Here is a 114,262-nt window from a genome sequence, read left to right as displayed (position 1 = left end):
CATGACACCTTCGTCGCGCAAGCCGCGTAGCGCGCGCCCCAGACGCAGATGGTGGGCGGCATCCAGCGACGGCTGCACCGACAGCTGGACCACGGGTATCGCGGCTTGCGGATACATCAACATCAACGGTACCCAGGCGCCATGATCGAGCCCGCGCGCACCGTCCACCATTGCCTCGAAACCCGCCTCTCGCAGCAGCCCGCGGGCCTGCGCCGCCAGGGCGGGGTCGCCGGGCGCGGCATATCGCTGTTCGTACAGTTGCGGCGGAAAGTTATAAAAATCATGAATGGTGCCCGGCTGCGTTGCGCCGCCGAGCACCGGCTGCGCGGTTTCCCAATGCGCCGACACGCACAGTATGGCCCGGGGACGGTACTGCGTGCCCAGCGCGCGCAAAGCCTCGCGCGCGGGCCCCGGCTCGAAGGGCATCATCGGCGAACCGTGCGAGACGAATAGACTGGGTGCGCGTGTAGTCATGACATCACCTCGGGATCGAAGGCGTACGACGACGGAGTCTTGCGTCAGATCGTTTCGCAGCAAGATACACGACGCGCGGATGCGGGCAAATCGTCCAGCATCAGCGCTCATCTACCCGGTTCCGCCAGTGCCGACCTGACACGGCCTGCTTCAGGCAGAGCGGTGACCGATCAAGGCCAGCCGGACGCCCAGCCCGACCAGGACCGAGCCGAGCAGGCGCTGCAGCCAGCGTGAAGCGCGCGCATTGCCGCGCAGCGTTCGGGTCAGTCGCGACGCGAGCAGCATGGCGGCGGATTCCACCACCACGGCAACCGCGATCACCAGCACGCCGAGCAGCATGATCTGGGCCGACACGTGCCCGGCTTCCGGGCGTACGAACTGCGGCAGGAATGCCAGAAAGAAGATCGCCGCCTTGGGATTCAGCAGGTCCACCGCCACACCCTGGCGGTACGCCATCCATGGCGTGACGCGCCTGTCATGTTTCTGCTCCTTGTCCAGCACCGGCGCCTGCGCACGCCACGCGCGCAGTCCGAGGTATACCAGGTAGGCCGCGCCGACGTACTTCACCACCGCAAAGGCGACGTCCGAGGCGGCCAGCAGGGCCGCCAGACCCAACGCGGCGGCCGACACGTGCACCAGGGCGCCGGTCCAGATACCCAGCAGCGACGCGAAACCGACCCTGCGGCCTTCCGCCACCGTCCGCGACAGGACGTAGATCAGATCCGGTCCCGGCGAGATGTTGATCGCCAGCGCGGCAGTAAAGAACAGCACCCAGTAAGACGAGTCAGTGATCAACTGCGATTCCCGGTCGACTCGGTTTGAACATGAATGCACATGCCTTTCAATCCTTGAGCTTCTTGTCGCGCACGTACATCGTTTTTGTGTTGGAGCCCGACACCTTGCGCATGTCGATGGCGAAAATGTCCGGCATGGCCTTGACCAGCTCGCTCAACTTCTTGAATCCATACAGGCGCGCGTCGAAATCCGGCTGCAGCTTGTTGAGATAGCTGCCGAAGGTGCCGAGGTTCGCCCAGCCGGAATCGTCGCTGGCCTGTTCCAGCGCTTCCAGCACGAATTCGCGCGGGAACTCCTGTTCCGCCCCCTCAATGGCGGCAACGGCAGGCGTCTCCGCCTTATGGGACTCGGAAGACGCGCGCTTGCGCTGTGCGCCCGGGCGCAAAATCTCGGTGAACACGAACTTGTGGCAGGCATTGCGGAAGGCCTCGGGAGTCTTCTTTTCGCCGAAGCCCAGCACGGTCAGCCCTTCCTCGCGAATGCGCATCGCCAGACCGGTAAAATCGCTGTCGCTGGATACCAGGCAGAAACCGTCGAAACGACGCGTGTACAACAGATCCATCGCATCGATGATGAGCATGCTGTCGGTCGCGTTCTTGCCCGTGGTGTAGGCGAACTGCTGTACCGGCTTGATCGAATACCGGTTCAGCACCTTCTTCCACTGCGCGCTCGCCGTCGAGGTGAAATCACCGTAGATGCGCTTCACCGTCGCCTCGCCGAACCGCGCGACTTCCGCCAGCAGCCCCTCGATGACCGAAGCCTGGGCATTGTCCGCGTCGATCAGCACGGCCAAGCGCAGCGAATGCTCCGGTACCTCGTTGCGCACCATGCGGTGGGTCCCGTTCATCGCTCGCCAACCTTTCGGCATGCCGCGGCAAGCGTCACGGACTCAGCGCTCGACCTGGCTCACGTCGCGCACCGCGCCCTTGGCGGCGGAGGTGGTCATGGCGGCGTAGGCGCGCAGCGCGGCGCTGACCGGGCGGTTGCGCCCGACCGGCTTCCAGGCATCGCTGCCGCGGGCCTCCATGCGCGCGCGGCGCGCGGCCAGTTCCTCGTCGCTAATCGCGATGCGGATGCTGCGATGCGGGATGTCGATGGCGATGATGTCGCCTTCCTCGACCAGGCCGATGTTGCCGCCCTCGGCCGCCTCGGGCGAGACGTGACCGATGGACAGCCCCGAGGTACCGCCGGAGAAGCGGCCGTCGGTGACCAGGGCGCAGGCCTTGCCCAGGCCCTTGGACTTCAGGTACGAGGTCGGATAGAGCATTTCCTGCATGCCCGGCCCGCCCTTGGGGCCTTCGTAGCGGATCAGCACCACGTCGCCGGCTTGGATGCGATCGGCGAGGATGGCCTCGACGGCGGCGTCCTGGGACTCGAAGATGCGCGCCGGCCCCTCGAACACCAGGATGCTCTGGTCGACGCCGGCCGTTTTCACGATGCAGCCGTCCTCGGCCAGATTGCCGTAGAGCACGGCCAGCCCGCCGTCCTTGGAGTAGGCGTGTTCGATGTCGCGGATACAGCCGTTCTCACGGTCGAGATCGAGCGCATCCCAGCGCGCGGACTGGCTGAACGCGACCTGGGTCGGCACGCCGCCCGGCGCGGCGTAGAACAGCGCCTGCTCGGCCTCGGCGGCGCGGCGCACATCCCAGCGTTCGATGGCCTCGCCCAGGGTGCGGCTGTGCACTGTGGGCACGTCGCGGTGCAGCAGGCCGCCGCGATCCAGCTCGCCGAGAATGGCCATGATGCCGCCGGCGCGGTGCACGTCCTCCATGTGGTACTGGCTGGACGGCGCGACCTTGGACAGGTTGGGCACGCGGCGCGACAGGCGGTCGATGTCCTTCATATCGAAGTCCACGCCCGCCTCCTGTGCGGCGGCGAGCAGGTGCAGCACGGTATTGGTCGAGCCGCCCATGGCGATGTCGAGGCTCATGGCGTTCTCGAAGGCGTCGAAGCTGGCGATGCTGCGCGGCAGCACGCTGGCGTCGTCCTGCTCGTAGTAGCGTCTGGCGATGTCCACCACCAGTCGCCCGGCCTCCAGGAACAGCTTCTCGCGCTCGGCGTGGGTGGCGAGCAGCGAGCCGTTGCCCGGCAGCGACAGGCCGAGCGCCTCGGTCAGGCAGTTCATCGAATTGGCGGTGAACATGCCGGAGCACGAACCGCAGGTCGGACAGGCCGAGCGTTCGTATTCCTCGACCTTCTCGTCGCTGTTGCTGTCGTCCGCGGCAGCCACCATGGCGTCGACCAGATCGAGGTGGATGATCTTTTCCGCGCCCGGCGTTTTGGCGATGACCTTGCCGGCCTCCATCGGCCCGCCGGACACGAACACGGCCGGGATGTTGAGGCGCATCGCCGCCAGCAGCATGCCGGGGGTAATCTTGTCGCAGTTGGAGATGCACACCAGCGCATCCGCGCAATGCGCGTTGACCATGTACTCGACCGCATCGGCGATCAGCTCGCGGCTGGGCAGCGAGTACAGCATGCCGCCGTGGCCCATGGCGATGCCGTCGTCCACGGCGATGGTGTTGAATTCCTTGGCCACCCCGCCGGCCTTCTCGATCTCGCGCGCGACCAGCTGGCCGAGGTCCTTGAGATGCACGTGCCCGGGCACGAACTGGGTGAAGGAATTGGCGACGGCGATGATCGGCTTGTCGAAGTCGCCGTCCTTCATGCCGGTGGCGCGCCACAGCGCGCGGGCGCCGGCCATGTTGCGGCCGTGGGTGGTGGTATGGGAGCGGTACTGCGGCATTTCGAACCCCTCAACAACTTTGATACGGGCCGCGGGCGCGGCCGTTAAACGGCCAGTTTAGACCGAATCGTGCCCACTCCGCCAAGCCACCGATCTCATACGCCGGCACCGGCATGGAACAAGGCGCCGACGCCGGCGGTCACGCCCATCGCCAGCGCGCCCCAGAAGGCGACGCGTGCCGTCCCCACAACCAGGGATGCGCCGCCGGTACGCGCCGCAAGCGCGCCGAGCGCGGCCAGAAACACGAGAGAGGCGGCCGCGACCCACCAGGCCAGCGCGCCTGGTGGCGCAAGCAGCGCAGTGGCCAGCGGCAGCACGGCCCCGGCCGCAAAGGTCGCGGCCGAAGTCATCGCCGCCTGCACAGGACGCGCATTGAGCACTTCCGAAATGCCCAGCTCGTCACGCGCATGCGCGGCCAGCGCATCGTGGGCCATGAGCTGGTCGGCCACCTGCCCCGCCAGATCGCGATCCAGTCCGCGCGATACGTAGATCGCGGCCAGTTCCGCGCGCTCGTGGGATTCGTTGTGCGCCAGCTCGAGTCGCTCGCGCTCGATGTCCGCACGCTCGGTGTCGGCCTGCGAACTCACGGATACGTATTCTCCCGCGGCCATCGACATCGCACCCGCCATCAGCCCCGCACCGCCTGCCACCAGTATCGACGCATGACTGGCGTTGGCGGCGGCAACGCCCAGGATCAGGCTCGCCGTCGAGATGATGCCGTCGTTCGCGCCGAGCACGGCGGCGCGCAGCCAACCTATGCGATGCGTACGATGGGTTTCGCGATGAACGGTGGTCACGACGCAGTACCTCGGGGAAACGGGACAAGGGCGCAAGGATACGTCTTAACGCACGCCACAAGATAGACCATCCGCCTCCCGCACTTACCCCTTGATATTGCGCATCCGGATCGCGCGAGCACCGGCAAAAACAGGCCTGTCGACCACACGGGCAAACGTCTATTTTCAAAAAATTACTCGAACAGCCATGGGAAATACTGAACAAAATCAATTCACATTAGTCGCAATAATGGCAAGGGACGAAATTTTCGCCCCAAAATTCAATGGGAATGAAGGGAGGTTTCATGACCAATCAGAACCCCATTATCGCGATCAACATGAGCAAGGTGAGCAACACGCCCGACAGTTTCGACACCATGATGAAAGTCGGCCCCAAGGTTTGCATCACCACGGCATCTCATCCTGGGTTTCTGGGTTTCGAGCAACTCATCCAGACTGGCATTCACCCCATGGCCGGACGTTATGGCGGCGGCTCTGTCGACATGCGCGAGACACTCAACCCAATCGGTATGTACCAATACACCGTATGGCAGGACGTGCGTTCCCACGAGGAAATGCATCACGACAATTTCAAGGAAATTTACGAACTGTGCGGCAGTTGCCTCGACATGGTGATCGAAGGCCCTTGGGAGCCGTATTTCGAGGTCGTGCGCTCCGACTTGCCGCAAATCGTGAGCATGACCGACGTGCCTCAGGCGCTCGGCAATGCCTTCGCGAAGGAGGAGCAGGTGCCCAAGGTGGCCCTTGCCTCGCAGCGTGCCGTGGTGGTCGGCGATCATTGGGTGATGCACGGCCATGAAACCGACTTCGAAAAAGGCGCCTTTCAAACCCTTGAATGGATGAAGGAAAACGTACCCGGCATGATCGGCTGGATGGTGCTCAAGCAGTTCGGCGTCTCGGCCATCGGCTCGTTCCAACTCGATCCCGAAGGCATGCTGAAGGCAACGCTGGGCGCCAATCCTCCCGATTACAACACCAATTATGGCGACGCCATCCACGATCAGCCGCCGATACCGCCGCAAACGCCCACGCAGTATCTGGTACACATGGAATGGGAATCGCCCGAACATGCGCACATGGGCCTGGGTCATGCCATGGTCGATTACGAATTGAGGAAAATCCATAACGACGGCGTACTTGCTCATTTGGATCGAGGCCCTTATTACGCATTCTTCGCACCGATGATGGAACAAGGTTTGTGGCGACGACATCTCGCGCAATAAGCGCGAAATCCGAAAAGCCACCGACAAAACACGATCCACGGAGGTGAACATGTCAGACAAACCGCACGTACTCGTACTGGGCGGTAATTTCGCCGGCCTCGGCGCCGCCCAGGAAATACGAAAACACGCTGGCGATGCCGTCGATATCACCCTGATCGACCGCAAGCACTACCTACTTTTCATTCCGAACATACCCGCCGACGTCTTCGGGAACAGGGATCCTGCACACAATCAGCGCCTGGATCTTTTTCCGGTACTGGACGAAGACGGCATCGATTTTGTGCAGGGCGAAATTCAGGCCATCGATGTCGATAGCCGCGAAGTGACGTACACGCCCTCCGAACGCCCCGGTGCGGCCACGCAACGCATGCATTACGACTACCTCGTGATCGCCCTGGGCAATCGGCTGGCTTACGACCGCATCGAAGGTTTCGCCGAATACGGCGACAGCGTCAGCGATCTTTATCTTGGCAACCGCCTGCGCAAAAAACTCTGGGAAGGCGGCTACCAGGGGGGGCCGATCGCCATCGGTTCGGCGCGCTTCCATCAAGGCGACGGCGCCAAGGGTCTGGCGCCCTATCCTGGCGGCAGCATTCCCGAAGCGCTCGCGGCCTGTGAGGGGCCGCCGGTCGAGATGATGCTTTCCGCGGCAACCTATCTTAGCCGGACCGGACAGGGCGGACCGGACAAGATCACCGTCTTCACGCCAGCCGAAATGATCGCCGAGGATGCCGGCGACAAGGTCGTCGGCCAACTGCTGGAGACCGCCTCGGGCATGGGCTTCAATTACGTCAACAATGCAGAGGACGTCACCCGCGTTACATCCGAGGGCGTGGAGCTGGCAAATGGCCAGACCCTGGAAGCCGAGCTGAAGATCATCTTTCCGGACTGGGTCGCTCACGACTGCCTGCGCGATCTTCCGATCAGCGACAGCGAAGGGTTCATCGTCACGGACCTGTTGATGCGCAACCCTCAATACCCCGAAGTGTTTGCGGCCGGCGATGCCGCCGCGGTGACCGTACCCAAGCTCGGCGCCATCGGGCACCAGCAATGCGAAATCGTCGGTCGTCAGATCGCCCATGCGGTCGGTCGCATGAGCGAGGCGGCCGCCAACACGCCGCTGCGGCCGGTGGTGTACTGCATCGGCGACATGGGAGACAACCAGGCTTTCTATATCCGGTCCAACAGCTGGTTCGGCGGCGACACACAGGTACTCAAGATGGGTCACATGCCGTTTCTGCTGAAGATGCAGTACAAGAACCTGTTCTTCCGTACCCGCGGCAAAATGCCGGAATGGGGCCTGGATTTCTCCCAACTCGTGGCCGAGCGTCTCGCCTCCTGAGCACATCCGGACATGCTGGCCGCGGGTGCGGCCGGCCGTCTCCACAGACACTCACAAGAGGAGAGCCCGGATATGAATCATGCCAAGACACCGTCGGGGAACGACTCCCCGCTGACCGATCAACAATGGGCCGGGCTCGCTCGCATGGGCGATCTCGGCCATTGGCTCGGCACATTGCTGGACGGCGCAGCCGCCGAGCCGTTAACCGCCGCGATCGACCGTATCGGCGCGCTGGATGGCTCGAACGACCTGTCGACGCTGGCCGAGAAACTGGCCGAGACTTTCGCCGCGCTCAATGAAGCCGGCCTGCTCGATCTCTTGCGTGACAACGCGCAATTCGTTGCCGACAGCCTAGGCGTGCTGCTACCTCTGGTCGGCCAGTGGATCGAGCGCCTCAGCCAATTGCCTGCCGAGGAAATCAAGGCGGACGCTGCATTCGCGCTGACACTGTTGCGCAAGACGCGGCTGGTCGCGGACTTCGTCGACGAAAAACTGTCTGGCGATCTGACCGGCAGGGCCGCCCATCTGACCGAGTTCCTGCAACGCCACTCGAGCGACGAGGCCTTGGCCGAAGCCATGGTGCAGCTCGGACGCCTCTACCGCAGCGGCCAACTCAGTCGCTTGGGGGATCTTGCGGAATCTGTCGCCGGACTCGAGGAAGGTGTCGATCTGGAATCCTTGATCGGCGTCCTGGCCCGGGCCGTGCCAGGCGATGCCATCGACCGTTCCGTGCGCCTGCTGCACAGTGCCCAGGCCGCGCTGCTCGATGCGCGTGCGGACGAGGACCGGCTCGGCGGCTATGCCGGCATGCTGCACCTGCTGCGCGATAAGGAAGTTCAGAAGGGATTGCGCATACTCTCCGTATTACCGGTATACCTGGAAAGGCATCTGGAAAACCCACACTGAAGTCAGGCGCGTGCACGGCGGCACATACCATCCGCCGTGCGCGCCCATTTCCCGGCACAACGAGGCACTCTGATCACAAGAGCCTCCAAAGGACCGCCCAATGAACCCCACCGACGCACTGCGCGGCTATGGCAGCACCAGCGGCCTCAAGCGCGCCGCCATCCCCCTTGCAGCTGGGCTACTCGGCATCCTGGCCCTCCTGCTCACTTTCCTTTACAGCGCCTGGTGGCTGATCCTGCTGGCCATCGCCGTCGCGGTTCTCGCCCTGGGCGTGCACGACATGTTGCAGGCACGCTCCGCGCTGCTCGCCAACTACCCGGTGGCCACGCGCTTTCGCTGGCTGGCACTGGATCTGCGCCCCTTCTTCCGCGCCTACATGGTGGAAGACGACGAAGAGGGCACGCCCTACAGCTACGAGGCCCGACGCCTGGTTTACCAGCGCGCCGAGCGCGGCTCCAGCACGCATCCTTTCGGCACCGAACTGGATGTCTATTCCGGGGAACACGTCTGGGTGGGCCACTCGATGGCCCCCAGCGCCGAAACCGACCGCGACCCTCGGGTGCGGATCGGCGGCAACCAGGCCGGCAGGCCTTATGACGCAGCGGTCTTCAACATCTCGGCCATGAGCTTCGGTGCGCTGTCGGCCAATGCCATAGAGGCGCTCAACTTCGGCGCCAAGCGAGGCGGTTTCTACCATGACACCGGTGAGGGCGGCATCAGCCCCTACCACCTCAAGCATGGCGGCGATCTCGTCTGGGAACTCGGCTCCGGCTACTTCGGCGCCCGCGACGAAAAGGGTCGGTTCGACCCTGAGCTGTTTGCCGAACAGTCCTGTCGCGACAGCGTCCGCATGACGGAAATCAAGCTCAGCCAAGGCGCCAAACCCGGCCACGGCGGCCTGCTGCCAGGCGCCAAGGTCACACAGGAAATAGCCGACACGCGCAAGGTTCCGATGCATCAGGACTGCCTCTCGCCACGTGGTCATTCCGCCTTCGGCACGCCCGTCGAAATGCTCGAGTTCGCCGCCCACATGCGCGAACTGTCCGGCGGCAAACCGGTGGGCATCAAGTTCTGCGTCGGACAGCCGCACGAGGTCATGGCCGTGATGAAGGCCATGCGTGAGACTGGCATCCTGCTCGACTTCATCGTGGTTGACGGCGCCGAAGGCGGCACCGGCGCCGCGCCGCTGGAACTCTCCAACCACGTCGGCATGCCGCTGCTCGATGGTCTCATCGTGGTACGCAACGCCTTGGTGGGCAGCGGCCTGTATGGACAGGTGAAGCTTGCCGCCAGCGGCAAACTCCATTCCGGCGCCGGGCTGGCGGAATGCCTCGCCATCGGCGCCGACTGGGGCAACGCCGCGCGCGCCTTTCTGTTTTCCATCGGCTGTATCCAGGCACAGCGTTGCCACACAGGCACCTGCCCCACCGGCATCACCACCCAGGATCCGGCGCGCATGCGCGGCCTCGACCCTGAAATCCAGGGCCACCGCGCGGCCAACTTTCAGGGCGCCACCGTGGAAGCCCTGATGGAAATCGTCGCCGCCACCGGACTCGAACACCCCAGCGACCTGCGCCCCCATCACATCCACCATCGCATCAGCGCTTCGAAGTCGCTGCCGCTGGACCACATCTGGGAATTCCTGCCCGAGAACGTGCTGCTCGACGCGCCGCGGGAAACCGCCTACGCGCAGTGGTGGGAAGCTGCCGATCCGCACAGCTTCCGGCCGCGGATCGAGCTCGATGTCGCCCGTCGTCATGCGCCGCGCACGTCAGAACCCGACTACTGATCATCCGCGCTCAGACCGAAGAGGAGTCAATCGTGTCCACCACCGTTTCCGAAATCATCGTCGACACCCTCGTTCAGGCCGGCGCAAAACGTTGCTACGGCATCGTCGGCGACACCATCAACCATCTCACGGATGCCATGCGCCGCTCACCGCTCGACTGGGTGCATGTGCGCCACGAGGAAGTCGGCGCATTGGCGGCAGGCGGCGAGTCCTATCTCACCGGCGAATTGAGCGTCTGCGCAGGCACCTGCGGCCCGGGCAGTCTGCACTTTGTAAACGGCATTTTCGAAAGTCACCGCAACGGCGCCCCCGTCCTGCTCATCGCCTCGGACATCGACCGCCGCGAACGCGGGCTGGATTTCCCGCAGGAACTCGACCAACGCAGGATCTACGAACAGTGCTCCGTGTTCTGCGCCGAAATAGCCCACGCCGAACAGGCGCGCCGTATCACCGCGATGGCGGCCCAGGCGGCGCTCAACAAACACGGGGTTGCCGTCGTCATCGTCGCCGGCGACATGTTCAAGGAACGCGCCCAGGACGCACTACCCTGGGCGGTACACCGCACCACACCGGTCACCCGACCGGGCGATGCCGAACTCGACCGTCTTGCCGAACTGATCGCCGAGGCCGAACGCATCACCGTGTACGCCGGCATCGGCGCGCGCTCGGGCCGCGACCAGGCCGTTGCGCTCGCCGGGCGCCTCAAGGCACCTCTGGTGCACACCACGCGCGCCAAGGAATTCCTCGAACACGACAACCCGCACAATGTCGGCATGAACGGCATTCTCGGCAACAAGGCCGGCTTCCAGGCGGTCAACGACTGCGACCTGCTCATCTGCCTGGGTACCGATTTCGCATACACACAGTTCTATCCCGACCACGCGAAGATCGTGCAGATCGACACCGAGGTCACCCATCTGGGGCGCCGCTCGCCCATCGACCTCGGCCTGGTCGGGGATGTCGGCGCGACGCTCGACGCCTTGATGCCCCGCATAGCCCCCAAATCGGACGACACACATCTGCGCAAGGCACTCGACACTTACGCCGACGACCTCAAGCGGCGGGATAAAACCACGGACGAACCCGACGCGACCCTGATCCACCCGCAATTCGTCGCCGCGACGCTCGACCGGCTGGCCGATGGCGATGCCGCATTCACCGCCGACGGCGGATCGCCCATGGTTTGGCTGTTACGTCACATCCAGGCCAATGGCAAGCGCAGCTTCCTGACCAGCCTGCTGCACGGGACCATGGCCAACGCCTATCCGCAAGCCATCGGCATGGCGCTGGCCCAACCGGGACGCCAGGTCATCGCCCTGTCGGGTGACGGCGGCATGACCATGCTCATGGGCGATCTGCTGACACTGGTCCAGGAATCCGTGCCCGTCAAAATCCTCGTGTTCAACAATGGCTCCCTGGGTTTCGTCGAAATGGAACAGCGCATCGAGGGCCTGCTCGACAGCTACACCGAACTCAAGAATCCGGATTTTTCGAAAATGGCGGAGGCCTGCGGCCTGTTCGGTGCGCGCGTCGAGCACGCCGACGCGCTTGAGGAAGCCATGCATCGCTGGCTGGCGCACGACGGCCCTGCACTCCTCGACGTCAAGGTGAACCGCATGGAACTGGTCATGCCGCCCAAGGTCGAAGCCTCGCAGGTGGCTTCCACCGCGATCTTCGGCACCAAGGCCATCCTGAACGGTCGTGCGGACGAGTTCCTGACGCTGTTGAAAAACAACTTCTGGCGGTAGACGTCATGGACTCACACCGCTTCAACGTCGCGCACCGCCGCTTGAACGAACCGACGCGATAATGCGCCAAGTCCGGCGCGGCGGCCACGCAGATCAACCGACCGCAACGGTGCTCACCTGAAACGCAGGACAGCCTCCATGTCCGAACCGTCCGCTGCGGGAACCGGGTCCCGCGCATCGCATCTCGGCGTCGTCACACTCACGCTGATGACCGCGGCGCTGTTCCTGACCCTGCGCAACATGCCGATGATGGCCGCGACCGGGTTGCAGATGGTGTTCTTCAACGCGGTCACGGTATTCGCATTTCTGATTCCCATCGCCCTGGTCTCGGCGGAGCTGGCCACCGCCTGGCCGCGCAACGGCGTATTCCACTGGCTCGAGGAGGCCTTCGGCACGCAGTGGGGCTTCACCGCGGTCTGGTTGCAGTGGGTGCAGAGCCTGTTCGGCATCACCTCGATCCTGTCCTACGTCGCCGCCAGCCTGGCCTACGCCTTCGACCCGCGGCTCGCGAACGACCGCTATTTCATCGTTGCGGTGATCCTCGCCGTGTACTGGGCGGCGACGTTGGCCAACCTGCGCGGCACGCGCGCCTCGGGGCTGATCTCCAGCGTGTGCCTGGGCGCCGGCGTGCTGCTGCCGAGTGCGGTGCTGATCGCCCTCGCCGCGGTCTACGTCGCACAGGGTCGTCCCGTGCATCTCGACCTCGCGCCGACGCTCGGCAACTGGCTGCCGCTCGCCCAGCCGCAGCAGTCGCTGGTGCTGTTCCTGAGCTTCATCTTCGGCGTGGTCGGCATCGAGGTCTCGGCCAGCCATGCCCGCGAGGTGCGCGACGTGCGCCGCAACTATCCCATCGCCGTGTTCGCCGCCGCCGTGCTCGGCTTCGTCGTCACCCTCGCCGGCGGGCTGGCGGTCGCCGCGGTGGTGCCCAAGGCACAGCTCGACCTCGTGTCCGGCAGCGTACAGGCACTGCAGGCGCTGTTCGACACCTGGGGGCTGGGCGCGCTGGTGCCGGTCGCCGCGCTGCTGGTCGCCCTCGGCGCTGCCGGGCAGGTCAGCACCTGGGTGGTCGGCCCGGTCAAGGGCCTGTGGGCCGCCGGCTGTGCGGGCAACCTGCCGCCCGCGCTGCAGGAGGTGAACGCGCAGGGCGTACCGCGCAACCTGCTGATCGTGCAGGCGCTGGCCATGAGCGCGGTGGCGCTGGTGTTCCTGCTGGTGCCCTCGGTCAACACCGCGTTCCTGCTGCTCACCTCGGCGGCGGTGGTGCTGTATGCCGCCATGTACCTGATGCTGTTCGCCGCCGCCATTCGCCTGCGCTACGTCGAACCCGACGCCCCGCGCCCCTACCGCGTGCCCGGCGGGCGCACCTGGGGCCTGTGGCTGGTGGCCGGCACCGGCTTCGTCACCACCCTCGCCTGCCTGCTCATCGGCCTGCTGCCGCCCGGCGGCGGCGTGCCCGAAGGCGCCTACGCCCCCGCCATGCTCGCTACCCTCGCGCTGATGCTCGCCTTTCCCCTGCTGCTCAATCGCTGGCGCCGCCCTGCCTGGGCGCCCGCCGCGCAAACGGAGTGATCACGACCATGGTCAAGAAACTGCTGCCCGACGCCGCCCTGGCGCCCACCTACGGCTCCCGCGCCATGTCCGAACCGGTGCCCAAATACGCCCTGCCGGAAGGCGAGCTGCCGTCGCAGACGGCCTACCAGCTGATCCACGACGAACTCATGCTCGACGGCAACGCGCGCCTCAATCTCGCCACCTTCGTCACCACCTGGATGGAACCGGAGGCCGAGCGGCTGATGGCCGAGACCTTCGACAAGAACATGATCGACAAGGACGAGTACCCGCAGACCGCGGAGATCGAGACGCGCTGCGTCAACATGATCGCGCGGCTGTTCAACGCGCCCGACGACGGTGCGGCGGTGGGCGTGTCGGCGATCGGCTCCAGCGAGGCGGTGATGCTCGCCGGCATGGCGCTCAAGTGGCGCTGGCGTGCGCGCCGCGAGGCCGCAGGCCAGCCGGCTGCCAAACCCAACCTGATCCTCGGCGCCAACGTGCAGGTGGTGTGGGAGAAGTTCTGCCGCTACTGGGAGGTCGAGCCGCGCTACATCCCCATGCGCGAGGGACGCTACGTGATCACGCCCGAGGAAGTGGTCGAGCGCATCGACGAGAACACCATCGGCGTGGTCGCCATCCTCGGCACCACCTTCACCGGCGAGTTCGAGCCGATCGAGGCCATCCACGACGCCGTGGTCGCGCACAACGCGGCGCACGGGCTGGCCGTGCCGCTGCACATCGACGCCGCCAGCGGCGGCTTCGTCGCGCCCTTCATCCACCCCGATCTGCGCTGGGACTTCCGTCTGCCCAACGTGGTCTCGATCAACGCCTCGGGCCACAAGTACGGGCTGGTCTACCCCGGCGTCGGCTGGGCCGTGTGGCGCGACCAGGAGCACCTGCCCGAGGACCTCGTGTTCCACGTCAACTATCTCGGCGGCGACATGCCGACCTTCACCCTCAACTTCTCGCGCCCCGGCAACCAGATCGTCGGCCAGTACTACAACTTCCTGCGCCTCGGCCGCGCCGGCTACACGCGCATCATGACCACGCTGCGCGAGGTCGCCACCGAGCTGTCGGCGAAGATCGCCGGCCTCGGCCCGTTCGAACTGCTCAGCGACGGATCGAGCATCCCGGTGTTCGCCTTCCGGCTGAAGGACGCCTCGCGCTATTCCGTGTACGACGTGTCCGAGCGCCTGCGCGTACGCGGCTGGCAGGTACCCGCCTACACCCTACCGCCGGACGCCGAAAGCGTCGCCGTACTGCGTGTGGTGGTGCGCGAGGGCTTCTCGCGCGACATGGCGGACCTGCTGCTCGCCGACCTCGCCCAGGTGGTCGCGGATCTCGACGCCGCCCCGCCCGCCCAACCCAGACAGGCCGACGGGCATTTCCACCACGGCTGAACACCATAGTCGTCACATGGCAACGCCCGCCCGATGTGCTATGCCAATAGACGGCCGGATCGCAAATCGACGCCACGGCCGCGAAGGCATTCCACATCACAAGAGGGCTACACCATGACCGTATCCATCGGCAAACTGCGCGGCATGAACGCAGGCCTGGCGGAAAAACTGAAAAAGGGCGGGATCACCAACTCCGACAAGCTGCTCGACAGCGCGGCCACACCGGTCGGACGCAAGCGGCTGGCAGCGGACACCGGCGCGAGCGAACGCGACATCCTCGAGCTGGCCAACCGCGCCGATCTGGCCCGCATCAAGGGCGTTGCCGGCGTGTTCGGCGATCTGCTGGAGCATGCCGGGGTCGATACCGTCAAGGAGCTGGCCACGCGCCGCCCCGACAACCTGCACGCCAAGATGAGTGAGGTAAACGACCAGCAAAAGGTGGCAGGACGTTCGCCCACGCGCGCCGAGGTCGAAAGCTGGGTGGCCGAAGCCAAGCGGATCGGCGGCCGGCTGCAGTACTAGGGTCGGTTCACACGACTGGGCGGCTGCCGTCGGCGCCGCTCAGTCATGTCCGGCCGCCAGACGTTGCAGGTGAGCGCGCGCGCCGGCCACCAGCGCGGACGGCAACCCGTTCTGCTCGGCGATGATCAGCCCGAGCGACTTGCCCGGCACGCCAATACGCAGTTCGTAGGTCGGGCGCATGGTTTGCGCATCGAAATGCATCGACGCGTTGCGCAAGCCCTCCCGGTCGGCAGCGTATTCCTTGAGCGGCGACAGATGGGTGTTGACTACGCCCTGTACCCCGCGCGCGCCGAGTTCGTCGAGCACCGCCATGGCCAATGCGGCGCCCTCTTCCGGATCGGTGCCGGTGCCCAGCTCGTCGAGCAGCACCAGCGTGCTGCCGTCGGCCTCTTCAAGCACCCGTTTGAGCACCTCGACGTGACCGGCAAAGGTGGACAGGTGATGATGCAGGCTCTGATGATCGCCGACATCCACGATCAGGCGCGCATAGCACCCGATCACGCAATCGCGCTCCGCGGGGATATGCAGACCGCAATAGGCCATGGCGACGAGCAGCCCCAGGGTCTTGAGCGCCACGGTCTTGCCGCCGGTATTCGGCCCGGTGATGACCAGCAGGCGGTCGCGCGCGTCCAGCCGTACCGTCAGCGGCACCGGCCGCGGGCCGCTGCCGTCGACGAATTGGGCCAGCAGCAACGGGTGATAGGCTTCGTTAAGCTCGACCTCGGCGCGGTCGCTCAGGCGTGGCGCGTGCGCGTTCATCGCTTGGCTGAGGCGCCCGGCGGCCAGCGCCAGATCGATCCAGGTCAACGCGGACAGCATGGCCTGGAGTGCCTCCACGTGTTCGCGCACCTGTGCCGTCACGTCGCGGAACAGGCGCTGCTGTTCGGTGCCGATACGCCCCATCACGGCCTCCAGACGATTGTTGACCGGCACCGCCTCCATCGGCTCGATCGCCACGTCGCGCCCGCCCATCGCACTGCCGCGACGCACGCCCTTGATACGCTCCGCCTCCGTCGCACGCACCACGACCACGGCGCGCTCGTTCTGCCAGCCGACCTTCTCGCCGTCTTCGAACAGGGCGCGGACATCCTCGCGCTGCATGCGTTGGCGCACCACCGACTCGGCCTCATCGCGCAGTTGGCGGCGTTCCCCGAACAAGGTCACCAGCGCCTCGTTGGCATCGTCGCGCAGGGTACCGGCGCCGACCAGCGTGCGTTCGAGCCGCTCGACCAGCGCTGCGGGCGGACGCAAGTCTTCCAACCGACCCGGAAAAATCGCCGCATCCTCGCGCAGTGCGTCGGCCAGTTTGTCACAGGCGGCCATCACGGCCTGCACGTTGAACAGCGCCTGCCCGGACAGCGAGGCGCCGACGGTCGAGGCCTGGCGCAGCGCCGCGCGAATGTCCGGCAGCGCGCCCAGTGGCGGGCGACGCCCGGCATCGAGCAGCGCGCGCGCGGCATCCACCGAACGCTGCATGCGTCGCGCCACCTCAAGGTCGGGCGCAGGCTCCAGGCCGCGCGCGGCGTCGGCGCCGTAGGGCGTCGCGCTCAGGCGCTCCAGCAGGCGGCGAATGGCGTTGAATTCGAGCGGCTTGAGATCGGCGTACATCGTCCCTCCGGCGGCAAATCCGCGACTCAGGCCTTCTGGTACATGGCCAGATAGGCCTTGCGCGGCATCGGCGGTACCCGCGCGGCCGCCAGCAGATCCGCGAGATGCTCTGGCGTGCTGAGGCCGACCAGCGAGGTGCCGAGTCCGGGCGTCGAACGGTTGAACTGCATGGCGCGCTGCGCCGGATTGGCAAGCTCCGGCATGCATTCCGCCACCGGCCCCACCGACTGCTGCGCCAGATGCCCCTTGAACAGGGTATGACTGGCCATTACATAAACCTCGAGTTGATAGGCCGCCTGCAGCGGGGAAGCGATATTGCCCTGCCCCGTGGCGGTATTGAAGCGCGTGAACCCTTCGGACATCACCTGATTGAAGGGCAGCATCGCGATCTTGAAATGATGACGCGCGTGCTCGTCGCCGGTGACCCGCTGCGCGGCGCCCTCGGCCAGACCGATCATGGCGGTCAACGACTCGAATTTCGGGTCGTCGGTCTCCACGCGCAGCCCGTCGTAGGTACTGATGCCGTAGACCCGCAGCCGTTTTTCCTGCACCGCGCGCTCGAGCACTTCGAACACGGAGGCCAGCTTGCGGTGCGTCGCTTCCTTGCCGATTTCCGGGATATGCACCTCGGGCTGATCGACCAGGAAGGCATCAAGCGTTTCCACGCCCATGAGATGACGCGACAATTCGAGCTGATAGTTGATGTACTCCGGAGTCAGCAGGTGCGCGCCCTTGGCCAGGTCGTCGCGCGTACCCAGACCGGCGGCGACGATCTCGCGCTCGAACCAGCCGGCCATGTCGGCGGGCGGCCCGCCCCGCAGGGTCAGGAAGCCGCCCTTGGACATCAGGAACATGGCTTCGCGCGGCACGCCCTGTGCCACGGCGGCGCGGATACCGGCACCGACCGCGGCCAGCGAACGACCGTAGCGGTAATGCGCGCCGGTATCGATGACGTTGACGCCCTTGATCAACGCTTCGGCAACCGCCGCCGCGATGCGCGCATCCACCGCCGGCTCGGCGCTGCCACCGAAGGTACCCACGCCGAGGCTGGACAGACGCATGCGCACGCGCAGGAAATCGCTGTAATGTCCCTCGGCGGCGTCGCCGGCCTCGATGTGGGCCTGGGCGTAGGCCTGGGTCGCCTTGGCGTTGGCATAGCCGGGCAGCAATGCGTGGGCGGCAGGATCGGTGGTCACGGTCGTTCAAGTCCCCTGGTCGTTGGTGGGCAGACTAGCAGCATGTGTCGCGGCGGCCTCTTGAGACACGGAAAGCGGGATGGCCATCCAGCAGCCGGTCGACCCGCTCGACGATGTCCGCGCGCACCGGACCGGTCTGCGGTCGGTCCAGGCGGCGGCTCAGCAGTTCTCGATAGGGCGTGCCGGCCCGCTCGATCTGTTCAGCCTCGTCGTCGTCCTCGGGGTCTTCCGCACCCCAACGGACCTCGGCAAGCAGGGCCTGCGCCTTCTCCGGCATTTCGACCGGCAGCGTACGCCCGCTGAGCTGCCCCCAGAGACCGGCCCAGCAGCGGGCGAGCACGAGAGGATGATAGCCGCCGCCGCCGATGACCAGCAGCCGCGGCGTGCCGTCGGCATGTCGCGGCGCGTCGGCCTGGATGCGGGCGGCCACTTCGAGGAAGGCCTGGGTCGACAACCGGAACTTGCCGAGCGGATCGGGCATGATCGGGTCGGTACCGGCCTGCAGCACCACTGCATCAGGCCGCACCGCTTCCATCACCGCAGGCCACACCCGCGCGAATGCATGGCGATATTCGTCGTCATGGGTGCCGGGTGGCAGCGGCAGGTTGACGGCGTTGGCGCAGCCGCCGGTATCCTCGATGCGCCCGCCGGCAAAGGGATAGGCCTTGTCGGTATCCATGTGCAGCGACAGGGTGAAGGCGCCGGGGTCGCCGCGCAGCGCGTGCTCGACGCCGTCGCCGTGGTGCGCGTCGATATCGACGTAAAGCACGCGCAGGCCGGCACGGCGCAGACGGATGACCGCCAGCGCGGCATCGTTGAAATAACAGAAGCCCTGCGCGCGATCTGGCATGGCGTGATGCATCCCGCCGGCGGGGCTGAAGGCCACCCGTCCTGCGAGCAGCTGCTCGGCACCCTGGATGCTGCCGCCGGTGGCGGTTGCGGGGGTGGCGAAGAAATCGCGGAAATAGGGGTTCTCGAGGTTACCGATGTTGTGCTGCTGGCGATAGACGTCGATCACCTTGCCCATGGCCTCGCAACGCTGCATGGCCGACACGTATTCTCGCGTGTGGAACCACTCCAGCTCGGCCACAGAGGCACGTCTGGATTCCACGTACTCGCCTTCGTCCAGCGCCCCGTAGCTGCGGATCACGTCGAGCATCAGCGACACCCGCGGGATGTCCAGCGGGTGATTGTTGCCGTAGCTGTGGCGGCGATAACGCGCCGCGGCGATGAGCACCGCTCGCGGCGATCCGGCGGTCGGCGCGGTCATCGGCGTAGCCTCAGGTAGATTTCCGGCAGTCGCGCGGGGAGTTCGTCCACGCGATCGATCAGGGTGAAATGCCCCGGGCCGAAGATGGCCGGCAGGTATTCCCCGCCACGGGGATCGAGCGTGATGCAGAAGGGATGGATGCCCGCATCGCGGGCTTCCTTCATCGCCATGCGCGTATCGTCGTTGAGATAGCGGGGATCGCCGCCGTCGTCGTAGTCGGCCGGTCTGCCGTCGGTGAGCATGAGCAGCAGCCGGTGATGGGCGTCGACGCCGGCGAAGCGTTTCACGGAATGGCGGATTGCCGCACCCATGCGGCTGGCCAGACGGCCGGACAGCGCCGCCAGCCGCGCGTTGAGCTCGCCGTCGGCGGGCTCGGCAAAATCCTTGACCACGTAGTAATTGACGTTGTCGTGGTGCTTGGAGGCGAAACCGCAGATCGCGTAATGATCGCCCAGGCTGGTAATCGCCTCGGAGAACAGGATCAGTCCAGAACGGATACGATCGATCACCTTGCCCTGGCCACCGGGATGACGCGCCATGATCGAGGTCGAAAGATCCGCGAGCAGCAGCACCGCCGTGTCGCGATGCTGCGCGGCCCGGCGGCGGTAGATCATGCCCTCCGGCGACAGGCCCGCGCGCTTCTCGGTCACGTAGGCGACGGTCGCCTCCATGTCGAGCTCGTCGCCGTCCGGCTGTCGCCGCTGCGGCGCGGGACGGGTCGGGCGCTGCATTTCGAGCGCCGCGCGCAAGCGCTTGAGCACACCAGCATGCGCCTCAAGGATGCGGCCCGCGCGCTTGGCGGCCGTTTCCGTCAACCGCGATTCGTGCACCCGCGCCCAGTCGTGCAGGTAGCGTTGTTCGCGATAATCCCACTCCGGATACGGAATGCCGCCGGGCGGAGCCTCGCGCGTCGCGCCACGACCGCTGATGTGCTTGGCCGGCATCGGAATGCCGGCGCCGATGCGACCGCCGCTGCCAGAGGTATTCTCGCGCGGCAGATTGATGTCGGCGTCCGGATCGTCCTGTCGCTGGCCAGGCGCCTGCTGCGGCTGATCCTCGCGCTGACGCTCGCGCGTGGCCTTGTTGGCGGCGTAGGCATCGGCGTGGGGCGCGTCGTGCAGCACCTCGTAACGCGGCCTGGGATACACCGCCGGCCCCGTATTGAGGCCATGCGCGGGCGGATAGGCCAGATCCCGCTCGGCCATACCCAGCTCGGGGAAGGACGGATCGGCGAACAGCGCCGCGGCCGCAGTATAGGCATCGAGCAGCCGGGCGTCGTCCGCGGTCAACGCGCGCAGACGGTCATCGAGCCCTTCGCCCTCGACTAGAGCGCGCAACTGCGCGCAAGCAAACGCATGGAAATGGCCGGCGGCGCCGTCCGGCGTCTCGGCCCGATCGAGCAGACGGGCGAGACGGCTGAAATAGCCGGGCACCCGCGCACCCAGGCGGCAGTCGACGCGGATATCCTCGCAGAGATCGAACAACACCTGGAAGCGGAACAGGCGTTCGCCGTATTCCGCGAACAAGGGCCGCCAGGTCATGCGCTGATCGTCGTCGAGCGGCGGATGGGTCATGCCGCGCGCCTCGAACAGGGCCTCGATCTCCTCGCGCGCATAGGTGTCGAAGCGCAGATGCGCCGCCGTATGCAGGGCGGCGACGATGGCCTCGTCGCGGTCTTCCAGCACCGCCGGCATCAGCAGCGAGCGGCCGTCGCAGAGCATCATCGGCGGCCCCTTGCCGGGGCGCCAGTCGCTGTCTGCCAGCGGGATCAGCTCGTCGAACCAGGCCAGCAGCAGCATCTGCAGGAAGCGGCTGTGCTGACGCGGGCGGTACCCCGGCAGCTCGTCCAGCAGGTAACGCAGCCCCTCCTCGTTGGCCAGACGGAAATAGGCCTCGCCGCGCGAGCGGCCGGACTGCATCAGATCGGCGCCGCGGCGCGCCCAAGGTTCCAGGCCCGGCGTGCCCACCACGTTGCGCGCAACCAGCGCGCCGGGCAGATAGGTTTCCAGGGTCAGGCGGCGGGCGTCGTAGAGCCGTTCGGCCGGCGCCATCAGCGCCTCGATGCCGGCCAGTCCCTCGCCGTCGGCCAGGCGCGCGTAATCCGCCTCGAAGTAGGTCCGGCCGTCCTCGATGCTACGCGCGCACCAGCGCAGTCCCGCTTCGTACCAGCCCCGCTCGCCGGCCTCGCCCCACTCCGCATAGATGCGTCCGGCCTGGGCCAGATAGCCGTCAAGGGCATACCAGGAATTGACCCATTCGCGGAAGGCGAGCGCCTGTTCGGTCCAGCACTGCACATCGGGCCACAACGCGACCAGGTCGGGCGTGCGGCGCATGAAGGCCTTGCCGGCCTCGCGGTCATGGAAAAACAGGTCGCGCGCGGCCTCCAGCCAGTAAAGCCGCGTCTTCACGTCCGCGCCTTCCAGCGACGGCAGCGCCGCGCGCGCATCGCGCTGGGCCACGAAACTGATGCCTTCCAGGTGCTGCAGCACCTCTTCGCAGCGGACCAGCGCCTCGGCTTCGCTCAGAGCCGTACTACTCATGGGCCGACCGGACTCAGGCGGCCGCGCCGAGATGCGCCTCGAAAATCTCCTCCAGCGCCTCGACCAGCGCGGGGTCGTCGGTGATCGGCGCCACCATCGCCGCCCGTGCCGCGACACGCGGTGACAGGCCGGCACCGATCAACTCGGCGGCATAGCACAGGGCGCGGGTGGAGGTCGCCTCCTCCAGCCCGTGTTCCTTGAGTGCGCGCGCGCGCCGGCCGGCGGCGACCAGACGTTCGATCAGCGCTTCGTCGCGGCAGCCTGATTCGCCGGCGACGATGCGGCGCTCGATCTCCTCCGCCGGATAATCGAAATTGATGCCGACGAAGCGCTGCTTGGTCGAGGGCTTGAGATCCTTCAGCGCGGTCTGATAGCCCGGATTGTAGGAAATCACCAGCATGAAATCGTCGTGCGCCTCGATGAAGCGGCTTTTCTTGTCGAGCGGCAGCTGACGGCGATGGTCGGTCAGCGGATGGATCACCACCGTGGTATCCGTGCGCGCCTCCACGATTTCGTCCAGATAGCAGACAGCTCCCTCCTTGACGGCACGTGTCAACGGGCCGTCCTGCCAAACGGTTTCGTCGCCCTGCAGCAGAAAGCGTCCGACAAGGTCCGAGCTGGTCAGATCCTCATGGCAGGCCACGGTGACGAGCGGTCGCCGCAGGCTGTGGGCCATGTGCTCCAGAAAACGGGTCTTGCCGCAACCGGTCGGCCCCTTGAGCATGACGGGAAGCCGCCTTGCGTAAGCGGCACGGAAGATTTCGACTTCGTCGGCCTGCGGCAAGTAGAACGGCGCTGCGGCGGCTGCCGGCTGCTGAATCACGTCGCGTTCGACGCCACGCTGGTGCTTGACCTGGTTGTCCATCGTCGATCCTCATCCGCTGGCATGCGCCTGTCGACGCGTGCTCGATTTGAAATGCCCGGCAGCCCATCGACGCCGCCGGACTCTTGCGCCGTCGGCGTGAAGCGGATTCCTCAGGGGAGGCGGTGCTCCTGGCTGCAGCGGGTATACAGATACAAATACAGATGCCGCGCGGTTCGCACGGCCATGTGTGCCGGCCGTACCGGCAGGGCATCCGTCTTACCCATCTCTAGGCAATTGCGGTAATAGACGAGTTCCCTGACATTGTCGCGTACCGCGTTCAGGCTCGGGTCGCCCTTGACGAAGGCACGCAGCGTCTCCAGCAAGTCTCGCGTCTCGGGCATCGGCTTGCCGGCGTGATGGGCGTAGGCCGTCATCAGGTCGCCGGCAATCCCGGAGGCCTGCGCCAGCAGGGCGTCGAAGTCGATCTCGCGCCCCTCCGGCCCCGCGATCACCGCTTCCAGAAGGCGGATGCGCGCGTCGATGTCGGCCATGCGTTCTGCCAGCTGTTGATCTCTATCCATGCGACACTATCGTCTTGCCACTGTTGTATGGGGGTGAATATTTCACCGTACGTGGTATTATTTCACGTTTATATCATAACCTACTAATATGCTCGACAATACCCTAACCGCGGGAGTCACCATGAAACTGGTCAAACTCGTCAAGCTGAACAATCTGCAGTACAACGCCAACCGCGATCCGAACGTCTACCGCCGCCCCGTCAACAAGCCGTTCCGTCTGCAAGCCCTACTCGACGGACAGGGCAGCGCCAAGTGCAGCTTCACCGTCAACGGCGAAAACAAGGGCAGCGCCACGGTCAACCTGCCCGGCACCTTCGAATGCAGCTTCAGCTACAAGGAAGCCGGTTCCCACGTCGGCAAGCTGGTGGTCGAGGGCAACGGCGAGACCTATACCCAGGACATCCGCATCGACGTCGTCGAGCACGCCTGGATCGGCTGAGCCCCAGCGGCGGCGCGCGGCCTGACCCGGACGGGCGGCCGCGCGCGGACTCTCACTCGCCCCAATCGTACTGACGGAAAAACTCCGGCAGCCGCTCGACCATCTCATTGCGCGCAAAAAAACGGTCGGCGCGCGCGAGACGCATCTCGTCCTGTATATCCTCGTCGCCACCGAAGCAGAAAACGGCGATATTGATCTGATGCTGCTGCCTGAGCACCCTGATCGCCTCCAATGGATCGAAGGCGTCGATCTCGTCCAGATCCAACAGCAGAAAGCGGTACAGCAGCACCTCGTGCCACTCGCCCAACTGCTCCAGATCAGTTGCCGCGACGCAGGCCCAGCCTGCCGGGGTAATCGACCTGAATCGCTCCAGCATCGTCGCGTCGGCCGTCATCACGGCATATTTGCGCGCCATGCGCGCGGCGATGGTCGGTTCACTCATATCGTCCTTTCCTATGCGGTTCGTGAGGCACATTCCTGGGGCTCCAGCCCCGCGCAAAGCGCCTCGACGCGCTGAGCCAGCGTTCGCGCCGACTCAAGCGAGAGGCCGTGCAGGCGGCCCTGTTCGTATATGATGCCGTCATCCAGAGGACACGCAAGACAAGCCTGCAGCACGGCATCGAAATCCTTATCCCCGCTGGCTGCACGCACCAGACGACCGTCACGCCAGAGCAGACGCAACCACGGCCCCGTCGTATCCTCAAGCAGATAGGTGCCCCGCTTGATCTTGATGCCGCCACGCACCAAGCGGCGCCCACCCATTTCGAGCGGTTCGCGCAACGCCAGCTCGGCGGCCGACATCGCAGCCAGGCGATGCGCTTCCGGCCGCTGCGTCGTCACCGCCCAACGACTGCCGCACACCGCTCGCAACGCCTCCTCGAAAGCACCTTCATACGGCAACATGCCCGCTGCCTCGAGATCGGTCACACTCTCACTCAGACAATCCCCGAGCCAGCGCTCGAAGCCCCGGCTGGGACAATCCACGCAGGCCGCGAAACTTGCGGCATCGAAACGCTCCAGGATGCTGGCGCCGAACACCATCGAACGGCCTATGGTGGCCGCGCCGCTGCCAAGCAGTTTGCGCCCCGCATGCCAGAGATCCTGTCCGCCGACCCGCTCCACCTCGACCCCGATACGCGCATAGGCATCCTTCAGCAGGCCGAGACACAGATCGAACAACGCAGCGTGCGAAGCGGGAGCGCTGGTACGTGGAAAAATGAAAAAAAGGCACAACTGGCGGCGGTCGACCCAAACCGTTCCGCCGCCCAGCGGACGTTGCACGATCGGTATGCGACGCATGCGGCAATACGCGAGATTCAGCTCGGCATCCGCATATTGGCTGGCGCCCAGTGCGATATGCCCTCGGTCGGCACGCGCGGAGATGAGCCAAGGCGTATCGTCCTCGCTCAGTGACTCGGCGAGGCCAGCGTAGCATGCATGCAGCGCATATGGCGTCAGCCAGCCCGCCTCATGAAGATGGAGGCACGACAAATGTATTTATCGCGACTCGTCCGGCGCTTCGTCGCCAGCGCCGCGCTCGTCCGTCTGCGTCTCCCGGTCCTTGGGACGATAAAACTCGCCAAAGTAGAAGTCGCGGCGCCGAAGGTCCTGGTAGAGCATTGCCCGTTCTTCCACACCTCGCTGCAGGATGCGCGACAAGGCCTGTGCCTGCTCACCGTCCACGATATGCATCTGCCCGACCAGATCCTGGTCAGGATCGAGAAAATGCGCCTGGAATTCGTCCGGATACTCGCAGTAGAGCAAAAAGGACTCGCATTTCTCGTCGAGTGGGTCGAGCGGTTGCATCACGATCTTGCCGAGCCAAGCCAGACGCGCCATCTGGTTGAACTGATGGATATCGAATTTCTTGCCCTTCTTGTATTTATTCAGCTCGTTGCGAATCTCGCCCAGATTGCTGATCTTGATCGACTTCATACCGCACTCCGAGGATGATCGGGCGACCATTCTGGCGGATAGGACGCGCAAAAAAAACCCCGGACCAGCCGGGGTTAGTCGCTCAGGATCGCATCCGATCCCTGTCGTCAAAACAGGGATTCGCTGACGGAACCGCCCGCCGCCTTGGCCAGCGCGCGGTGCAATGCGGCCGGCGCCGACATCAGCGTCATGAACGAATGATCGCCCATCATCGACAGATCCGGGAAGAATACGGCCATCCGGAAGCGCATATTGAGCGCCTCGACCTTTCGCCCCTTCACCAGAATCTGGTAGGGCAGATAGGCCGTGCCCTTGAGCTTGCGGAAATCCACGACCGACATCTGATAGGCGTCGTTGACGTTCCGATCTTCGCGGCTGTCCATGGATACGCCGAACACCGTCTGATCCGTGCCTGGCACGTTCAATTCATACAGGAAATGTATGCCGTGCGTGCCCGCCTTCAGCAGCTCTCGCACCTTGGACACCGCCTTGTCATGCGAACTGAAATCGTTCAAATGGTAAGGTTCGTCGAAGTATTCCATGCCGAAGGTGTAGTGGTAATGCAGCAGCTTGTCGGCCGACAGCCCCTGCGCGCCGAACGACTCCTTGTCGCCCAGCGCCTTGGCCAACTCGGCCTTGATCGGATCGAGATCGGCCTTCATGCGATAGGCGTACTGCACGTACACCGGATTGACGTAGGCCACCTGGACCTGATCGTTGGTCTGGGTCACGGAAACGCGCATCACCGCACCGTAACCGCCGCGCGGCGTCTTCGCCGCATCGGCCAGCAGGGTCGGGTTGGTCACGATAAAAATCGTCGCGGCCTGATAAGGCTGAAATTTACTCAGGTCGGGGCTGTAAACACCGACGATCTGAAAACCCGCCTGCTTGAGTGCGGCCTCGGTCTGGTCCACCACCGCATGGAAATCTCCCTTCACTTCGGACGCCAGCACAAAAGGCTTGTACAACTTGGCCGCCAGCGCGGAACCCGATCCGACCAACAATATCGAAACGGCCACAATACGCAGTAATTTTCCAAGCAGCTTCATTTCACCCTCCGTATCTACTTGTAGTTATGAGCAAAGCCGGCACTTTGCCATTCAAATAAAAAAGGGCCATGTCGCCATGGCCCTTGAGTTGTCATTCCTGACTCTCGGAAACCTCAGAATTTATAGCCGATATTGAACGATACCGCCTGCTCGGCAAGTGATATTTTCTGCCCCTTGCTCGGGTCGGTCATACTGGCCGTCATCGGCGCGGTATAGGTTTTCTTCGGCGAGTACATGTAGGCGCCGCCGACCGTCCAGCGCTTGTTAAGATCATACGTAAAACCTGCCGTGTAATGCGTTTCGGCAATGGCCGGCAGGATAATGTTGTAGGCGACAGCATTGCTGTCGATCGGGGACTTGGCGTAGTTATAGCCTGCGCGCACCTGGAAGTCGGGGCTCACGTAGTAATTCGCGGCCACGGCCACCACCGTCTGGCTCTTCCACTTTGGCGTGAAGCCGGTGAAATCCATCGGACCGGTGATGCTCAGGTTATTCATCACGTCCTTCCAGTCGATCCACTTCAACTGCGCGCTGATCGCCAGAGCCTGATTGGCATGCATGGTGACGCCGACCGATGCGGTCTGGGGCGTTTTCATGGTCAGGGTGTATTTTCCGCCCGGGAATTGATACGACGCGGGCGCAGTCGGGCTGGCACCGCCCGGCACCGTGATATCGCCCGGCGCCAGGTTGTAGTTGAGCTTGTAGGTCTGCGAACTGGTGTAGGCCGCCCCCACCGTCCACATGGGGTTCACCTTATAGAGCATGCCGATGGTGGCACCGAGTCCAAACGCGCTGGCCGAACGCGTCATATTGATGCTGTACGGACCATAGGCAGTGCCGCCCGCCGGCGACGGCGCAGCGGCAAAACCGTAGGACTGCAGGAACGAGGCGGACATGTAGCCAATGTCGAGGGCCACGCCCAGGCTCAACTGGTCGTTGACCTTCCAGGCCAGTGCGGGCGCCATCTGCCACAACGCGATGTTGCTGTAGCCATTGAAAGACGACCCAGCCATCACGCCATTGGCGGTGTAGGGATAATCGACGCCCATGCCGGAAGTGCCGTACATGCCGCCACCGAAGTAGATGTTGGAACCCGACGTGGTCGGCGCCGACCAGCCGAGCGCAGGCACGCCGTACATGTTGCTGTCGCTGGAAATTTTCTTGCCGCCGGTTGCCTGATTATTCACGTCTCGCGTCGGCATGAAGGCTTCCATGCTGAAATCCGTCTGCGGTTGCACTTCGGTCATGCCGGCGGGGTTGGAAATCGCCGTCATCGCGGAGCCAGGGTCGGAAACGACCGCGCCCGCCATACCCATCTGGTACGAACCGATACCGATGAGGTTGTAGCCGTTGGTGGCATGAGCCGCACCGGCAAAACCCAGTGCCGTGGCAATCGAGGTGGCGATCAAAGAACGCTTGAGATCGAGCTTCATCCGAATCCTCCGGGGTCCGTTTAATAACGACAATTATTAGTTTTGTCTAATATTCCGATTTAACCTGTTTTGAGTAGCGACTCAAGACTAAACCTTGTCGTAAAAATGTCAAACAGGCTTCGCTAATATATGTCGAAAAACAATTCAAGCGACGCCGGCGGCCCGCACCACATGGGAGCAAATGACTTTGCCCCGTCGTTATCCGCGCATATAAAAACGATATTTTGGACGGATTCTACGGCGTCGGTTTAACGACGTGCGCCAGGAAACCCTAGACCCGAACGAGCAGGCTTATCATTATTTTTTTATGCCGCATAAGGAAAGATATTTGCGATGGGCCTTAGGGCCGGCGGCACAGAATAATTCGTAGCTGATGGTCTGCGCATGAGTGGCCACCACGTCGGCCGCCACACCATCGCCCCATAGCGTGACCGGATCCCCGGGTCGACAGTCCGCATCGCCTAGATCGATCGCGAGCATGTCCATTGAAACCCTGCCTGCAATCGCGCCGGGACGATCGCCGATCGAGACCGGTGTGCCGCTGGCGGCATGCCGTGGATAGCCATCGCCATAACCGATGGCGACGACTCCGACGCGCATCGGCCGAGGGCATGTGAAGGTTCCGCCGTAGCCGATCGTCTCGCCGGCCCGATGGTGATGTATCGCGATCAATGGCGCCGTCAGCGTCATCACCGGGTGCAAGCCGATTCCAGCAGCTGGTCGCCCCGCTATCGGCGAAGCACCGTACAGCGCGATCCCGGGGCGCACCCAGTCGGCATGCGCATCTGGCCGGGTCAGCAGGGCCGCCGAATTGCACAGACTGCGCTCGCCAGCAAAACCACGCGTGGTCGCATCGAAACATTCGATCTGGCGCGCCGTCATCGTCGAAGCGGGGTCGTCGGCACAAGCGAAATGCGTGAGATAGCGCAGCCGGGGATTCACCGCCGCCATGGCGCCCAGGCGACGCACCGCTTCCGCCACCGTTTCCGGAGCGAACCCGATGCGGTGCATCCCGGTATCGATCTTGAGCCAGACGGCCACGCCTTCCGGTGGCCCGCACCGGCAGCTTGCCAGACAGTCGAGTTGTTCAGGCGCGTGAATGACCACGTCGAGTGCGTGCGCGCAAACGGCTGCAAGCTCGTCCGCATTCTTGAAGCCTTGCATGACCACGATACGGCCGCCGACGCCAGCCGCACGCAACGCGAGCGCCTCCGGCACACAGGCAACGCCGAGCGCGTCTGCCAGACCGGACAGCGCGTGCGCGACCGGCAGAAGGCCATGCCCGTAGGCGTCGGCCTTGACCATCGCCAGGACGCGGCTCGCCGGCGCCAGTGCGCGAATGCGGCGGTAATTGTGTCTTAGCGCGTCGAGGTCGATGCGGGCATGGGTGGCGCGCGCCAGCGAGCTCACTCGAATCCCCCTGCGCCCCCGTAGACATCGGAAATATGGTTCTCGAAACGCGTGAACTGCCCAAGAAAGGTCAGGCGGGCCATGCCGATAGGGCCATTACGCTGCTTGGCGATGATGATCTCCGCTGTACCCTTGTCGGGACTGTCCTCGTTGTACACCTCGTCGCGGTAGATGAAGGCGATGAGGTCGGCGTCCTGCTCGATGGCGCCGGACTCGCGCAGGTCGGACATCACGGGGCGCTTGTTGGGTCTCTGCTCAAGGCTGCGGTTGAGCTGCGACAGTGCGATTACGGGCACCCCCAGCTCCTTGGCCACGGCCTTGAGAGAACGCGAAATTTCCGAAATTTCCGTGGCCCGGTTCTCGCGCGTGCTGGGCACCTGCATGAGCTGGAGATAATCGATCACGATCAAGCCCAGGCCGTGTTCGCGCTTGAGGCGGCGCGCACGGGCACGCAGTTCGGTCGGCGTCAGCGCGGGGGTGTCGTCGATGAACAGCGGCACATCGGTCAGCATTTGCACCGCGCTGGTCAGTCGGGGCCAGTCCTGCTCGTCGAGGCGGCCCGTACGCAGGCGATGCTGATCGATGCGCCCCAGGGAGGACAGCATACGCATGGTGAGCTGCTCGCCCGGCATCTCCATGCTGAAGATCGCGACCGGCGTACGATGCTTGACCGCGGCGTATTCGGCGATATTCATGGCGAATGTGGTCTTGCCCATCGATGGACGCCCGGCCACGATGACCAGGTCCCCAGGCTGCAGTCCTGAGGTGCGCTCGTCGATCTCGTCGTAACCCGTTGCGATGCCGGTCACCGCATCCTGACGCTCATGCAGCATTTCGATGCGGTCGAGCGCCGGACGGAGCAATTGCTTGATACTGGTGAAACCCTCGCGCCCACGCACGCCGCGTTCGGCGATCTCGAAAACCGCCTTTTCGGCTTCGTCCAGCAGTGCCTTGGAATCACGTCCTTCCGGATTGAAGGCGCTATCGGCCACGCGTGTGCCCACACTGATGAGCTGACGCAGAATCGAGCGCTCGCGGACGATATCGGCATAGGCACGAATGTTTGCCGCGCTGGGCGTATCCCGCGCCAGGACGCCGAGATAGGCCAGCCCGCCGGCCTGTTCGAGATCACCGGCGCGCTCAAGCGCCTCGGAAAGGGTCACGACGTCGAGGGGTTGATTCTGCGAAGCCAGCCGCTCGACGGCCCGAAAAATCAGACGATGATCGAAACGGTAGAAATCGGCTTCGTTGATGCGGTCCGCGACCTGGTCCCAGGTCGAATTGTCCAGCATCAGGCCGCCCAGGACGGCCTGTTCCGCCTCGATCGAATGCGGCGGAACCCGCAAGGCTTCGGTGGCGGATTGCTCGCCGCGCGATTTGGGAATCACTTCGGCCATAAGCCCCTGCGGCAATGTTTCAGACAGAAAAACCGCGACGGCGCGTCGCCGCCGCCCGTGCGATCGCTGGCCGGTGCCGAAACCGCCGAGGCATCATCCCCGGGCGGGCCGCGCAGCGGCCTGCCCGGTCATCCGTCGATCAGCTGGCGGATTCGCCGTTGATCACGACCTTGATGGCAACGTTGACGTCGGAATGCAGGTGCAGTTCGACCTCGTACTCGCCCACCTGACGCAACGCGCCTTCAGGAAGACGCACTTCCTTGCGCTCGATCTCGACGCCCGCCGCGGACACCGCCTCAGCGATGTCCTGCGTGCCGATCGACCCGAACAGCTTGCCTTCGGCGCCGGCCAGCGCCGTCAGCGTGATCTCCATGCCTTCGATCTTCGCACGACGGGCCTCGGCTGCAGCCTTGGCTTCGGCCGCGATTTTCTCGAGCTCCGCCCGGCGCGCCTCGAATTCGGCGATGTTCGCGGGCGTGGCGTATTTGGCCTTGCCGGTCGGGATCAGGAAGTTACGGGCGTAGCCCGACTTGACCTTGACCTTGTCGCCGAGACCGCCCAGATTTTCCACCTTGTCCAGCAGGATGATTTCCATGATAGCTACCCTAAAGATTCAATAAAACCCAATTTCAGGCATCAGTCGCCACGCCTGAAGCGCGTACGCAGATCCGCAAAGCTGTCCACCACACCCACCGCCGCGAGCAGACTGCCCATCTGTGGCGGCGCCAGGAACAGCAGTACGTAGAGCCCGACCAACCAGCCCACGCTCATGCCGCCCTGTCTCACCAATCCGTGCAACAGACCGATCGCCTGCAACAGGAATGGCGTCAACACGACCATGGCCAACTCGACCAACAGCGCATTGTGCATCACGAGGATCAGCACCACCAGCAAAGCCGCGAAGCCCGCAAGCACGACGCCCAGCCGCCAGCGCGTGTACTCGTCCCGGAATCCGCCCGGGTTGTACAGCGACGCCTGCCAGGCCCGCGCCAGCATCAGACTCAGCGACACGCTCAGCACCAGCGACATGGCGAACGCACCGGTCGCGTAGTGCGCTGCCCGGGCGATGGTCGCCGTCACTTCTGCCGGCCCCATCCCCGCACGTTTGAATAATTCGCCGAGGTTGCGCTGCAGCAATTCCGTCCATACCTGGGCGGTGTCCGGAACCAGCAGATGCACCCCGAGCACGATCGCCAGCCCCACCGCGGCCAGCACGGTCATGACGGTCGCCCAGGAAGCGCTGCCACGCAGCAACTGCGCAAACAGCAGCACCGGCAGCCATTGCGCCACGGCATAAATCACCCCCGTGAGCGGCGCCCCCAGCAACAACGCCGCCAGCGCGGCGATGGCGGCACCACCCCAGCCCAGGACGATCAGCCCCTGGTCGAAGCCGTGACGCAGGGTCACCAACGCCACCACGGCAGCGCTGATGAGCGCCAGCGGAGGGAACAGCACACCGGCCACCGCCAACAGCACGGCAGCAACGACGGCTTGCCACCGCCCCGACATCACGAATGCCGCGAGACGGCGCGTCAGCACCGGCCTGTCCTCCCGTCGACAGTCGCCCTATCAGTGCTGATCGGAATACGGTAGCAGGGCCAGGTAACGGGCACGCTTGACGGCCTGAGCCAGCTGGCGCTGGTAGCGCGCGCTGGTACCGGTGACGCGGCTCGGCACGATCTTGCCGGTTTCCGTGACATAACCCTTGAGCAGATTGATGTCCTTGTAATCGATACGCGCGATGCCCTCGGCGGTGAAGCGGCAATAGCGGCGGCGGCGGAAAAATCGTGACATGTTGTCTTACCTCGGTTCAGTTGGACGGAAGGTGGCGTCAGCGCTCATTCGGCGCTGTCACTACCCTCGCGCGCATTGTCGGCGCTCGCATCGGCACCGTCTTCGCCGCGCGCAGGACGGGCTTCCGATGAATCGCTCTCGTCCTTGGACTTGGCCAGCGGCGAGGCTTCGGTGACCGCCTCGTTTTCGCGAATCACCAGCTTGCGCAGCACCGCGTCGTTGAACCTGAAGGCGGTTTCCAGCTCGGTCAGGGCGGCATCGCTGCACTCGATGTTCATGAGCACGTAGTGCGCCTTGTGCACCTTGTTGATCGGGTAGGCCAGCTGGCGCCGCCCCCAATCCTCGAGACGGTGAATCGTACCGCCATCACCCTCGATCATGCCGCGATAGCGTTCGATCATCGCGGGAACCTGCTCGCTCTGGTCCGGGTGAACCAGAAATACCACTTCGTAGTGACGCATCGACTTGAAAGCTCCTTACGGGTTGCAAGCCTCCCGCCGAGCGGCGGTGAGGCAAGGAGTCGCCGGGCACCCTTGGCACCCGGCATAAAGGGGCCGTCATTCTAAGAGCGAACGCCCCCCAAGGCAAGCACTTGCGATGCTGTCCGCGCGCCTAGCCGCTGACGGCATCGCGTCCGGCCTGCTTGGCCGCGTACAGCGCCTTGTCGGCACGCTCGACCAGCGCGGGAACGGCATCCTTCTCCCCGCCCCACACGGCAAGCCCGAAGGATGCCGTCAGACGCACCTGCTCGCCCTTGAAGTGCGTGGGCGCCGCCGATAGGGCGGCGCGGACGCGCTCGGCGATTTCTCGCGCCGCCTCCAGCGTGGTCGCCGGAAACAACACCAGAAACTCCTCCCCGCCCCAGCGCCCGAGGACATCCGAACGTCTCAGCTTCATGCGCAGCAGCTTGGCGATGATCTGCAGCGCCCGGTCGCCACTCGCATGGCCGTAACGATCATTGATCTGTTTGAAGTGGTCGACATCGACCAGGGCGATCGCAAACACGTCTCCGTTGCGATCGGCCCGCGCGGCCTCCTCCTCCAGGCGCTCGTCCAGCGCACGGCGATTGGGCAGCGATGTCAGCATATCGATACGCGCCTCGCGATGGGTCTGCGCCAGGCGTTGACTCAATTGGTCGCGCTCGGCCTCCAGCACGCGCAGGCGCTCGCGAAGGTCCTCGGCCGCTTCGTCCGACTGGGCCATGGCATCCTCGCCGAGGCCACGCAGGGTCAGCAGATCGTCCGTCAGGCTATGCAGCCGAGTGTCGATGGCGTCGCGCAGGCTTTCGATATCCGTCGCCACGCGCGTCTCGGTGATGAGATCGCGCACGGAAGTCTCGATCTGGCGGTTGACGTCGCCCGCCTGGATCAGTAGATCTCGCCGGCGGCTGTCGCGCTCGCTGAAGGTTTTTTCCAGAGTGTCCAGCCGGCCTACCAGTTCGCCGAGAAAGCGCCGGATCTCGACACGCTCCCGTTCGATGGCGGAAAACCCCCGGCCCACCAGATCGGCCAGCGCACGCGCCTCGACCCGCCGCGTCTCGGCGAAGCCGCGGCGCAGGCGGTCGCGCTCGGAAACCCATTCGTCGGGCCAGCCCGGTGCGTCGTAGATCGCGCCCGCCAGCAGCAGAAGATCCTCCCGCAAAGCCTGCAGCCGCGTCTTGAGCGCGGCCTCCAGGCGCGACAGCGCTGCGCCAACGCCCGCGGATTCGCCCTCCGGCCCGGACTCGCCCGGCATGACTTCCAGCAACGCCTCAAGACGTTCGATCGCCGCGGCCACTTCCGCCACATCGGCTTCCGGCCCGGCTTCCGCGCGCAGACCGTCGATCAGCCGAGACAGGGCCTCGGTTTCCGCCTCGAAATGCCCGCCCTGAAATGCATCGCCGAAGTTTTTGAGCAAACCGGCCAAGCTCGGTTGCGAAACTGACAGCTTCAGCACCATATTGGAAAGCAGACGCATGCCGGCGGTGCGATCACGCTGCCAGGCGGTTTCCGCGGCGTCGAATTCCTGCACCAGTTGCCGATAGCGCTCGCGGTAGCCGGCGTCCCCGGTATCGCCCGCCAGCTTGTCGCTGCTGTCCCCCACCGTGCTCATCGCCCCCCCAGCTGCCGCGCGGGCATCCGATACGCCCGTTCACAAGAATATAGCCGCCCCAGGCCCACTGGCACGGCTGAGGACCTTAACCTGAGCCCATGACGGACTGCCGAACCGCCTCGAACAGGCAGACGCCCGCCGCCACCGAGACGTTCAGGCTCTCCACGCCTCCACGCATCGGGATATGCACGACGTGGTCGCAGGCCTCCCGGGTCAGACGACGCAGACCCTCACCCTCGGCACCGAGCACGATGGCCCGCGCGCCCCTGAGGTCCTGTTCGTAGAGACTCTGCCCGGCATCGCCTGCCGTACCGACCACCCAGACACCCCGGCTCTTCAACGCCTCCAGCGTGCGCACCAGATTGGTCACCGGCACGAAAGGTAGGCGTTCCGCGGCCCCCGAGGCGGCCTTGCGCGCCGCCGGGGTCAGCGACGCCGCGCGATCGCGCGGCGCGACCACGGCCAGCGCCCCTGCGGCTGCCGCGGTGCGCAGACAGGCACCCAGGTTGTGCGGGTCCGTCACCCCGTCGAGCACCAGCAGCAACGGTTCGCGCGCGGCCTCGACCAGATCCAGCAGATCGCCTTCCGAGGGCGCGGGCGGCGGTTGATAGTCGGCCACCACGCCCTGATGGCGCGCATCCGGCGCCCGTCGGTCCAACGCCTTCTTCGACGTACGCTGCACGGCAATGCCGGCCGCCTCCGCCAGCACCGCCAGCGTGCGCAGGCGATGATCGTCGCGGGCGGCATCCAGCCAGACGACCTTGATCCGCTCGGGATCGTTGCGCAGGGCCGACTCGACGGCATTGATGCCGTGTAGCTGTTCGCTCACCGCCGGCTCCGGCTTCTCTTGCGCCGCCGACGGCTGCGCGACGGCGCCGCCTCATCCTCGGCCGCCACCGCCTCGAGCACCTCTTCGGGCGCGAAATCGATCTTGCGCTCGTCAAGATCCACCCGTGCGACTCGCACCGTCATCGGATCGCCGATGCGATAGACGCGGCCGCTGCGCTCGCCGCGCAGACACTGGCCCACCGGGTCGAAACGATAATAATCGTTGCTCAGTGAAGTCACGTGCACCAAACCTTCGACATAGACATCGCGCAACTGCACGAACACGCCGAAGCCCGTCACCGTGCTGATCAGCCCATCGAAGACATGGCCGACCTTGTCGAGCATGAATTCGCATTTGAGCCAATCGACCGCATCGCGCACGGCATCGTCGGCACGGCGCTCGGCCATCGAGCAGTGCTCGCCCAGACCGACCATGTCGTTGCGGTCATATTCGAAATCGCGCGGCTTCGCGCCCCGGATTGCATGGCGGATTGCGCGATGCACCAGCAGATCGGGATAACGCCGGATGGGCGAAGTGAAGTGGGCGTAGGCCGGCAATGCCAAGCCGAAGTGGCCCTCGTTGTCGGGGCTATAGACGGCCTGTTGCAGGGTACGCAGCAACATGGTCTGGATCAGCTCGGCGTCGGGACGCGCAGCTGCCTGCTTGAGCACCGCGGCGAAATCCTTCGGCTTGGGCGATTCGCCACCGCCGAGATTGAGTCCGAGGCCAGCGAGAAAGGCGCGCAGGTCGTCGAGCCGATCGGCCTTGGGACCACCGTGGATACGATACAGCGCGGGCATCTTGTGCTTGGCCAGGAAACGCGCCGCCGCCACGTTGGCGAGGATCATGCACTCCTCGATCAGGCGATGCGCATCGTTGCGCTGCACAGGCACGATACGTTCGATCTTGCGGGCCTCGCCGAAGACGATCCGCGTCTCCTGGGTATCGAAATCGATGGCCCCGCGTCTGCGTCGCGCCTTTTCTAGCGTGCGGAACAGGGCATGCAGGTTGTCCAGGTGCGCCACCAGACCGGGGTGCTCTGCCCGCGCCGCATCGTTGCGCTCGACCACCATCGCCGCCACCTGGGTGTAGGTGAGACGTGCTGCGGAACGGATCACCGCCTCATAGAAACGAAAGTCCTTGAGCGCTCCTCCCTTGGACACCGACATTTCGGCCACCATCGCCAGCCGGTCGACCTTGGGGTTGAGCGAGCACAAACCGTTCGACAGGGTTTCCGGCAGCATCGGAATGACCTGACCGGGGAAGTACACCGAAGTCCCGCGCAGCCGCCCTTCCGTATCCAGGGCGCTGCCGGGCGATACATAATGACTGACGTCGGCTATGGCGACGATCAGGCGCCAGCCGCCCTCGCCATCAGGCTCGCAGAATACGGCGTCGTCAAAGTCCTTCGCATCCTCGCCGTCTATGGTCACCAGCGGCGTCTTGCGCAGATCGACGCGGCCACTCTTGGCTTGTGACGAAACCTTGTCACCGTAACGCTGCGCCTCAGCAAGCACGTCATCCGACCACTGGTGGGGCAGCTCGTAACTGCGAATGGCGATGTCGATCTCCATCCCGGGATCCATGTGCTCACCCAGCACCTCGATCACGCGCCCGATGGGCGGAGAATGCCGGCTCGGCTGCTCGACGATCGCCGCCAGCACAATCTGGCCGGCGCGTGCACCCGCACGATCGTCGGGCGGGATCATCACATTCAGCGGGATGCGCTTGTTGTCCGGGGCCACGAAGGCCATGCCGCGCTCTTCGCAGAAACGACCGACGACCTGGCGCGTGTTCCGCTCCAGCACCTCGACCACGGCGCCTTCCGGACGGCCGCGATGATCCAGCCCCATCACGCGGGCCACTGCGCGATCGCCGTGAAACAAACCGCTCATCTGCCGAGGTGACAGGAACACGTCGTCGCCACCCTCGTCGGGCACCAGGAAGCCGAACCCGTCGGGATGCGCAATCACGCGTCCGCGGATCAAGCCCTTCTCCGTCACCGGCAAAAAGGCACCCACGCGATTGCGCACCAGCTGACCGTCGCGCTGCATGGCGCGCAGACGCCGGTCCAGCGCTTCCAGATCCACCGCTTCGGAGAGCTGCAGGGCGCCGGCAAGATCTTCGAAGCGCATCGGCCCCTCCCCTTCCGCCAGCACCTGCAGGATCAGCTCGCGGCTGGGAATAGGCCGTTCGTACTTCGACGCTTCGCGGTCGAGATGAGGGTCCTTCAAGCCTTTTTTCGTTCGTTTCGTCATAAGCATCCATTCAGAGGCGCCCCATCCTCCCGCCAAACCCGGCGGGGACGGACGCAAAGCACAATCTTGGCATCATAATGGATTGACAAGCAGAAAGGGGCGCTGTAGATTGCGCGCTCGTTTGCAGCACTGCTGCAATGCCGAGGTGGCGAAATTGGTAGACGCGCTAGCTTCAGGTGCTAGTGGGGGAAACCCCGTGGAGGTTCAAGTCCTCTCCTCGGCACCATCCATGGCCCTGTTCCGTGGCCGGATATATCATTAGCCAAACCCCTTCGCGGTGCCGCCAGCCTCTCAAGAGGCGATATGGCCCGCCCCCCCCACTCACGCCATGCAGCCCGCATTCCGGCGCGTTACGATAACGCCTCGCCGCACGATGCCGACAGGTGATCGCCGCATGGACATCCGCTGCAAACGCATCTACGACTCGCCCGACCGCAATGACGGTCGGCGCGTGCTGGTTGATCGTCTCTGGCCGCGCGGCATCCGTCGCGCAGATGCGCGACTGGATTTCTGGCTTCCCGACATCGCGCCTTCCGATGAATTGCGCCGCTGGTTCTCGCACCAGCCTGAGCGGTTTGACGCATTCGCGCAACGCTATCGCGAGGAGCTGGCCGACAAGGCCACACAAGTCGAACGGTTGCGCGCGCTCGCCGTCGGCAGCCCCCTGACCCTGCTCTACGCCACCCGCGACACGCAGCACAACAACGCCCGCGTACTGGCCGACCTGCTGCGCGCGGCGGAATAAGACGCATCACATTATTATTATTTATTGATTGATAAAATTATCATTCAAAAATTCCGCGGCCGGTGGCATGCTAGGCCCAGTCTGTCCAATAACTCTAACGGCACGCGCGTATGCGCGCTCTGAATCGGACAAGGGCATTTCACCGCACAACATCGGACGAGCATGGCGTTCCCATCAACCCACTCGGGTTCGCAACGGCAAGGATATGCCGCCAGCTCGGCACAGGATCGGAGGCCACATGAAAAATCTATCATTGAACCTGAAATTCGGGCTGATGGGGGCGTCCATAGCCGCCGTACTGCTCGTGTCCTTCGCCTTGATCATCGTCAACGCTGACAGAATCCGGGTCGACAGCGCCAATCTGCGTCAGAACGACATCCCGATCATGGAGTACGCCTATCAAATGGAGATTGCGGTCGTCCAGGTACAGCAGTTTTTCTCCGATGCCGGCGCGATGCGGCAACAAGACAGCCTGCAGGACGATCTGAAATCGGCAGCAGAATACCGGCAACGGTTCCATGCGCTCATCGCCAAACTGATCGCCCTAGACCCTCGTCGGCAGGATGAATATCGCGCGATGCAAGAAAAATTCGACCGCTACTATCAGGCCGGCAAGGACATGGCCGACGCTTATGTCAACCAGGGGACGGATGCCGGCAACAAGCTGATGACCGGATTCGATAGCGCCGCCGATAGCATTTTCGAAATGGTCAATCCCTTCGTCGAAGCCTCCCAGGCTCGGGCACATACACTGCTGGCACAACAACAACGCTCTGTGATCCATACCCAGTGGACGCTGTTTCTCGCCTTGCTGATCATCCTCGGTGCACTTGCGGCGGGCGGTGCCGCCCTTTTCCGGATCGTGCGCAAGATCCCTGTCGTTTCACGTGAACTCAATCGGATCGCCGCCGGCGATTTGGGTGGCGAGGAACTCATCCATCACAGCCGAGATGAAATCGGGCAGCTCTGTTCAGGCCTCAATGCGATGCGTGCCCAACTCAAGACCATCATGCGCGAGCTCACCGAGTCGTCGACCCGCATCGCCACCTTTGCGAACGATCTTTCCGCATCGATCGGCAATACCGAAAACGCCATTTCCCGCCAGGTATCGGAAATCACGCAAATCGCTGCGGCGATGCACGAAATGAGCGCCACCTCGCATGAGGTGGCCAAAAACGCCACCGAATCGGCCAGCGCCGCCCAACAGGCCGATCACGAGGTCGGTGCCGGAAATCACGCTGTCGAGGAAGCCATACAAGCGATACGCAACGCCGCTGCCGACATCGAAAACGTCTCCAGCGTCATCCACCAGGTAGACCAGAGCAGCGAGGAAATCGGCACCATACTCGACGTGATCCGAGGCATTACCGACCAGACCAACCTGCTGGCCCTTAACGCGGCCATCGAGGCCGCCCGTGCGGGCGAGATGGGCCGGGGCTTCGCGGTCGTGGCCGACGAAGTCCGCACGCTCGCCAAGCGCACGCAGGAATCGACCCAGGAAATCCAGAACATGATCGCCAATCTGCAGGCAGCGGCCAAAAAGGCCGTGCAGGCGATGAAGGTCAGCCAGCAGGGCGTGGAACGCAGCGTCACGCTTGCCGGCACATCCGGCGAACGCCTCACGGCCATTTCCGGGGCCGTCGGCAAAATAACCGACATGACCACGCAAATTGCCACCGCCGCCGAAGAACAGAGCGCGGTCTCCACGGAAATGAACGAAAACATCTCGAATATCAGCGTAGCGACCGAGCAGACGGGCGAATCGGCCCATCAGATTGCGCAGGCAGGTCGCAGAATGTCGGGTCTTGCGGATGAACTTCAACGCCTGGTTGGCAAGTTCAGGGTATAGCGCCCCACGTCCGTCGCTGCACTGATGCGGACGGCGCGCTCGAGGTAACGGACCGCCGTCGCCCCCCCCGGACTGTCCGGCGGCTACGATTTAAACGGCCGATGGCAGCACCTAGCCGGCGGCAGCCTCCCTCGGTCACTGCGCGGTCATATCGGGGGCCGATACTCTCAGGTACAGTCAGCACCCGACATAAGAACTTATACGCATCCGATCCCGGATCGGATGCGTGAGACAAAAGGGACCCAGGCCATGCAGACCGGCACGAAACGCGAGGCCATGCCTCGCCTGCGACTGCTGCTCGCGCTGTTGCTCATCGCGCTCATCGCCGGCGCCGCTGCGCTATGGCAAAACCGGTTGATAGGCAAGGCCGCGCCACCGGCGGCCACCCCCGCCTCGCCACTCGCGGCACGGATCGACCGCGAAGCAAACAGAATCATCGGCCAGCGCCCGCCATATCGGACCCTTTATGCCGATGCCCGGCAGGTGCGCGCCGACATCCTACGGCGCGACTTCGCCGCTGCCGACAAAACCCTGACCCGACGGCTTAGCCAAAGCAGCATACAGGCTTGGCATTTCAATCCATTCGCAACGCTTGTCGAATACGTCGCGCAGCCCGGGGAGCCGATATTCGGCAAACGCCTGGACGAATGGGTCGCGCGCGCGCCGCAATCCCCGATGCCCTATCTCGTTCGCGCCCTGTACGGCTATCGAACGGGCTGGATGATTCGCGGCGACCGTTTCGTGAACGACGTGCAGCCCGCGCACCTCAAGGCGTTCGCACGACACATCGCGCAGGCACTGGACGACGTGTCCCGATCGATACAACTGGATCATACCGACCCTTACAGCGCCTTTCTGCTGCTCTACATCCTGAGCGGCACGGGCAACACGACGGACATGGCGGCCGCCTTCCATCGCAGCACCCAGCAGTTTCCCGATTACTACCCCCTGTATCGTCAGCGTCTGACGACACTGGAACCGAAATGGGGCGGGTCCATAGAAGCCATGCGGGCATTCGTGGACCGCCATGCCGGAACGGCAGCGCCTCACGCACCGATTCGGATGCTCTACCTGCAGCTCTACGCGGACCTGCTGAATGCGGCATCCGTGTCCTGCCTCGAGGAACATGGCGACGAGCGCACGCGTTGCGTCGAATCGGCCATGGTGCAGATGGACTCCAGCGACCTGGAGAACCGCGCCTACGCAGCGCTGCAACTCTACAACTACAGCGACAAGGCCCATTTCTCGGAAACGCTCGGCGATATCCTCGGCCAGATGATCAATACCCGCGGCGCCGAACGTTATGCCGGCGCGTTTCTGCAGCTGGCGGCGAACATCATGGGCAGCGACAATCAATTGACCTCCGGCAACACCCGCAACAACAACTTCACGATGGACCGTCTGACCGCCCTGGTGTGGTATCGGCAGGGCCAGTACGACAACGCCGAGAAACTCTATCGGCGCGCTATTGCCGACCTGGCCCACACACATTTCACGACACCGTCCGAAAGAGATGAAATCCATGCCCGGCTGCTCGACGACCTGGCCGACATCTATAGCCACCGGAAGCAATATCTCCAGGAGGCCGCGTACGACAAGGCCGCCGATCTCATGCGCGGCGGCTCGGGTCGAGGCGGGTATAGTGACCTGCTCTGCGCATCGCTGTTTCACCTGAAACACTACCGAGAAGCGGTCGATGCCTGCACCGCAAGAATGGAAAATAGCGGCAGTCTGCATGCGCGCTACTGGCGCGGGCGGGCCTACGAATCCCTGCGCGACCTGTCCGCCGCGGAGCGCGACCTCGCCCAGGTGGCCGCCTCGGAAAGCGACTACCGCTCCTATGCCGCGATCAGGATTTCGATACTTTATGGCAATCAGGGCAAACTCGAGTCCATGCTCAAGGCGCTGAACACCTACACCTACTTATATGACGATGCGCTGTCGGACCGCGACACCATCGCCATTGCCTACAACAACCGCTGCTACGCCAAAATGCATCTCGGTCAATTGCGGGCGGCGCTGAAGGACTGCACGGCATCCCTGCATTACGGCAATCTCCCCGACGCCTATTCCAAGCAGCAGACGCTGCTCAAACGCCTCAGGCAATAGGCTGGCGACATGACCCCGTAAAACCGTACTGCGCGCAACGGCCCGGAACCCGCATGTTGCGGAGGTGCGTTGCCGAACCTGTCGCCTCGCATACCCAAGATGCGTTCACGCGACCGAACGGCGATTTTTCAGACTCAACGGTGCCATTCGGCAGCGTGAACGGAACCTAAATAAAAACATCACAGGCGCGCGTCATGCTATCCGCCGCTATCGCACGCCACGGTGCAAGGCCGCCGTAGATGGCGCAAAACTTGCCGCGCCGTGGGATTCCGCCGGGCATGGACACAACAGGAGAATAAACATGCGCTTCGCCCCAACCCTCGTCCCCACACTGCTGCTGGCCGTCGTCGGGACGGCGCACGCCGACACGCTCACCCCGATCAAGCACGTCGTGGTGATTTACCAGGAAAACGTCTCCTTCGATCACTACTTCGCGACCTACCCCAAGGCCGCGAACCCGCCGGGCGAGCCGGCCTTCCACGCCCTGCCGGGCACGCCCGAGGTGAACAACCTCGCCCGTGCGGGACTGCTGACGCACAACCCCAACGCACTCAACCCGGCCAACGGCGCGGATGCCGCCGAACCCTTCCGCCTCGACCGCACGCAGGCGGCCACCGCCGACCAAAACCACGCCTACACCGCCGAGCAGATGGCCTACAACGGCGGCAAGGCCGACCTGTTCCCGAAATACACCGGCAAGGGCACGTCCGGCGGTGCCGGCGCCTTCGGCACCAAGGGTCAGGTCATGGGTTATTTCGACGGCAACACGGTGATGGCCATGTGGCAGTACGCCCAGCACTTCGCCATGAGCGACAACGCCTACACCGACACCTACGGCCCGTCGACGCCGGGCGCACTGGAAGTGGTCTCGGGGCAGACCGACGGACTCAGGCTCGTGCACACCACGCACAAGCCGTTCCGCATGGACGCCTACTCGTATTACATCAAGGACGGCCAGGGCGGCCACACCCTGATCAACGACGTCGATCCGGCCTACGACGTGTGCTCCAATGCCAAGAACCAGGTGATGCTGGAAGGCCGCAACATCGGCGACCTGCTCAACGCCAAGGGCATCACCTGGGGCGGCTTCATGGGCGGCTTCGATCTCAAGGCCAAGAACGCCAACGGCACCACCGGCTGCGGTCGCAGCACCTATTCGGCCACTGTGCATGAAACGGTGAAGGACTACATCCCGCACCACGACTGGTTCCAGTACTTCAAGTCGACCGCCAACCCGACCCACGCGCGACCCAGCTCGATCACCGCCATCGGCCACACCTACGAGCCCGGCACGCACAAGCGCGATCCGGCCAACCACGAGTACGCGCTGCGCGACTTCTTCGCCGCGGTCAAGGCGGGCAACTACCCGGCGGTGAGCTACCTCAAGGCGCCGGCCTACGAGGACGGCCACGCCGGGTATTCCGATCCGCTGGACGAACAGGCCTTCGTCACCCGCGTGGTTAACTTCCTCGAGCACCAGCCCGGCTGGAAGGACACCGCCGTGATCGTGACCTGGGACGACTCCGACGGCTGGTACGACCATGCCTTCGCCTACACCACCAACCCGTCCTTCGACCCGCAGGCCGACCAGCTCGACGGCGCCGGCCATTGCGGACGCGGCACGCCGATGGCGGGCCTGCGCGGCAAGCCGGTCAACGGCCGCTGCGGCCCCGGCACGCGCATCCCCTTCCTGGTGATCTCGCCCTGGGCCAAACAGAACTACGTGGCCCACACGCGTATCTCGCAGGCCTCGGTGGTGCGCTTCATCGAGGACAACTGGCTCGGCGGCACGCGCCTCGGCGGCGGCTCGTTCGACGCCAGCGCGGGCAGCATCATGGACATGTTCGACTTCACCGGCAAAGGCGACGCGCCCAAGCTGTTCCTGAACGAAAAGACCGGCACGCCGGTCGTCCACAGCTGATCCCGACCGGCCCGGCACCGCAGCGACGCGGTGCCGGGCCACGGCTTCGCGCGACATGTTTCGTCACGACCGACCGAGCCGCCGGCTGCGCCGCACGCTGGGTGTCGCGGCCGTATTCGCGCTGCTCGCCGGCGCGTATGCGATCTTCGAACCCGTCGTCGCCTTCTACCCGCTGATTCCGCTCGCCGCCTGGCTGCACCACCCCGCCGACACCTGGCGCCTTGCCCACGGCGAGAACCCGCACCCGATCCGTCTGATGCGCCCACCCGTCGCGCCGCTGTCGGCCATGGCCCGGCTAGGCCGGGACCTCTTCTACGACCGCACCCTGTCCGGCTCCGGACGCATGTCCTGCGCCAGCTGCCACAGCCCGCAGCATGCCTTTGGCCCGCCGGGCAACGCTGCGGTCATGCTCGGCGGCCCGGACGGTCAGTCCCCCGGTTACCGTGCCGTACCCAGCCTGATGTACCTGGAACGACAACCACCGTTCAGCGTCGGGCCTGACAACGCGGTCAACGAGACCCTCACCCTGCGCCAGAAGATCGTGCGCAGCGTCGGCGCCCCACGTCTGACCAAGACCGCCGGAGACACCGCCGGCACCGCGCACAACCTCGTGCCACAGGGCGGCCTGTTCTGGGACGGACGCGTCAATACCCTGCAGCAGCAGGCCGACGGACCGCTGTTCAACACCTTCGAGATGGACGCGGGTTCGCCGCAGCAGGTCGCCGCACGGCTCGCCGTCTCGCCCTATGCCGGCGATTTCCGTCGCCTGTTCGGCCCCGGCATCTTCGACAATCCGAATTTCCTGGTGTCCGAGGCGCTTTTCGCGCTCGCCCGCTACCAGATAGAGGACCCGAGCTTCCACCCCTACCGCAGCCGCTACGACGCCTGGCTGGCCGGCAAGGCCCGACTGGACGATGCCGAACTGCGCGGCTATCTCCTGTTCAACGATCCCGCCAAGGGCGACTGCGCGGCCTGTCATGTGGACCGACCGACACCCGACGGCCTGCCGCCGCTCTTCACCGACCATCAGTACGAGGCGCTCGGCGTGCCGCGCAACCCCGCCATCCCGGCCAACCGGAATCCGCACTACTACGACCTCGGTCTATGCGGGCCCTTCCGCAAGGATCTTGCCCGGCAGCACCGATATTGCGGCCTGTTCCTCACGCCCACGCTGCGCAACGTTGCCACGCGCCACACGTTCTTCCACAACGGGGTCTACCACACCCTGATGCAAGTGCTGGCGTTCTACAACTTCCGCGATACCGACCCAGAACGGATCTATCCGCGCGACGCACAGGGCCGCGTCGAGAAATTCAACGACCTCCCGGCCGCCGACCGCGGCAACGTCGATACCGTCGACCCGCCCCTCAACCGCCACGCCGGCGAACACCCCGCCCTCACCCGCCGCGACATGCAGGACATCGTCGCCTTCCTCGGCACGCTGACCGACCAGCCGGACGCAAAAACATCAGCTGGTGAATAAACAAACATAGTGGGGACACGAGAATGATGGGCGATTGAAAGCGGAAATCCGGAATCTAGTTTGACAATCAAACTCTGACATCACAGCGCATCATCCTTGAAATGAACTGGAATCCAAGGGGTATCCTGCGAAACTGATTCCGGCCACATCCGACCGTACATGCTCTTTCATTATTATTCAGTTAGACGGCTGTATTGCAGCAGATGCCAGTCGTTAACCCAACTCTTGATTAGTATCAGCGTCACGCCCCCATTTTCATACATGCATATAGATACGAATAGGTGATGAAAAATCTTATAATGAAACGGCTGAATTACATTTTCCCGTGACTTTGTATTAAAAAATCCCTAGGCCCATCGGACTCCATATTTACTGTTAGGAGGATTGAAATGCCAAAGAAACGGCAACTGGTCCCGCCAGTCCTGCCCTGGAGCCTCCACAAGGGCAGAGGGTGGCGGTCGCAACTGGAGCGAATGGACCGGTGGTACGCTCGTATGCTACACGCGAAAGCAAAGACCGACATTGCAGACTTCCTATTTGCGTTTTTTCAGAATTCTTATCATTTTCGTGAGTGGCTCGAAGCAACAGGTGGCGTTACCAAAAAGGAACTTGACTTACTGTTCAAAGATCATCCTGAACTGGGTATTTGTCGAGATATATGTAACGCCACAAAACATTTTTCATTGTCCACACCACCACCACCGAACCAGCAGTATGAAATATCCTTCGTGCAGGAGCATTGCCCTCAGAATGGCCCGTTGTCCGGGGATGGGTGGTTCGGTGGCGAAGCAAAATTGACCGTTGTAGCGGATAAAAGAAACTATGATGCTCGCGATCTGGCATACCAGTGCTTGGAAATTTGGAAGGCGTTTGTGGCGCAACGTAAGCCCGAAGACAAGAACGCCTTCTAACAACGCCATCAACACGGATGATCTTGGTCAACTCGCCTACGGCGCATCACCCACTCCTGCCGGCTATAGCGGACATTGAACGACCGCTGTTAGGGCTGGAATCAACGGTACAACACCGACACGCGACCGGTTGCATCCGGAGTTGAGTTTTGCGGTATTAGACCAACGCTGAGTTCTGAGATTAACCAAGAAGGTACTGAATCGTTTCGCCTTTCGATTCCAAAACCATATCCTGGACACCATAAAAAAACGGCCCGGGCTGCTGTTGCAGCCCGGGCCGTGATTGTCCACAGATGGCGTCCCCAAGGGGATTCGAACCCCTGTTACCGCCGTGAAAGGGCGGTGTCCTGGGCCTCTAGACGATGGGGACAATGATACTGGTCACGCTCGCCTTGACGTCTTCTTCTTTTCGTCAGCGACGCGGACCGAAAAGCAGGGCGGTCATCACGCCGGTAAACAGGGTCAGAAACCCGACCGGCACCATGGTGAAGAAAAACTCCGCGGGCCGTTCGTCTCCGCGCACCATGTAGTAAAAACCGGCAATGATTCCGATAGCCGTCAATGCCGCGCCCAGGTATGCCAGGACTCTACCCAAACGGCGCATCGCGGCTCTCCGCCCTCAAAATTTGGTGGAGCTAGGCGGGATCGAACCGCCGACCTCCTGCATGCCATGCAGGCGCTCTCCCAGCTGAGCTATAGCCCCGTACGAACGGAGGCGCGTACTTTAAATGCTGCCTCCAGAACCGTCAAGCCCGATTTTCCGCAATATGCGCGAGTGCGCGATCGATGCCGCCCAGGCTTCGCTCGCGACCCAGTAACATCAACGTCTGATCGATGGGCGGCGAGACGCCGGCGCCGGTGCAGGCCACGCGCAGCGGCTGAGCGACCTTGCCCATGCCGACCTCCAGATGCGCAGCCACCTGTTCGACGGCGTCATGGATGGCGGCGGCGGTCCATTCGGCCAAGACCGTCAGACGCGCGCGCAGGGCCGTCAGTGCAGGTTCGGCGGCCGACGTCAGGTGCTTGGCTGCGGCCTTGGCATCGTAGGCCTCGAAATCGCGGTAGAAGATCACACTACCGTCGGCCATCTCCACCAGCGTCTTGCAGCGTTCGCGCAGGGCCTCGACCACGCTTTCGAGCGCCGGCCCCGTACTCGGATCCACGCCACGCTGCCCGAGATGCCAGCTCAGGTGACGCGCCACATGCTCCAGCGGGCTGGTCTTGAAGTAGTGCTGGTTCAGCCACAGGAGCTTCTGGTGATTCAGCGCCGAAGCGGCCTTGTTCACCGCGTTGAGATCGAACAGCTCGATCATCTCGTCGAGGCTGAAGACCTCCTGGTCGCCGTGCGACCAGCCCAGACGGACGAGGTAGTTGAGCACCGCCTCGGGCAGCAGCCCCATGTCGCGGTATTCCATCACGCTGGCCGCGCCGGTCCGCTTGGACAGCTTCTTGCCGTCCTCGCCGAGGATCATGGCGACGTGGGCATAGTGCGGGGTCTCGGCGCCCAGTGCGCGCAGGATGTTGATCTGCCGCGGGGTGTTGTTGATATGGTCGTCGCCGCGCACGACGTGGGTGATGGCCATGTCCATGTCGTCGACCACCACGGTGAGGTTGTAGGTCGGCGTGCCATCCGAGCGGGCGATGATGAGGTCGTCGAGCTCGGCGTTGTCGAACACGATGGGGCCGTGGATGAGGTCGTCGACCACCACCTTGCCCTCGGTCGGATTGCGGAAACGCACGACCGGATCGACGCCCTCGCGCGGCGCCGCACGGTTGCGGCAGCGGCCGTCGTAGCGCGGCTTCTCGCCGCGCGCGCGCTGCGCCTCGCGCATCTCATCCAGTTCCTCGCGGCTGCAATAGCAGTGATACGCATGCCCCGCGTCGAGCAGCTGCCGCACCACTTCCTTGTAGCGGTCGAAGCGGTGGGTCTGGTAGAACGGCCCTTCGTCGTACTCCAGCCCCAGCCAGGCCATGCCCTCGAGAATCGCGTTCACGGATTCGGGCGTGGAGCGCTCCAGGTCGGTGTCCTCGATGCGCAGCACGAAGACGCCGCCGTGCTTGCGGGCATGCAGCCAGGAAAACAGCGCGGTGCGCGCGCCGCCGATGTGCAGGTAGCCGGTCGGGCTGGGGGCGAAGCGGGTACGGACGGTCATGGCGGTTCGGTTCGGTTCGGTTCGGGGAAGGCCGCGATAGTAGCAAACCCGCGGCCCGGCGCGCAGCGGACGGCAGGACCGGGCGCCTAGAGCCAGCCCGAGTGCGCGGCAATCTGCATCACGATCAGGGCGTAGATACCGGCGAACACGTCGTCCATGACGATACCGACACCGCCGTGCAGCTGCCGGTCGGCCCAGTTGGCCGGCCAGGGCTTGAGCACGTCGAAAATGCGGAACAGCACGAAACCGGCAAGCACCCAGGCCCAGCCGTGCGGCGCCGCCGCCATGGTGATGAAGTAGCCCACGATCTCGTCCCAGACGATGCCGCGGTGATCGTGCACGCCGAGCAGCGCCGAGGAGCGCCCGCAGATCCAGAAGCCGGCCACCAGGGCCACCAGCGTCACCAGGGCATACGCATAGAGCGGCAACGGCGCGATCAGCAGATACAAAGGGATGGCCGCCAGCGTGCCGGCGGTGCCGGGCGCCACCGGCGACAGGCCGGAGCCGAAGCCGAAGGCGAGAAAATGGGCCGGATGCCCAAACACGGTGCGTGCCGGCGGCTGTTCGAAGGGTCGCATGATCAGAACTCCCGGAAGTGGTCGTAACCCTGATGACTGAAGGCGACGGGGTTGTCGTCCGCGTCGACCAGGCGCAGCCCCGGTTCGGCCTCGACGCGGCCGATGCAACTCAGCGGCGGCAGGCGATCGGCCAGCGCCGCGAGCGCGCGCTCTTGTCCCGCCGGCAGGGCGAAAACCAGTTCGTAGTCGTCGCCTGCGGTCAGGGCCAGGCGTCCGTGCGCATCGGCGGCACGCACCGCGTCGCCGCGCGGCAGGCGATCGAGCGCCACCCGACCGCCTACGCCGCTGGCCACCAGCAGATGGCCGAGATCGGCCGCCAGACCGTCGGATATGTCGATCGCCGCACTGGCCACGCCTCGCAACGCGAGGCCGGCCTCGACGCGGGGCTCCGGGCGATTGAGGCGCGCGCACAGCGCTTCCCGGTATTGCGGCGGCACCTCGGCGCGCCCCTGCAGCACCGCCAGCCCCAGACCGGCATCGCCCAGCGTACCGGTCACATAGAGCCCATCGCCCGGGCGCGCGCCGTCGCGGCGCAGCGCCTGCCCCTCCGGCACCCAGCCGAGCGCCTGCACGGTGATGCTGAGCGGTCCGCGCGTGGTATCGCCGCCGACCAGGGCCACCCGATGACGGGCCGCCAGCGCATGGAAACCTTCGGCGAAGGCGTGCAGCCAGGAATCGTCGACCCTGGGCAGCGAGAGCGCGAGCATGACCCAGGCCGGCTCCGCGCCCATGGCGGCCAGATCGCTGAGGTTGACCGCCAGCGCCTTGTGGCCGATGTCGGCGGGATCCGTCTGCTCGGGGAAATGCACCCCGGCGATCAGGGTGTCGACCGTCGCCGCCAGCACCTGCCCGGGCGGCGGACGTAGCAGCGCTGCGTCGTCTCCCACGCCGAGCGCGACGTCGTCGCGCGCGGCGTGGCGCGTGAAATATCGGGCGATCAGATCGAATTCGCCGGGCATGGCGACCTCTCGGGTGAACCGGGCCTCAGCGCGCGCCGCCGATCTCGACGGCGCGCAACTGGCGCACGGCCTTGTCCAGCACGCCGTTGATGAAACGGTGTCCCTGCTCCGCGCCGAAGACCTTCGCGAGGTCGACCGCCTCGTTGATGATCACGCGGTAGGGCACGTCGAGACGCTGCATCATCTCGTATCCGGCGAGCCTGAGAATGGCACGTTCCACCGGGTCGACACGCTCCAGCGGACGGTCGAGATAGGGCGAGATCGCCGCATCGATGGCCGCGCGGTGTTCCGGTACGCCCAGCAGCAGCTCACGAAAGTACTCGACATCGGCATCGCCCAGCGGGCGCTCGCCCTTGAACTGGGCGAGGATATCCTTGGGCTGATCGCCGGTGATTTGCCATTGATACAGCGACTGCACCGCCAGCCTGCGCGCGGCGTGCCGGGCGCGGCTGATCTGGCGGGCCGTCAGGCGCGGGGTTTCTGGCTCAGTCATTCAGCTGCCGCAGCAGGCTGACCATTTCCAGCGCCGTCATGCCGGCGTCCCAGCCCTTGTTGCCGGCCTTGGTGCCGGCGCGCTCGATGGCCTGTTCGATGGTATCGGTGGTCAGCACGCCGTTGATCACCGGCAGGCCGGCCTGCAGGGCGAGTCCAGCCAGACCCTTGGCGCTTTCGCCGGCGACATAGTCGAAATGCGGCGTCGCGCCGCGAATCACCGCACCCAGTGCGATGACCGCATCGTAGCGCGCGCGCTTGGCCATGGCCTGCACGGCCAGCGGCAGCTCGAAGGCGCCGGGCACGCGCACGACCTCGATATGGGCCTCGGCGACGCCGTGACGCTTGAGCGCGTCCACCGCGCCCTCCAGCAGGCGCTCGACGATGAAGCCGTTGAAACGCGCGACGGCGATTCCGAATACCGCCTCGCCGACATGGAAATCGCCTTCAAAAACCTTCAGTTGTGACATGTCCCCGTTCCTGCATGATCGCGATGCAATGGGCGCGAATCATAGCACAGCCCCCGCCGAGAGGGCGCGCAAACGACGTCCGGGCGCGGCTGCAAACACCCCACGGCGTCGGCCTTGATTCGCGTTGCGCGTCGGCATACCGTTGGCGGCCTCGTCCCTTCTTCGGAATGTCACCCATGCCGCCGCTGCCCCCCGATGTACGCGCCCGCATCACCGCGGTCATACTGGCCGGCGGCCTGGGCCGACGCATGGGCGGGCAGGACAAGGGGTTGACGCCGCTCGGCGGCCGGCCGATGGCCGCCTGGGTGCTCGACCGCCTGCAGCCCCAGGTCGGCCGGGTCATCGTCAACGCCAACCGCAATCAGGATGCCTATGGGCGCCTGCTCGGCCTGCCGGTGGTGGGCGACCGCCTGGGCGGATTCCAGGGGCCGCTCGCCGGTATCGCCGGCGCGCTAGCGCAGATCGACACACCGCTGCTGCTGGCCACACCCTGCGACGGCCCGCTGCTGCCGCCTGACCTTGCCGAGCGCCTGTACCGCGCGCTATCGACTGCGCGCGCGGATGTCGCCGTGGTGCACGACGGCGAGCGCCTGCACCCCGTATTCGCCCTGCTGAGGACCGGCGTGCGCGGATCGCTCGAGGCCTTCCTCGCCGCCGGCGAGCGCAAGGCCGGGCACTGGCTCGAACGCACGCACTGGGTCGCCGCCGACTGCGCGGATATCGCCGACGCGTTCGTCAATGTCAACGACGCGGGCGCGCTGGCCGCTCTCGAAACCCGCCTGCGACCGCCTGCCGCGCAACGGAGCACCACGCCATGAACGCCCACCGTGAAGCCGGCTGCCAGGCCCCGCGCGACGACGCACTGCCCTTCGACGCCGCGCTTGCGCGCATAATCGATGCCATCCGCCCGCTCGCGGACCGCGAGCGGGTGCCCCTGCGCGCGGCGCTGGGCCGGATACTGGCCGTCGACGTGATCAGCGGCGTCGATGTGCCCCCGCACGACAATTCGGCCATGGATGGTTATGCGCTGCGCGCCGAGGATCTGCCGGCCCAGGCGGAACGCAGCGTTGCGCTGCGCCTCGTCGGCCAGTCGCTCGCAGGCGGCGGCCGCCCGGCCGCCATCGGCCCTGGCGAGTGCGCGCGCATCACCACCGGCGCCCTGATCCCGCCGGGCGCGGATACCGTCGTCGTCCAGGAAGCGGTCAGCGTGACCGACGCACGCGTCACGGTCTCCGGTACGCAGCGGCCGGGGCAGAACATCCGCCGCGCGGGAGAGGATCTCGCGCGCGGCACGGCAGCCCTGACCGGCGGCCACCGCCTCTCGCCCGCGGACCTCGGCCTGCTCGCCTCGCTCGGCTGCGTCGAGGTCGAAGTGCTGCGCCGTCCGCGCGTCGCCTTTCTGTCCACCGGCGACGAGCTGCGCGGGCTGGGTCAGCCACTCGCCGAGGGCGAGATCCGCGACAGCAACCGCTACGCGCTGTTCGGCGCCCTCGCCCGGCTCGGCGTCGACGCGTACGACCTCGGCACCGTCGCCGACCGCCCAGAGGCGCTGCGCGCGACCCTCGCCCGCGCCGCCGACGGGCATGACGTCATCATCAGCACGGGCGGCGTCTCCGTCGGCGACGCGGACCATACCCGCGACGTCCTCGCCACGCTCGGCGGCATCGATTTCTGGCGCATCGCCATGCGCCCCGGCCGGCCGCTGGCCTTCGGACACATCGGCGGCACCCTGTTCTTCGGCCTCCCCGGCAACCCGGTGGCGGTCATGACGAGTTTTTACCAACTGGTCCGGCCCGCACTGGGGCGACTGGCCGGCGGCCATACGCACGGCCCGCGAAGGCTTCGCGCACGCGCGCTGGAAGCGATTGGCAAGCGTCCGGGGCGCACCGAATTCCTGCGCGGCATCCTGCAGCAGGATATAAACGGGGAACCGTGCGTGCGCCTCACCGGCCCGCAAGGCTCCGGCATCCTGCGCTCGATGAGCCTGGCGAACTGCTTCATCGTGCTCGGCCACGCCTCCGGCCCGGTCGAGCCTGGCCAGTGGATCGACGTCGAGCCCTTCGACGACTGCATGTAATGCGGTAGCCGCACCATCCTGGCGCGCGTACGGCCCCGCGCGCACATTTCCGAAGCATGCTTCGCGCGCAGACCGCAACCGCGCGACCCACCCATGCGCATCGGCGGACAGCACAATAATTTCAATTTATTGGTTTAATAATTGCTAAATATCCGCGACCCCCATCGGCGGGCGGTCGAATCCGCGGGATCAATGGCGATCCCGAAAACAGACAACGGCGTTTCCCAAGCTGCGTGCCTGGGCGGCGCTTTTTTTTGTCCGCAATTTACGATCACTGGAGCCAGAATGAAAAAAACCACGATAAAAATCCAGCTCATGCGCGCCTGTCTCGCCCTCGGCATTCTGGGCGGCTGGCAGCAACAAGGCCTTGCCGCCACCGGAACGCCGTCCGCCGACGGACAGCTCGACCTGAATATCCGGCCACGCTACGAACAGCTTCAGCAACACGGCAAGAAAAATGCTACGGCGCAGACCGTGCAGACATTGCTCGGTTATCAGACCGGCATCTATCGCGACTGGTATGCCGGCCTGCAATTCATCGATGTCAGCAGTTTCGACAACCGCTACAACAGTCTCATCAACAAAAAAGGCGCGTATTCGGTCATCGCCGATCCCCAGGAAACCTCCATCAACCAGGCCTTCCTGGGATACCGCGGGCCGGCGCGCACATCCCTCAAGATCGGCCGCCAGATCATCATCCTGGGCGACGCCCGTTTTGTCGGCAACGTCGGGTTTCGCCAGAACATGCAGACCTTCGACGCCGTGACCCTGCACACCGGCGCAATTCCCGGCCTGCAGCTGTTCGCGGGCTACAGCTGGCGGGTCAAGGACATACTCGACCGCCTGGTGCCGATGCAGACCACGCTGGTGAACGCAGCCTACCGGGTCTTGCCGGGCAACACCGTCAGCGTGTTCGGATACTGGTATGCGAATACCTCGCCGCACCTGGTAACCGGTCAGGCGGGCTGCTTCCTCCCCGGCGGCCCCGATGCCTGCAACAACGGCATCGTCGGCGCAAGCTGGCACGGGCACACCGCGCTGTCGCCGACGTTCGGCGTGGATTACGACGCCGCCTATGCGAAGCAGCTGCCCTATCACGGCGGACCCGCGGCCATCGACGCGCATTATGCGCATCTTGCCGTGGGCCTGGGCTGGCACGCGATCACGGGACGCGTTGCCTACATGCTCATGAGCAGCAATCCCGACGGCACCTACGGCTTCCAGACGCCGCTGGCCACCAAGCACGCGTACAACGGCTGGGCCGAGGTGTTTCTCACCACTCCGCCGGCCGGCCTCAAGAGCTTCGAGTACTCCTTGGCCGCCAAGCTCGGCAAGGCCAAGCTGATGGCGGATTACTACCATTTCTACGCCGCGCGCGGGCAATCGAGCTACGGTGACGAGATCGATCTTTCGCTGACGGGGAAATTGCTCAAGCACCTGAGCGGAGGGGTGCAGTACGCCGATTATCGCGCCGATCATTATGCGGTCGACACGCAGGGCGCCTGGGCCTACCTGGATTATCACTTCAGCACCTGATCGCCGTCCGGCGGCGGTCCCGGACGGGCCGCCGCCGGCTGCCGTCAGTGGGTGACGTATCCGGTCACTTCCAGGCCGAAACCGCCCAGGCCGTGCATGCGCTTGGGCGCGCTCAGCAGGCGCATGCGGCGCACGCCGAGATCGCGCAGGATCTGCGCGCCGATGCCGTAGGTACGCAATTCCTGCGGCGTGGCCGGTTTCTCGTCGGGCGCGCTCTCGGCGTCGATCAGACCAAGGCTGCGGATGCGCTTGACCATCTCGCGCGGGTCCTCGGGGTGGCACAAGACCACCACCACGCCACCTTCCTCGCCCACGCGACGCAGGGCATCGCGCAGCGGCCAGCCAAGCGGCGAGGTGGTGAACGGGATACGGTCGTTGAGCGCGTCGGTCACATGCACGCGCACCAGCGTTTCCTCTTCCGGGTGTACCGGCCCGCGGCTCAGCGCCATGTGCACCGCGCGGCTGCCGAGTTCCTGGTAGGCGGTCAGCATGAAAGCGCCGAATTCGGTTTCCACCGCCGTCTCGGCGACGCGCTCGATGGTGTGCTCGTTGGCCAGGCGGTAACGGATCAGTTCCTCGATGGTGCCGATCTTGAGACCGTGCTCGGCGGCAAGGATTTCGAGATCCGGACGACGCGCCATGCTGCCGTCCTCGTTGAGTACCTCGACGATCACCGCCGCCGGCTCGAAACCCGCCAGCCGCGCGAGGTCGACGCCGGCCTCGGTGTGGCCGGCGCGCGTCAGCACCCCGCCAGGCTGCGCCATCAGCGGGAAGATATGCCCGGGCTGGACGATGTCGGATGGTTGCGCGTTGGGCGCCACCGCGGTGCGCACGGTGTGCGCGCGGTCGTACGCCGAAATGCCGGTGGTCACGCCCTCGGCAGCCTCGATCGAAAGCGTGAAATTGGTGCCGTGCTGGTCGCCGGTGCTCGCCACCATGAGCGGCAGATCGAGCTGCCGGCAGCGCTCGCGGGTCATCGGCAGGCAGATCAGCCCGCGCCCGTAACGCGCCATGAAGTTGATGTCCTCCGGGCGCACCAGCGAGGCCACCATCAGCAGGTCGCCCTCGTTCTCGCGGTCCTCGTCGTCGACGATGACGACCATCTTGCCCTGGCGCAGATCGTCCAGGATTTCCTCGATACTGTTCAGCTTCATTGGGCCGCCTTCAATTCGTGTCCGTCAGATAGCCGTGCCTGGCCAGCAGTTCGCGCGTGATCTCGCCACCCTCGCGTGCCGCCGACTCGCCGAGCAGCAGACGCTCCAGATAGCGCGCGATCACGTCCACCTCCAGATTCACCGACTGGCCGACGCGCGCGCGTCCGAGGGTGGTTTTCTCCAGGGTATGCGGCACGATGTTGATGTCGAAACGGGCGCCGTCGACGCCGTTCACCGTGAGACTGATACCGTCTACGCAGATCGAACCCTTCTCCGCGATGTAACGCGCCAGCCGTTCCGGTGCGCGCAGCACGAATCGCACGGAACGCGCTTCGGTGCGGCGCTCGACGATTTCGCCGACGCCGTCGACGTGGCCGCTGACGAGATGCCCGCCGAGACGCGTCGTCGGCCTCATCGCCAGCTCGAGATTCACCGGCGCCCCCGCATCGAGCGAACTCAGGGTGGTGCGCGACAGGGTTTCGGCGGACACGTCGGCGGCAAACCCGCCGGCCTCGAAGGCCACCGCGGTCAGACACACGCCGTTGACCGCGATGCTGTCGCCTAGGGCCGCGTCGGCCAGATCCAGACCGGTGGCCTCGATCGCCAGTCGCGCATCGCCGCCGCGCCGCTCGATCCGCCGCAGCGAACCGACGGCCTCGATAATGCCTGTAAACATGTCTCAGCCTCTTCGCAGTTGGGCGATCAGCCGCCAGTCGTCGCCGACGCGCCGCGTCTGGGTGATCTCCAGGTGCGTGCGCTCGCCCATGTTTTCAAGCGTCGGCAGCGCGAACACGGCGCGCGCGCCGCCGCCAAGCAGATGCGGGGCCACGTAGATCACCAGCTCGTCGACCAGGCTCTCGCGCACCAGCGCACCCGCCAGCGTGGCGCCGGCCTCCACATGCACTTCGTTGATGCCGCGCCGCGCGAGCAGGCGCAACACCTCGACGAGATCGAGCCCGCGGCCCTGAACGGTGGCCGCCACGCCCACGACCTCGGCGCCTCGCGCCTCGAGCGCGGCCCGGGTCGCCGGCCGAATCCGGCCTTCGGCGGCGATCACCAGCACCTGTCCGGCCAGCCGGAAGATGCGCGCCTCCGGCGACATCCGCAGGTCGCTGTCAAGCACCACCCGCAAGGGCTGCGCCACGGCGCCGTCGATGCCCAGCTCTTCCGGTTCCAGGCGCACGTTCAGGCTGGGGTCGTCGGCCAGCACGGTATCGATGCCGGTCAGGATCGCGTCGGCGCGCGCGCGCCAGCGCTGCACGTCGTAACGCGCCGCCGCATCGGTGATCCAGCGGCTCTCGCCGGAGGCAAGCGCGGTGCAGGCATCCAGGCTCATCGCGCTTTTCACGCGCACCCAGGGCAGGCCGCGCGTCATGCGGTTGATGAAGCCGGGATTGAGCGCCCGCGCAGAGGGCTCCAGCAGGCCGCTGCCGACCTCGATGCCGGCGGCGGACAGGCGCGCCAGCCCGCCGCCGGCGACCAGCGGGTTGGGATCGCGCATGGCCGCGACCACGCGCGACACGCCGGCCTCGACCAGCGCGTCGGCGCAGGGCGGCGTGCGGCCGTGGTGGCAGCAGGGCTCCAGGGTGACGTAGGCCGTCGCGCCGCGCGCGCGCGCCCCCGCCGCCCGCAGCGCGTGAACCTCCGCATGCGGCTCGCCGGCGCGGGCATGGAAACCCTCGCCGACCACCTCGCCGTCACGCACCAACACGCAGCCGACGCGCGGATTCGGGTGAGTGGTGTACAGGCCTCGCCGCGCGAGCTGCAGCGCACGGGCCATGTGTCCGGCATCGGCGGGCGTGAAGGCCATGTCAGTCGCCGGCGCGGGGCCGGTCGTCCTCATCCAGCAGCGGGATCTGATCCTCGCGCGCCGCCGGCGGCGGCTCGCGCTCCAGCCGCTCGATCACCTCGCGAAAGGCGGCGACGTCCTCGAAGCTCATGTAGACGGAGGCGAAGCGCACGTAGGCCACTTCGTCGAGCGCGCGCAGCTCGTCCATCACCCAGTCGCCGATGCGCTGGGCGTCCAGCTCGCGCTCGCCCTGGGCGAGCACGCGGCGCTTGATGCGGTTGATCGCGGCCTCGACCAGTTCGGTCGCCACCGGGCGCTTCTCCAGCGCGTGCAGCATGCCGCCACGCAGCTTGGCCTCGCTGAACGGCTCTCGCGCGCCGCCGCGCTTGATCACGCGCGGCAGATTCAGCTCGGCGGTTTCGTAGGTGGTGAAGCGCTCGCCGCAGTCCACGCACTCGCGGCGGCGGCGTACCTGGTCGCCCTCATTGGACAGCCGCGAGTCGATGACCCGCGTATCCGGATGCTGGCAGAAGGGACAGCGCACGGCGGCGGCGCGTCGTCCGGCGCCTTATTCGCCGTACACCGGGAAACGGCGGCAGAGTGCCATCGCCTGCTCGCGCACGGAAGCTTCGACGCGTTCGTCGCCAAGCTTGTCCAGCACGTCGCACATCCAGCCGGCCAGATCCGTGCACTCGGCTTCGCCGAAGCCGCGCGTGGTAGCCGCCGGGGTGCCGATGCGCAGACCGCTGGTCACGAACGGTTTCTGCGGATCGTTGGGCACCGCGTTCTTGTTCACCGTGATGTGCGCGCGTTCCAGCGCCGCCTCGGCATCCTTGCCGGTCAGCCCGCGCGAGATCAGGCTGAGCAGGAACAGGTGGTTGTCCGTGCCGCCGGACACCACCTCGTAGCCGCGCGCGATGAACACCTTGGCCATCGCGCGCGCATTCACCACCACCTGCTTCTGGTAATCCTTGAAGCCCGGCTCCAACGCCTCCCTGAAGGCCACCGCCTTGGCCGCGATCACGTGCATCAGCGGACCGCCCTGAATGCCGGGGAAGATCGCGGAATTGAGTTTCTTCTCGATCTCGGGGTTGGCCTTCGCCAGGATCAGGCCGCCGCGCGGACCGCGCAGGGTCTTGTGCGTGGTCGTGGTGGTCACGTCGGCGATGGCCACCGGGCTGGGATACACGCCGGCGGCGACCAGTCCGGCCACATGCGCCATGTCCACCATCAAGTAGGCGCCGACTTCATCCGCGATGTCGCGGAAGCGCTGCCAGTTGACGATGCGCGAATAGGCCGAGAAGCCCGCCACGATCATGCGCGGGCGATGCTCCAGTGCCAGGCGGCGCACCTCGTCGTAGTCGATCTCGCCGCTTGTCGCGTCGATGCCGTATTGCACCGAGTTGTAGGTCTTGCCGGAGAAATTGACCTTGGCGCCGTGGGTCAGGTGGCCGCCGTGGGCGAGACTCATACCGAGCACGGTATCGCCCGGATTGAGCAGCGCCATGTATACCGCGCCGTTGGCCTGCGAGCCGGAATGCGGCTGCACGTTTGCGTAATCCGCGCCGAAGAGCTGCTTGGCGCGGTCGATGGCAAGCTGCTCGGCGATATCGACGAACTCGCAGCCGCCGTAATAGCGCTTGCCCGGATAGCCCTCGGCGTACTTGTTGGTCAGCACCGAACCCTGCGCCTCCAGCACACGGGGGCTGGCATAGTTCTCCGAGGCGATCAGCTCGATGTACTCCTCCTGCCGGCGGGCCTCGCCCTCGATAGAGCCCCACAGCTCGTCGTCGTATCCGGCTATCCCCATATGAATCGAAAACATCGGCCGTCCCTCGGAAATCCTGACTGGAAAGGGCGAGCAGTATACGCCTATCCGCCGCCCCTCACAGCACGACCGGGCCAGGCCCGCTCAGGCCCGCAGGATCAGCGCCACCGCATGCGCGGCCACGCCCTCCTCGCGCCCGGCGAAGCCCAGCCGCTCCGTGGTCGTCGCCTTCACGTTCACCCGCTCGAACTCGACTGCCAGGTCCGCCGCCAGGTGCGTGCGCATCGCCTCGATGTGCGGGGCCAGCTTCGGCGCCTGCGCGATCACGGTGCAATCCACGTTGCCCACCCGCCAGCCGTGCTCCAGCAGCTTCTGCAACACCGCCCGCAGCAGCGCACGGCTGTCCGCCCCCGCATAACGCGGGTCCGTATCCGGGAAATGCCGTCCGATGTCCCCCAGCGCCGCCGCGCCGAGCAGGGCATCGCACAGCGCGTGGATCAGCACGTCGCCGTCCGAATGCGCCTTGAACGCGCGGTCATGCGCGATGCGCACCCCGCCGAGCATCAGATGATCGCCCGCCTCAAAGGCGTGCACGTCGTAACCGTGGCCGATACGCATGTCCATCATGCCTGCCGCTCCAACTCCGAAAGCCCTCTACATTACATGTCCAAAGGACAGACCACACCACGTTCGCTCTCGCTCAACGCATGCATACGGTTCATCAATGTCGCCTGAACGCCAACCGCCAGAGACCACGAATGCGATTGCTTGGCTATGGGGAATGAGGAGACCAGAGCGTGACGCCAGGAATGCACGTAACGATGTAACAGCCTTGGCGGCGCCATCTAGGCGTCATAGGAGACTTAATATGCAGTTGCCATGATCGCGCTGATGCAACCCGCTCATTCGCCGCAACGCGAGTGATTCACGCCAGGAGATCGGCAAAATCACCCACGCCATAGGAGCAAGGCGCCATGATCCCACAACCGCTGATTGCCGTCGCTGACATTGGCGTGACCAGCGTCTGGTATCAATCCGTGCTTGGCCTCGGAAACGGGCACGGCGTCAACGAATACGAGCAGCTTATCCTTGGTGGGCGCATGGTCATGCAAATACATCGCCGGGATGCACACGAACACCCTTTTCTCGACGATCCGATGCGGGAACCCCATGGCAATGGGGCTATCCTCTGGTTCAAAACAGATCGGTTCAACGATATATTGGAGCGAATCAAGAACCCAAAAACCCATGTGCTGGAGGGACCGCATATTAACCGCGATGCCCACCATCGCGAGATATGGCTTCGAGGCCCGAATGGCTATGTGGTCGTTGTGGCGGAACCCATGAGAATTCGAACCTCACGGTCGTGAAATGCCGCATCACAGCCTATTCGGGAGAATCCACGACACGCTGCGTTTTATTCCGGAAACCAGGCTCCATCGCCTGACCGTATGTAGTCACCCGAATCACAGGAGGCTTCGGTGGGTCGGATCGTAGTGATGAACCACTTGACATTGGATGGGGTAATGCAAGCCCCGGCGCGCCTCGATGAAGATAAGCGTGGTGAGTTCACGCATGGCGGCTGGGCCAGATCGACTGCGGAAACAGGCGAAGAGATGGGGAAGGCGATGAACCGACGGATCGCAGCCGGAGGCGGCTTGGCGGGGTGGTTGTTTGGGCGCCTAACCTACGATGATCTCTTGGGATACTGGAACCGCGAGGGCGGATCGTTCAAGGAAGCTCTGAATAGAACACCCAAATATGTTGCATCATCCACGCCCTCACTCCCTTTGCCCTGGCCAAACTCGACGCTGCTACACGGCGACATCCCGAAGCGCATACAAGCACTCAAGAATCAAACGACTGGCGTTCTCGGCATCATGGGAAGTGGACAGTTGATTAAAACACTAATGTTTGCCGGCATGATTGACGAATACATGCTGATGATTCACCCACTGGTCCTCGGGAGTGGGCGCCGTTTATTCCCGGAGCGGCTGGAATTACCACTGACGTTGATAGACTGCGCCACATTGCCCGCCGGCATCGTGATTGCCACCTATGAACCACAAAAGCAAGGGCGTTAAAAAACGCTTCACTCCCGATGATCCGAACAGCGCCCCACCTATTGGCCACAACCACTGAGCCACGACATTGAACACTATCGCCCCCCGCACACAGGCGAAGCAAAATCACGGGACGCCATACTGCCGATCTTTGAAATGCATCTATCGCGATAATAATCGACTTAAAATCAATACCATGCCAAAGGCAAACCTTGTTGACCTAACCAAAAATCAAAGCAATCCATTCAATTCATGGCACAAGCAGATTTGACATGATCTCGGTAAAAACCGTTCGCGTCGTCGTCTCAGCGCTGCTCGCCATCGTCGCGTGGTTGGCGTTGCTGTTGCAGTTGCGCCTTTCCATTCAGTTCAGCCTCAGCAACGGCAAGTCGATCGCCAACGGACTCATCGTTTTTTTGGGTTATTTCACCATACTCACGAACATTTTCATGGCACTGGTTGGCACGGCCGGGGCATTTAGCTGGAAGTTCAAAACATCGGTTTGGCTATACCGCCCTCCAATGGTCGGCTGCGCAACAACCTCTATTCTGCTTGTTGGCATCGCCTATCACCTTCTTCTACGCGACATCTGGTCACCGCAAGGCGCACAGCTAATAGCTGACAACTTGCTACACTATGTCATCCCCATCGGCGCTCTTGCACATTGGCTATTCTACCGGCGCACAGATAGTCTGGCAGTTTGGATGCCTTTCGCCTGGTCCCTTTACCCCATCATTTACCTAGTGTACGCGCTCACGCGCGGAGAATTGTTGGGATATTATCCTTATCCGTTCATTGACGTCACCGCGCTGGGATACCAGCAGGTAATCATCAACGCGCTGGGTCTTCTGTCTGCCTTCGTCGCATTGGGCTTCGCCGTATTGGGAGTCGACCGCATCATGACTTCACGCAGTACGCAATGACCGTCCAATCAATCGAGGCCAGCTCTGGACACCACCGACACAACGAATGCAGATGAAGCACCTGCATCGGCAGTGTCTGCGCAAGGCCTATAAAAGCATACATTACCGCCCTTCATTAAAACGACATAACCATCTGCTAATTCTCCGAAAGGGTGAGCTTCACGCATACCGAATCAGTCACTTGATTAACGGGCGTGGTCACCTATGCTAAGTCGGCTTGTTCATGAAGCGCTTCGGACAAGCCATACGACCAACAACAACAAAAGGATAAAAAAGGATGAGAAAGCTGGGCTACGCTGCAGTGATCGGAACACTGGTTGCCACCACCGCCGGATGCGCCACCAATACGCCTCCGCTGGTTGCGCAGGACAAGACCTATACGACGCATGGGCAAAAACTCGTTTTTGGAGGTTCCTACGACAAGCACAAAAATCTGCTGACCATTTTAGTGAACGGCGATCCCGTCATGCGAGGCGAATTCCCGCCCTTCACGCCGAAAAAAGTGATGCATGGCACCTACAAGGGCATGACGATCGGCGCCAACTGCTACTTCGGCACCATCCTCAGCAGCAAGGGCGGCCTGGTCGGCATCATTGCCGGCGCGGTGCAGGACAGTCACGACAAAAGTGGCGACCAATGCAAGATTTCCGTCAACGACGGCCAGGCCGCCACGCTTTACTTCTAAATCGGTCGTTCCGGGGTGGCCTGCGGTTCAGCAGGCCACCCGCCCTTCTTGAAGGCGCGCGTGCCAATCACGGCACAGCCTCGCGCAACACGCGCCCGATCCAAGGCGGCTTCTCACGTCCGCACACAGCGCGAATTCGGGCGTTCATGAGTATCCGGCAGCCCAATCACATTGGTCTGACACGAGCGGATGCGCCACAGGCAAGCGGCCCGCGCATCGCCCGGCGCCACCTTCGATTCGATTCCGCTTATCACGCGATCATGGTCCATAGTCACGGTCAGACAAGCCGAAACTTCATCCACGTTGCGCACCGAAGCATTTTCGCCTGATCGGCTCCGTGCTGCCAGCGGTCCGCCCGGTCATTCCTCGGGTCGGCCGCTTGGCCTCAACCCCGGGCAGCCACGGAAACGGGAACTCATGATCATACCCGCCATCATGGTCTTTCTCTTGACCGCACCCTATCTCGTAGTGCGTGCGTTCGCGGCCATCGCCCGCCGCGATTGCGCCCCACACCCTCCCGCCGCCATCGGACTCGCCGCTCTGTTCACCTTCACCGGCATCGGCCATTTCATCCTGACGGAGCCGATGGCCGACATGCTGCCGCCATTCGTGCCCGCACGCGTGCCCACCATCTATTCGGCCGGGCTTCTGGCGTTCGTTATGGCGATAGGCTTTATCGTCAGGAAATACCGCCGCATCGCGGGCTGGCTCGCAGCCGCGAGCCTGGTTTCGTTTTTCCCGGCCAACATCTATGCTGCGATCAATCAGGTGCCGATGAAGGGCCATGCCTGGGGGCCGGTTTGTCTGTTGATCCGCGCGCCGCTTCAGGCTGTCATCCTGCTTTGGGCCCACTGGTTTACAATTCGACAACCCGGTGCGGCGGCCAGAACGAACGCATGGCGCGACGCCCCTGACGGTCGATGGATTAAAATTTGCAATGGACAACGTACTGCCTGACCACTTCAAGACCGAACGCCTGTTGCTGCGCAAGCCGGCTTACGCCGATGCCGCCGAAATCTTTTCCCGCTACGCACAGGACACGGCGGTCTCGAGGTTCATGACCTGGCGCCCGCTTGCGCGTTTGTACGAGGCCCAGGCGTTCATCGGGCAGGCCATCGACGACTGGGACAAGGGGACTCGCCGAGCCTATGTTCTGGAGCTTGCGCCGCGAGGCGACGGCCCCGTGGGCATGCTGGATGCACGCCACATCAACCGTCACACGATCGATGTCGGCTACGTCCTGGCACGCCCGCAGTGGGGCAACGGCCTGATGCCTGAAGCCTTGTCGGCGCTGACGGCCATTGCGTTGTCGTACGCCGCCATATTCAGGGTCCAGGCGACCTGCGACGTCGACAATATCGCATCGGCTCGCACACTGGAAAAGGCGGGCTTTGCCAGGGAGGCCCGCCTGGAGCGCTATCTGGTCCATCCGAACATCGACGATGCGCCACGCCCATGCTTCATGTATGCGCGATGCCGATAGCATGAAGCCGGCCCAGCACCGCGGCAGACAGGCTTGTCGGCCCGGAATATCCGCTAGATGGGTGGCGCAGCCGTGCCGGCGGCCGACCCGACACGGGTCGCGCCGCGGCTGGACATGGATGCGATAGGGTCCATGAACCTTCGCGCGCATACGGGCACACTGATATTTTTCTGCGGCAAGATGGGCGCTGGGAAATCGACTCTGGCGAAAACCATCGCCGATGAGATACATGCCGTTTTGCTTGTGGAGGACGAATGGCTGGCTGCCCTCTACCCGAACCAGATTGCGACGCTGGGCGATTACGCCCAGTACGCCGGCCGCCTCAAACCTCTGATCGGGCCGCTGGTGCAATCGATACTGACCGCCGGCACGGACGTGGTGATGGATTTTCCCGCCAATACCGTTGCCCAGCGGGCATGGTTCAGAACGCTGTTTACGGCGGCCAAGGCGCCTCACAGCCTGGTTTTCGTCGACATGTCCGACGAAACCTGTCTCAAGAGAATCGAGGCGAGGCGCACCCGGCAACCCGAAAGAGCGTCTACCGATACGGCAGAAATGTTCGAACGAGTCACGCAATACTTTGTCGAACCCGCACCGGCGGAAGGCTTCGACGTAACCAGAATTGACGAGCGTCCCTAGTCCGTCGGGCGCCTCTCCCTAGCCACGCGCGCCAGACCGACGCCCGTTCATCACCCTGCGAGCCTGCCATGGAATTCTTTGCCGAAATCCCGGACCCCGACACTTCCATCGACCACATTCGCCAGACCGTGACCATCGAGCGTCTACCAGACCTGTGCGCCTCGATCGAATCCGTGCTGTCGTCCACCCCGGACGGATACGGCGAGATCTACTGTGTGTGGGGCCGCTTCCGCGTCGCGCGCGAGCCTATCCATAATGGCGTACGCTTTTCCTTGCTGAACTGCCCTCATGCACTGGCGTGGACCGTGGCCCTGCACGAAAATCCGCGCGCACTCGTCGTGCACTGCACCATCGACGACAAAGCCGTCGAGCAGGAGTTCGCCGAATCCATCGAGCAATTCGTGGCGGATTTCGCGCAAGGCCTGGGTGACAACCCGTTGCGGAGCGCATGACAGAACGACACGCAGCGCGCATGCCGCATGACGATGCTGGTATAAAGGGAAAAACGCCTACGCAACGCAAACCGGGGGTCCAATGCGCTGGAAAGGCATTCATCACGTCGAGTTTTCGGTGCTCGAATATGAAAAGTCCGTCCGCTTCTTCGATGCCATGTTCGGCTGGCTCGGCTACAAGAGTTTCTGGACGCTCGACATCGGCTACCGGTCGACGTACTACATGGCGCGCCTCCCCTTTTTCCACAGCTATGTCGGCATCCAGCCGGCGTCGGGCGGAGACAGACTGGACCCGGAGCAACAGCTGCCCGGCATTCACCACGTGGCGCTGTGGGCCAGAAACCGACGCGAAATCGACGATTTCCACCAGGGATTCTTGCTGCCTAACGGTATCGAGGTTTCGGACCCGCCCGCCGAATACGCCGTCTACACGCCCGGCTATTACGCCGTGTTCTTCAACGATCCTTACACAGGCATCCATTTCGAACTCAGCCATACCCCGCTGATACCCTCCCCTTCCGCGTACAGGCGATGGATCGCAGCGCTCAAGGAGGAATGGAAAAAACATCCCGAATGGGACCAGCCGCCCTGGAAGGCCGCCATGCGCCGCCTGCCGCCCAAACCCGTAAAATAAACATTCCGAGCCTAGCGTCTGCGCGCTCACGAATCGATCCATCAGGCAAACGACATGTATTACATCCTCTTCTACGATTACGTCGAAAACATCATCGAGCGGCGCACGCCGTTCAGGCAGGCCCATCTGGCGCTCACCGAAGAATATGTCCACCGCGGCGAACTGCTGCTGGGCGGCGCGTATGCCGATCCGGCGGACGGTGCGGCGCTGATCTTCAAGACCGAGGACCGCAGCCGGGTGGAATCCTTCGTCGCAAACGATCCTTACGTGCGCAACCGTCTGGTGACCGGATGGCGTATTCGCGAGTGGACGGTCGTCGTCGGCTCGGCACTTTGAATTCCCGCAGCCCCCAACCCTCAAAGGCCGTCACCTTGCTGAACCAACGTCTACTGCACGCGAATCGCGACGACATCGACGCACTGCAGATGCTTCTGGAACAGGCACCCGGCTACTCGCTGACCATTCAGAACCGTCTGCCCGCGCCGGGAGATGCGGAACAGGCCTTGCTGGATTTGCCTCCCGGCAAGACGATGGACGATAAACATTTCTACGCCTACCTGCTGCACGACAACGTCATCGGCTGCGCCGACCTTCTTCGCGGCTACCCCGAACCCGATATCGCCTATATCGGGCTGTTGCTGTTTGCCGAAAGCCATCAGGGTTGCGGATACGGAACCCTCGCGCTGGAAAACCTACGTGCTCAGGCTCGCCACTGGAACTGCGGAACACTGCGCATTGCCGTCGTCGAGAAAAACACGCAGGCACTGAAATTCTGGCGGCGTGCAGGCTTCGCCGAGCTATATCGGACACCCGCCCCGGAATACACTGGCGACGCCGTCGTCATGCAGGCGACCGCATAACCCTCCCACACACCAAACGGCAGCGACCGCTATCGAGACGGACCCTCTCACCATGCCTGGCCCCCTCATCTGTGCCGTTATGATTCCCACATCCGCGCCTGAGGCCGCGGCAGCATGGTATGCCCGCATTTTTCCCGCAGCGGATCGCGAAACGCTTGAAATGGATGCCGTACCGATACTGCGTTTTCCCGATCTACAGATCGAATTCGTGCTTGCGGACGGCAAATCGCCTTCCGGTACGGCCGGCAGCATCGTCTATTGGTCGGTCGACGACTTCGCAGACGAACTCGCGCGTATTCTGAACCTCGGCGCAACGCTCTATCGCGGGCCATTGCGCATCGAAAACGGACAGCACATGTGCCAGCTGCAGGACCCCTGGGGCAACTGCCTCGGCTTGCGCGGGCCTCATACCGCACCGGTCGCGCCATGATCGTCGAAGTGGTGCCTTACGACCCGGCGTGGCCGGCGCACTTCGAACGCGAGCGACATGCCCTGTTCGAGGCGCTGCCCGCCGTGATCGGAGCCGTCCACCATATCGGCAGCACCTCGGTCGAGGGACTCGCCGCCAAACCCATCATCGACATGCTCATGGAAGTGCGCAGCCTGCGCGAGCTGGACGCCACCGCGGAATCGCTCGCCGCGCTGGGTTACGAGGCGCTCGGCGAATACGGCATTGCGGGCAGACGTTATTTCCGCAAAGGGGGGATGCGCAGAACGCATCAGATCCACGCCTTCGCGACCGGCGACGAAAACATACTCAGGCACCTCGCGTTTCGCGATTACCTGATATCGAACCCCGACGTGCGCGTCCGCTACGCGGAATTGAAAATCGGGCTGGCCGCCAGCTGCAACAACGATATCGACACGTACTGCGCCGGCAAGGACACCTTCGTCAAACATCACGAACAAAGGGCCCTGGCATTACGCGCGGCAGAACAGCGCGCGAAGCGGCGTGTCAATGCGCGCGACTGACTCGCCCCTGCAGATCGATTACCTTGCGGATCGACCGGAGCTGTTGCCGGAACTCGCCCGTCTGCAACATGCCGAGTGGGGGCGCTTCAACTCAGGGCGGACCCTCGACGAGCGCATCGCAAACCTCCAGCGCTGCAGTCTCGGGCGTACGGTTCCCACCACCGTCATCGCCACGCAGGGCGGCATCCTGCTGGGTTCCGCGATGCTGGTCGATCACGACATGAGCACCCGGCCGGACATTTCACCCTGGCTGGCCGGCGTGCTCGTCAAACCCGAGTTTCGTCGGCGGGGCATCGCGACAAGGCTCATCGAACGGATCGAACGGGAGGCCACGTCACTCGGGATTCCGACACTCCATCTCTACACCGACACGGCATCCGCGTTTTACGCCAAGCGCGGCTGGATATGGGTGGAAGACTGCGCGTACAGAAACGTTCGCGTGACCATCATGCGACGGACCCTGGCCGGGTAATCGCAGCGTTGGCTCGCCCCGTGTCGGCCTGCCGAATTTTTCCCGCCGAACCGACTGACGCAGCCGCATGCCGAACATATCGGCATGCTCAAATACCGGACGGAACCGAACGGCGCGTGCCTGCATCTACAGTATGCCGATCGCGTAACCGAATAATGCCGTTTCAATAAAAACCCAGGGCAGACCATGAACATCGACAGCCTCGACCACCTCGTGCTGACCGTGCAGGACATCGACGCCAGCTGCGCCTTTTACACCGAAGCATTGGGCATGCAGGTCGTCACCTTCGGCGCGGGACGCAAGGCGCTGCGTTTCGGTACGCAGAAAATCAATCTGCACGCCCACGGACACGAATTCGAACCCAAGGCCCGGCAGCCGGCTCCGGGATCGGCAGACCTGTGTTTCCTGACCTCGGTTCCGATCGACGAGGTCGGCCGCCATCTCGCGAGCTGCGGCGTCGAAATGCTCGGCGCTCCCGTCGCCCGGACCGGCGCCACCGGCCCCATCCTCTCCATCTACTGCCGCGACCCGGACGGCAATCTGATCGAGATATCGAACCGGGTGCCACACAGCGAAAAACCGACGTGACCGTAACCGTACGTCCGGCCAGCACGCACGCAAAATATGCCTTCAAACATGCGTATCGCTAGCTGGCCGGCGCCGTCTCAGCTGCCGCGAACTGCAGCGTCGCCCGCAGCCCCGGAGCGTTGTCCGCCAGGCGCAGCTCCGCCTCGTGCAACGCGGCGATGGCCGCGACCAGGCTCAGCCCCAACCCGCTACCGGGCGTGGAGCGGCTGGATTCGAGCCGATAGAAACGCCCGGTGACCTTGTCCAGCGCCTCGGCCGGAATGCCCGGCCCGTCGTCGGCCACCGTCGCCGTCACGCCTTGCGGTCCGGTTTCCAACGCGAGGTCGATGCGGCTGCCGGCCGGCGTGTGGCGCAGCGCGTTCTCGATCAGATTGGCGAAGGCCTGCACCAGCAGTTCGCGGTCGCCGCGCACGTGAATCCCAGGCGGGATGCGTGCGTGCAGGATATGGCCGGCATCCTCGGCGACCGGGAGGTAGGCGTCGAGCACCGTGTCCAGCACGGCGGAGAGGTCGACGCGCTGGAAGCGGCTGCGGCGCGCGCCGGACTCGATCTGCGCGATGCGCAGCAGCGCCGCGAAGGTCTCGAGAATCTGATCGGTCTGCTCGAGGGCGTGATCCACGGCGAGCCGATAGTCGGCCACGCTGCCCGCGTCCCGCCGCGCGGTTTCCAGGGTCAGGCGAAGCCGCCCCAGCGGCGTGCGCAGGTCGTGGGCGATGTCGTTGCTGACCTGACGCATGCCCTCCATCAGCTCCTGGATGCGCGCCAGCATCCGGTTCAGGTGCGTCGCCAGGGTGTCGAACTCGTCCTCGGTGCCGCGGACCGGCATCCGCCGCGCGAGGTCGCCGGCCACGATGTCGCCGGCGACGCGGTTGATCGCCTCCACCCGGCGCAGCGCAGCCGCGCCCATGAACGCGCCGCCGAGCGCGGCCAGCAACAGGGTTGCGCCCACGCCCCAGGCCAGCGCGGAGAGCCACAGCTCGCGCATCTCGTTGAGCGCGCCGGCGTCCTGCCCCACGAACAGGAACAGGTCGCGGCCCAGCGCCCGACCCTCGCCCTGCACCACGCGATGCTCGCCCGACTCGCCCTCGCCGGCGTGATCGCCGCTGCCTCGCAGCGCGAGCTGCTGCCAGCCTTCGCGCGGGCGCACGCCGGGCGGCAGATTGCCGGCGAGCCGCGTGCCCTGATCGTTTAGCAGCAGAAACCAGCCGCCGTGGCCATGCTCGCCCCGCGTGCGCGCGGCGATGGCACGCCTCAAGCCCTCCACGCCGCCATGCCGCAGCACGCTCTCCAGCGTATGGAAATCGGTTACGGTCACGGCGCGCAGCTGGCGCTCCATGTAGCCCGCGGTCTGCCAGTAGATCACCCCGAACAGGACGAACACCGAGGCGGCGAACAGCGCCGCATAGCCCAGTCCGGTGCGAAACCCGGTGCTGTGCAGCAGCCTACGCGGGCGCACGCAGGGCGTACCCGGCACCGCGCACGGTGTGGATCAGCGGCGGGTCGAAATCGCGGTCGATCTTCTGCCGCAGACGACTGATGTGGGTCTCGACCACGCTGGTCCTGGGATCGAAATGGAAATCCCAGACCTGTTCCAGCAGCATGGTGCGGGTCACCACCTCGCCGGCGTGGCGCAGCAGGTATTCGAGCAGGCGGAATTCGCGCGGCTGCAGTTCGATCGGCGTACCCCGCCGGGTAACCCCGCGCTTGACCAGATCCATTTCCAGGTCGGCGACGCGCAGCACGGTGGGTGCCTCGCTGATCGGCGGCCGGCGCCCCAGCGCATGCACGCGGGCGGCCAGCTCGGAAAACGCAAAGGGCTTGATCAGATAATCGTCGCCGCCGGCTTCCAATCCCTCGACCCGGTCGTCGACCCCGCCGAGGGTGGTCAGGAACAGCACCGGCGTCTTGTTGCCGGTCGCGCGGAGGGTCTTCACCAGGGTGAGGCCGTCCAGCAGCGGCAGCATACGGTCCACGACCAGGAGGTCGTAGCCCCCCTCGGTGGCGTGAAACAACCCGTCGCGACCGTCCGCCGCCACATCCACCACATGGCCGAGTTCCTGCAGCCCGCGAGCGATGTAACGCGCGGTTTCGGCATCGTCCTCGACAACCAGTACCTTCATCGCAGGTTTCCCCTGTTGCCGGAAGCAGTCTAGCGCATGGCACCCTCGTGCCGACGCGAATGCCGCATGAAAACCCGGGCGGCAACCGTCGCACGGCTGCCGCCCGGTTCGACTCAGTCGTCCTCGCGTTCGTGACCGTTCATGTCGTCCCGCTGGTACTCGTGATCGCCCACGGTATTGCGGTTCTTGTACTCATGCTCGTAGCGCATTTCGACGGCCTCGGCCTTGCGGTTTTCGAAGCGGTTTTCCAGCAGCTTCCCGCTATGCGCGTCGATGCCCACCTCGCGCAGGCCGTGCGCGGTCTGAATATCGAACGAATAGCGCAGCCCGGAGCCACCGTGTTCCCTTTCCAGTTCCGCGCTGCGGATCTTGCCGGGCGCGACCTGCATGGCCTGATCCCGCGCCTGCTGCATCGTCACCTTGGCCTGATCGGCCAGATGCTCGCCCGCATAGGCGGTATACAGGGCACCCGAGCCCAGACTCAGCGCACTGGCACCGATCAACGTCAACACGACCTTTTTCATTGACATGATTTCATCCTCGACAGTCTTGAGTTCCGCAATCCCCGGGCTTGCCGGGATGATCCGCACCCGCGGATTCACGGTGCCCAAGATGTCACAGGGAGTCTCAAGGCGGCCTTGCCGCCTGTTTACCAATTGGTAAACAAACAGCTGACACGCCGTTCGATCAACTTTCCAAACATGTTCGCCTGCGCATACCGTTCGGCAGGCGGGATACCTTGTCCACCCTGGCGCCGAATAACCGTACCCGCCGTCTTCAACGTGCGCGCACGCCGTTGAGGAAGATGTCGACCGCCGTACGGACGCAGCGCGCCACCTCATCCCCTTGCGGCACCCAGCCCGGCTGCAGCAGCGCTCGCAGATGCAGGTCGCCCTTCATCATCTCGAGCAACTGGCGTGCAGCCGCCTGCGCATCGTCGATGTTGGCGACGCCACGTTCGGTCAGGCTGCGTAGGTATCCCGCCAGCAGCGCATACGCTTTGACCGGCCCCTTTTCGTAGGCCTGGCGGCCTAGATCGGGGAAACGCTTGCCCTCGCCAATCACGATACGAAACAGTGCGATCGCCGGCGGGCTGAGCAACGCCTCGACGAAGGCGCGACCGACCACTTCCAGCACCTGCTCCGGCGCGTCGTCCGGCGTGGCCGCCGGCAGCAGCTTTTTCACGATGCCGTCGAGCTGGGCGCCGACGGCAGCGGCGAATAGCCCTTCCTTGTTCTCGAAATACTGATAGACCGAGCGCCGCGAACCGCCCGCGCGCTCGATCACCATTTCCAGCGAGGTGCCTTCATAGCCGTGCGTCATGAACAGCGCCGTCGCCGCCTCCAGCAATGCGTCGCGCCGTGCCTCGCCACGTTTGTTTGCCCCTGCCATCGGCCTTGCCTCGTGTGGATGCTTGACAGAATGGTACTGACTAGTATCATCTTAGCCAACGGTACCAGTTAGTACCATTTTGCCGCGGGCGTCGCGGCGGCAGCCCGCAAGGGAGGCGATATGGCAGACGAAATCCAGATGTTCACGAAACCCGGTTGCAGCCACTGCGCCAAGGCCAAGGCGATACTCAAGGCACGCGGCCTGAGATGGCACGACCACGACGTCACGGCTTCCGCCGAGGCGGAGGCCGCCGCCCGCTACCTGAGCGGCTCGCCACTGGTGCCGCAGATTTTTGCCGGCCGCCACCTGATCGGTGGCGCGGAGGAGCTGGAGCGCCTGGACACCGGCGGGCTGCTCGACCGCGTGCTGCAATCGGCGCTCGGCGCCCGTGCCGACCTTGAGTATCCGCATGGTGCCGCGCTCACGGACGACGTTGCCGATGTGTCGTTGGCCACCCGCATCCCGAAAAGCGATGGCACCCATGACGACGACCCGGAAACCTGGCCGCTGCTGCATTTCTACAAGGCCTTCTTCGGCTTCTGGCCGAACACCTTCGCCTATCTGCATCATTGGCCGGAGGCCTACAAGCTCTTTGTCTACTGCCACAATTTCTCGGCGGTCGGGCTCGGCCGGCAGATCCTGGGCGACGAGATGATGTTCGCCATCGCCTACAGCACCTCGAACGCGCAGGGCTGCAGCTACTGCCAGACGCACAGCGCCGCCATCGGCGGGCGGCGTTCGCTGCAAGTGGTCGCGGACACCCGCAAGGTGCTGGACCATGACGCACCCGTGGCGGGCGGACGCTTCGACGCCTACCAACGGCTGCTGATCGGCCTCGCCGCGCGGGCCTCGCGCAACACCGTCGGCACGGAGTTGATCGGCAAAATCCGCACGCAGGCGACCGCCGCCGGCCGCGACGTCGAGGCCGACCTGACGGGGACCTCGATGGTGGTTTCCGCCTTCGGCTTCCTCAACGTCTTCAACGACCTGGTCGGCATGGACATCGAGGGCGACTGGGCACGGAGCGCGCAGCAGGCCGGCATCGCGCCCGGCCGCCACGGCGTCGAAACCGGCAATCCGGACAATCTCGACCACCCCCTGCCCGACGGCGGTCCCAGCATGCAGGACATGCTGACCGCCTACGACGCACGCGTCGGCGACCCGGCCGCGTACGCCCGCCGGGAGCTGGGGCTGTATCCCGCCTGGATGGCCGACTGGCCCGCTCCGCTCGGTGCGCGCCACGCCTACCTTTACGGCGAGCTCACGGGCAGCCGCGATCACTGCATGCTCGAATCCGAGCTCAAACACCTGATGGCGCGGGTATCGGCCATCGCCAAGGGCCACGACTACCTCGCGGCGGTCGAGGCCTTCATCGCCCATCACGCGGCACGCGACAGGCCACGGGCAATCCGGCGCATCCGTGCATGCTACGCCGTCGCCATCGGCTTGGACGACGGCGCGAATCTGTTCACGCCCGCCGAACGCGCGGCGCTGACGGTGGCCTGGCTGTCCGCGCAGATTCCGCTGACGACGCCGCGCCGCTTCATCCTTCCGGCACTCGATCACTATGGCCCCGCCGCCCTGATCCACTTGTTCACCGTATGCGGCATCGCCTCGCTGCTGCAGCGTCACGTCGCCATCCACCCGCAGATCCTGGAGCCGGAAGTGACGGCGTTCCTGGCTCAGAACGGCCTCGAACGCGACACGCTGCGGCTGCGCCATCCGCTCGCCGGATCGCGGCCATGAGCGCCCTCGTCACACTGCTTGCGACACTTTGTTTCGCTTATGCCGCAGGCATTTTCACCGTATTGTCCATGATCGAAAAACCCATCTGGCCGCTGCTGCAAGACCCGGCGGACGAACACGTCAGGACCGCCACCGTTCGCCGCATCCATGCCCAGCTGCGCGAGCTGCTCCCACTGCTTCCGCCAACGATGAAAACCGTGATGGGCGCCGGCGCCGTCCTGCTTGCGACACAGGCCTGGCTGCAGGCCTTCGACGGCATCACCATCGCGACACTCGCGGTGTTCGTCCTGGGTATGCTGTATATCCTCAGGCGCCTGCAGCCGCGCATTCGCGCGGTTGCGGCCCTCGATTCAGCGGGCGACGCCACCCGGCTCCGTATCGCCACCGGGGAACTGGCCGCCCTGCATCGCGCCGGGCTGGCGGTGGCCGCATCAGTCCTGGCGCTGCAGATCGCGCTCGTCGCGACCATTTGACAAGCGCAGGCAGCGACCCAACGCCGATCGGCGCGCCATCCACTGGGCAAGCACGGCGTGCGCGGCTATATTGAAACGCATCCGAACGGCCGCTCAGAGCTCGCATGCGCCACGCTGGCAGGATCACGAACTGGATCGACGACAAGGGCTTCGGCTTCATCACGCCCAGCCAGGGCGGCGGGCAGGTGTTCGTGCACATCACGGCCTTCGATCGGCTGCAGGGCCGCCCGGCCCTGAGGGCGCGCGTGACTTACGAGCTCAAAAAGGACTCACGCGGCCGCACGCGTGCGGAAAATGTACAACTCGCCGACCCCGAGCCGCGCCAGTTCATTGCGCCGAGAGGGCGACCCGCCTCGCTCGCCTTGCCGCTGTCGTTCCTCGCCGGTCTCGTCGGCCTGTATCTCGCCGGCCGTCTGCCGCAAGAAATCCTGTGGCTGTATTGGATCGCCAGCCTGGTCACGTTCCTGCTGTACGCAAAGGACAAATACGCCGCACGCAAAAACCGCTGGCGCACGCCGGAAAACACGCTGCACCTGTTCGCCCTCGTCGGCGGGTGGCCGGGCGCCTGGATCGCGCAGCAACGACTCCGGCACAAATCCAGCAAACATTCGTTTCGCGCGATATTCTGGATCACCGTCGCCGTCAACTGCGGCGCCCTCGCCTGGATCCTGTCGCCCGAGGGCGCGCCCTGGCTCGAATCGATGCTGACGGCCTTGCACGCGCAATGGCCCCATCACGGCGGCATTCAACTCGCCCGCTAGACGCCGCGCGCCCCCGGTCGACGCCGAGACCGCCACATTTCCCGCAGGCCCGCAAACCCTCGTCATGGCGACAGAGCCGCCAGACGATCGATGACCGCCGGCCATCCCTTGCTCATGCCTTCGAAGGCCATCCCGCCGATAGGCGAGTCCAGATCGAACCCCCTGTGTTCCAGCCAAAGCCTCGTACCGGAGCCCTCCGGCTCTATGCGCCAGGTCACGGTCGTATCGAGCGTGCCGGGCGCAAACGAATAGGCGATCAGCTTGCCCGCCTCCACGGCAACGACTTCGCACGGCTGCTGCCCCCAGGGTCCCATGTCCAGACTGAAACGATGGCCCACCAGTGGACGTATGTCTCCCCTCGCCCACCATTTCGCCAGCCAATCGGGTTCGGTCAGGGCGGCCCATACACGCGCAGGTGGATGAGGTATGTAACGGTCCAATCGGATGACGCCGGGCTCGATCATGGGCGGTACCTCAGCAAGGCTGTCGTTGAGTGATTGCAGGCGAACATGCCAATACCGTTCAAAAGGATGCAGCCAGGTGCGGATCGGGGCTAGCGCCTCGGGTTGCAGGTGGTATATGCGGCGGCGCCCCTGCGTCCGCTCGCTCACCAGACCCGCCAGGCGCAGCGCCTGAAGATGCTCGGATATCGCCGGCCGGTTCTGCGTGAACGCATCGGCGATCATGCCGGCACTGCAGGGTCCATCCCGCAGGATATCGAGTATCCGCCGCCTGACCGGATTGGCGATCACGGTAAAAACATCTCGCGTGGCCATGCTTCGATAATACGTCGGAAATTCCCGACATATCAAGCCTGCGCGCCGCCCTGCAGGGCAGCGATGAGCGGGCAGGCTCCGGCTTCCGATTGTCCGGCGCAGCGCTCGACCAGGCCGGCGAGCGCCGCCTCCATGCGCATCAAGTCCTGCAGCCGCTCACGCACGTCGTGCAGGCGCTCGCGCGCCAGCGCGGCTGCCTCCTCGCAGTGGGTGCCGTCATCCAGTCGTAACAGGTGGCCGATCTCATCCAGATTGAAGCCGAGCCGCTGCGCGGACTTGATGAACTTCAGTCTGGCGACGTCGGCCTCGCCATACCGCCGAGTGCCGCCCGGCGGCCGCGGCGGCTCGGGGAGAAGCCCCTTGCGCTGGTAGAAACGGATGGTCTCGACGCCGACGCCGGCGGCCTGAGCAAAGCCGCCGATGGTCAGGGATACCGGTCTGTGCGCCATCGTCTGCTCCGTATTCGGGTACGGCATCGAGTCTACGCGATCGCGTCGGCACCGCCAGCCGCAGCCTTGACAGCCGATCCGCCGCTGGCTACGGATTAAGGCGGGTGAGTCGCCGCGCAGCCAGCCGGACACGCCCGCCCAACAACAACCACCAGGGGGAGTCGGCTCAATGGACAGAAAATACCTGTTCACCGCACTGATCTACGCCATCGTCGGCCTGATATTGGGTATTCATATGGCCGCCTCGCACGATCACGGCCAGCTCGTCACCCATGCACACATCATGCTGCTCGGCTTCGTGGTTTCTTTTTTCTATGCGCTTTGCCATAAACTCTGGCTGCACGAAGCGAACTGCCGCCTGGCCAGCATCCAGTTCTACGTGCACCAGGCCGGCACGCTGGCATTGCTCGCCTGCCTGTTTCTGCTCTACGCACGCTGGGTGCCCGAAGCCGTGCTCGGACCGTTGCTCGGCATCGCCTCGGTCACGGTCTTGCTCGGCATGCTCGCCATGGCGGTAATGGTGGTCATGCGGCGAGCACCCGCCACCTGAGGGCGGAGCGGCAGGCTCCACAGCGTCAAGGAACCGACATGAAACGACTGCCGCCGCTGTTCGGCACCCCGAACGACTCCAGCCGCCACCCCTGGAACCGCTCGCGGCACGCGCGGCGGCTCTACCGCGGCTATCTTTACCCCACCCTTGGCCTGGCATTGGCCGGCCTGCTGTTCAGCAACGCCTTGCCCAGCCGCCTGGCCATTGGTCTGGGTATCGCGGGTGGCCTCGTGAACGCGCTGTTCTGGCTGGTCTTCATCGAACTGAGCCACCGCGCCGGCAGCTACGACGACATGCGGGCGCGCGGTTTGGGCTGGCGCCTCGGCCTGTCCGTCCCCGGGCGATGGTCGATGGCGCTCCTGACCGGCCTGCTGTTCGGCTACTCCTCGCTCGCGCTCGGCCTGCCCTGGCTGGTCAATCTGAGCCTCGGCTCGACGACCCGTCAGATGGCCGTCGTGACCGGCTGGCACGTCGGCGGACGCCATAACTGCGCCGCCCCCGACATCGACCGCGCCGGCTTCCTCACCATGGGCGGCGATGCCCTGTGCGGCCTGCCCGACGTTCCCGCGCTGCACACCCCAGGCACGCGGCTGGCGCTGATCGGCCCCGGCACGATCCTCGGCATGAACATCGAGCGCGTGCGTATCGCAGCGCCGACACCGCCGCATACGCGTTGAGCATCGCGAAACACACGCCAACCTCCCCGCGCAAAACAACACGACGCCCGCACCGATCAAATGGATTGATCGCCACACCACCTCGGCCATAAATAGGTTCGATGAAACCGGAGACCAGACCGCAGGTCGAATGATTTGTGTATGAAAATCAGTTTTTTTTGTGATCTTTTATACACATTCCAATAGCGAGTGTGGGGTTTCGCCAAGAGACCACCCACACATGGAGGTTACGACCATGCACAACCATCCGGTTCGCATCACCCGTTCGATCCCGGCTCTGACCGCCCTGATGGGCGCGATGGCGCTTTCCATGGCCCTACCGGCTGCCCATGCCAGTATGCCGCCGCCGGCAAGCGCCGTCGGCAGCGTCGCCTCGCGGGCCCTGCTGGGTGAACCGCAAAACCCTAACGGGCGCTTCCTCTGGCAACACGCGCAAGGCATGCAGCCCACGACCGCGACCATGGTCGCGGTCAATGGGCTCAGCGCGCGCAGCCTGTTGGGAGACCCGCAGACGCCCGAGGGGCGTTATGCCGGCCAACACGCCCTGACGGGCATGGGCCAGACCAGTACGATCGCCATGGCACCTTCTGCGCTCGGCACCAAGGCGCTGATGGGCGACCCCGAAGCGCCGTGGGCGCGGTTCGGCTGATACCGCTCCACCCTCAGGAGCGGCGGGCATGGACAAGGGGCTTACCGGCGCCCGAGCAGGGCGCCGAGCACCCCTCGCATGAGCTGCCGCCCGAGCTGGCTGCCGATGCTGCGGGCAGCGCTCTTGATGAGCGCCTCGCCCACGGACTGGCGGCGGCTTGACGAGGACGCCGGCGCACGGGCGGCCGCCTCGGCCTCGGCGGCTCTGGCGCGTTCAGCCTCTTCGAGCTGGCGCCGCTGCGCGCGGCGGGCGAGTTCCTCATAAGCCGAATCGCGATCCTGTACCCCGGTGTATCGACCCGCCATGGGCGAACGCGCAACGACGTCGCGCCGCTCGTCGGCAGTAAGCGGGCCGATGCGCGAACGCGGTGGCACGATCAGCGTGCGCGCCACGGCCTGCGGACGCCCCTTGGCGTCCAGACTCGACACCAGCGCCTCGCCGGTGCCGAGGTCGGTCAGTGCCGAGGCCACGTCCAGCGACGGACTGGACGGAAAATTCTCCGCCGCCGCGCGGATCGCCTTGCGGTCCTTGGGCGTGAAGGCGCGCAACGCATGCTGCAGCTTGAGGCCGAGCTGGCCGAGCACGTCGTCGGGCACGTCGGTCGGGCTCTGCGTCACGAAATACACGCCGACGCCCTTGGAGCGGATCAAGCGCACCACCTGCTCGATCTTATCCTGCAGCGCGCGCGGCGCGTGTTCGAACAGCAGATGCGCCTCGTCGAAGAAGAACACCAGGCGGGGCAACGGCGCATCCCCGGCCTCGGGCAGTTCCTCGAACAGTTCGGCCAGCAGCCACAGCAGAAAGGCGCTGTAGAGCCGCGGCGCCTGACTGTAGAGCCGCGTCGCATCCAGCAAACTGATCACGCCACGCCCGGAAAAATCGCGCTGCATCAGATCGCTCAGGTTCAGTGCCGGCTCGCCGAAGAAGCGGTCGCCGCCCTGCTCTTCGAGCACCAGCAGGCGCCGCTGGATGGCCGCCAGGCTGGCCGGAGCCAGATTGCCGTACTGCTGCGAAAGCTCGGCGCGATGCTCGCCCAGCCAAGCCAGCAGCGCGCGCAGATCCTTGAGGTCGAGCAGCAGCAGACCCTGCTCGTCCGCGATGCGGAAGGCCGCGTAGAGCACGCCCTCCTGCGTCTCGTTGAGTTCGAGCAGATTGGCCAGCAGCAATGGGCCCATTTCCGAGATCGTGGTGCGGATCGGATGCCCGCTCTCGCCGAACAGGTCCCAGAACAGCACCGGCGACGGCTCGGCGCGATAGTCGGGAACGGGGATCGACGCCACTCGCTCCTCTATCTTCGGGTGAGGCGAGGCCGCCGCGGCCAGGCCCGAGAGGTCGCCCTTGATGTCCGCCGCGAAGACCGGCACGCCGAGGCGCGAGAAACCCTCGGCCAGAATTTGCAGGCTGACCGTCTTGCCGGTGCCGGTCGCGCCCGCGATCAGTCCGTGGCGATTGCTCATCCGCGCCAGCTGCAACACCGGCCGGCCCGATACGCCGCCCACCAATATCGTTTCGCCCAATTCCATGCCCGCTCCCCGGTTGACGGCGTACCCTTGCGCCTCCCGCAAGTATAGGAAGACCGGACCTCGCCGACCGAAGGCCTAGAACCAGGTCGCGATCAGGCCCTTCTGCCAGGCGTAGCGGGCGATCATCGCAAAGCACATGAACACGATCAGCGGGCGGATCAGGCGCGCGCCGCCGCGCACCACCATGTGCGAGCCGGCCCAGGCGCCGAGCACCTGCCCGACCACCATGACGCCACCCGCCAGCCACAGCACCTTGCCGCCCAGGGCGAACACCGCGAGCGAGGCCGCGTTGCTGGCGAAATTGAGCAGCTTGGCGCGCGCGGTCGCCGCCACCAGCGGCTGTCCGCGCAGGGCCACGCCGGCGAGCGCGAAGAATGAACCGGTACCCGGGCCGAAGAAGCCGTCGTAGGCGCCGATCAGCGGCACCAGCAATCTGCGGTAGACCGGCTCGCCCAGCCGTGGCCGGCGCTCGACCGCCCCTGCCTGCGGGGCCAGCAGGAAGTACAGCCCGATCGTGAGCAGCACCAGGGGTACGAGCACGTCGAGCACCTCGGGGTGCAGGAACTGAACCGCAACGGTACCCACGGCTGCGCCCAACAGCGCCCAGAAGAACAGCCCGCGGATTTCGCACCAGTTCACCAGACCGCGATGCAGCATGTTCAGCGACGCGGTCAGGGTACCGAAGCTGCCCTGCAGCTTGTTGGTGGCGAGCGCGTGCACCGGCGGCACCTGCGCCAGCAGCAGCACCGGCAGCGTGATCAACCCGCCACCACCGGCGAGCGTATCGACGAAACCAGCCAGCGCGGCGGCAACGAACAGCAGAAGCAGCAGATCGGCTGACGGGATGGATTCGATGCCCATAGCGGCTTCCGGGTGACGGCCTGCCATTCTATACCAGGCCGGGTCGCACGACGGGACCGCCGCCGGAATCGTTTTTTCGCCACTCTCCACCCCGCAACGCGGTACGGCCTGGCTACCCGCACGGGTCACAACGCAAGCCACAAAGGCTGCCCGCCCACCCTGGCGTCGACACCCCCGCCACGCCGCATGGCCCCTGAAACATCGACAACCAAGCCAAACAAATAAAAAAATTATTATTTTAACTTATCGAAAACCCGCGCCATCCCAGTGCGCGCAGAACGATAATTTCACGATATGAGTGCACGAAAAATCGATGAAAAAATAAATAGGCGGCGCCTCTCAATATCCAAGCCGCTTCAAATAAAGACTCGTATTTGGCACTGATATTGCTGGCTGACGACATCATCCGACCAGACAAGGAGTACGCGGCATGGGCGCCATGGCAGGCATCAATAAATATTCTGCAGCCATTATTTTTTCAACGGCACTTGGCGCCTGCCTGCAAACCGCGGCTGCGGACACCCATCGGCCGATCGATATCGCCAAGGTCAAGGCCGCGTACACGAGCAAACATGGAAAAACGCATGCGGTCGAGCTTGGGTCCGCGCAGAATTCCGTGGCCGTGAGCAAAAAAACCCTGAGCAAGCTCACCGCACCCGGCGGCAGTGCCGCCGCCGCGCTGACCAACGCCGTGCCCGGGTTCCAGGCGCACCCTGTCGGTTCGTACTCCGGCGCCAGCCGATACCAGATCCGCATCAACGGCACCCAGGTTGGTTTCGACGCGGCCGGTACGCCTGAAATCAACGGCCTGCAGATCCTGTTCGACGGCATCCCGCTGAACAACCCCACCGCCGGCTATCACGGCTTCGAGAGCAACGAACTGCCGATCGCGAGCATGTTCTCCGCGATCAAGGTCACCCAGGGCCCGGGAGCTGTAGCCGACCACTGGTACGACGGTGTCGGCGGAACGGTGAATTTCATGCCCCTCGCGCCCAGCGACAAAGCCTCCGCTGAAATCGAGGCAGGAGGCGGCTCGTTCAATTCGCAATCCCTGTCGACCAATCTGCAATCCGGCTCGATCGACGGCTGGGATACCGTGCTGTCCATGGGTTACACCGGGACCGACGGCATCCGCACCGGACCCACGCCGATCGGACGCACCGAGGCATCGGCAATCTTCGCCGAGACGCGCAAGCACTTCTCGGCCGGCAGTTTTACCGCCGGGCTTTATTACTACGGAGCGCTCGAACACCGCGCGCACGATCTGCCGGTCTATCCGGTCCCCGGCGTGAACGTGGGCGGTTACAACGTACCCGGCGAAACGCTGAGCCAGCAGACCTCCGGCTGGTACTACACCCCAAGCACCGCGCTGTGGAGCAAGCGCCAGTGGTATGCGGCCATCCTCGGCTTCACCAAGCTGACCGCCGACCTGTCGAGCAACGTACGCTTCACGGATACCACCTGGTACAAGAACGGCCATCGTTCCAAGCGCGCCATCTTCAACTACAACACCACGCGCACCAGCGGCCCGACCGCCTTCAACTACGATCCGCACAGCCGCTATTTCGGCAATCGCTCGGCGCTGCATGTGATGTTGCCCGGCAACGACGTCACGCTTGGCGCGTACTACATGCAGATGAACAGCCAGGCCCAGCTGATCGGCTACAACAGCTTCCAAGCCATCGCCAACGGTCAGGACATCTTCAGTTCGACGCCTGATTTCTACCGCAACTACACCACCCAGTGGACCGGTTCGAACGTCTTCCTGCAGGACGCGATCCACCCGATGCCGCGCCTGACCATTACGCCGGGCGTCGGTATCGAGCACTACGACGTCAAGGTCGTCAATCAGGCCCAGCAGTACTTCCAGATCATCGCACCGGGCAACACGACCGCGTACGTCAGCAACATTCCGGGGGCATCCGGCAGCTTCACCGAGCCGAATTTCAGCCTGGGACTCAACGCCGGCCTGACGCACTCGACGCATCTGTTCGCCACCGCGGCCAATAATTACCAGACCCAGACGGACAATTCCTACGGCGTCGGCGCATCCGAACCCGTGGTGCCGCCGTCCAAACCGGCCGAGGTCGTCAGCTATATCGGCGGCGTGAAATATCACAGCGGGAAGTGGTTCGCACAGGCCGCGCTGTTCCATACCCACGTCAAGGATCTCACCATTCCCTACACGCAGTCCGCCACGCAGACGGTCATCGTCGAACCGGCCTCCGAGACCATCCAGGGCGTGAATTTCCTGTTGGGCTACAAGCAGCCCGCCGGGCTGAGCGTGTACACCAGCGACAGCATTCAGGATGCGCGCGAGTGGACCTTCAACGCCGCCGGCGACCCGCTGAACGACGTGCCCATGACCGGCACGCCGAAATACAACCTGGGGTTCAATGCCGGCTATGGCTGGTACCGCGCCAATTCGTACTACGACCTGACCCTGAGCGACCGCTATCAGTCGGCGACCTACCTCGCATCCGAAATCACCTCGGCGCCGACCAGCACCCTGTTGCCGGCCTCGCAGGTCAACCTGGTGAATCTCCATTTCACCGATTCGACCACCGCCTTCAATCCCTACGTGGGCGGACTCAAGATGGTCAAGCTCGCCCTTGTCGTCGAGAACCTGCTCAACGTGAAATACAACACCATGGGCTATATCTCCTCGGGCAGCGCATACGGTCCGGGCAGCGCGGGCGACATCCTGGCGCAGCCGGGCGCGCCGCTGGGCGTGTACGGCTCGGTTTCGGCGTATTTCTGATGCGGCGACCGGCAGGTTCGACAGACCACGGCGAGATGGGGGCGGAATGCGCCACGTGAACAGTCCCACGGTCGGCATTACCACCTTCGGACTCTGCTTCGGGTCCGAAAACAACGACCGCTTCTGGCTGCCGCATCACTACGTCGATCAGGTGATCCGCGCCGGCGGCCTCCCGATCCTGTTGCCGCCGGCACCGGACTATCCGCTCGCCGCGCTCGTCGCCACCCTCGACGGTCTGATCCTGACCGGCGGCGGCGATGTCGAGCCGGCGCGCTACGACGCGCCCTGTCACGCAGCGACCGTGTACATCGACCCGGCACGCGACGCCTTCGAGTTCGCCTTGACACGCCAGTGCATCGAGCGCGACATACCGGTCTTCGCCATCTGCCGAGGCATGCAGGTATTCAACGTCGCGCTCGGCGGCACCCTGTGCCAGCACCTCGAACAACCGGAAGACTTAAGCCTCTGCGACACGCCGCACCGCGACCATCCGCGCGGCCCGATCGCTCACACCGTGGCCATCGACGAGGACAGCCACCTGTACACCCATGTCGGCCGCGCGCGCCTCTCGGTGATGTCCAATCATCATCAGTGCGTGGACCGCCTGGGCGAGGGCCTGCGCGTCTGTGCACGGGCGGACGACGGCGTGATCGAGGCGGTCGAATCCGTCAACGGACTGCGGGCCATTGCCATCCAGTGGCATCCGGAACTCGGCGGTGAGGATGCCGCGATTCAGGCTCGCCTGTTCGACGCCTTCCTCGGGCTGTGCGCCGAGCCGGCGCGGCGCCAGCGGAGCCAGACATGAGCGCACCGCTTTCCTCCTGGGGCGGCCTGACGCGACGCCTGCTGACGTGTCTGCTGCTCCTGCCCGGAGCCGTGCTGGCCCAGGGCCGCCCGGCCACCGTCGCCACGGCGCCCAACGTGGGCGGTTTCGGGGCGCCACAGACCGTCACCTCGTTCTCACCCGTCTACAACGACGATTCGAACACCGACATGCAGGCCTACAGCGTCATCTACACGCCGCTGATCTGGCCCTCGCCCGAGATCACCGTCGACTGGAAGCTCGGCCTCGCCGAATCGGTGCACTACAACCCCCAGCGCACCGTCGTGACCGTCAAGCTCAAGCCGCGCCGCTGGACCGACGGCACCCCGGTCACCGCCGCCGATGTGGTCTACACCTGGAAGCTGATCGAACAGCAGGGCAGATCCTATGGACTTTACGGCGTCGGTGGCATGCCCTACGTCATCCGGCGGGCACAGACCATTTCGGCCGACACGGTGCGCTTCACGCTCAAGCACCCGGTGAGCGAACACTGGTTCACCCTCAACGCCCTGTCCCAGCTCTATCCGCTGCCCGCCAAGGCCTGGGGACAACACAGCAACACCTACTTCCGTAACCACGAGACCGACATGCAGCTCATGCGCGTCTCCGACGGGCCCTATCGCCTAGACCGCTTCGTCCCGGGACGCTACGCACGCTTCTCCGTCAACCCGTATTACCCGGGCAAACTGCCGGTTCGTCATTTCGAGTTGCGCTTCTTCACCGACTGGACCACCCAGTTCTCCGCGCTCAAGACCGGCGAGCTGCAGATCGGCGAAATACCCACCCCGCTGTACAGCGCCCGGCGACTCGTCGCGCACCTGCCGAGCTACGCCAACGTTCCCGGCAAGGCAGGTTTCTATCCCTACGAATTCCGCATGATCCGGCTGAATTTCCGCAATCCGAAGATCGCCTTCATGCGCGACGAAAAGGTTCGCCAGGCACTGCAGTTGACGATCCCGCAGCAGGCCATCATCGACGTGGTGTTCCACGGCCTTGGCGCGGCGAGCTTCACCGCCGTTCCGCCCGTGCCCGACACCTATCTTTCGCCGTCGATGAAGGATATGGACGAGCACCCGAACCGCGAGTACGACCCGGCCAAGGCCGTGCGTCTGCTCGATCAGGATGGATGGAAGGTGCACGATGGCGTGCGCGCCAAGGACGGCAAACGCCTCGAATTCACTCTGCTCTATCTCACCGGCAGCCGCGCGCAGACCGAGGAGGCCGACATGCTCAAGGCCTCCTGGCAAAAGCTCGGCGTCGTGGTGCATCTCAAGCGCATGCCACAGGCCACCCTGCTCGCCACCGTGCGCAGCGGAAAATCCGAGGCGGCCATGCTGCTCTGGGCCTATGCACCCAATATGTACCCGTCCGGCGACGGCCTGTTCAACGCCAGCGGCGTGCTCGCCAGCGGCTTTCACGACGCCGCACTGGACACCGCCATCAACGCCTCCATCCAGCCGCACGGCCGCGAGGCGCTATGGCACTATGAAGCGTTGCTGGCAAAGCAACTGCCGGTGCTGTTTCTGCCCGTTCCCGGCTATCAGGTCAGGCACGACGCCTGCCTGAGCGGAATGCGCGACTACCTCAACCCCGCGGCCTACATCGCGCCGCAGGCACTACGCTGGAAGATCCCCGGCGGCTGCATGCAACACAGCTGACGTCCGGCATGCTTTCTGCTTATTGCAGACGTCACCCATCGTCCGACAAGGAGGTTTCCATGCCAGCATGCCGCAAGACCCCACGCTTCATCCGTACACTCTCGACTCTCGCCTGTCTCGGCGCATTGGCCAGCACCGGCACGACGATGGCCAAGAGCACCGACGTCGTCGTCACCACGCCCAATGTCGGCGGCTTCGGGGCGCCGCAGACCGTCACCTCGTTCTCGCCGCTGTACAACGACGTGTCGAACACCGACATGCAGGCCTACAGCATCCTCTACACGCCGCTGATCTGGCCCTCGCCCGAGATCACCGTCGACTGGAAGCTCGGCCTCGCCGAATCGGTGCACTACAACCCCCAGCGCACCGTCGTGACCGTCAAGCTCAAGCCGCGCCGCTGGACCGACGGCACCCCGGTCACCGCCGCCGATGTGGTCTACACCTGGAAGCTGATCGAACAGCAAGGAAACGGCTACGGCCTTTATGGCGTCGGCGGCGTACCCGAACTCATCAAGCAGGTCGCCGCCGTTTCGGCGGACACCGTGCGCTTCACGCTCAAGCACCCGGTGAGCGAACACTGGTTCACCCTCAACGGACTCTCCCAGTTCTATGCCTTGCCCGCCAAGGCCTGGGGACATCACAGCAACACCTATTTCCGTAACCACGAGACCGACATGAAACTCATGCGCGTCTCCGACGGACCCTACCGGCTCGACAGTTTCGTCTCCGGGCGCTATGCGCGCTACTCCGCGAATCCCGATTATCCGGATTCGCCGGCGGTGAAACGCTTCGAACTGCGCTTCTTCCCGGACTGGACCACCCAGTTCTCCGCGCTCAAGACCGGCGAGCTGCAGATCGGCGAGGTGCCGACGCCGCTGTACAGCGCCCAGCACCTCGTCGCCCACCTGCATACCTTCGAAAGCGTACCCGGGAAACCCGGTTTCCTGCCCTATGAATTCCGCATGATCTGGCTCAACTTCAAGAACCCGAAGATCGCCTTCATGCGCGACGAAAAGGTTCGCCAGGCGCTGCAGATGGCCATTCCGCAGCAGGCCATCATCGACGTGGTGTTCCACGGCCTCGGCGCGGCCAGCTTCACCGCCGTTCCGCCCGTACCCGACACCTATCTCTCGCCGGCGATGAAGGCCCTGGACTCGCATCCGAACCAAGCATACGACCCCGCAAAAGCCGCGCGCCTGCTCGCAAGCGACGGCTGGACCATGCATGACGGCGTGCGCACCAAGGACGGCAAACGCCTCGAATTCACCCTGCTCTATCTCACCGGCAGCCGCGCGCAGACCGAGGAGGCCGACATGCTCAAGGCCTCCTGGCAGAAGCTCGGCGTCTTGGTGCACCTCAAGCGCATGCCACAGGCCACCTTGCTCGCCACCGTTCAACCCAACGGACACTGGGAAACGGCCATGCTGCTGTGGTCCTATGCCCCGGACTTCTATCCTTCCGGCGACGGTCTGTTCAATACCGGCGGCGGCGCCAATTTCGGGCAGTACTCGAATGCCGCGCTCGATGCCGCCATCAACGGCTCCACACAGCCGCACGGCCGCGAAGCCTTGTGGCACTACGAAGCCTTGCTGGCGAAGCAGTTGCCGGTGCTGTTCCTGCCTGTGCCCGGCTACCTGGTCAAATCCAGCGGCTGCCTCGGCAATATGCGCGAATACCTCAATCCCACGGCCTACATCGCCCCTCAGGCGATCGACCTTAAATCCTCCCCGGCCTGCGCTTCAGCAGGCTGAACCCGTCGTCCGCCGGCTTGGCCGCCGGCGGACGACCTCACCCGAAAAACAACCGGATTCGCTGCAAGGCCTATCCGAACATTCAATAATATTTTCTTATCTACCGTTTTTTTGATCCGCACCGCATTGGTGCCGCACACCCCCATATGTATCCAAAATGTGCGCATCGACCACCGCGAAATTCGCCAAATAATAATTATTAACATTCAAAAAACGTTCACAACCCCGTCACGGCAAACGCGCGCGCCGTTCTCTCATAAGCTGGCACGATCGATGCTTTGCGAATCCGCAACTATCTGGCCGCCGAGCCGGATATATCGCTCCGGCCAATATCCGGAAATGCGATTTAATCAAATTCAATTACAGGAGTTGCCATGGAATTCATCACGCATCTGATCAAGCTGTCGGGCGGTTTGCCGATCATCATGGCGCTGCTGTTGCTGGTGGCGGTGGCGGTGATTTTTGACCGGCTGTGGTTTTACTACCGGGTGCTGGGTGCGGGCGGTCGGGTGGAGGAATCGCTCAAGGCGCTGGGCTACCGCGACGTGCGCGGTCTCAAGGCGCTGGGCGAGGATTATTCGCACACCCTGCAGGGGCGCCTGATCCTGCAGGCGGTGGCGTCCAAGGCCGAGACGCCGGACGCACTGTCGCAGCACCTCGACGAGGAAGTGCTGTGGTCGATGCCGCGGCTGGACCAGTACCTGTGGCTGCTGGACACGGCGGCGACCTTAGGTCCGCTGCTGGGCCTGTTCGGCACCATCATCGGCATGATCGACACCTTCAACGTGCTGGGCAGCTCCGGGGCTGCGGTCAAGGCCACCGGGGGCATCGCCGACGCGCTGGTGTCGACCGGGATGGGTCTTTTCATCGCGATCATCTCGGTGCTGTTCCTGAACCTGCTGAACAAGCGCCTGCGTCTTGCGATGCACCAGCTCGACCTGATCCGCCTGCTGCTGATCAACCGCCTGCACGGCGAGGGCGTCAAGGCGCACGGCGAGGCCGGCGCGGAACACTTCGAGACGCGCAGCGCGCTGGGCGCGCACCTGGGGCTGGGCGACACGCGCAAGGCCGAGGGCGTGTGAGATGGATCGCTCCCGCTACTTCGAGCATCAGGAACCGCGGCTGAACATCATCCCGATGATCGACATCATGATGTTCCTGCTGGTGTTCTTCGTGCTGATGGTGCTGCACATGATCCCCAACACCGGGGTGAAGCTGCACCTGCCGAGCGCGAGCACGGCGACCAAGCTGCCGCACAAGAGCGTGATCGTCGGCGTGACCGACAAGGGCGCGGTGCGCTACCAGGACCACACGGTGACCCTGGACGCGCTCAAGCAGGCGCTGTCGGCGCTCAAGGACAAGGCCACGGTGAGCGTGATCATCGCCAGCGACGGCAAGGCCACGGTGAAGGAGCTGACCGGGGTGATGAACGCGGTGCGCGAGCTCGGGATCAGCAAGATCGGCCTGGCCACGCGCGCGGGATCTCCGGCGGGCGCCGGCAAGACCGCCCCGGCCGCCGCGCCGCCGACGGGTAGCGCGGCGCCATGAGCGCGCTGGCGCCGTCGCTCGGGCCGTGGTCGCCGCCGCGGCTGGGCCTGCCGCGGGCGTTCGTGCTGGCGCTCGCGTTCGAGGTGCTGATCGCGGTGCTGCTGCTGTGGCCGTGGCACCACGCGCCGGCGCCGCCGCCGCCGGCGAAGCCGCAGCAGGTGACCACGGTGCAGTTCGTCAAGCTGCCGCCGCCTCCGCCGCCGCAGCCGGTGGTGCAGCCCAGGATCGTGCCGCCGCCGCCGATCCCCAAGCCGCAGATCGTGATCCCGAAGAAGCCCAAGCCCAAGCCGGTGGTGCACCACAAGCCCAAGCCCGTGCATCACGTGATCCACAAGCCGCGGCCGGTGCATCACAGGCCCAAGCCGATCGTGCATCACAAACCCAAGCCGGTGCCCAAGCCCAAGCCCGCGCCGCATCCGCACGTGGTGCCGCACCCGGCGCCGCAGGCGGTCAAGTCGCCGCTGCCGGCACCGAAGGTGGCGCCCGTGTCCGGGCCCAGCCCGTCGGCGATCGCCGCCTACAGCCAGGCCCTGCACGTGCTGATCCAGAACAACGTGCAGGTCGGCGAGATGGTGCGCCAGCTCGGCCTGTCCGGCAGCGTGCGGGTGCGCTTCGTGCTCGGCCCCCAGGGCGGCGCCGCGCAGGACGTGCACATCATCTCCGGCGGCGCCAATCCCCTCATCCGCCACGACGCGCTCAAGACCGTCGGACAGCTCAGCTACCCACCGTTCCCCAAGGCCTTCGGCAAAGCACACCGTACCTTCGAGGTCGTCGTGCAAGTCAACGCCAGCGGCTGACAGAGGATGGCTGGCACAGCCGGGCGAAGCCCGGCCAATACGGAGATCCCTTCTGAATGGTTTGACACACCCTCTAAAAGATCGGTGCAAAACCAACCGACGCATTGAGGATGAAACACAAAGCCGGGCAGGCGTTTCAAATAAAAACGGGGGTAACCGCGATGATTCATACATGAGGTGAAAAAAACAGATGAAATCCATTTCCTCTCACGCATCGGCGATAGCCCTGCTGGGTGCGCTGGGCATCATGCTGCCGGGCCATGCACATGCCGCAGATTCGACCGACACCGGGAAAACCACAAGCGCCGACACAAAGCCCATCAAGATTAAAAAGGTCACCAAGGAATACGAAAAACTCATTGCCGCCGAGCGCAATATTCCGTCGGTGGTCAATTCGGTGCCGCAGGACAGCATCAAGCATGCGAGCAATTCAAGCTCGATTTATTCGCTGCTGAACGAAACCCCGTCCGTCAACGAATATCAGCAGAATATCGGGCCCAACACGCCGGTGCTCGTGGTGCGTGGCGTGCGCATGAGCCAGCTCGCGCAGACGCTGGACGGCGTGCCATTGCAGGACATCCTCTACGGCGGCCAAGGCTCGTTCCTGAGCTTCAATGTCGGCAACGTGATTACGCACGGGGAACTGGACTCGATCAACATCTACCCCGGGGTTGCGCCGCCCAGCCGAGAAGGTTTTGCGACCGTCGGCGGCACCATCGCCTACACCACCCGCAAGCCGACGCGCAAGCCGTATGCGGAATTCGCCACCAAGATCGGCTCCTTCGGCACCAACGAACTCTCGACCGATCTCAACACCGGCTCCATGGGCAGCGGCCCCGATGCCGCCAGGGCGCTGCTCTACTACGCTCACACCAGCAGCGACGGCTATATCCAGCACACGCCCTCCACCTACGACAACTTCATGCTCAGCGCGCTCAAGCCCTATGACGAGGGCATGTCGCAGCTCTCGGCGGTGATGCTGGCGAGCCGGGGACGTTCGGTGGTGCAGACCGCGCCGACGCCGACGGCCTGGCTGCAGGAATACGGCCAGCTTTACAACCCGCCGGCCTCCGATACCTTCTCCGAGCAGATCAACAAATACTACGCGATGATTCTCGGCGACCGCACCTATATCAATCCCCATCTGATGTTCAAGGGTGACATCTTCGATATCTACCGGACCGGGTATTTCAATTCCTGGACCAACCCGAAGTACATCACGCTGTCCTACCCGTATCAGGTCAATTTTCAGGCACCCTATTTTGGTTATGGTCCCATGGGACCGGGTACCGGCATCTACAACCCGAACCACTTCACCTACAACCCGGCTGCCGTCTTCGGCACGGCACAGGCCGGCGAAGCCGCCGTCGTGGGCAACAACGCCAACAACACCTTCGGCCTCAAGGGATCGACCTTGCTGCTGCTGCCGCACAATGCGATCAAGCTTGGCCTGATGGGAGTCCGCGAACGCGGCTGGGGCAGCCAATATGTCTACGGCAATCTTCAGATGCCGCAGATCAATGGTTATAACTCTCTGGGCGACAATAGCGCCTACGACCTGCGCAGCGTGTACAGCGGCTACCTGCAGGACAAGATCACCCTGATGAATGGCAAGCTGCACATCGAACCCGGCTATACCTACTCGGGTGTCAATACCGTCGCCTATCAGCCATGGAGCATTTACGATGCCACCGGCACAGCCCCAGCGGTCAAACTGGACAGCTGGTACACCGTCGGCACGCCCTATCTTGGCGTCGCCTACGATCTACGTAAGGATCTAATCGCCTACGCCAGTTACGGCAAGGGTGCCCGCTACTCGCCAGTCAACGACTTGGTACAAGGCATCACTGGACAGGGTGTCGCACCGGCACCGGAGATCGTCAACATGTACGAGGCCGGCATCCGCTACGATACTCCGCGCGCTTACGTCAATTTCGATGCATACCTGCAGGAACAGAAGGACATGTTCTCCTTCTACATCAACTACACGACGGGCGCTGCGCAGTATGAGAACGTCGGCAAGGAGCGCATGCAGGGTGCGGAACTCAGCGGCGCCTACAAGTTGACACCCGCCGTGGAGCTGACCGCCAATACCTCGTACACCGACGCGCACTACGTCAACGGCTTCTGGGCGTTGATGACGCCGTTCGAGGGGCAATACGGCTATGCCTTCGCCGGCGACCACGTGCCCTTCGTGCCGGCCTGGACGGGCAACCTCGGCATCAAGTACGACAAGAACGGCACCTACGTCAAACTGTCGACGCACTACACCGGCCGCATGCACTACGTCTACACCCTGGGGCCGAACGAAACCCGTACCTACCAGGGAATCGGGCTGGCGGATGCCACGGTATCCTCGCCCAACACCTTCGGCGGGTTCTGGATCTTCGATCTCAAGGCCTCGCAGAAGCTGCCGGTGCACATGAGCTATCTCAAGCAGATCAAGCTCACCCTGAACATCGACAACCTGTTCGACAAGCAGTACTACACCCACTACTACAACATCTACAAGGAATACGACTTCGCTGCCGTGGGCACGCCATATGATGCGGCCTACCCCGGCATGCCCCGCTACATCAGTCTGGGGCTTTCGGCGAAGTTCTCCTAAGGCAATACCGCCGGCGCGTGCCTCGCGCGCGCCGGCGGTCAAGGTCGATGACGTTTACTCCCCCCGGGAGCGGTCATAGACTCGAACGAATTCTGCGGCCGGACATTTCACCATGCATTCACGACGACTCCTCGAATCCCTGTTCGCGGCGGGCTTTCTGATCGCCGCCCTCGCGGGCCACGACGCCCATGCGGCAGACCCCACGCCCCGGCACGGCGGCACGGTGGTCACCGTCCCCGGCGTCGGCGTCGCGCCGCCGGCGGCCGTGAACGGTCTCAATCCGCTGCTGTCCTCATCGCTGTACAACGCCCAGGCCGCCGGCCTGATGTATCTCGGCCTGCTGTACATCGACCGGCACCTCAAGATCGACTACACGCGCTCCGTCGCCAGCGGCATCCAGGTCTCGGCCGACCGGACCGTGTACACGGTCACGCTGCACAAGCGCTATCGCTGGTCGGACGGCCAGCCGGTCACCGCCGAGGACGTGGCCTACGATTACCACATGATCGAAAAACTCGGGCCGAAGTTTCCCAACTACGGCACCGGCGGCATCCCGACCCTGGTCAAATCCTTCGAGGTGCTCGGACCCTATCGCTTCCGCATCACCCTCAAGCGCCCGGTCAATGCGGACTGGTTCGAGCTCGACGGTCTCGGCCTGCTCATGCCCTTACCCAAGCAGACCTGGGAACACTACAGCGTCAAGACCATGTTCAACCACATGGTCGACCCGAGCTTCTTCCAGGTCGTCGATGGGCCGTTCAAGCTGCAGTCCTTCGTGCAGGGACGCTACGTCAGCTTCGTGCCCAACCCCAAATACACCGGCCCCAACCCGCCCTACATCGACCGTCTGGTGCTGCGCTTCCTGAACACCCCGCAGGCCGTATTCGCCGCGCTGCGCACCGGCGCCATCCAGATCGGTACCCTGCCGCGCTCGCTGTATCCGGCCCGCGCCCAGCTCGCCGCCCTCGGCACCTATGAGATCAAGGGGTTGTGGGGCTTCAACTACATGGGCTTCAATTATTCCAACCCGAATCTCACCTTCATCCACGACGTGCGCGTGCGTCAGGCCATGATGCATGCCATCGACCAGCCGCTGCTGGTCAAGCTGGAAGATTTCGGCATGGGTCAGCGCGACTACGGCCCGGTGCCGGTCGATCCGCCCACCTTCCTCTCGCCCCACGCGCGCAAGATGCTGGACTCCAAGGTCTACGACCCCGCGCTCGCCGACCGGCTGCTCGACGAGGCCGGCTGGAAGCGCGGCCCCGGCGGAATCCGCGAGAAGGACGGCCACAAGCTCGCCTTCACCCTATACGTGCAGGCTGGCCGTACCCGCGGCCCGACCCTGATCGCCGGCATGCTTGCGCAGGTCGGCATCAAGCTGCGCCTGCGCGAAAAACCCTTCAACAGCGTCATCGCCGAATATACCGAGCCCAGCAACAAGCAGTGGCAGGCGGTCTACCTGGGCTGGAGTCTGTCCACCTACCCCAGCGCCGGCACCATCTTCCAGACCGGCGGAGCGCTGAACAACTATCACTACAGCGATCCCAAGCTGGACAAGCTGATCGACGAGGTCACCAGGAAATCGGGGTTGGCGCCGCTCTACGCCTTCCAGGACTACATGATCAAGACCCAGCCGGTGATCTTCCTGCCCTACTCCTACAAGCTCGTCAAATACGCACGCAACATCCACGGCATAGACAAGGCGTTCACCCCGCTCGGCGGCTTCAATCCGCAGTATCTCTGGGTTTCGGCGAAGTAGGAGCACGACCATGTGGAGCCTGATCGCAAGACGTCTGGGCACCTCGGTGACCTCGATCGTGATTCTCGTCACCCTGGTGTTCTTCATGATCCACGCCACGCCCGGCGGCCCCGCCTACAGCATCCTGGGCATGCGCTCCTCGCCCGCCGCGGTGGCCGCGCTGAACCACCAGATGGGCCTGGACAAGCCGCTGTACGTGCAATACCTGACCTGGTGGGGGCATCTGTTCGAGGGCAACCTCGGCTATTCCTTCACCCAGCACGCCCCGGTGTCCTCGCTGCTCGGCAGCTACCTGCGCAACACTCTGCTGCTGTACGCCTCGGCAACCCTGATCGCGATCCTGCTGTCGGTGCTGCTCGGCATGCTGCAGGGCGCGCTGGAACGCCGCGCGGCCGGACGCCTGATCGGCGCCTTCCAGCTCACCTTCTACGCCATGCCGATCTTCTTCGTCGGCGGCATGCTGATCCTGATCTTCGCCATCGACCTCGGCTGGCTGCCCTCCGGCGGCATCACCGCCAGCGACGGCAGCGGCGGCACGCTGGTCTACCTGCGCCACATGATCCTGCCGGGCACCGCGCTGGCGCTGCCGCTGACCGCCGGCCTGTCGCGCTACTTCGGCCACTCCACGCGCAACGAATACCGCCTGGACTACGTGCGCACCGCGCGCTCGCGCGGCCTGCCGCCGCTGCGCATCGCCATCGGCCACGTGCTGCGCAACGCCGTGCGCCCGCTGGTAACCGTGATCGGCATGATGCTGCCCTACATCTTCGTCGGCGGCGTGCTCACGGAAAGCGTGTTCAACTATCCCGGCCTCGGCTGGCTGCTGTGGCAGTCGGCGCTCAACCAGGATTACCCCACCCTCACCGCCATCGTCCTGCTGATCGGACTGCTGACCATCTTCGGCAACCTGATCGCGGATCTGGCCAACAGCATCCTCGACGTCCGAGTCCGCTATGAGTAGTCAAGTGTCATCCCCCGAAACCCGGTCGTCCGCCGCCGTGCGCGGCCTCTGGCCGCGCCTCGGCGAGCACCTGCCCGCCGGCCTGCGCGACGCCCTCGCGCGCTACCACCACCCGATGACCTGGACCGGCATCGCCCTGTTCGGGGCGCTGCTGGCGTTCAGCTTCCTGGGTCCGCTGATCTACACCGCGAACCCGTTCACCATCCACGCCATGCACATCCTCTCGCCACCCTCGCTCGCCTTCCCCTTCGGCACCGACAACCTCGGCCGAGACATGCTCGCGCGCGCCATGGCGGGCGGACGTTCCAGCCTCACCGTGGGCGTGCTCGGCTCGCTGGTCGCCATGCTCGCCGGCATCGCCTACGGCATGCTCTCGGCGCTCGGCCCGAGCTGGCTGGACAAGGCGCTGATGCGTCTGCTCGACGCCCTGCTCGCCCTGCCCACGCTGGTGCTGATGATCTTCTTCGCCGCGATCATCCCGCTCGACGTGGTCAGCCTGACGCTGCTCCTCGGCCTGGTTTCCTGGCCCGGGCTGGCGCGCATCGTGCGCAACGAGGCTCTGGCCTATCGCGAGCGCGACTACGTCCAGGCCGCGCGCCAGTTCGGCGCCGGCACCTTCTACATCGCCCGCGTGCACCTGCTGCGCGCGATGCTGCCGATCCTGATCGTGAACACCACCTTCATGGTCGCCGACGTCATCCTCGGCCTCGCCGGGCTGTCCTTCCTCGGCCTCGGCATCCAGCCGCCGCGCGCCTCCTGGGGCGGGCTGCTCAACGAGGGCGTGCAGCAGGTATTCCTCAACGACTGGTGGCTGATCCTGTTTCCCGGCCTCCTGATCTTCGGCGCCATCCTGGCGATGAACTTCATCGGGCAGGGCCTGCTCACCCGACTGGAGGGACGCGCATGAGCCTGCTCGAGATTTCGGACCTCGGCATCAGCTTCGGCCGCGGCCGCCGGCGCGTCGACGTGGTCGATCACGTGAACCTCGCCCTCGAGGCCGGACAGATGCTCGCCCTGGTCGGCGAATCCGGCTCCGGCAAGTCGCTCACCGCCACCGCCGTCAACCGCCTGCTGCCCTACGGTGGCTGGCTCAGCGGCGGACACATCCGCCTCGCCGGGCGCGACCTCGCCGCCCTGCCCGAGCGCGAGATGCGCGCCGTGCGCGGGCGCGAGATCGGCATGGTGTTCCAGAACCCGCTGTCGGCGATGAACCCCAGCCTCACCGTGGCTCGCCAGATCGGCGAGTCCTACCGCCTGTACACCGGCGCCAGCGAGCAGGCGGCCCGCGAACGCGCGCTCGAACTGCTGCGCGAGGTCGGCGTGCCCGACGCCGAGGCGCGCCTCGACGACTATCCGCACCAATTCTCCGGCGGCATGCGCCAGCGCGTGATGATCGCCATGGCACTGGCCTGCGAACCCAAGCTGCTGATCGCCGACGAGCCGACCACCGCGCTCGACGTCACCATACAGGCGCAGATTCTGCGCCTGATCCGGCGGCTGCAGCGCGAGCGCGATCTTGCCGTGATCTTCATCACCCACGACCTCTCGCTGGTCGCCGAATACGCCGACCGCGTGGCGGTGATGTACGCCGGACGCATCGTCGAGCAGGCCAGCGCCGACGAATTCTTCGCCACGCCGCAACATCCCTACAGCCGCGCGCTGCTGGCCGCGATCCCGCGCGTCGACGGCGTGCCGGCGCGCCTGGCCGACATCGACGGCCTGCCGCCCGACCCGCGCGATTTTCCGCCGGGCTGCCGCTTCGCGCCGCGCTGCCCGCAGTGCCAGGAACGCTGCACCCAGACCTACCCCGAAACCCTGTTCAGCGGCGGCCACGGCGTCGCCTGCTTCCGCGCCCAGGAGCTGCCCGCATGAGCCCCCTGCTCGACGTCGAAGACTTGTCGGTCCGCTTCAATCTCGGCGAGGGCGGCCTGCTGCGCAAGACGCGCGGCACCATCCACGCCGTGTCGGACGTCAGCCTGCATCTCGAACGCGGCGAATGCCTTGGCCTGGTCGGCGAATCCGGCTCCGGCAAGAGCACCCTGGGGCGCGCCATCCTGCAGATGACCCGCCCCAGCGAAGGCCGCGTGTACCTCGACGGTCACGAGCTGACCAAGCTGCCCGAGCGCCAGCTGCGCCCCTACCGCCGGCGCATGCAGATGGTGTTTCAGGACCCGATGGACGCGATGAACCCGCGCATGACCGTGGAACAGGTGATCGTCGAGCCGCTGCGCCTGCAGGGCATCGGCAACCGCCGCGACCGCCGCGCGCGCGCCGCCGAGCTGATGGAAACCATGGGCCTGCCGGTCTCCGGCCTGCAGCGCTACCCGGGGCAGTTCTCCGGCGGCCAGCGCCAGCGCATCGCCATCGCGCGGGCGTTGGCCCCGCAGCCGGACCTGCTGGTACTGGACGAGCCCACCTCCGGGCTCGACGTCTCGATGCAGGCGCGCATCCTCAACCTCCTCGCCGACATCCGCCAGTCGCTCGGCCTGAGCTACGTGTTCATCAGTCACGACCTCGGCGCGGTCGGCTACCTCGCCCAGCGCATCGCCGTGCTCTACCTCGGCCGCGTGGTCGAGCTGGCCCCGGCGCGCACCCTGCTCGCCGCACCGCGTCACCCGTACACCGCCTCGCTGCTGGAGGCCCTGCCGCGACTCGACCGCAAGGCCGAGGACGACTACGCCCCCGCGCGCGGCGAGCCGCCCTCGCCGGTGAACCCGCCGAGCGGCTGCGCCTTCCACCCGCGCTGCCCCGCCGCGCAGGCCGTATGCGCCAGCGAGCGCCCGGCGCTGTCCGCCGCCGCCGGCAGCACGCACCGCGTGGCCTGCCACTTCCCCCTGGCCCAGGAATCCGCCGCGTGAACACCCCGCAAACCCGTTACGGCAACGACCTGGAGGCGATCGCCCGCCGCGCCCGCGACCTGCTCGCCGGCACCGCGCGCTGGCGCATCCTGGTGGAACAGACCGACACCCTCGGTTGCCTGGTACGCCGCGGCGTGCTGCAGCCGCCCGAACGCAGCGCGCGCCGCGCCGTACTGATCACCGTCGAAGAACAGGGCGCGCTCGGCTACGGCGCGACCACCGACCTTAGCGCCGACGGCCTGGCGCAGGCGGTCGAACGGGCGCGCCGCATGGCCGCCGTGCTGCCGGCGCGCCGCCTCGGTGCCGGCCTGCCCGCGGACGCCACGGACCCCGTGCCGGCCTTCGTCGAGCCCTGGGCGGACCACGTCGACATGACGCTCGCCGAACGCATCGAATGGCTGCACGACCTCGAGATCGCCATGGCCATCGACGACCGCATCCACAGCCGCATCGCGCTGCTCGAAACCACGCGCCGCGAGCGCGTGCTACTCGACCAGTCCGGGCGCGAGCAGCGACAGATCTGGCGGCTGTGCCAGGCCGGCCTGCGGGCGGTGGCGGTCGGCGCGGACGGCAGCCAGTGGCGCAGCCACGAACACAGCTTCCAGGGACCGGCCACGCCGGAACAGCTGGCCGCGCTCGACTTCACCCGCGAACGCGCGGCGGCCCTGTCGCGCGACGCGCTCGCGCTGCTGGACGCACCCGAGTGCCCCACCGGCACCCGCGACCTGATCCTGCTGCCCGAGCAGATGACCCTGCAGATCCACGAGAGCATCGGCCATCCGCTGGAGCTCGACCGCATCCTCGGCGACGAGCGCAACTACGCCGGCTGGAGCTTCGTCCGCCCCGAGGACTTCGGCACCCTGCAGTACGGCTCGCCGCAGCTCAACGTACTGTTCGCCCCGGACGAGCAGGGCGAGTTCGCGAGCTACGCCTGCGACGACGAGGGCCTGCCGGCGCGCCGCACCCACCTGATCCGCGGCGGCCTGCTGGAACGCCCCCTGGGCGGCGCCCGCTCGGCGGCGCGCGCCGGGCTGGAGCCGGTCGCCTGCACGCGCGCGACCAGCGCCCTGCGACCGCCCATCGACCGCATGGCCAACCTCAACATCGCCCCCGGCGAGCAGTCGCTGGGCGAGCTGATCGGCGGCGTCGAACACGGCGTGCTGCTCGGCCAGAACCGCTCCTGGTCCATCGACCAGCGCCGCGAGAAATTCCAGTTCGGCTGCGAGTGGGGCCGGCTGATCGAGGACGGCGAGCTGCAGGGGCTGGTGCGCAATCCCAACTATCGCGGCCGCACCCTGCCGTTCTGGCACAGCCTCGACGGCGTCGGCAGCGCCGATACCTTCCAGGTGCTCGGCCTCGGCAACTGCGGCAAGGGCGAACCCAATCAGAGCATCGGCGTCGGTCACGCCTCCCCGGCCTGCCGCTTCCGCGGCATCGAGGTGTTCGGAGGTGCGGCATGAACGATCTGCAGCCCCTGATCCACGCACTCGCCGAGCGCCTGCCCGCCCTCGCCAGCGACGGCGAGACCCTGTTCGCCTACGTCTACGGCGAGCAGACCGACTTCGCCCGGCTCAGCCGCTCGCGCATCAACCAGCTCGGCCACATCCACCAGCGCCGGCTCACGCTGACCCTGAGCGACGGCCGCGCCGCGGTGAAGGACACCTGGGACATCGACGCCGGCGCCCTCGACACCCTGGCGCCGCGCATCGAACGCCTGCGCGGCGATCTGGCCGCCACGCCCGACGACCCCTACCTCAGCCTGGACGCTTCGCCGCGTACCGCGCACAGCGGGCAGCTCTCCGCCGCACGCGATCTCGAACCCTGGCTGGAGGCGCTGCTGGCAAACGCCGCGGACGACGACCTCGTCGGCATCGCCCTGTCCGGCCCGCAGGGCTTCGGCCTGGCCAGCAGCCTGGGCCATGCCCTGAGCCACCGCAGCGGCGGCCTGTCGCTGGACGCCAGCCTGTTCACCCCGACTCACCAGGCGGTCAAGATCGAGTGGAGCGCCCCGGCCGACGGCCCCGCGGACCCCGCCGCGGCACTCGCGCAGGCGCGCGAGCGGCTGGCGCTGCTCGGCGGCGAACCCTACGCCCCCGCGCCGGGACGCTACCGCGCCTACCTCGCCCCCGAGGCCCTGACCGAACTGCTCGGCGTGACCGTCTGGCAGGGCTTCTCGCGGCAGGCGGTGGAAAGCGGCAACAGCCCGCTCGACCGCCTGTTCCGCGGCACCGCCGGCTTCGCCCCCAACGTGCGCCTGCGCGAGCTGCGCGAGGATTCCAACGCGCCGCCCTTCGGCGCCGCCGGGCACGCCCTGCCGGGCGCCGTCGACCTCGTGATCGACGGCCGCGCGGGCGACACCCTGGTCAGCCCCCGCGCCGCGCTCGAATACGGCGGCACGATCAACTCCGACAGCGGCATGCCCATCGCGCTGACCCTGGACGGAGGCGACCTCGCCGAGGCCGACGCCCTCGCCGCGCTGGGCACCGGGCTGTACCTCGGGCGGCTGTGGTACGCCAACCTCTCCGACCCGACGCACTGCCGCGTCACCGCGATGACCCGCTACGACTGCTTCTGGGTGGAGGACGGCCGCATCCGCGCGCCGCTCGCGCCGATGCGCATCGACGCCAGCCTCTACAGCCTGCTCGGCCCCGACCTCATCGCCCTGAGCCGCGAACGCCATCGCCTGGAGGACACCTCCAGCTACGAGCGCCGTGCCAGCGGCCACCAGCTGCTGCCCGGCGCACTGTGCGCGGCGCTGCCCGTCACCCTGTGACCCCGGCGCCGCGCTTGCAACCCGACCGCACTTCCGACAACGAACAAGGATCTCGCATGCTCCACCGCTCGCCGACGCGCGCCGCTCTCGCGGCCCTTTCCCTGATCCTCGCCTGCGGCGGCGCCGCCCGTGCCGCGACCCCGGACAGCGTGGCCACCTGTACCGGCGTCGGTCTGTCGGCACCGATGATCGTCAACTCGCTGCTGCCCGTGGTGAACAACGACTCGGTGGGCAACGAACAGGCGATCCTGCTGATGTTTCCCTATCTGCTGTGGGTGGGCAACGACCTGCGCCTGGACTACGCGCGCAGCATCGCCAGCGGGGTCGCCGTGTCGGATCACGACACGGTGTTCACCCTCAAGCTCAAGCCCTGGCGCTGGTCCGACGGCAGCCCGGTCACCGCGGACGACGTCATCTACGACTTCCAGCTGATCCGCGCCTACGGCGCGCGCTACCTCAACGCCGGGATCGGCGGCATGCCCGGCATCGTGAAATCGATAACCGCGCCCTCGCCGGACACCCTGCGCGTGGAGACCCGCCACCCGGTCAATCCGCACTGGTTCGAGCTCAACGGCCTGACCCAGCTGCGCCCGCTGCCGCGCCACGCCTGGCACGACATGAAGGTGGACGAACTGGTCAAGCGCCAGAACCAGACGGCGATGGCCGCGGTGACCGACGGCCCCTACCGCCTCGCCCAGTACGTGGCCGGCCGCTACATGAGCTTCGTCGCCAACCCGAAATATTCCGGGCCGCAACCGCACATCAAGCACTTCGTGCTCCACATGTACACCGACAGCCAGTCCGCCTTCGCAGCGCTCAAGACCGGCGAGCTGCAGCTCGGTCACGTCCCGCCCTCGCTGATCCCGGCCAAGCGCATGGTCGCCGACCTCAAGGGCCAGTTCTATCCGGGCGGCTTCAACGTCAGCTACATCGCGCTCAATTTCGACAACCCGGCCGTCTCCTGGCTGCGCGACCTCAAGGTGCGCCAGGCCCTGCAGCTCGCCATCGACCAGCCGCTGCTGATCCAGGCCGCGCTGCACGGCCTCGGCACGCCGAACTTCGGCCCCGTGCCGGCGGTGCCGCCGACCTATCTCTCGCCCGCGCAGCGCGCCGCCGATGCCCATCCAAAGGCTCAGTACAACCCGGCCCGCGCGCGCAAGCTGCTCGCGGAGGCCGGCTGGATGCCGGGTCCGGGCGGCATCCGGCGCAAGAACGGGCAGCGCCTGACGCTCACCCTGCTGGTCACCAGCGGCACGCCGCACCGCATCGCCGAGGCCGAGATCATCAAGCAGACCTGGCGCGCCATCGGCGTCGACCTGCGCATTCGTCTGGTGCCCTTCAACCAGGAACTGGCCGAGGTGCGCCCCGGCGGTCACTGGCAGGCGGCGATGATGGCCTGGATCTACGCCCCCGACTACTACCCCACCGGCGACGGCCTGTTCGATACTGGCGGCGGCGCCAACTACGGCAACTACAGCGATCCCAAGATGGACGCCCTGATCAGTGCCTCGACCAGCGATCCCGGCCTCAAGGCGCTGTATCGCTACCAGGATTACGTCGCCGAACAGCTGCCGGTGCTGTTCCGGCCATCGCCCGGCTATCTGGTCAAGTACGACCCGCGGCTGCACGGCGTGAAGGATTACCTCAGCCCGCTGGGCTACATCTGGCCGCAAAGCCTGTACTACGCTCAGTAATCGTCCCGGCACGGTTCGAGGCGTGCCGTCCGCATGGGCGGCATGCCGCATGCATGTCGTTTCCCGTGGCCGTCATGGCCCTCAACCGGAGCGTCTGCAACACATGACCAAGCTCTATCCGCACCCCGAATTCATCGACGCCGCCATCGGCTGGCGCCGTCACCTGCACCGCCATCCCGAACTCGCCTACCGCGAGTTCGACACCTCCGCCTACGTGCTCGAACGCTTGCGCGAGGCCGGCTACGAACCGCAATTCGGCATCGGCGGCACCGGCGTCGTCGCCCTGTTACAGGGCGCACGTCCGGGGCCGACCATCGCCCTGCGTGCCGACATGGACGCCCTGCCGCTGACCGAATGCGCGCAGCGCGAACACCGCTCCACCCGCGACGGCGTGATGCATGCCTGCGGACACGACGGCCACACCGCGATTCTGCTGGGTGCCGCAGGCGCGCTGGCCACCCGGCGCGACTTCGCCGGCACCGTGGCCTTCGTGTTCCAGCCCGCCGAGGAAGGCGAGGCCGGCGCCCGCGCCATGCTCGAAGACCCACGCTGGCCGGACTTCGGCATCGAACGCATCTACGGCCTGCACAACTGGCCCGACCTGCCGCTGGGCGAGTTCGCCATCCTCGAAGGCCCGTGCATGGCCGCCTCCGATGCCTGGGACATCCGTCTGCGCGGTCGCGGCGGGCACGCCGGCTGGCCGCACCGCACCCAGGACACCGCCGGCGCCGTGGCCGCGCTGACCGCCGCATTGTCCGGGCTCACGCGGCGCATCGCCGCGCCGACCGACCCGGCCGTGGTCACCGTCACCCAGATCCATGCCGGCACCGCGTACAACGTGATCCCGGCTGAGGCGCACATCGCCGGCACCGTGCGCACCCTGCAGCCGGACACCCAGGCAAACATCCGCGAGGCGATGGGAGAAACCGCGCAGAGCGTCGCCGCGCTCTACGGCATGGAGGCCGAACTCGACTACCAGCCACAGTATCCGGTGACCTTCAACCACGCCGTCGAGGTCGCCGACCTGCGCCGCGCCGCCACGCGCGTGGACGGCCTGCGCGAAAGCGACCGCCCGCCCACCCCCTCGATGGGCGCGGAGGACTTCTCCTTCTTCACCCAGCGTCTGCCCGGCGCCTACCTTTGGCTCGGCATCCGCGACGCCGAGCACGAGGCCTCGCTGCACAGCTGCGCCTACGACTTCAACGACGCCGCCATCGCCCACGGCATCGAGCTGTGGGTCGCGCTGGTCGAGAATCTGCTCGGAGGGAAGTGACGCTCCCGGACGGACACCCGGGGAACGGAACCGGCGCGAGACGCACGCCTCGCGCCGGTGCGGCGGGGCCAGGACGGCCCCGCCGGCCCAGGACTAGCCCTTGGAGCCCTGCGCGCTGCCGTTGGCGGCCATGCCCGAAGAACCGAACTGGCTCTGCATGCCGCCCTCGCCGTACAGGCTACGCTTGTGCTTCGTACCGCTGCTGCTGCCGGTTGCGGTCGAGCCCTGCATCGTACCTTGGCCGTGCGACGGCTTGGCGTACATATTGAAGGAGCCGTGCATTCCCGGCCCGGCGCTCGCACTGCTCTGCGACCCGGCAAATGCCGCCCCGCTCACAAGCATGCCCACGGCCAGTCCGGCCCCCAAAATCAATCTTGCTGGTCGATGTCCAGACATGAAACCTCCTCTGTTGCAAAGCCAAAAACCGGCGCTCCCGAGGTCCGGGCGCCGGCGGGATCGCATCAATCGATCCCGGCCTGTCGACAACGGCTAAGGCGGACGAGTTCCTACTCTTGCGAATCCCCTCACCCGAACGGCCGGTCACCCGGCCGCGGGTACGCAGGGCGGGCAACGGATCAAACGCACCGCCCTGCGAGATCAATCCTGCTGCTGCGGCGAGTCCTCGCGCTTGCGTTCGTCGCGCCGATGGTGACGATCCCGCTGCCGGCGGTCCTGTCGCTGATGGCGGTCGGACTGCCGCTGACGACGCTCGTCGCGCGGCGGCGCCTGCCGACGATCGGGATGCTCAGGCGGATACCGGTCGGGATACGCCCGCGCCGGCAGTGGCGGCGGGTAATACCCGTGCCCCTCGGCCGACCCCATCGGCTGCGCATAACGCCCCGGCGGTGGCCCGTCATGCCCGTCGCCATGATCCTCCTCATGCGGCCGCCCGCCGTAGATCGGCACCACCGGATACAACACCGGCCCGGGATACCCCACCGGCACATCGCACCCGGCCAGGGTCGCGGTTGCGACCACCAGCCCGATCATCCATACAGCCTGTGTTTTCATTGACTCTCCCGGTCAGTGTTTTTTGATAAGTGTTGGTTGGTAAGACCATGGGGAGGGGTGAAAGTTGGGGAGAGATGGGATGGACACAAACGACCCCGAGTGGTCTTTACAACAACCTTTTTGGAGTCAGCCATAACACGCTTAGCGGTCACTACCTTGTAACAACGATGAATTGAATGAATAGCCCAATCAGAGCGCTAATGTAAAAGCGCGAAATGGTATCGCCACTAAACAATTCGCTTATGAAGTAGTACACCCCATCCGGGAACAGGTATGACGAAGGTGGTAAACGGAAATTTAGGCTCCACAATCGCGTCCCAGCCTCTCCTGTTCAAGATCAGCAGGACTTCCAGAATCAACACGAGTCAATATTCAAACGGGCCGGCACACTCGCCCATAATCAGCCATTATTGCTTTCTCCAGGCTGCGGATATTGCTCTTAGCGCCTCGCGCGAACGTTGATCGGTAAACTTCGAATGCAGCACGATGCGCGTGCTTGGGAGTTTAGGCAGGCCATAATCCTGGCTGATTTCTAGAGTATCGGCAGGGGCGAGTCGGCGTGCCAAGGCGGCGATGCCGAGGCCCGCTGACACGGCGGAGACAACGGCAGTCTGTCCTCCGCCAACGAAGACCTCTACCCACTCAAGCCCCACCTCATCGAGGGAATTCGTTGCGAGATCGCGCAAATTGCAGCAGGGTGCCAGTGCAACCAAAGGTAGCGGATCCCCAGACCGGCACTTGAAATTCCGGGATGCGAACCAGCCGTAATGCTCTGGCCCCAGATCCTCGCCATCACGAGGATCATCTTCTTGCCGGACGATGACGGCATCCAGCTTGGCGTCATCGTAGGTACTCAGTAGGGCTCGCGAGCTATCGATACGAACCTCTATGGTCAAACCAGGATCGCGCTCATTCAGTCGTGCGAGCAAAGCAGGGATTTCAGGCCCGGCTACATGCTCGGCGATACCCAGCCTGAAGTGGCGCCGTTCCGAAATGAGGGCTGCGGCTGCACGGTCATGAGCCGAAAGCAATTCACGCGCAGCATTCAGAAATACGGCGCCTTGCGCCGACAGGCGTACCCATCGCGGAGTGCGTTCGATCAGCTTGTGTCCTAGACGCGCCTCAAGGCGTTTCAATTTGACACTGATCGCCCCCTGAGTCGTGCCAAGCGCATCTGCTGCCTTGGTGAAGCTCTGAAAATCGACAATCGTGACGAACGCACGCACGGCATCAACATCAAGGACGGACCTACTCATATATATCCCAAAATGTTGTGTTAGATATCACCAATCATAGCATTGATGGATAGACGCAACCCTGCATATCATCCTCCTGAGATTCGCATTGTCACGGCACCCGACATCCTTGGTTGCCCGTCTGGAGTGTCTATGAAGATCGGGATTATTGGCGCCGGCAGAATGGCACAGTCGATAGGCGGGTTGGCCGTACGAGCAGGGCATGAAGTGATGCTGAGTAATTCGCGCGGGCCGAATTCCCTGCACGCGATAAGTAGAACAATCGGTAGCCTTGCCGGCACGGTAGAAGAAGCAGCCGAATTTGGCGAACTGATTATTATCGCGATCTATGTCCAGGCTTTCCGGATTGTACCCCAGACACCTCTTATCGGTAAAACCATACTCAATCCGCAAAATTATTTTCCTCAGCTAGGGCGTGTAGAGGAATTGGAGCGTGGCGAAATAACGACGGCCGAATTGCTTGCGCGCCACTTGGTCAAATCACGTGTTGTCAAGGTACTCAATTCGATTTTGGTCGAAGACGTAATTCCCGATGCGCGTCCATCAGATGCTCCTGACAGGCGAGCCATACCCATGGCGGGTGACGACAGCGATGCGAAGGCGGCCACCTCTCGATTTCTGGATCAAATTGGCTACGATGCCGTTGATGCCGGCGTGCTCTATGAGGGGTGGCGTTTTGAACGACGACGCCCGGTTTATTGCCAGTCATTAAGCAAATCTGAACTACAGGCAAAGTTACTCACCACGGCATGGGACGACTGGGTGCCCGAGGGACACTGGTATGCCCAACGCTTACAGAAGTCCAAACCTTAGCGCGAACCACTAATTTACAGCCATCTCGCGAGCAAACCAGCACTTTGCTTCACCCTCATTGGGCGCGTGCAAAACAGAGGGCCATATGAAAGTCGACCCGGCAACCTCAGATATAAACTGCAGGAAACTGCGTCCGAATATCGCATTGACGATCCATACGGTAACGCTGATGGCATACCTAGCTGCATCCAGCGCCCCCACGCCACTGTATCGAATCTATCAACTGCAATGGCAGTTTTCAGCAGGTTTGCTGACACTGATTTTCGGCATCTATGCATTCACCTTGCTGGGCGCGTTGCTCATTGGCGGGCGTTTGTCGGATTACCTGGGGCGAAAACGCGTCATCGGCTTCGCACTCATTCTCGAACTAGTCGCCATGGGTGTATTTCTGTCCGCCGAGAATGCCAACTGGCTGCTGGCAGCCAGGGCAACTCAAGGCATCGCGACGGGATTGGCGACTGCGTCGTTAGGGGCAGCGCTCGTCGATCTCCATCATGAAAAAGGTTCGCTGACGAATACGCTGGCAACCATGGCCGGCATTACCGTGGGCGCCCTGGGCTCGACGGCTTTGGTGGAACTTGCCCCGGCGCCGTTGGATTGGGTATTCGTCATACTGATGGCCATTTTCGTGCTGCAACTATGGCTGAACTGGTACACGCCAGAGACCTCGGAGAAGCGATCCGGGGTTTGGCATTCCTTGCGACCTCACATAGCGGTGCCGGACAGCGCGAGATCAGCGCTGCTGGCGATCACACCGATCAATGTGGCTGTTTGGGCATTAGGTGGTTTCTATTTATCACTTATGCCCACCCTGGCGGCAATAACCACACACTCGAATTCTGTCTGGTTAGGGGGACTGACAGTAGCGACACTGACACTAAGTGGTGGCGTGGCCATTTTCACGGTGCGACGTCGACCACCGTTCTGGGCGCTCGATCTCGGTGGGATAACGCTGGTTATCGGATTGGCTATCGTTCTGACCGGCATCAATCTTGGATCCGCTGCTTACTTACTGATCGGTTCGCTCATCGCTGGAATAGGATTCGGGGCTGGATTTTTTGGCGCGGTGCGCAGCATCGTTCATCTAGTCCAACCTTCGGAACGGGCGGGATTGATGGCTGCCTTCTATGTGGAAAGTTATTTGGCAAATAGCCTTCCGACCATACTAGCTGGATATATGGTGCGACATGTTGATTTAAGCATCGTTGCAAATATTTATGGGGCATGCATCATTATCCTGGCAGCTATCGGACTCTTGTTTGAGTTCTTCCGCATGTATAGAACGAAAGCAACCCAGCGTATGTAACAATTAATGATGTTCCATCATTTTTTAACTGGAATAAAACCTGGCAACTTTGCAAAGCGTTCACGGAGAAACTGGATGAGTGCCATAGTCCGTTGCGGCAGATAACGCCTAGATGGGTAAACCAAGTACAGAGGCTGGAAGTCCAGCGACCACTCAGGCAATAACTGAACGAGTGAGCCATCGTCGATTAGATCCTGCACCAACCAGGCGGGGGCCGTGCCCAACCCCACCCCAGACAGAAAACATTGCCTCAAAGCAAGTGAACTATTGATTCGATAGCGACCCGTTGGCGTTACTAAAATGGTCTTTTCGCCGTTGGCAAAACTCAGTTGACTGAGCGATGGGATGCCGCCAAAGCGGATATACGCGTGCTGACGCAGATCATCGGGGACGCGTAGAGGTGGAGCGTGTTGAAGATATGACTTGTGGGCAACTAACAACCGGGGGGACGAGGCAAGTTTCCTGGCAATGACGTTGGGAGGGAGGTCATCACTTAAGCGGATAGCAAGGTCAATGCCTTCCTCGACCAGATCTACGATTCGATCATTTAGAACGAGTTCCAGGTCAACGTCAGGGTAGTGGGCCAGAAATTCGATTGCGAGGTTATTAACACGCAATTCACCAAACCCGACAGGCGCGGCAACCACAAGATTCCCAATAGGGTGTGTTGATTGACCGCGAACCTCGGCAACTGCGTCGGCATATTCTTCAAGCAAGCCTCTGGTTCGATCATAAAACCGACGACCCTCGTTCGTCAGGACTAGTGCCGTCGTACTCCGCTTGATCAGGCACACCCCCAACTGATGCTCGAGTTTTGCGATCAATTTGCTCATGGTGGGCTGAGTAACGTCGGCTTCATGCGCTGCGGCTGTAAAGGAGCCGAGTTCGACGACACGAATGAAACTTTGAAGTGTCTGCAAGGTATCCAATGTCATTCCCATATGGCATGACTCATATGCCATCTATACGCATTATATCCTCAAGAGGAATGTCATAAGGTCCGGCTTCCCTTATTCTGGAGAAGCCAACCATGGATGATTTCTTGATGAGTCCGTATGTAGACCGCCATATCGTCATTGCTGGCGGAAGTGCGGGAATTGGCCTGGCGACCGCTATAGCTGCCAAAGCAAGAGGCGCATCCTTAACGCTCATCGGGCGAAATGCCGAAAGGCTGGAGCAGGCATCAAAGCAGATCGGAGGCGCAAGAACAGCCGTTGCCGACATCCGCGACCGTGAGCAGATCGAAGCGGCATTCACAAACGAGATGCCGATAGACCATCTGGTCATCACCGCAGGTAGCCACCAGGCTGGTCTTGTTACCGAAACAGACCCGGATCATCTGTTGCGAGCGGTCGAAGAGCGAATCGCGGGCGCACTTTACGTTATCAAAGCGGCTTTACCGTTGATGTCGCCTCAAGGCTCCATAGTGCTAACGGGCGGACAATATTCTGATCGTCCCACAGGTCAGGGAACAGCACTTACCGCGATGGCAGTACGTGGTATCGAAGCGCTTGCGCGCGCGCTTTCACTCGAACTGAAACCTGTCAGAGTCAATGTGATTGCGCCAGGTCTGATCGACACGGCTCTATTCAATAGTCTTGGGTCGGAGATTCGGGATAGGATTTTTAAGGATGCTGCGCGGGCTTTACCTGTCGGTCGCGTAGGCACCCCTGACGAGGTTGCTGACGCCATCCTCTTTCTGCTTGGTAATGGCTACATGAACGGTGAAGTCTTACACATCGACGGTGGTGGTCAGTTTGTCTGATGCCACCGGTTACAAAATGCTCCATGGAAGGCCTGTGGTTCCGGGTGTCTGCAAAGCGCAAATATGAAGCCGGCAGTGTGTTCACCATCAGCGACCGACCGGAGAGGGTCGGCTGTGGCACATCAAGGGTGTTGACTCGGCTCCTGACTAATGGCCTTCGACCGCATAAGATTGCAGCAAAATGTTCAACGATTGCCGGAATTGATGTTCAAGGCTACTGGAGTCTGCACAAAACCCCTGAAGTCGGACACATTATGCCGCGTAAAGACTTGTTCTGGCCAAATCAATAGTTGTGATCGGACGTCACGTAAGGCCGACGTTAACCCAATCTCAGTAGCTCCACCGCTTGCTTGGGGTGTCTGCGACCAAATGGCGTCCCAAGCAAATAGAAATACCTTATCCACCCCATGGACACACAAAGGTTCACAGCAACCGCCACGCTCCCGAGGCCCACCTCATGTTGACCCTGTTCGGCGCCGTCGCCGTCACCCTGATGATGCTGTTCTACGCACTGGAGTCGCGCGCGGCGGGCTTTACGCTGCTGTTCGCCCTCTCCTGCTTCGCCTCGTCGGCCTACGGCTGGCTGGCCGGGACCTGGCCGTTCGGCATGATCGAGCTGATCTGGGGCGGCATCGCCGTCTACAAATGGCGTCAGCGGGTGCGCGCGCAGGCGACCGCGCCCTGAGCCGGGCAGCGGCTCAGCAGGCGGAGCCGCCGCCCATCGGCTCCCACAGCTCGCGCGCCTCGTACTGGGGCAGCGATTCGGTTTCCTGGCAGGCGCCTCCGCGCCAGGCGCGCACGTGTTCGTCGTCAAGGCAGGTCTGCACGTAATCCGCGGCCGCGCCTTCGAGCGGGGTATTGTAGGTGGCAAAGCGCAGCGCCACCGGCACGTACATCGCATCGGCGATGGAGAATTCGCCGAACAGCCAGGGCCCGAGCGCGCCGAAGCGGGCGCGGCAGTCGGTCCATAGGCCGACGATGCGGGCGATCTCGGCCTCGACCTCGGGGCCCGGCGAGCGCCACAGGAAGCGGCCGCGCAGGTTCATCGGCAGGTTGGTGCGCACGCCCTGGAAGCCGGCGTGCATCTCGGCGCTCGCCGCGCGCGCCACGGCTCGCGCCCTGGGGTCGGCGGGCCAGCCGCGGCCGTCGAGCAGCTGCTCGGAGACGTATTCGCAGATGGCGAGCGAGTCCCATACCGCGAAATCGCCGTGATGCAGGACCGGCACCTTGCCGGAGGGCGACAGCGCGGCGATGCGCGTCGTGTATTCGGCGGTGTATAGCGGAAGGCAGATTTCCTCGAAGCGCAGCCGGTGATGGCGCAGCAGCAGCCAGGGTCGCAGCGACCAGGAGGAGTAGTTCTTGTTGCCGATCACCAGCTTGAGTTCGCTCATCGATCTTCTCCTTATTGTCGCGGGCTAGACCGCCCGCATTTCGATGCGGCGCACGAATTCCGCCATCAGGGTGCGATACAGCGCCTCACCCAGAACGCCGTCCTCGACGCCGTTATCGATGTTGGGGTTGTCGTTGACCTCGATGACCACGACCTTGTCGCCGGCCTGCTTGAGGTCCACCCCGTAGAGCCCGTCGCCCAGCAGCTTGGCCGCGCGCAGCGCGGTCTTGACCACCTTGGCGGGCGCCTCGTCCACCGGCCAGGTCTTGAAGCCGCCGGCCTGTGCGTTGCCGCCCTTGTCGTCATGCTTGAGGATCTGCCAGTGCTTCTTGGACATGAAATACTGGCACACGAACAGCGGTTTGTTGTTGAGGATGCCCACGCGCCAGTCGAACTCGGTGTACATGAATTCCTGCGCGAGGATCAGGTCGGAGTCTTTGAAGAACTGCCCGGCGAGGCGCTTGAGCTCGGCGGCGTTGTTGGCCTTGACCACGCCGCGCGAGAACGAGCCGTCGGGAATCTTGAGCACCATGGGGTAGCCCAGCTCGGCCTCGAGTTCGTCGACGTTGTCGCGGCTGACGATGATCGTGCGCGGGCGCGGCACGCGGTGCGCCTTGAGCAGTTCGGCGAGATAGACCTTGTTGGTGCAGCGCAGGATCGAGTCGGGGTCGTCGATCACCACCATGCCCTCGCTCTCGGCCTTCTTGGCGAACTGGTAGGTGTAGTGGTCGATGCTGGTGGTCTCGCGGATGAACAGCGCGTCGTATTCGGCGAGCCTGCCGTAGTCGCGCCGCGTGATCAGCTCGACGTCCACGCCCACCGCCTTGCCGGCGCGCACCATCTGCGCCAGCGCGCCGCGGCTGGAGGGCGGCAGCTTTTCGTCCGGGTTGTGCAGGATGGCGAGGTCGTAGCGGTAGCGCGTGCGGCTGCGCGGCTTGCGCCAGCGGCGCGCCAGGAACACGCCGAGCGCCTCGGCGAAGGCGGCCTGCTGCTCGGCGTTGAGCGTCTGCGGATGCACCGCCTGGATCGCGCTGATGCGCCATTCGCCCTGGCGGCGCAGCTCCACGCGCAGCACGGGGCAGCGGAAGGCATCGAAGATCTGCCGCGCGAGGTCCTGCCACTCCGGCGAGGAGGTCTGCCCGAAGTAGAGCATCAGCTCCAGGCCGTTGACGATGACGTCCTGCCGCGTGCGGCCCACGGTCTTGCGCGCGAGACGTTCGAGATCGGCGGTATCGAGGGTGTAGATCGCCTTGCGGCTGAGGTCCTGGATGGTACGCACGCTGGGAATCACGCGGTGCCCGCGCGCCTCGGCGAGCAGCGAGGTGTAGTAGCCGACGCTGAGATAGCGGTAGCTGCGCGCGAGGTTGATGACCTGCAGGTCGTCGTCCATGCCGTCGGCCGCGCCGCTGAGATAGTCGCGCACGGTGACGACCTTGAGCGCCGGATAGGTGTCCTTCCAGTCCGACAGATTTTCCACCACCACCAGCGGTTCAGGCATCGGCGGCCTCCCGGCGGCTGACGATCAGCACGGCCTTGAGGCCGGCGCGTCCGTAACGGGTCATGTGTTCGAACTCCTTCTGCAAAATCGGCATATTGATGGAATCCAGAGCCGTCTCGCCCTGTTCGTAGTCGATGAAGGGATCGTGGACGTAGACGAAGCGTTCGTCGAACCCCGTGACCACGACCCAGTGCGGAAATTTCTCGCCGTAGATCCGGTACGAGCTGATCAGCACCACCGGGATGCCGCCGGCCTCGAAGCGCGCCTTGAGATCGGCGACGCGCAGCGG

At 64.6% G+C, this 114,262-nt stretch carries 112 protein-coding genes and 3 tRNA genes (2 of these 115 only partly in view); 61 read left to right on the top strand and 54 right to left on the bottom strand.

Annotated features, from left to right (window positions below; all coding sequences use genetic code 11):
• From THPRO_RS15090 to THPRO_RS15070, 5 genes are all read right to left on the bottom strand, one after another.
• On the bottom strand, positions 1 to 474 hold the 5' portion of the coding sequence (locus THPRO_RS15090) for a DODA-type extradiol aromatic ring-opening family dioxygenase (protein WP_038091191.1). Its footprint begins 306 nt before the window's first position; 474 of the gene's 780 nt are visible here — the first part of the coding sequence; the start codon lies at positions 472 to 474; its stop codon lies beyond the left edge, outside the window.
• 150 nt (positions 475 to 624) lie between these two features.
• The gene (locus tag THPRO_RS15085) at positions 625 to 1,269 is read right to left on the bottom strand and encodes a LysE family translocator (protein ID WP_201787007.1); all 645 of its coding nucleotides are present in this window, start codon (positions 1,267 to 1,269) and stop codon (positions 625 to 627) included.
• Positions 1,270 to 1,315: 46 nt separating this feature from the next.
• Positions 1,316 to 2,116 carry an NYN domain-containing protein gene (locus tag THPRO_RS15080; protein WP_038091187.1) on the bottom strand — a complete coding sequence of 267 codons (801 nt, stop codon included), beginning with the start codon at positions 2,114 to 2,116 and terminating at the stop codon, positions 1,316 to 1,318.
• A gap of 42 nt (positions 2,117 to 2,158) precedes the next feature.
• Positions 2,159 to 4,015, bottom strand: a complete 1,857-nt coding sequence (ilvD, locus tag THPRO_RS15075) for a dihydroxy-acid dehydratase (RefSeq protein ID WP_065089825.1) — start codon at positions 4,013 to 4,015, stop codon at positions 2,159 to 2,161.
• A gap of 95 nt (positions 4,016 to 4,110) precedes the next feature.
• Positions 4,111 to 4,812, bottom strand: a complete 702-nt coding sequence (locus THPRO_RS15070) for a VIT1/CCC1 transporter family protein (RefSeq protein WP_038091179.1) — start codon at positions 4,810 to 4,812, stop codon at positions 4,111 to 4,113.
• A 284-nt stretch (positions 4,813 to 5,096) separates the two neighbouring features.
• Between THPRO_RS15070 and THPRO_RS15065 the strand changes: the two genes are divergently transcribed.
• From THPRO_RS15065 to THPRO_RS15030, 8 genes are all read left to right on the top strand, one after another.
• Positions 5,097 to 6,035, top strand: coding sequence for a sulfur oxygenase reductase family protein (locus THPRO_RS15065; protein ID WP_038091271.1), 939 nt, complete (start codon positions 5,097 to 5,099; stop codon positions 6,033 to 6,035).
• A 49-nt stretch (positions 6,036 to 6,084) separates the two neighbouring features.
• Positions 6,085 to 7,377 carry an NAD(P)/FAD-dependent oxidoreductase gene (locus THPRO_RS15060; protein WP_065089824.1) on the top strand — a complete coding sequence of 431 codons (1,293 nt, stop codon included), beginning with the start codon at positions 6,085 to 6,087 and terminating at the stop codon, positions 7,375 to 7,377.
• A 72-nt stretch (positions 7,378 to 7,449) separates the two neighbouring features.
• The gene (locus THPRO_RS15055; protein ID WP_145930882.1) at positions 7,450 to 8,283 is read left to right on the top strand and encodes a hypothetical protein; all 834 of its coding nucleotides are present in this window, start codon (positions 7,450 to 7,452) and stop codon (positions 8,281 to 8,283) included.
• A 100-nt stretch (positions 8,284 to 8,383) separates the two neighbouring features.
• On the top strand, positions 8,384 to 10,072 hold the full coding sequence (locus THPRO_RS15050) for an FMN-binding glutamate synthase family protein (protein WP_052064492.1): 1,689 nt from the start codon (positions 8,384 to 8,386) through the stop codon (positions 10,070 to 10,072).
• 32 nt (positions 10,073 to 10,104) lie between these two features.
• Complete coding sequence (locus THPRO_RS15045; RefSeq protein ID WP_038091173.1) at positions 10,105 to 11,820, top strand: thiamine pyrophosphate-dependent enzyme; 1,716 nt, start codon at positions 10,105 to 10,107, stop codon at positions 11,818 to 11,820.
• A 138-nt stretch (positions 11,821 to 11,958) separates the two neighbouring features.
• A complete protein-coding gene (locus THPRO_RS15040; protein ID WP_052064491.1) occupies positions 11,959 to 13,389 on the top strand; it encodes an amino acid permease in 1,431 nt (476 codons plus the stop codon).
• A gap of 8 nt (positions 13,390 to 13,397) precedes the next feature.
• Positions 13,398 to 14,771, top strand: coding sequence for a glutamate decarboxylase (locus THPRO_RS15035; protein ID WP_065089823.1), 1,374 nt, complete (start codon positions 13,398 to 13,400; stop codon positions 14,769 to 14,771).
• 114 nt (positions 14,772 to 14,885) lie between these two features.
• Entirely contained in the window at positions 14,886 to 15,293 is a 408-nt protein-coding gene (locus THPRO_RS15030) for a DUF4332 domain-containing protein (RefSeq protein WP_038091169.1), read from the top strand.
• A 39-nt stretch (positions 15,294 to 15,332) separates the two neighbouring features.
• Here the strand turns inward: THPRO_RS15030 and THPRO_RS15025 are convergent, their stop codons facing one another.
• The 6 genes from THPRO_RS15025 to THPRO_RS15000 form a co-directional block, all read right to left on the bottom strand.
• The gene (locus tag THPRO_RS15025; protein WP_065089822.1) at positions 15,333 to 16,901 is read right to left on the bottom strand and encodes an endonuclease MutS2; all 1,569 of its coding nucleotides are present in this window, start codon (positions 16,899 to 16,901) and stop codon (positions 15,333 to 15,335) included.
• A gap of 26 nt (positions 16,902 to 16,927) precedes the next feature.
• A complete protein-coding gene (locus THPRO_RS15020) occupies positions 16,928 to 18,097 on the bottom strand; it encodes an aldo/keto reductase (RefSeq protein WP_065089821.1) in 1,170 nt (389 codons plus the stop codon).
• Positions 18,098 to 18,131: 34 nt separating this feature from the next.
• The gene (locus tag THPRO_RS15015) at positions 18,132 to 19,367 is read right to left on the bottom strand and encodes an acetoin utilization protein AcuC (RefSeq protein ID WP_038091167.1); all 1,236 of its coding nucleotides are present in this window, start codon (positions 19,365 to 19,367) and stop codon (positions 18,132 to 18,134) included.
• Positions 19,364 to 21,907, bottom strand: coding sequence for a nitric oxide reductase activation protein NorD (locus tag THPRO_RS15010; protein WP_065089820.1), 2,544 nt, complete (start codon positions 21,905 to 21,907; stop codon positions 19,364 to 19,366). The genes THPRO_RS15015 and THPRO_RS15010 overlap by 4 nt, the downstream gene beginning before the upstream one ends.
• A gap of 13 nt (positions 21,908 to 21,920) precedes the next feature.
• Positions 21,921 to 22,772: a CbbQ/NirQ/NorQ/GpvN family protein gene (locus THPRO_RS15005; protein WP_038091164.1), complete on the bottom strand. Its 852-nt coding sequence runs from the start codon at positions 22,770 to 22,772 to the stop codon at positions 21,921 to 21,923.
• A gap of 110 nt (positions 22,773 to 22,882) precedes the next feature.
• Positions 22,883 to 23,293, bottom strand: a complete 411-nt coding sequence (locus tag THPRO_RS15000; RefSeq protein ID WP_038091161.1) for a hypothetical protein — start codon at positions 23,291 to 23,293, stop codon at positions 22,883 to 22,885.
• A 121-nt stretch (positions 23,294 to 23,414) separates the two neighbouring features.
• Between THPRO_RS15000 and THPRO_RS14995 the strand changes: the two genes are divergently transcribed.
• A complete protein-coding gene (locus THPRO_RS14995) occupies positions 23,415 to 23,732 on the top strand; it encodes a hypothetical protein (protein WP_038091260.1) in 318 nt (105 codons plus the stop codon).
• 52 nt (positions 23,733 to 23,784) lie between these two features.
• Here the strand turns inward: THPRO_RS14995 and THPRO_RS14990 are convergent, their stop codons facing one another.
• From THPRO_RS14990 to rnr, 14 genes are all read right to left on the bottom strand, one after another.
• The gene (locus THPRO_RS14990) at positions 23,785 to 24,174 is read right to left on the bottom strand and encodes a hypothetical protein (protein ID WP_065089819.1); all 390 of its coding nucleotides are present in this window, start codon (positions 24,172 to 24,174) and stop codon (positions 23,785 to 23,787) included.
• An 11-nt stretch (positions 24,175 to 24,185) separates the two neighbouring features.
• Positions 24,186 to 25,223: a lipoate--protein ligase family protein gene (locus THPRO_RS14985; protein WP_082954687.1), complete on the bottom strand. Its 1,038-nt coding sequence runs from the start codon at positions 25,221 to 25,223 to the stop codon at positions 24,186 to 24,188.
• Between the two features lie 6 nt (positions 25,224 to 25,229).
• On the bottom strand, positions 25,230 to 25,667 hold the full coding sequence (locus THPRO_RS14980) for a hypothetical protein (protein ID WP_038091159.1): 438 nt from the start codon (positions 25,665 to 25,667) through the stop codon (positions 25,230 to 25,232).
• Positions 25,668 to 25,774: 107 nt separating this feature from the next.
• Positions 25,775 to 26,716 (bottom strand): hypothetical protein, encoded by a 942-nt coding sequence (locus THPRO_RS14975; protein WP_065089817.1) that lies wholly within the window; start codon positions 26,714 to 26,716, stop codon positions 25,775 to 25,777.
• Positions 26,717 to 26,829: 113 nt separating this feature from the next.
• Positions 26,830 to 28,149 carry an OmpP1/FadL family transporter gene (locus THPRO_RS14970; protein ID WP_065089816.1) on the bottom strand — a complete coding sequence of 440 codons (1,320 nt, stop codon included), beginning with the start codon at positions 28,147 to 28,149 and terminating at the stop codon, positions 26,830 to 26,832.
• A 297-nt stretch (positions 28,150 to 28,446) separates the two neighbouring features.
• Positions 28,447 to 29,559 carry an alanine racemase gene (gene alr, locus THPRO_RS14965; RefSeq protein WP_330219994.1) on the bottom strand — a complete coding sequence of 371 codons (1,113 nt, stop codon included), beginning with the start codon at positions 29,557 to 29,559 and terminating at the stop codon, positions 28,447 to 28,449.
• Positions 29,556 to 30,956, bottom strand: coding sequence for a replicative DNA helicase (gene dnaB / locus THPRO_RS14960; RefSeq protein WP_052064488.1), 1,401 nt, complete (start codon positions 30,954 to 30,956; stop codon positions 29,556 to 29,558). Before dnaB ends, alr begins: the two co-directional genes overlap by 4 nt.
• A gap of 139 nt (positions 30,957 to 31,095) precedes the next feature.
• Entirely contained in the window at positions 31,096 to 31,551 is a 456-nt protein-coding gene (gene rplI, locus THPRO_RS14955; protein ID WP_038091154.1) for a 50S ribosomal protein L9, read from the bottom strand.
• A gap of 41 nt (positions 31,552 to 31,592) precedes the next feature.
• The gene (locus THPRO_RS14950; protein ID WP_052064487.1) at positions 31,593 to 32,495 is read right to left on the bottom strand and encodes a hypothetical protein; all 903 of its coding nucleotides are present in this window, start codon (positions 32,493 to 32,495) and stop codon (positions 31,593 to 31,595) included.
• A gap of 30 nt (positions 32,496 to 32,525) precedes the next feature.
• On the bottom strand, positions 32,526 to 32,750 hold the full coding sequence (gene rpsR, locus THPRO_RS14945; RefSeq protein ID WP_038091152.1) for a 30S ribosomal protein S18: 225 nt from the start codon (positions 32,748 to 32,750) through the stop codon (positions 32,526 to 32,528).
• 44 nt (positions 32,751 to 32,794) lie between these two features.
• Positions 32,795 to 33,211, bottom strand: a complete 417-nt coding sequence (gene rpsF / locus THPRO_RS14940) for a 30S ribosomal protein S6 (RefSeq protein ID WP_038091149.1) — start codon at positions 33,209 to 33,211, stop codon at positions 32,795 to 32,797.
• Positions 33,212 to 33,362: 151 nt separating this feature from the next.
• Complete coding sequence (locus tag THPRO_RS14935; protein WP_052064486.1) at positions 33,363 to 34,841, bottom strand: GGDEF domain-containing protein; 1,479 nt, start codon at positions 34,839 to 34,841, stop codon at positions 33,363 to 33,365.
• Positions 34,842 to 34,926: 85 nt separating this feature from the next.
• Positions 34,927 to 35,670, bottom strand: coding sequence for a 23S rRNA (guanosine(2251)-2'-O)-methyltransferase RlmB (rlmB, locus tag THPRO_RS14930; protein ID WP_065089815.1), 744 nt, complete (start codon positions 35,668 to 35,670; stop codon positions 34,927 to 34,929).
• Positions 35,667 to 37,928, bottom strand: coding sequence for a ribonuclease R (gene rnr, locus THPRO_RS14925; protein ID WP_082954686.1), 2,262 nt, complete (start codon positions 37,926 to 37,928; stop codon positions 35,667 to 35,669). Before rnr ends, rlmB begins: the two co-directional genes overlap by 4 nt.
• Before the next feature lie 139 nt (positions 37,929 to 38,067).
• Here rnr and THPRO_RS14920 point away from each other — a divergent pair.
• The 7 genes from THPRO_RS14920 (at position 38,068) to THPRO_RS16885 (ending at position 46,946) form a co-directional block, all read left to right on the top strand.
• A tRNA-Leu gene (locus tag THPRO_RS14920) sits at positions 38,068 to 38,154 on the top strand.
• Between the two features lie 168 nt (positions 38,155 to 38,322).
• Entirely contained in the window at positions 38,323 to 38,673 is a 351-nt protein-coding gene (locus THPRO_RS14915) for a DUF488 domain-containing protein (RefSeq protein ID WP_038091147.1), read from the top strand.
• Between the two features lie 67 nt (positions 38,674 to 38,740).
• Entirely contained in the window at positions 38,741 to 40,522 is a 1,782-nt protein-coding gene (locus tag THPRO_RS14910; RefSeq protein ID WP_082954685.1) for a methyl-accepting chemotaxis protein, read from the top strand.
• A gap of 249 nt (positions 40,523 to 40,771) precedes the next feature.
• Positions 40,772 to 42,631, top strand: coding sequence for a tetratricopeptide repeat protein (locus THPRO_RS14905; protein WP_065089813.1), 1,860 nt, complete (start codon positions 40,772 to 40,774; stop codon positions 42,629 to 42,631).
• 301 nt (positions 42,632 to 42,932) lie between these two features.
• Positions 42,933 to 44,552, top strand: a complete 1,620-nt coding sequence (locus THPRO_RS14900; protein ID WP_082954684.1) for a phospholipase C — start codon at positions 42,933 to 42,935, stop codon at positions 44,550 to 44,552.
• Positions 44,553 to 44,607: 55 nt separating this feature from the next.
• On the top strand, positions 44,608 to 46,035 hold the full coding sequence (locus THPRO_RS14895) for a cytochrome-c peroxidase (protein WP_052064483.1): 1,428 nt from the start codon (positions 44,608 to 44,610) through the stop codon (positions 46,033 to 46,035).
• Positions 46,036 to 46,424: 389 nt separating this feature from the next.
• Positions 46,425 to 46,946: a hypothetical protein gene (locus THPRO_RS16885; RefSeq protein WP_145930881.1), complete on the top strand. Its 522-nt coding sequence runs from the start codon at positions 46,425 to 46,427 to the stop codon at positions 46,944 to 46,946.
• A 294-nt stretch (positions 46,947 to 47,240) separates the two neighbouring features.
• Here the strand turns inward: THPRO_RS16885 and THPRO_RS14890 are convergent.
• The 8 genes from THPRO_RS14890 to ribH all read right to left on the bottom strand — a co-directional run bounded on the left by THPRO_RS14890 (position 47,241) and on the right by ribH (position 51,598).
• Positions 47,241 to 47,316 (bottom strand) — tRNA-Glu (locus THPRO_RS14890).
• 42 nt (positions 47,317 to 47,358) lie between these two features.
• The gene (locus THPRO_RS14885) at positions 47,359 to 47,550 is read right to left on the bottom strand and encodes a hypothetical protein (protein ID WP_038091135.1); all 192 of its coding nucleotides are present in this window, start codon (positions 47,548 to 47,550) and stop codon (positions 47,359 to 47,361) included.
• Positions 47,551 to 47,573: 23 nt separating this feature from the next.
• Positions 47,574 to 47,649 (bottom strand) — tRNA-Ala (locus tag THPRO_RS14880).
• A gap of 43 nt (positions 47,650 to 47,692) precedes the next feature.
• Positions 47,693 to 49,099 carry a glutamate--tRNA ligase gene (gene gltX, locus THPRO_RS14875; RefSeq protein WP_038091133.1) on the bottom strand — a complete coding sequence of 469 codons (1,407 nt, stop codon included), beginning with the start codon at positions 49,097 to 49,099 and terminating at the stop codon, positions 47,693 to 47,695.
• A gap of 86 nt (positions 49,100 to 49,185) precedes the next feature.
• Entirely contained in the window at positions 49,186 to 49,677 is a 492-nt protein-coding gene (locus tag THPRO_RS14870) for a phosphatidylglycerophosphatase A family protein (protein WP_038091131.1), read from the bottom strand.
• Between the two features lie 2 nt (positions 49,678 to 49,679).
• Positions 49,680 to 50,636 carry a thiamine-phosphate kinase gene (gene thiL / locus THPRO_RS14865; RefSeq protein ID WP_038091130.1) on the bottom strand — a complete coding sequence of 319 codons (957 nt, stop codon included), beginning with the start codon at positions 50,634 to 50,636 and terminating at the stop codon, positions 49,680 to 49,682.
• A gap of 25 nt (positions 50,637 to 50,661) precedes the next feature.
• Positions 50,662 to 51,129, bottom strand: a complete 468-nt coding sequence (gene nusB / locus THPRO_RS14860; RefSeq protein ID WP_052064482.1) for a transcription antitermination factor NusB — start codon at positions 51,127 to 51,129, stop codon at positions 50,662 to 50,664.
• A complete protein-coding gene (ribH, locus tag THPRO_RS14855; RefSeq protein WP_052064481.1) occupies positions 51,122 to 51,598 on the bottom strand; it encodes a 6,7-dimethyl-8-ribityllumazine synthase in 477 nt (158 codons plus the stop codon). Before ribH ends, nusB begins: the two co-directional genes overlap by 8 nt.
• Before the next feature lie 176 nt (positions 51,599 to 51,774).
• Between ribH and mobA the strand changes: the two genes are divergently transcribed.
• From mobA to THPRO_RS14840, 3 genes are all read left to right on the top strand, one after another.
• Positions 51,775 to 52,416 carry a molybdenum cofactor guanylyltransferase MobA gene (mobA, locus tag THPRO_RS14850; protein ID WP_038091124.1) on the top strand — a complete coding sequence of 214 codons (642 nt, stop codon included), beginning with the start codon at positions 51,775 to 51,777 and terminating at the stop codon, positions 52,414 to 52,416.
• Positions 52,413 to 53,675 carry a molybdopterin molybdotransferase MoeA gene (moeA, locus tag THPRO_RS14845; protein WP_038091121.1) on the top strand — a complete coding sequence of 421 codons (1,263 nt, stop codon included), beginning with the start codon at positions 52,413 to 52,415 and terminating at the stop codon, positions 53,673 to 53,675. The genes mobA and moeA overlap by 4 nt, the downstream gene beginning before the upstream one ends.
• Before the next feature lie 285 nt (positions 53,676 to 53,960).
• The gene (locus THPRO_RS14840) at positions 53,961 to 55,211 is read left to right on the top strand and encodes an alginate export family protein (protein WP_065089812.1); all 1,251 of its coding nucleotides are present in this window, start codon (positions 53,961 to 53,963) and stop codon (positions 55,209 to 55,211) included.
• A 44-nt stretch (positions 55,212 to 55,255) separates the two neighbouring features.
• On the opposite strand, the gene ribBA is transcribed toward THPRO_RS14840, so the two are convergent.
• From ribBA to ispF, 6 genes are all read right to left on the bottom strand, one after another.
• On the bottom strand, positions 55,256 to 56,365 hold the full coding sequence (gene ribBA, locus THPRO_RS14835; protein ID WP_038091118.1) for a bifunctional 3,4-dihydroxy-2-butanone-4-phosphate synthase/GTP cyclohydrolase II: 1,110 nt from the start codon (positions 56,363 to 56,365) through the stop codon (positions 55,256 to 55,258).
• 10 nt (positions 56,366 to 56,375) lie between these two features.
• Positions 56,376 to 57,041 (bottom strand): riboflavin synthase, encoded by a 666-nt coding sequence (locus THPRO_RS14830; RefSeq protein WP_038091117.1) that lies wholly within the window; start codon positions 57,039 to 57,041, stop codon positions 56,376 to 56,378.
• 3 nt (positions 57,042 to 57,044) lie between these two features.
• Positions 57,045 to 58,175: a bifunctional diaminohydroxyphosphoribosylaminopyrimidine deaminase/5-amino-6-(5-phosphoribosylamino)uracil reductase RibD gene (ribD, locus tag THPRO_RS14825; RefSeq protein WP_236717330.1), complete on the bottom strand. Its 1,131-nt coding sequence runs from the start codon at positions 58,173 to 58,175 to the stop codon at positions 57,045 to 57,047.
• Between the two features lies 1 nt (position 58,176).
• Entirely contained in the window at positions 58,177 to 58,698 is a 522-nt protein-coding gene (gene nrdR, locus THPRO_RS14820; RefSeq protein WP_038091116.1) for a transcriptional regulator NrdR, read from the bottom strand.
• A gap of 24 nt (positions 58,699 to 58,722) precedes the next feature.
• A complete protein-coding gene (gene glyA, locus THPRO_RS14815; protein ID WP_038091115.1) occupies positions 58,723 to 59,979 on the bottom strand; it encodes a serine hydroxymethyltransferase in 1,257 nt (418 codons plus the stop codon).
• 87 nt (positions 59,980 to 60,066) lie between these two features.
• Entirely contained in the window at positions 60,067 to 60,549 is a 483-nt protein-coding gene (gene ispF, locus THPRO_RS14810; RefSeq protein ID WP_236717329.1) for a 2-C-methyl-D-erythritol 2,4-cyclodiphosphate synthase, read from the bottom strand.
• A 347-nt stretch (positions 60,550 to 60,896) separates the two neighbouring features.
• On the opposite strand from ispF, the gene THPRO_RS16445 reads away from it, so the two are divergent.
• The 15 genes from THPRO_RS16445 (at position 60,897) to THPRO_RS14735 (ending at position 69,693) form a co-directional block, all read left to right on the top strand.
• Entirely contained in the window at positions 60,897 to 61,292 is a 396-nt protein-coding gene (locus tag THPRO_RS16445) for a VOC family protein (RefSeq protein ID WP_082954683.1), read from the top strand.
• 129 nt (positions 61,293 to 61,421) lie between these two features.
• Complete coding sequence (locus THPRO_RS14800) at positions 61,422 to 62,006, top strand: dihydrofolate reductase family protein (protein WP_082954682.1); 585 nt, start codon at positions 61,422 to 61,424, stop codon at positions 62,004 to 62,006.
• Positions 62,007 to 62,257: 251 nt separating this feature from the next.
• Entirely contained in the window at positions 62,258 to 62,908 is a 651-nt protein-coding gene (locus THPRO_RS14795) for a Pr6Pr family membrane protein (RefSeq protein WP_038091107.1), read from the top strand.
• Between the two features lie 277 nt (positions 62,909 to 63,185).
• Entirely contained in the window at positions 63,186 to 63,593 is a 408-nt protein-coding gene (locus tag THPRO_RS14790) for a hypothetical protein (protein ID WP_038091104.1), read from the top strand.
• A gap of 417 nt (positions 63,594 to 64,010) precedes the next feature.
• Positions 64,011 to 64,550 carry a DoxX family protein gene (locus THPRO_RS14785; protein ID WP_065089810.1) on the top strand — a complete coding sequence of 180 codons (540 nt, stop codon included), beginning with the start codon at positions 64,011 to 64,013 and terminating at the stop codon, positions 64,548 to 64,550.
• Entirely contained in the window at positions 64,531 to 65,076 is a 546-nt protein-coding gene (locus THPRO_RS14780) for a GNAT family N-acetyltransferase (RefSeq protein ID WP_038091100.1), read from the top strand. Before THPRO_RS14785 ends, THPRO_RS14780 begins: the two co-directional genes overlap by 20 nt.
• Positions 65,077 to 65,148: 72 nt before the next feature.
• Positions 65,149 to 65,715: an AAA family ATPase gene (locus THPRO_RS14775; protein WP_236717328.1), complete on the top strand. Its 567-nt coding sequence runs from the start codon at positions 65,149 to 65,151 to the stop codon at positions 65,713 to 65,715.
• 68 nt (positions 65,716 to 65,783) lie between these two features.
• Entirely contained in the window at positions 65,784 to 66,167 is a 384-nt protein-coding gene (locus THPRO_RS14770) for a hypothetical protein (RefSeq protein ID WP_065089809.1), read from the top strand.
• Between the two features lie 82 nt (positions 66,168 to 66,249).
• Positions 66,250 to 66,801, top strand: coding sequence for a VOC family protein (locus THPRO_RS14765; protein WP_065089808.1), 552 nt, complete (start codon positions 66,250 to 66,252; stop codon positions 66,799 to 66,801).
• 54 nt (positions 66,802 to 66,855) lie between these two features.
• Complete coding sequence (locus THPRO_RS14760; protein ID WP_038091093.1) at positions 66,856 to 67,137, top strand: YciI-like protein; 282 nt, start codon at positions 66,856 to 66,858, stop codon at positions 67,135 to 67,137.
• Positions 67,107 to 67,661, top strand: coding sequence for a GNAT family N-acetyltransferase (locus THPRO_RS14755; RefSeq protein ID WP_161490001.1), 555 nt, complete (start codon positions 67,107 to 67,109; stop codon positions 67,659 to 67,661). The genes THPRO_RS14760 and THPRO_RS14755 overlap by 31 nt, the downstream gene beginning before the upstream one ends.
• A 160-nt stretch (positions 67,662 to 67,821) precedes the next feature.
• Positions 67,822 to 68,091 (top strand): VOC family protein, encoded by a 270-nt coding sequence (locus THPRO_RS14750; RefSeq protein ID WP_201787004.1) that lies wholly within the window; start codon positions 67,822 to 67,824, stop codon positions 68,089 to 68,091.
• Positions 68,088 to 68,633, top strand: a complete 546-nt coding sequence (locus THPRO_RS14745; protein WP_065089807.1) for a GrpB family protein — start codon at positions 68,088 to 68,090, stop codon at positions 68,631 to 68,633. Before THPRO_RS14750 ends, THPRO_RS14745 begins: the two co-directional genes overlap by 4 nt.
• Positions 68,620 to 69,105 carry a GNAT family N-acetyltransferase gene (locus THPRO_RS14740; protein ID WP_052064477.1) on the top strand — a complete coding sequence of 162 codons (486 nt, stop codon included), beginning with the start codon at positions 68,620 to 68,622 and terminating at the stop codon, positions 69,103 to 69,105. The genes THPRO_RS14745 and THPRO_RS14740 overlap by 14 nt, the downstream gene beginning before the upstream one ends.
• A 186-nt stretch (positions 69,106 to 69,291) precedes the next feature.
• The gene (locus tag THPRO_RS14735; protein ID WP_038091077.1) at positions 69,292 to 69,693 is read left to right on the top strand and encodes a VOC family protein; all 402 of its coding nucleotides are present in this window, start codon (positions 69,292 to 69,294) and stop codon (positions 69,691 to 69,693) included.
• 58 nt (positions 69,694 to 69,751) lie between these two features.
• Here THPRO_RS14735 and THPRO_RS14730 read toward each other — a convergent pair whose 3' ends face one another.
• The 4 genes from THPRO_RS14730 to THPRO_RS14715 form a co-directional block, all read right to left on the bottom strand.
• A complete protein-coding gene (locus THPRO_RS14730) occupies positions 69,752 to 71,149 on the bottom strand; it encodes a sensor histidine kinase (RefSeq protein WP_038091071.1) in 1,398 nt (465 codons plus the stop codon).
• On the bottom strand, positions 71,136 to 71,813 hold the full coding sequence (locus THPRO_RS14725; protein ID WP_038091067.1) for a winged helix-turn-helix domain-containing protein: 678 nt from the start codon (positions 71,811 to 71,813) through the stop codon (positions 71,136 to 71,138). The genes THPRO_RS14730 and THPRO_RS14725 overlap by 14 nt, the downstream gene beginning before the upstream one ends.
• Before the next feature lie 113 nt (positions 71,814 to 71,926).
• Positions 71,927 to 72,343, bottom strand: coding sequence for a PepSY domain-containing protein (locus THPRO_RS16440; RefSeq protein ID WP_145930879.1), 417 nt, complete (start codon positions 72,341 to 72,343; stop codon positions 71,927 to 71,929).
• Between the two features lie 247 nt (positions 72,344 to 72,590).
• Positions 72,591 to 73,205: a TetR/AcrR family transcriptional regulator gene (locus tag THPRO_RS14715; protein WP_038091066.1), complete on the bottom strand. Its 615-nt coding sequence runs from the start codon at positions 73,203 to 73,205 to the stop codon at positions 72,591 to 72,593.
• Between the two features lie 120 nt (positions 73,206 to 73,325).
• Between THPRO_RS14715 and THPRO_RS14710 the strand changes: the two genes are divergently transcribed.
• The 3 genes from THPRO_RS14710 to THPRO_RS14700 all read left to right on the top strand — a co-directional run bounded on the left by THPRO_RS14710 (position 73,326) and on the right by THPRO_RS14700 (position 76,185).
• Positions 73,326 to 74,951 (top strand): glutaredoxin domain-containing protein, encoded by a 1,626-nt coding sequence (locus THPRO_RS14710; protein ID WP_038091065.1) that lies wholly within the window; start codon positions 73,326 to 73,328, stop codon positions 74,949 to 74,951.
• Positions 74,948 to 75,424 carry a hypothetical protein gene (locus tag THPRO_RS14705; protein ID WP_038091060.1) on the top strand — a complete coding sequence of 159 codons (477 nt, stop codon included), beginning with the start codon at positions 74,948 to 74,950 and terminating at the stop codon, positions 75,422 to 75,424. Before THPRO_RS14710 ends, THPRO_RS14705 begins: the two co-directional genes overlap by 4 nt.
• A 104-nt stretch (positions 75,425 to 75,528) precedes the next feature.
• Complete coding sequence (locus THPRO_RS14700) at positions 75,529 to 76,185, top strand: cold shock and DUF1294 domain-containing protein (protein WP_052064475.1); 657 nt, start codon at positions 75,529 to 75,531, stop codon at positions 76,183 to 76,185.
• Positions 76,186 to 76,247: 62 nt separating this feature from the next.
• Here the strand turns inward: THPRO_RS14700 and THPRO_RS17185 are convergent, their stop codons facing one another.
• Positions 76,248 to 76,961 carry a metalloregulator ArsR/SmtB family transcription factor gene (locus THPRO_RS17185; protein WP_082954680.1) on the bottom strand — a complete coding sequence of 238 codons (714 nt, stop codon included), beginning with the start codon at positions 76,959 to 76,961 and terminating at the stop codon, positions 76,248 to 76,250.
• Between the two features lie 32 nt (positions 76,962 to 76,993).
• Entirely contained in the window at positions 76,994 to 77,410 is a 417-nt protein-coding gene (merR, locus tag THPRO_RS14690; RefSeq protein WP_038091225.1) for an Hg(II)-responsive transcriptional regulator, read from the bottom strand.
• 169 nt (positions 77,411 to 77,579) lie between these two features.
• On the opposite strand from merR, the gene THPRO_RS14685 reads away from it, so the two are divergent.
• From THPRO_RS14685 to THPRO_RS14675, 3 genes are all read left to right on the top strand, one after another.
• Positions 77,580 to 77,960, top strand: a complete 381-nt coding sequence (locus THPRO_RS14685; RefSeq protein ID WP_038091058.1) for a hypothetical protein — start codon at positions 77,580 to 77,582, stop codon at positions 77,958 to 77,960.
• Between the two features lie 38 nt (positions 77,961 to 77,998).
• Entirely contained in the window at positions 77,999 to 78,637 is a 639-nt protein-coding gene (locus THPRO_RS14680) for a hypothetical protein (protein ID WP_038091055.1), read from the top strand.
• A 235-nt stretch (positions 78,638 to 78,872) separates the two neighbouring features.
• Entirely contained in the window at positions 78,873 to 79,286 is a 414-nt protein-coding gene (locus THPRO_RS14675) for a hypothetical protein (RefSeq protein ID WP_065089805.1), read from the top strand.
• A 41-nt stretch (positions 79,287 to 79,327) separates the two neighbouring features.
• Here THPRO_RS14675 and THPRO_RS14670 read toward each other — a convergent pair whose 3' ends face one another.
• On the bottom strand, positions 79,328 to 80,809 hold the full coding sequence (locus THPRO_RS14670) for a helicase HerA-like domain-containing protein (RefSeq protein ID WP_038091052.1): 1,482 nt from the start codon (positions 80,807 to 80,809) through the stop codon (positions 79,328 to 79,330).
• Positions 80,810 to 80,884: 75 nt separating this feature from the next.
• Positions 80,885 to 81,670, bottom strand: coding sequence for a TSUP family transporter (locus THPRO_RS14665; RefSeq protein WP_236717327.1), 786 nt, complete (start codon positions 81,668 to 81,670; stop codon positions 80,885 to 80,887).
• A gap of 430 nt (positions 81,671 to 82,100) precedes the next feature.
• Here THPRO_RS14665 and THPRO_RS14660 point away from each other — a divergent pair, with 430 nt between their 5' ends.
• The 17 genes from THPRO_RS14660 to THPRO_RS14580 all read left to right on the top strand — a co-directional run bounded on the left by THPRO_RS14660 (position 82,101) and on the right by THPRO_RS14580 (position 104,934).
• Complete coding sequence (locus THPRO_RS14660) at positions 82,101 to 84,431, top strand: TonB-dependent receptor (RefSeq protein ID WP_065089804.1); 2,331 nt, start codon at positions 82,101 to 82,103, stop codon at positions 84,429 to 84,431.
• 55 nt (positions 84,432 to 84,486) lie between these two features.
• Entirely contained in the window at positions 84,487 to 85,236 is a 750-nt protein-coding gene (locus tag THPRO_RS14655; RefSeq protein WP_161490000.1) for a gamma-glutamyl-gamma-aminobutyrate hydrolase family protein, read from the top strand.
• Entirely contained in the window at positions 85,233 to 86,912 is a 1,680-nt protein-coding gene (locus tag THPRO_RS14650; RefSeq protein WP_145930878.1) for a peptide ABC transporter substrate-binding protein, read from the top strand. The genes THPRO_RS14655 and THPRO_RS14650 overlap by 4 nt, the downstream gene beginning before the upstream one ends.
• Positions 86,913 to 86,971: 59 nt before the next feature.
• Positions 86,972 to 88,663 (top strand): peptide ABC transporter substrate-binding protein, encoded by a 1,692-nt coding sequence (locus THPRO_RS14645; protein WP_161489999.1) that lies wholly within the window; start codon positions 86,972 to 86,974, stop codon positions 88,661 to 88,663.
• A 374-nt stretch (positions 88,664 to 89,037) separates the two neighbouring features.
• Positions 89,038 to 89,745 (top strand): MotA/TolQ/ExbB proton channel family protein, encoded by a 708-nt coding sequence (locus THPRO_RS14640; protein WP_065089803.1) that lies wholly within the window; start codon positions 89,038 to 89,040, stop codon positions 89,743 to 89,745.
• A 1-nt stretch (position 89,746) separates the two neighbouring features.
• Complete coding sequence (locus THPRO_RS14635) at positions 89,747 to 90,211, top strand: ExbD/TolR family protein (RefSeq protein ID WP_052064746.1); 465 nt, start codon at positions 89,747 to 89,749, stop codon at positions 90,209 to 90,211.
• A 62-nt stretch (positions 90,212 to 90,273) separates the two neighbouring features.
• Complete coding sequence (locus THPRO_RS17070; protein ID WP_161489998.1) at positions 90,274 to 91,008, top strand: energy transducer TonB; 735 nt, start codon at positions 90,274 to 90,276, stop codon at positions 91,006 to 91,008.
• Between the two features lie 190 nt (positions 91,009 to 91,198).
• Entirely contained in the window at positions 91,199 to 93,616 is a 2,418-nt protein-coding gene (locus THPRO_RS14625; RefSeq protein WP_065089801.1) for a TonB-dependent receptor, read from the top strand.
• Positions 93,617 to 93,728: 112 nt separating this feature from the next.
• Entirely contained in the window at positions 93,729 to 95,375 is a 1,647-nt protein-coding gene (locus tag THPRO_RS14620) for a peptide ABC transporter substrate-binding protein (RefSeq protein WP_052064641.1), read from the top strand.
• Positions 95,376 to 95,385: 10 nt separating this feature from the next.
• A complete protein-coding gene (locus tag THPRO_RS14615; RefSeq protein WP_038092935.1) occupies positions 95,386 to 96,336 on the top strand; it encodes an ABC transporter permease in 951 nt (316 codons plus the stop codon).
• A 4-nt stretch (positions 96,337 to 96,340) separates the two neighbouring features.
• Positions 96,341 to 97,243, top strand: coding sequence for an ABC transporter permease (locus THPRO_RS14610; protein ID WP_201787003.1), 903 nt, complete (start codon positions 96,341 to 96,343; stop codon positions 97,241 to 97,243).
• Positions 97,240 to 98,208, top strand: a complete 969-nt coding sequence (locus THPRO_RS14605; RefSeq protein ID WP_038092929.1) for an ABC transporter ATP-binding protein — start codon at positions 97,240 to 97,242, stop codon at positions 98,206 to 98,208. Before THPRO_RS14610 ends, THPRO_RS14605 begins: the two co-directional genes overlap by 4 nt.
• Positions 98,205 to 99,194, top strand: coding sequence for an ABC transporter ATP-binding protein (locus THPRO_RS14600; RefSeq protein ID WP_065089800.1), 990 nt, complete (start codon positions 98,205 to 98,207; stop codon positions 99,192 to 99,194). The genes THPRO_RS14605 and THPRO_RS14600 overlap by 4 nt, the downstream gene beginning before the upstream one ends.
• Complete coding sequence (locus THPRO_RS14595; protein WP_065089799.1) at positions 99,191 to 100,654, top strand: TldD/PmbA family protein; 1,464 nt, start codon at positions 99,191 to 99,193, stop codon at positions 100,652 to 100,654. Before THPRO_RS14600 ends, THPRO_RS14595 begins: the two co-directional genes overlap by 4 nt.
• Positions 100,651 to 101,967 carry a metallopeptidase TldD-related protein gene (locus THPRO_RS14590; protein WP_038092925.1) on the top strand — a complete coding sequence of 439 codons (1,317 nt, stop codon included), beginning with the start codon at positions 100,651 to 100,653 and terminating at the stop codon, positions 101,965 to 101,967. The genes THPRO_RS14595 and THPRO_RS14590 overlap by 4 nt, the downstream gene beginning before the upstream one ends.
• Positions 101,968 to 102,023: 56 nt before the next feature.
• On the top strand, positions 102,024 to 103,661 hold the full coding sequence (locus THPRO_RS14585) for a peptide ABC transporter substrate-binding protein (protein WP_065089798.1): 1,638 nt from the start codon (positions 102,024 to 102,026) through the stop codon (positions 103,659 to 103,661).
• 103 nt (positions 103,662 to 103,764) lie between these two features.
• Positions 103,765 to 104,934 (top strand): amidohydrolase, encoded by a 1,170-nt coding sequence (locus THPRO_RS14580; RefSeq protein WP_052064637.1) that lies wholly within the window; start codon positions 103,765 to 103,767, stop codon positions 104,932 to 104,934.
• Between the two features lie 93 nt (positions 104,935 to 105,027).
• Here THPRO_RS14580 and THPRO_RS14575 read toward each other — a convergent pair whose 3' ends face one another.
• The 3 genes from THPRO_RS14575 to THPRO_RS14565 all read right to left on the bottom strand — a co-directional run bounded on the left by THPRO_RS14575 (position 105,028) and on the right by THPRO_RS14565 (position 107,201).
• Positions 105,028 to 105,330 carry a hypothetical protein gene (locus THPRO_RS14575; protein ID WP_145930877.1) on the bottom strand — a complete coding sequence of 101 codons (303 nt, stop codon included), beginning with the start codon at positions 105,328 to 105,330 and terminating at the stop codon, positions 105,028 to 105,030.
• A gap of 201 nt (positions 105,331 to 105,531) precedes the next feature.
• Positions 105,532 to 105,945: a hypothetical protein gene (locus tag THPRO_RS14570; protein ID WP_145930876.1), complete on the bottom strand. Its 414-nt coding sequence runs from the start codon at positions 105,943 to 105,945 to the stop codon at positions 105,532 to 105,534.
• A gap of 407 nt (positions 105,946 to 106,352) precedes the next feature.
• Positions 106,353 to 107,201 carry a LysR substrate-binding domain-containing protein gene (locus THPRO_RS14565; RefSeq protein ID WP_038092919.1) on the bottom strand — a complete coding sequence of 283 codons (849 nt, stop codon included), beginning with the start codon at positions 107,199 to 107,201 and terminating at the stop codon, positions 106,353 to 106,355.
• Positions 107,202 to 107,333: 132 nt separating this feature from the next.
• On the opposite strand from THPRO_RS14565, the gene THPRO_RS14560 reads away from it, so the two are divergent.
• Positions 107,334 to 108,014 carry an NADPH-dependent F420 reductase gene (locus tag THPRO_RS14560; RefSeq protein WP_038092917.1) on the top strand — a complete coding sequence of 227 codons (681 nt, stop codon included), beginning with the start codon at positions 107,334 to 107,336 and terminating at the stop codon, positions 108,012 to 108,014.
• A gap of 85 nt (positions 108,015 to 108,099) precedes the next feature.
• Positions 108,100 to 109,320: an MFS transporter gene (locus THPRO_RS14555; protein ID WP_052064636.1), complete on the top strand. Its 1,221-nt coding sequence runs from the start codon at positions 108,100 to 108,102 to the stop codon at positions 109,318 to 109,320.
• Positions 109,321 to 109,337: 17 nt separating this feature from the next.
• On the opposite strand, the gene THPRO_RS14550 is transcribed toward THPRO_RS14555, so the two are convergent.
• On the bottom strand, positions 109,338 to 110,261 hold the full coding sequence (locus THPRO_RS14550) for a LysR family transcriptional regulator (RefSeq protein ID WP_201787002.1): 924 nt from the start codon (positions 110,259 to 110,261) through the stop codon (positions 109,338 to 109,340).
• Positions 110,262 to 110,350: 89 nt separating this feature from the next.
• Here THPRO_RS14550 and THPRO_RS14545 point away from each other — a divergent pair, with 89 nt between their 5' ends.
• Positions 110,351 to 111,085, top strand: a complete 735-nt coding sequence (locus tag THPRO_RS14545) for an SDR family oxidoreductase (RefSeq protein ID WP_052064635.1) — start codon at positions 110,351 to 110,353, stop codon at positions 111,083 to 111,085.
• A 457-nt stretch (positions 111,086 to 111,542) separates the two neighbouring features.
• Complete coding sequence (locus tag THPRO_RS14540) at positions 111,543 to 111,770, top strand: hypothetical protein (protein WP_038092914.1); 228 nt, start codon at positions 111,543 to 111,545, stop codon at positions 111,768 to 111,770.
• Positions 111,771 to 111,783: 13 nt separating this feature from the next.
• Here the strand turns inward: THPRO_RS14540 and THPRO_RS14535 are convergent, their stop codons facing one another.
• The 3 genes in view from THPRO_RS14535 to THPRO_RS14525 are tightly spaced (at most 24 nt apart) and all read right to left on the bottom strand, a layout consistent with a single transcriptional unit that may run on beyond the window.
• On the bottom strand, positions 111,784 to 112,476 hold the full coding sequence (locus THPRO_RS14535; RefSeq protein ID WP_052064634.1) for a glutathione S-transferase family protein: 693 nt from the start codon (positions 112,474 to 112,476) through the stop codon (positions 111,784 to 111,786).
• A gap of 24 nt (positions 112,477 to 112,500) precedes the next feature.
• Complete coding sequence (locus tag THPRO_RS14530) at positions 112,501 to 113,973, bottom strand: RimK family protein (protein ID WP_038092911.1); 1,473 nt, start codon at positions 113,971 to 113,973, stop codon at positions 112,501 to 112,503.
• Positions 113,966 to 114,262: the final stretch of a GNAT family N-acetyltransferase/peptidase C39 family protein gene (locus THPRO_RS14525; protein ID WP_038092907.1), read on the bottom strand. The gene runs 813 nt beyond the window's last position; 297 of the gene's 1,110 nt are visible here — the last part of the coding sequence; its start codon lies beyond the right edge, outside the window; the stop codon is at positions 113,966 to 113,968. The genes THPRO_RS14530 and THPRO_RS14525 overlap by 8 nt, the downstream gene beginning before the upstream one ends.

This window comes from Acidihalobacter prosperus (assembly GCF_000754095.2).
GTDB lineage: Bacteria > Pseudomonadota > Gammaproteobacteria > DSM-5130 > Acidihalobacteraceae > Acidihalobacter > Acidihalobacter prosperus.
The sequence above is the reverse complement of the archived record's forward strand: the minus strand, read 5'-3'. Positions and strand labels throughout refer to the sequence as shown.

Coding starts and splice junctions, on each gene's coding strand:
- THPRO_RS15080 (WP_038091187.1), bottom strand. CDS start 2,116: ATGAACGGGACCCACCGCATGGTGCGCAACGAGGTACCGGAGCATTCG.
- ilvD (WP_065089825.1), bottom strand. CDS start 4,015: ATGCCGCAGTACCGCTCCCATACCACCACCCACGGCCGCAACATGGCC.
- THPRO_RS15065 (WP_038091271.1), top strand. CDS start 5,097: ATGACCAATCAGAACCCCATTATCGCGATCAACATGAGCAAGGTGAGC.
- THPRO_RS15060 (WP_065089824.1), top strand. CDS start 6,085: ATGTCAGACAAACCGCACGTACTCGTACTGGGCGGTAATTTCGCCGGC.
- THPRO_RS15055 (WP_145930882.1), top strand. CDS start 7,450: ATGAATCATGCCAAGACACCGTCGGGGAACGACTCCCCGCTGACCGAT.
- THPRO_RS15050 (WP_052064492.1), top strand. CDS start 8,384: ATGAACCCCACCGACGCACTGCGCGGCTATGGCAGCACCAGCGGCCTC.
- THPRO_RS15040 (WP_052064491.1), top strand. CDS start 11,959: ATGTCCGAACCGTCCGCTGCGGGAACCGGGTCCCGCGCATCGCATCTC.
- THPRO_RS15035 (WP_065089823.1), top strand. CDS start 13,398: ATGGTCAAGAAACTGCTGCCCGACGCCGCCCTGGCGCCCACCTACGGC.
- THPRO_RS15030 (WP_038091169.1), top strand. CDS start 14,886: ATGACCGTATCCATCGGCAAACTGCGCGGCATGAACGCAGGCCTGGCG.
- THPRO_RS15025 (WP_065089822.1), bottom strand. CDS start 16,901: ATGTACGCCGATCTCAAGCCGCTCGAATTCAACGCCATTCGCCGCCTG.
- THPRO_RS15015 (WP_038091167.1), bottom strand. CDS start 19,367: ATGACCGCGCCGACCGCCGGATCGCCGCGAGCGGTGCTCATCGCCGCG.
- THPRO_RS15010 (WP_065089820.1), bottom strand. CDS start 21,907: ATGAGTAGTACGGCTCTGAGCGAAGCCGAGGCGCTGGTCCGCTGCGAA.
- THPRO_RS15005 (WP_038091164.1), bottom strand. CDS start 22,772: ATGGACAACCAGGTCAAGCACCAGCGTGGCGTCGAACGCGACGTGATT.
- THPRO_RS15000 (WP_038091161.1), bottom strand. CDS start 23,293: ATGGATAGAGATCAACAGCTGGCAGAACGCATGGCCGACATCGACGCG.
- THPRO_RS14995 (WP_038091260.1), top strand. CDS start 23,415: ATGAAACTGGTCAAACTCGTCAAGCTGAACAATCTGCAGTACAACGCC.
- THPRO_RS14990 (WP_065089819.1), bottom strand. CDS start 24,174: ATGAGTGAACCGACCATCGCCGCGCGCATGGCGCGCAAATATGCCGTG.
- THPRO_RS14980 (WP_038091159.1), bottom strand. CDS start 25,667: ATGAAGTCGATCAAGATCAGCAATCTGGGCGAGATTCGCAACGAGCTG.
- THPRO_RS14975 (WP_065089817.1), bottom strand. CDS start 26,716: ATGAAGCTGCTTGGAAAATTACTGCGTATTGTGGCCGTTTCGATATTG.
- THPRO_RS14970 (WP_065089816.1), bottom strand. CDS start 28,149: ATGAAGCTCGATCTCAAGCGTTCTTTGATCGCCACCTCGATTGCCACG.
- dnaB (WP_052064488.1), bottom strand. CDS start 30,956: ATGGCCGAAGTGATTCCCAAATCGCGCGGCGAGCAATCCGCCACCGAA.
- rplI (WP_038091154.1), bottom strand. CDS start 31,551: ATGGAAATCATCCTGCTGGACAAGGTGGAAAATCTGGGCGGTCTCGGC.
- rpsR (WP_038091152.1), bottom strand. CDS start 32,750: ATGTCACGATTTTTCCGCCGCCGCCGCTATTGCCGCTTCACCGCCGAG.
- rpsF (WP_038091149.1), bottom strand. CDS start 33,211: ATGCGTCACTACGAAGTGGTATTTCTGGTTCACCCGGACCAGAGCGAG.
- THPRO_RS14935 (WP_052064486.1), bottom strand. CDS start 34,841: ATGAGCACGGTGGGGGACAGCAGCGACAAGCTGGCGGGCGATACCGGG.
- rnr (WP_082954686.1), bottom strand. CDS start 37,928: ATGACGAAACGAACGAAAAAAGGCTTGAAGGACCCTCATCTCGACCGC.
- THPRO_RS14915 (WP_038091147.1), top strand. CDS start 38,323: ATGGACATCCGCTGCAAACGCATCTACGACTCGCCCGACCGCAATGAC.
- THPRO_RS14910 (WP_082954685.1), top strand. CDS start 38,741: ATGCTAGGCCCAGTCTGTCCAATAACTCTAACGGCACGCGCGTATGCG.
- THPRO_RS14905 (WP_065089813.1), top strand. CDS start 40,772: ATGCAGACCGGCACGAAACGCGAGGCCATGCCTCGCCTGCGACTGCTG.
- THPRO_RS14900 (WP_082954684.1), top strand. CDS start 42,933: ATGCGCTTCGCCCCAACCCTCGTCCCCACACTGCTGCTGGCCGTCGTC.
- THPRO_RS14895 (WP_052064483.1), top strand. CDS start 44,608: ATGTTTCGTCACGACCGACCGAGCCGCCGGCTGCGCCGCACGCTGGGT.
- THPRO_RS16885 (WP_145930881.1), top strand. CDS start 46,425: ATGCCAAAGAAACGGCAACTGGTCCCGCCAGTCCTGCCCTGGAGCCTC.
- THPRO_RS14885 (WP_038091135.1), bottom strand. CDS start 47,550: ATGCGCCGTTTGGGTAGAGTCCTGGCATACCTGGGCGCGGCATTGACG.
- gltX (WP_038091133.1), bottom strand. CDS start 49,099: ATGACCGTCCGTACCCGCTTCGCCCCCAGCCCGACCGGCTACCTGCAC.
- THPRO_RS14870 (WP_038091131.1), bottom strand. CDS start 49,677: ATGCGACCCTTCGAACAGCCGCCGGCACGCACCGTGTTTGGGCATCCG.
- thiL (WP_038091130.1), bottom strand. CDS start 50,636: ATGCCCGGCGAATTCGATCTGATCGCCCGATATTTCACGCGCCACGCC.
- nusB (WP_052064482.1), bottom strand. CDS start 51,129: ATGACTGAGCCAGAAACCCCGCGCCTGACGGCCCGCCAGATCAGCCGC.
- ribH (WP_052064481.1), bottom strand. CDS start 51,598: ATGTCACAACTGAAGGTTTTTGAAGGCGATTTCCATGTCGGCGAGGCG.
- mobA (WP_038091124.1), top strand. CDS start 51,775: ATGCCGCCGCTGCCCCCCGATGTACGCGCCCGCATCACCGCGGTCATA.
- moeA (WP_038091121.1), top strand. CDS start 52,413: ATGAACGCCCACCGTGAAGCCGGCTGCCAGGCCCCGCGCGACGACGCA.
- THPRO_RS14840 (WP_065089812.1), top strand. CDS start 53,961: ATGAAAAAAACCACGATAAAAATCCAGCTCATGCGCGCCTGTCTCGCC.
- ribBA (WP_038091118.1), bottom strand. CDS start 56,365: ATGAAGCTGAACAGTATCGAGGAAATCCTGGACGATCTGCGCCAGGGC.
- THPRO_RS14830 (WP_038091117.1), bottom strand. CDS start 57,041: ATGTTTACAGGCATTATCGAGGCCGTCGGTTCGCTGCGGCGGATCGAG.
- ribD (WP_236717330.1), bottom strand. CDS start 58,175: ATGGCCTTCACGCCCGCCGATGCCGGACACATGGCCCGTGCGCTGCAG.
- glyA (WP_038091115.1), bottom strand. CDS start 59,979: ATGTTTTCGATTCATATGGGGATAGCCGGATACGACGACGAGCTGTGG.
- ispF (WP_236717329.1), bottom strand. CDS start 60,549: ATGATGGACATGCGTATCGGCCACGGTTACGACGTGCACGCCTTTGAG.
- THPRO_RS16445 (WP_082954683.1), top strand. CDS start 60,897: ATGATCCCACAACCGCTGATTGCCGTCGCTGACATTGGCGTGACCAGC.
- THPRO_RS14800 (WP_082954682.1), top strand. CDS start 61,422: ATGAACCACTTGACATTGGATGGGGTAATGCAAGCCCCGGCGCGCCTC.
- THPRO_RS14795 (WP_038091107.1), top strand. CDS start 62,258: ATGATCTCGGTAAAAACCGTTCGCGTCGTCGTCTCAGCGCTGCTCGCC.
- THPRO_RS14790 (WP_038091104.1), top strand. CDS start 63,186: ATGAGAAAGCTGGGCTACGCTGCAGTGATCGGAACACTGGTTGCCACC.
- THPRO_RS14785 (WP_065089810.1), top strand. CDS start 64,011: ATGATCATACCCGCCATCATGGTCTTTCTCTTGACCGCACCCTATCTC.
- THPRO_RS14780 (WP_038091100.1), top strand. CDS start 64,531: ATGGACAACGTACTGCCTGACCACTTCAAGACCGAACGCCTGTTGCTG.
- THPRO_RS14770 (WP_065089809.1), top strand. CDS start 65,784: ATGGAATTCTTTGCCGAAATCCCGGACCCCGACACTTCCATCGACCAC.
- THPRO_RS14765 (WP_065089808.1), top strand. CDS start 66,250: ATGCGCTGGAAAGGCATTCATCACGTCGAGTTTTCGGTGCTCGAATAT.
- THPRO_RS14760 (WP_038091093.1), top strand. CDS start 66,856: ATGTATTACATCCTCTTCTACGATTACGTCGAAAACATCATCGAGCGG.
- THPRO_RS14750 (WP_201787004.1), top strand. CDS start 67,822: ATGGATGCCGTACCGATACTGCGTTTTCCCGATCTACAGATCGAATTC.
- THPRO_RS14745 (WP_065089807.1), top strand. CDS start 68,088: ATGATCGTCGAAGTGGTGCCTTACGACCCGGCGTGGCCGGCGCACTTC.
- THPRO_RS14740 (WP_052064477.1), top strand. CDS start 68,620: ATGCGCGCGACTGACTCGCCCCTGCAGATCGATTACCTTGCGGATCGA.
- THPRO_RS14735 (WP_038091077.1), top strand. CDS start 69,292: ATGAACATCGACAGCCTCGACCACCTCGTGCTGACCGTGCAGGACATC.
- THPRO_RS14725 (WP_038091067.1), bottom strand. CDS start 71,813: ATGAAGGTACTGGTTGTCGAGGACGATGCCGAAACCGCGCGTTACATC.
- THPRO_RS16440 (WP_145930879.1), bottom strand. CDS start 72,343: ATGTCAATGAAAAAGGTCGTGTTGACGTTGATCGGTGCCAGTGCGCTG.
- THPRO_RS14715 (WP_038091066.1), bottom strand. CDS start 73,205: ATGGCAGGGGCAAACAAACGTGGCGAGGCACGGCGCGACGCATTGCTG.
- THPRO_RS14710 (WP_038091065.1), top strand. CDS start 73,326: ATGGCAGACGAAATCCAGATGTTCACGAAACCCGGTTGCAGCCACTGC.
- THPRO_RS14705 (WP_038091060.1), top strand. CDS start 74,948: ATGAGCGCCCTCGTCACACTGCTTGCGACACTTTGTTTCGCTTATGCC.
- THPRO_RS14700 (WP_052064475.1), top strand. CDS start 75,529: ATGCGCCACGCTGGCAGGATCACGAACTGGATCGACGACAAGGGCTTC.
- THPRO_RS17185 (WP_082954680.1), bottom strand. CDS start 76,961: ATGGCCACGCGAGATGTTTTTACCGTGATCGCCAATCCGGTCAGGCGG.
- merR (WP_038091225.1), bottom strand. CDS start 77,410: ATGGCGCACAGACCGGTATCCCTGACCATCGGCGGCTTTGCTCAGGCC.
- THPRO_RS14685 (WP_038091058.1), top strand. CDS start 77,580: ATGGACAGAAAATACCTGTTCACCGCACTGATCTACGCCATCGTCGGC.
- THPRO_RS14680 (WP_038091055.1), top strand. CDS start 77,999: ATGAAACGACTGCCGCCGCTGTTCGGCACCCCGAACGACTCCAGCCGC.
- THPRO_RS14675 (WP_065089805.1), top strand. CDS start 78,873: ATGCACAACCATCCGGTTCGCATCACCCGTTCGATCCCGGCTCTGACC.
- THPRO_RS14670 (WP_038091052.1), bottom strand. CDS start 80,809: ATGGAATTGGGCGAAACGATATTGGTGGGCGGCGTATCGGGCCGGCCG.
- THPRO_RS14665 (WP_236717327.1), bottom strand. CDS start 81,670: ATGGGCATCGAATCCATCCCGTCAGCCGATCTGCTGCTTCTGCTGTTC.
- THPRO_RS14660 (WP_065089804.1), top strand. CDS start 82,101: ATGGGCGCCATGGCAGGCATCAATAAATATTCTGCAGCCATTATTTTT.
- THPRO_RS14650 (WP_145930878.1), top strand. CDS start 85,233: ATGAGCGCACCGCTTTCCTCCTGGGGCGGCCTGACGCGACGCCTGCTG.
- THPRO_RS14645 (WP_161489999.1), top strand. CDS start 86,972: ATGCCAGCATGCCGCAAGACCCCACGCTTCATCCGTACACTCTCGACT.
- THPRO_RS14640 (WP_065089803.1), top strand. CDS start 89,038: ATGGAATTCATCACGCATCTGATCAAGCTGTCGGGCGGTTTGCCGATC.
- THPRO_RS14635 (WP_052064746.1), top strand. CDS start 89,747: ATGGATCGCTCCCGCTACTTCGAGCATCAGGAACCGCGGCTGAACATC.
- THPRO_RS14625 (WP_065089801.1), top strand. CDS start 91,199: ATGAAATCCATTTCCTCTCACGCATCGGCGATAGCCCTGCTGGGTGCG.
- THPRO_RS14620 (WP_052064641.1), top strand. CDS start 93,729: ATGCATTCACGACGACTCCTCGAATCCCTGTTCGCGGCGGGCTTTCTG.
- THPRO_RS14615 (WP_038092935.1), top strand. CDS start 95,386: ATGTGGAGCCTGATCGCAAGACGTCTGGGCACCTCGGTGACCTCGATC.
- THPRO_RS14605 (WP_038092929.1), top strand. CDS start 97,240: ATGAGCCTGCTCGAGATTTCGGACCTCGGCATCAGCTTCGGCCGCGGC.
- THPRO_RS14600 (WP_065089800.1), top strand. CDS start 98,205: ATGAGCCCCCTGCTCGACGTCGAAGACTTGTCGGTCCGCTTCAATCTC.
- THPRO_RS14590 (WP_038092925.1), top strand. CDS start 100,651: ATGAACGATCTGCAGCCCCTGATCCACGCACTCGCCGAGCGCCTGCCC.
- THPRO_RS14585 (WP_065089798.1), top strand. CDS start 102,024: ATGCTCCACCGCTCGCCGACGCGCGCCGCTCTCGCGGCCCTTTCCCTG.
- THPRO_RS14580 (WP_052064637.1), top strand. CDS start 103,765: ATGACCAAGCTCTATCCGCACCCCGAATTCATCGACGCCGCCATCGGC.
- THPRO_RS14575 (WP_145930877.1), bottom strand. CDS start 105,330: ATGTCTGGACATCGACCAGCAAGATTGATTTTGGGGGCCGGACTGGCC.
- THPRO_RS14570 (WP_145930876.1), bottom strand. CDS start 105,945: ATGAAAACACAGGCTGTATGGATGATCGGGCTGGTGGTCGCAACCGCG.
- THPRO_RS14565 (WP_038092919.1), bottom strand. CDS start 107,201: ATGAGTAGGTCCGTCCTTGATGTTGATGCCGTGCGTGCGTTCGTCACG.
- THPRO_RS14560 (WP_038092917.1), top strand. CDS start 107,334: ATGAAGATCGGGATTATTGGCGCCGGCAGAATGGCACAGTCGATAGGC.
- THPRO_RS14555 (WP_052064636.1), top strand. CDS start 108,100: ATGAAAGTCGACCCGGCAACCTCAGATATAAACTGCAGGAAACTGCGT.
- THPRO_RS14550 (WP_201787002.1), bottom strand. CDS start 110,261: ATGGGAATGACATTGGATACCTTGCAGACACTTCAAAGTTTCATTCGT.
- THPRO_RS14545 (WP_052064635.1), top strand. CDS start 110,351: ATGGATGATTTCTTGATGAGTCCGTATGTAGACCGCCATATCGTCATT.
- THPRO_RS14540 (WP_038092914.1), top strand. CDS start 111,543: ATGTTGACCCTGTTCGGCGCCGTCGCCGTCACCCTGATGATGCTGTTC.
- THPRO_RS14535 (WP_052064634.1), bottom strand. CDS start 112,476: ATGAGCGAACTCAAGCTGGTGATCGGCAACAAGAACTACTCCTCCTGG.
- THPRO_RS14530 (WP_038092911.1), bottom strand. CDS start 113,973: ATGCCTGAACCGCTGGTGGTGGTGGAAAATCTGTCGGACTGGAAGGAC.